The sequence below is a fragment of the Tenacibaculum profundicola genome, assembly GCF_057220795.1.
The window spans coordinates 358186-473528 of record NZ_CM170137.1 but is presented as its reverse complement, the minus strand read 5'-3'; the positions used below and the strand labels follow the sequence as shown (position 1 = coordinate 473528).

91 protein-coding genes and 1 pseudogene (1 of these 92 running past the window's edge) are annotated in these 115343 nt (G+C 32.6%); 53 read left to right on the top strand and 39 right to left on the bottom strand.

Going from position 1 to position 115343, the window contains the following annotated elements; translation table 11 throughout:
- Positions 1–60 precede the first annotated feature (60 nt).
- The 4 genes from AC2TDS_RS01965 to AC2TDS_RS01950 all read left to right on the top strand — a co-directional run bounded on the left by AC2TDS_RS01965 (position 61) and on the right by AC2TDS_RS01950 (position 17975).
- Complete coding sequence (locus AC2TDS_RS01965; RefSeq protein WP_484737455.1) at positions 61–1296, top strand: ABC transporter permease; 1236 nt, start codon at positions 61–63, stop codon at positions 1294–1296.
- 44 nt (positions 1297–1340) lie between these two features.
- A complete protein-coding gene (locus AC2TDS_RS01960; protein ID WP_484737454.1) occupies positions 1341–2699 on the top strand; it encodes a pyridoxal-phosphate dependent enzyme in 1359 nt (452 codons plus the stop codon).
- 1483 nt (positions 2700–4182) lie between these two features.
- Positions 4183–16980 (top strand): DUF8202 domain-containing protein, encoded by a 12798-nt coding sequence (locus AC2TDS_RS01955; RefSeq protein WP_484737453.1) that lies wholly within the window; start codon positions 4183–4185, stop codon positions 16978–16980.
- 74 nt (positions 16981–17054) lie between these two features.
- Positions 17055–17975, top strand: coding sequence for a PorP/SprF family type IX secretion system membrane protein (locus tag AC2TDS_RS01950; RefSeq protein WP_484737452.1), 921 nt, complete (start codon positions 17055–17057; stop codon positions 17973–17975).
- Between the two features lie 995 nt (positions 17976–18970).
- Here AC2TDS_RS01950 and lipA read toward each other — a convergent pair.
- The 5 genes from lipA to AC2TDS_RS01925 all read right to left on the bottom strand — a co-directional run bounded on the left by lipA (position 18971) and on the right by AC2TDS_RS01925 (position 23085).
- Positions 18971–19840, bottom strand: a complete 870-nt coding sequence (gene lipA / locus AC2TDS_RS01945) for a lipoyl synthase (RefSeq protein ID WP_484737451.1) — start codon at positions 19838–19840, stop codon at positions 18971–18973.
- A gap of 42 nt (positions 19841–19882) precedes the next feature.
- Positions 19883–21100: an Nramp family divalent metal transporter gene (locus AC2TDS_RS01940; protein WP_484737450.1), complete on the bottom strand. Its 1218-nt coding sequence runs from the start codon at positions 21098–21100 to the stop codon at positions 19883–19885.
- A gap of 113 nt (positions 21101–21213) precedes the next feature.
- Positions 21214–21777, bottom strand: a complete 564-nt coding sequence (locus AC2TDS_RS01935; protein ID WP_484737449.1) for an RNA polymerase sigma factor — start codon at positions 21775–21777, stop codon at positions 21214–21216.
- Complete coding sequence (locus AC2TDS_RS01930; RefSeq protein WP_484737448.1) at positions 21750–22871, bottom strand: glycosyltransferase; 1122 nt, start codon at positions 22869–22871, stop codon at positions 21750–21752. Before AC2TDS_RS01930 ends, AC2TDS_RS01935 begins: the two co-directional genes overlap by 28 nt.
- A gap of 10 nt (positions 22872–22881) precedes the next feature.
- On the bottom strand, positions 22882–23085 hold the full coding sequence (locus AC2TDS_RS01925; RefSeq protein WP_484737447.1) for a membrane or secreted protein: 204 nt from the start codon (positions 23083–23085) through the stop codon (positions 22882–22884).
- Positions 23086–23398: 313 nt separating this feature from the next.
- On the opposite strand from AC2TDS_RS01925, the gene AC2TDS_RS01920 reads away from it, so the two are divergent.
- Genes AC2TDS_RS01920 through AC2TDS_RS01910 form a run of 3 tightly spaced genes read left to right on the top strand, consistent with a single transcriptional unit; the run spans position 23399 to position 25420 of the window.
- Positions 23399–24172 carry a YHYH protein gene (locus AC2TDS_RS01920; RefSeq protein WP_484737446.1) on the top strand — a complete coding sequence of 258 codons (774 nt, stop codon included), beginning with the start codon at positions 23399–23401 and terminating at the stop codon, positions 24170–24172.
- An 8-nt stretch (positions 24173–24180) separates the two neighbouring features.
- On the top strand, positions 24181–24747 hold the full coding sequence (locus AC2TDS_RS01915) for a toxin-antitoxin system YwqK family antitoxin (protein WP_484737445.1): 567 nt from the start codon (positions 24181–24183) through the stop codon (positions 24745–24747).
- Positions 24731–25420, top strand: coding sequence for an SCO family protein (locus AC2TDS_RS01910; protein WP_484737444.1), 690 nt, complete (start codon positions 24731–24733; stop codon positions 25418–25420). The genes AC2TDS_RS01915 and AC2TDS_RS01910 overlap by 17 nt, the downstream gene beginning before the upstream one ends.
- 167 nt (positions 25421–25587) lie before the next feature.
- Here AC2TDS_RS01910 and murB read toward each other — a convergent pair whose 3' ends face one another.
- Both murB and AC2TDS_RS01900 read right to left on the bottom strand, forming a co-directional pair.
- Positions 25588–26595, bottom strand: coding sequence for a UDP-N-acetylmuramate dehydrogenase (gene murB / locus AC2TDS_RS01905; RefSeq protein WP_484737443.1), 1008 nt, complete (start codon positions 26593–26595; stop codon positions 25588–25590).
- Positions 26596–27786 carry a pyridoxal phosphate-dependent aminotransferase gene (locus AC2TDS_RS01900; RefSeq protein WP_484737442.1) on the bottom strand — a complete coding sequence of 397 codons (1191 nt, stop codon included), beginning with the start codon at positions 27784–27786 and terminating at the stop codon, positions 26596–26598.
- 154 nt (positions 27787–27940) lie between these two features.
- Here AC2TDS_RS01900 and AC2TDS_RS01895 point away from each other — a divergent pair, with 154 nt between their 5' ends.
- Positions 27941–29278, top strand: a complete 1338-nt coding sequence (locus AC2TDS_RS01895; RefSeq protein ID WP_484737441.1) for an aspartyl protease family protein — start codon at positions 27941–27943, stop codon at positions 29276–29278.
- Between the two features lie 41 nt (positions 29279–29319).
- Here the strand turns inward: AC2TDS_RS01895 and AC2TDS_RS01890 are convergent, their stop codons facing one another.
- The 3 genes from AC2TDS_RS01890 to AC2TDS_RS01880 all read right to left on the bottom strand — a co-directional run bounded on the left by AC2TDS_RS01890 (position 29320) and on the right by AC2TDS_RS01880 (position 31146).
- Positions 29320–30009 (bottom strand): hypothetical protein, encoded by a 690-nt coding sequence (locus AC2TDS_RS01890; protein WP_484737440.1) that lies wholly within the window; start codon positions 30007–30009, stop codon positions 29320–29322.
- A 41-nt stretch (positions 30010–30050) separates the two neighbouring features.
- Positions 30051–30710, bottom strand: coding sequence for a pyridoxamine 5'-phosphate oxidase family protein (locus AC2TDS_RS01885; protein ID WP_484737439.1), 660 nt, complete (start codon positions 30708–30710; stop codon positions 30051–30053).
- Between the two features lie 145 nt (positions 30711–30855).
- Positions 30856–31146, bottom strand: coding sequence for a DUF1272 domain-containing protein (locus tag AC2TDS_RS01880; protein ID WP_484737438.1), 291 nt, complete (start codon positions 31144–31146; stop codon positions 30856–30858).
- 134 nt (positions 31147–31280) lie between these two features.
- Here AC2TDS_RS01880 and AC2TDS_RS01875 point away from each other — a divergent pair, with 134 nt between their 5' ends.
- Positions 31281–32762: an aminotransferase-like domain-containing protein gene (locus AC2TDS_RS01875; protein WP_484737437.1), complete on the top strand. Its 1482-nt coding sequence runs from the start codon at positions 31281–31283 to the stop codon at positions 32760–32762.
- 5 nt (positions 32763–32767) lie between these two features.
- Here AC2TDS_RS01875 and AC2TDS_RS01870 read toward each other — a convergent pair whose 3' ends face one another.
- The 5 genes from AC2TDS_RS01870 to AC2TDS_RS01850 all read right to left on the bottom strand — a co-directional run bounded on the left by AC2TDS_RS01870 (position 32768) and on the right by AC2TDS_RS01850 (position 35394).
- Entirely contained in the window at positions 32768–33004 is a 237-nt protein-coding gene (locus AC2TDS_RS01870; RefSeq protein ID WP_484737436.1) for a hypothetical protein, read from the bottom strand.
- 15 nt (positions 33005–33019) lie between these two features.
- The gene (locus tag AC2TDS_RS01865) at positions 33020–33394 is read right to left on the bottom strand and encodes a hypothetical protein (RefSeq protein ID WP_484737435.1); all 375 of its coding nucleotides are present in this window, start codon (positions 33392–33394) and stop codon (positions 33020–33022) included.
- 43 nt (positions 33395–33437) lie between these two features.
- Positions 33438–33767: a roadblock/LC7 domain-containing protein gene (locus AC2TDS_RS01860; RefSeq protein WP_484737434.1), complete on the bottom strand. Its 330-nt coding sequence runs from the start codon at positions 33765–33767 to the stop codon at positions 33438–33440.
- Positions 33768–34002: 235 nt separating this feature from the next.
- Complete coding sequence (prmC, locus tag AC2TDS_RS01855; RefSeq protein WP_484737433.1) at positions 34003–34863, bottom strand: peptide chain release factor N(5)-glutamine methyltransferase; 861 nt, start codon at positions 34861–34863, stop codon at positions 34003–34005.
- Positions 34864–34902: 39 nt separating this feature from the next.
- A complete protein-coding gene (locus tag AC2TDS_RS01850) occupies positions 34903–35394 on the bottom strand; it encodes a GNAT family N-acetyltransferase (RefSeq protein WP_484737432.1) in 492 nt (163 codons plus the stop codon).
- Positions 35395–35443: 49 nt separating this feature from the next.
- Here AC2TDS_RS01850 and AC2TDS_RS01845 point away from each other — a divergent pair, with 49 nt between their 5' ends.
- From AC2TDS_RS01845 to rpsA, 6 genes are all read left to right on the top strand, one after another.
- Entirely contained in the window at positions 35444–35905 is a 462-nt protein-coding gene (locus tag AC2TDS_RS01845) for a hypothetical protein (protein ID WP_484737431.1), read from the top strand.
- A gap of 4 nt (positions 35906–35909) precedes the next feature.
- Positions 35910–36953 carry a bifunctional diaminohydroxyphosphoribosylaminopyrimidine deaminase/5-amino-6-(5-phosphoribosylamino)uracil reductase RibD gene (gene ribD / locus AC2TDS_RS01840; protein ID WP_484737430.1) on the top strand — a complete coding sequence of 348 codons (1044 nt, stop codon included), beginning with the start codon at positions 35910–35912 and terminating at the stop codon, positions 36951–36953.
- Positions 36946–37554 carry an HAD family hydrolase gene (locus AC2TDS_RS01835; protein ID WP_484737429.1) on the top strand — a complete coding sequence of 203 codons (609 nt, stop codon included), beginning with the start codon at positions 36946–36948 and terminating at the stop codon, positions 37552–37554. Before ribD ends, AC2TDS_RS01835 begins: the two co-directional genes overlap by 8 nt.
- Before the next feature lies 1 nt (position 37555).
- Positions 37556–38419 (top strand): EamA family transporter, encoded by an 864-nt coding sequence (locus tag AC2TDS_RS01830; protein WP_484737428.1) that lies wholly within the window; start codon positions 37556–37558, stop codon positions 38417–38419.
- Positions 38419–39030: an IMPACT family protein gene (locus AC2TDS_RS01825; RefSeq protein ID WP_484737427.1), complete on the top strand. Its 612-nt coding sequence runs from the start codon at positions 38419–38421 to the stop codon at positions 39028–39030. Before AC2TDS_RS01830 ends, AC2TDS_RS01825 begins: the two co-directional genes overlap by 1 nt.
- Positions 39031–39464: 434 nt before the next feature.
- The gene (gene rpsA / locus AC2TDS_RS01820) at positions 39465–41237 is read left to right on the top strand and encodes a 30S ribosomal protein S1 (RefSeq protein WP_484737426.1); all 1773 of its coding nucleotides are present in this window, start codon (positions 39465–39467) and stop codon (positions 41235–41237) included.
- 114 nt (positions 41238–41351) lie between these two features.
- Here rpsA and AC2TDS_RS01815 read toward each other — a convergent pair whose 3' ends face one another.
- Positions 41352–43133 (bottom strand): hypothetical protein, encoded by a 1782-nt coding sequence (locus AC2TDS_RS01815; protein WP_484737425.1) that lies wholly within the window; start codon positions 43131–43133, stop codon positions 41352–41354.
- 499 nt (positions 43134–43632) lie between these two features.
- Between AC2TDS_RS01815 and AC2TDS_RS01810 the strand changes: the two genes are divergently transcribed.
- Positions 43633–45924: a S9 family peptidase gene (locus AC2TDS_RS01810; protein WP_484737424.1), complete on the top strand. Its 2292-nt coding sequence runs from the start codon at positions 43633–43635 to the stop codon at positions 45922–45924.
- Between the two features lie 279 nt (positions 45925–46203).
- Positions 46204–47298 (top strand): serine hydrolase domain-containing protein, encoded by a 1095-nt coding sequence (locus AC2TDS_RS01805; protein WP_484737423.1) that lies wholly within the window; start codon positions 46204–46206, stop codon positions 47296–47298.
- Between the two features lie 158 nt (positions 47299–47456).
- Here the strand turns inward: AC2TDS_RS01805 and AC2TDS_RS01800 are convergent.
- The 3 genes and pseudogenes from AC2TDS_RS01800 to AC2TDS_RS01790 all read right to left on the bottom strand — a co-directional run.
- Positions 47457–47657 (bottom strand): annotated as a pseudogene (locus tag AC2TDS_RS01800) (IS3 family transposase); the annotation flags it as partial.
- A 12-nt stretch (positions 47658–47669) separates the two neighbouring features.
- Positions 47670–48302 (bottom strand): DDE-type integrase/transposase/recombinase, encoded by a 633-nt coding sequence (locus AC2TDS_RS01795; RefSeq protein WP_484737422.1) that lies wholly within the window; start codon positions 48300–48302, stop codon positions 47670–47672.
- Positions 48303–48336: 34 nt separating this feature from the next.
- Positions 48337–48663, bottom strand: coding sequence for a transposase (locus tag AC2TDS_RS01790; RefSeq protein ID WP_484737421.1), 327 nt, complete (start codon positions 48661–48663; stop codon positions 48337–48339).
- 434 nt (positions 48664–49097) lie between these two features.
- Here AC2TDS_RS01790 and AC2TDS_RS01785 point away from each other — a divergent pair, with 434 nt between their 5' ends.
- The 5 genes from AC2TDS_RS01785 to AC2TDS_RS01765 all read left to right on the top strand — a co-directional run bounded on the left by AC2TDS_RS01785 (position 49098) and on the right by AC2TDS_RS01765 (position 52417).
- Complete coding sequence (locus AC2TDS_RS01785; protein WP_484737420.1) at positions 49098–49730, top strand: DUF1963 domain-containing protein; 633 nt, start codon at positions 49098–49100, stop codon at positions 49728–49730.
- An 820-nt stretch (positions 49731–50550) separates the two neighbouring features.
- The gene (locus tag AC2TDS_RS01780; RefSeq protein WP_484737419.1) at positions 50551–51357 is read left to right on the top strand and encodes a hypothetical protein; all 807 of its coding nucleotides are present in this window, start codon (positions 50551–50553) and stop codon (positions 51355–51357) included.
- A gap of 82 nt (positions 51358–51439) precedes the next feature.
- Complete coding sequence (locus AC2TDS_RS01775) at positions 51440–51568, top strand: hypothetical protein (protein ID WP_484737418.1); 129 nt, start codon at positions 51440–51442, stop codon at positions 51566–51568.
- A gap of 161 nt (positions 51569–51729) precedes the next feature.
- On the top strand, positions 51730–51966 hold the full coding sequence (locus AC2TDS_RS01770; protein WP_484737417.1) for a DUF7660 family protein: 237 nt from the start codon (positions 51730–51732) through the stop codon (positions 51964–51966).
- Positions 51959–52417 (top strand): hypothetical protein, encoded by a 459-nt coding sequence (locus tag AC2TDS_RS01765; protein WP_484737416.1) that lies wholly within the window; start codon positions 51959–51961, stop codon positions 52415–52417. The genes AC2TDS_RS01770 and AC2TDS_RS01765 overlap by 8 nt, the downstream gene beginning before the upstream one ends.
- Positions 52418–52768: 351 nt before the next feature.
- Here AC2TDS_RS01765 and AC2TDS_RS01760 read toward each other — a convergent pair whose 3' ends face one another.
- Genes AC2TDS_RS01760 through AC2TDS_RS01750 form a run of 3 tightly spaced genes read right to left on the bottom strand, consistent with a single transcriptional unit; the run spans position 52769 to position 55403 of the window.
- Complete coding sequence (locus tag AC2TDS_RS01760; RefSeq protein ID WP_484737415.1) at positions 52769–54133, bottom strand: 2OG-Fe(II) oxygenase; 1365 nt, start codon at positions 54131–54133, stop codon at positions 52769–52771.
- Positions 54111–54758 carry an HD domain-containing protein gene (locus AC2TDS_RS01755; protein WP_484737414.1) on the bottom strand — a complete coding sequence of 216 codons (648 nt, stop codon included), beginning with the start codon at positions 54756–54758 and terminating at the stop codon, positions 54111–54113. The genes AC2TDS_RS01760 and AC2TDS_RS01755 overlap by 23 nt, the downstream gene beginning before the upstream one ends.
- A gap of 51 nt (positions 54759–54809) precedes the next feature.
- Positions 54810–55403, bottom strand: a complete 594-nt coding sequence (locus AC2TDS_RS01750) for a Crp/Fnr family transcriptional regulator (protein ID WP_484737413.1) — start codon at positions 55401–55403, stop codon at positions 54810–54812.
- Between the two features lie 215 nt (positions 55404–55618).
- Between AC2TDS_RS01750 and AC2TDS_RS01745 the strand changes: the two genes are divergently transcribed.
- The 14 genes from AC2TDS_RS01745 to AC2TDS_RS01680 all read left to right on the top strand — a co-directional run bounded on the left by AC2TDS_RS01745 (position 55619) and on the right by AC2TDS_RS01680 (position 70457).
- Entirely contained in the window at positions 55619–56959 is a 1341-nt protein-coding gene (locus tag AC2TDS_RS01745; protein WP_484737412.1) for a TolC family protein, read from the top strand.
- A 12-nt stretch (positions 56960–56971) separates the two neighbouring features.
- Positions 56972–58069 (top strand): efflux RND transporter periplasmic adaptor subunit, encoded by a 1098-nt coding sequence (locus AC2TDS_RS01740; protein WP_484737411.1) that lies wholly within the window; start codon positions 56972–56974, stop codon positions 58067–58069.
- A gap of 3 nt (positions 58070–58072) precedes the next feature.
- Positions 58073–59311, top strand: a complete 1239-nt coding sequence (locus AC2TDS_RS01735; RefSeq protein WP_484737410.1) for an ABC transporter permease — start codon at positions 58073–58075, stop codon at positions 59309–59311.
- A 15-nt stretch (positions 59312–59326) separates the two neighbouring features.
- Entirely contained in the window at positions 59327–60001 is a 675-nt protein-coding gene (locus tag AC2TDS_RS01730) for an ABC transporter ATP-binding protein (RefSeq protein WP_484737409.1), read from the top strand.
- 185 nt (positions 60002–60186) lie between these two features.
- Positions 60187–60546 carry a DUF2147 domain-containing protein gene (locus tag AC2TDS_RS01725; protein WP_484737408.1) on the top strand — a complete coding sequence of 120 codons (360 nt, stop codon included), beginning with the start codon at positions 60187–60189 and terminating at the stop codon, positions 60544–60546.
- A complete protein-coding gene (locus AC2TDS_RS01720) occupies positions 60531–61409 on the top strand; it encodes a DUF6268 family outer membrane beta-barrel protein (RefSeq protein ID WP_484737407.1) in 879 nt (292 codons plus the stop codon). The genes AC2TDS_RS01725 and AC2TDS_RS01720 overlap by 16 nt, the downstream gene beginning before the upstream one ends.
- Before the next feature lie 70 nt (positions 61410–61479).
- A complete protein-coding gene (locus AC2TDS_RS01715) occupies positions 61480–62511 on the top strand; it encodes a sensor histidine kinase (RefSeq protein ID WP_484737406.1) in 1032 nt (343 codons plus the stop codon).
- Position 62512: 1 nt separating this feature from the next.
- Positions 62513–63286 carry a LytR/AlgR family response regulator transcription factor gene (locus AC2TDS_RS01710; RefSeq protein ID WP_484737405.1) on the top strand — a complete coding sequence of 258 codons (774 nt, stop codon included), beginning with the start codon at positions 62513–62515 and terminating at the stop codon, positions 63284–63286.
- 670 nt (positions 63287–63956) lie between these two features.
- The gene (locus AC2TDS_RS01705; protein WP_484737404.1) at positions 63957–65048 is read left to right on the top strand and encodes a sensor histidine kinase; all 1092 of its coding nucleotides are present in this window, start codon (positions 63957–63959) and stop codon (positions 65046–65048) included.
- The gene (locus tag AC2TDS_RS01700; RefSeq protein ID WP_484737403.1) at positions 65035–65757 is read left to right on the top strand and encodes a LytR/AlgR family response regulator transcription factor; all 723 of its coding nucleotides are present in this window, start codon (positions 65035–65037) and stop codon (positions 65755–65757) included. Before AC2TDS_RS01705 ends, AC2TDS_RS01700 begins: the two co-directional genes overlap by 14 nt.
- Before the next feature lie 114 nt (positions 65758–65871).
- A complete protein-coding gene (locus AC2TDS_RS01695; RefSeq protein WP_484737402.1) occupies positions 65872–66492 on the top strand; it encodes a hypothetical protein in 621 nt (206 codons plus the stop codon).
- 33 nt (positions 66493–66525) lie between these two features.
- Entirely contained in the window at positions 66526–68751 is a 2226-nt protein-coding gene (locus tag AC2TDS_RS01690) for a CocE/NonD family hydrolase (protein WP_484737401.1), read from the top strand.
- 417 nt (positions 68752–69168) lie between these two features.
- Positions 69169–69453, top strand: a complete 285-nt coding sequence (locus AC2TDS_RS01685) for a DUF2470 domain-containing protein (RefSeq protein WP_484737400.1) — start codon at positions 69169–69171, stop codon at positions 69451–69453.
- A gap of 2 nt (positions 69454–69455) precedes the next feature.
- On the top strand, positions 69456–70457 hold the full coding sequence (locus tag AC2TDS_RS01680) for a metal-dependent hydrolase (RefSeq protein ID WP_484737399.1): 1002 nt from the start codon (positions 69456–69458) through the stop codon (positions 70455–70457).
- A 401-nt stretch (positions 70458–70858) separates the two neighbouring features.
- Here the strand turns inward: AC2TDS_RS01680 and AC2TDS_RS01675 are convergent, their stop codons facing one another.
- The 3 genes from AC2TDS_RS01675 to AC2TDS_RS01665 are packed head-to-tail and all read right to left on the bottom strand — an operon-like array spanning position 70859 to position 74630.
- On the bottom strand, positions 70859–72406 hold the full coding sequence (locus AC2TDS_RS01675) for a hypothetical protein (RefSeq protein ID WP_484737398.1): 1548 nt from the start codon (positions 72404–72406) through the stop codon (positions 70859–70861).
- Positions 72407–72440: 34 nt separating this feature from the next.
- The gene (locus AC2TDS_RS01670; RefSeq protein WP_484737397.1) at positions 72441–73304 is read right to left on the bottom strand and encodes an ABC transporter ATP-binding protein; all 864 of its coding nucleotides are present in this window, start codon (positions 73302–73304) and stop codon (positions 72441–72443) included.
- A gap of 3 nt (positions 73305–73307) precedes the next feature.
- Positions 73308–74630: a serine hydrolase domain-containing protein gene (locus tag AC2TDS_RS01665; RefSeq protein ID WP_484737396.1), complete on the bottom strand. Its 1323-nt coding sequence runs from the start codon at positions 74628–74630 to the stop codon at positions 73308–73310.
- Positions 74631–74844: 214 nt separating this feature from the next.
- On the opposite strand from AC2TDS_RS01665, the gene AC2TDS_RS01660 reads away from it, so the two are divergent.
- The 9 genes from AC2TDS_RS01660 to AC2TDS_RS01620 all read left to right on the top strand — a co-directional run bounded on the left by AC2TDS_RS01660 (position 74845) and on the right by AC2TDS_RS01620 (position 83370).
- On the top strand, positions 74845–75822 hold the full coding sequence (locus tag AC2TDS_RS01660; protein ID WP_484737395.1) for a sensor histidine kinase: 978 nt from the start codon (positions 74845–74847) through the stop codon (positions 75820–75822).
- Position 75823: 1 nt separating this feature from the next.
- Entirely contained in the window at positions 75824–76522 is a 699-nt protein-coding gene (locus AC2TDS_RS01655) for a LytR/AlgR family response regulator transcription factor (RefSeq protein ID WP_484737394.1), read from the top strand.
- Between the two features lie 462 nt (positions 76523–76984).
- Complete coding sequence (locus AC2TDS_RS01650) at positions 76985–77398, top strand: hypothetical protein (protein WP_484737393.1); 414 nt, start codon at positions 76985–76987, stop codon at positions 77396–77398.
- Entirely contained in the window at positions 77395–78432 is a 1038-nt protein-coding gene (locus tag AC2TDS_RS01645) for a phosphoenolpyruvate carboxykinase (ATP) (protein WP_484737392.1), read from the top strand. Before AC2TDS_RS01650 ends, AC2TDS_RS01645 begins: the two co-directional genes overlap by 4 nt.
- Complete coding sequence (locus AC2TDS_RS01640; protein WP_484737391.1) at positions 78432–79148, top strand: glycosyltransferase family 2 protein; 717 nt, start codon at positions 78432–78434, stop codon at positions 79146–79148. The genes AC2TDS_RS01645 and AC2TDS_RS01640 overlap by 1 nt, the downstream gene beginning before the upstream one ends.
- A 4-nt stretch (positions 79149–79152) precedes the next feature.
- Positions 79153–79869, top strand: a complete 717-nt coding sequence (locus tag AC2TDS_RS01635) for a glycosyltransferase family 2 protein (RefSeq protein WP_484737390.1) — start codon at positions 79153–79155, stop codon at positions 79867–79869.
- A 2-nt stretch (positions 79870–79871) separates the two neighbouring features.
- Positions 79872–80567 (top strand): glycosyltransferase family 2 protein, encoded by a 696-nt coding sequence (locus AC2TDS_RS01630; protein WP_484737389.1) that lies wholly within the window; start codon positions 79872–79874, stop codon positions 80565–80567.
- Between the two features lie 78 nt (positions 80568–80645).
- Positions 80646–82292 (top strand): ATP-binding cassette domain-containing protein, encoded by a 1647-nt coding sequence (locus AC2TDS_RS01625; RefSeq protein ID WP_484737388.1) that lies wholly within the window; start codon positions 80646–80648, stop codon positions 82290–82292.
- Position 82293: 1 nt separating this feature from the next.
- Complete coding sequence (locus AC2TDS_RS01620; RefSeq protein WP_484737387.1) at positions 82294–83370, top strand: nucleotidyltransferase family protein; 1077 nt, start codon at positions 82294–82296, stop codon at positions 83368–83370.
- Positions 83371–84404: 1034 nt separating this feature from the next.
- On the opposite strand, the gene dinB is transcribed toward AC2TDS_RS01620, so the two are convergent.
- On the bottom strand, positions 84405–85619 hold the full coding sequence (gene dinB, locus AC2TDS_RS01615; RefSeq protein WP_484737386.1) for a DNA polymerase IV: 1215 nt from the start codon (positions 85617–85619) through the stop codon (positions 84405–84407).
- Positions 85616–88606: a DNA polymerase III subunit alpha gene (locus tag AC2TDS_RS01610; RefSeq protein ID WP_484737385.1), complete on the bottom strand. Its 2991-nt coding sequence runs from the start codon at positions 88604–88606 to the stop codon at positions 85616–85618. The genes dinB and AC2TDS_RS01610 overlap by 4 nt, the downstream gene beginning before the upstream one ends.
- A gap of 52 nt (positions 88607–88658) precedes the next feature.
- Between AC2TDS_RS01610 and AC2TDS_RS01605 the strand changes: the two genes are divergently transcribed.
- Both AC2TDS_RS01605 and AC2TDS_RS01600 read left to right on the top strand, forming a co-directional pair.
- A complete protein-coding gene (locus AC2TDS_RS01605) occupies positions 88659–89429 on the top strand; it encodes an XRE family transcriptional regulator (protein WP_484737384.1) in 771 nt (256 codons plus the stop codon).
- Between the two features lie 10 nt (positions 89430–89439).
- Positions 89440–90870, top strand: a complete 1431-nt coding sequence (locus tag AC2TDS_RS01600; RefSeq protein ID WP_484737383.1) for an exonuclease domain-containing protein — start codon at positions 89440–89442, stop codon at positions 90868–90870.
- 105 nt (positions 90871–90975) lie between these two features.
- On the opposite strand, the gene AC2TDS_RS01595 is transcribed toward AC2TDS_RS01600, so the two are convergent.
- Both AC2TDS_RS01595 and AC2TDS_RS01590 read right to left on the bottom strand, forming a co-directional pair.
- Positions 90976–91896, bottom strand: coding sequence for a LysR substrate-binding domain-containing protein (locus AC2TDS_RS01595; protein ID WP_484737382.1), 921 nt, complete (start codon positions 91894–91896; stop codon positions 90976–90978).
- Between the two features lie 606 nt (positions 91897–92502).
- Positions 92503–93393 (bottom strand): LysR family transcriptional regulator, encoded by an 891-nt coding sequence (locus AC2TDS_RS01590; RefSeq protein ID WP_484737381.1) that lies wholly within the window; start codon positions 93391–93393, stop codon positions 92503–92505.
- A gap of 362 nt (positions 93394–93755) precedes the next feature.
- Between AC2TDS_RS01590 and hutH the strand changes: the two genes are divergently transcribed.
- Both hutH and hutU read left to right on the top strand, forming a co-directional pair.
- Positions 93756–95252 (top strand): histidine ammonia-lyase, encoded by a 1497-nt coding sequence (gene hutH, locus AC2TDS_RS01585; protein ID WP_484737380.1) that lies wholly within the window; start codon positions 93756–93758, stop codon positions 95250–95252.
- A 2-nt stretch (positions 95253–95254) separates the two neighbouring features.
- Complete coding sequence (hutU, locus tag AC2TDS_RS01580; RefSeq protein ID WP_484737379.1) at positions 95255–97252, top strand: urocanate hydratase; 1998 nt, start codon at positions 95255–95257, stop codon at positions 97250–97252.
- Positions 97253–97472: 220 nt separating this feature from the next.
- On the opposite strand, the gene AC2TDS_RS01575 is transcribed toward hutU, so the two are convergent.
- Complete coding sequence (locus AC2TDS_RS01575; protein ID WP_484737378.1) at positions 97473–101030, bottom strand: ABC transporter permease/M1 family aminopeptidase; 3558 nt, start codon at positions 101028–101030, stop codon at positions 97473–97475.
- A gap of 3 nt (positions 101031–101033) precedes the next feature.
- Positions 101034–101918: an ABC transporter ATP-binding protein gene (locus AC2TDS_RS01570; RefSeq protein ID WP_484737377.1), complete on the bottom strand. Its 885-nt coding sequence runs from the start codon at positions 101916–101918 to the stop codon at positions 101034–101036.
- Between the two features lie 389 nt (positions 101919–102307).
- Here AC2TDS_RS01570 and AC2TDS_RS01565 point away from each other — a divergent pair, with 389 nt between their 5' ends.
- From AC2TDS_RS01565 to AC2TDS_RS01555, 3 genes are all read left to right on the top strand, one after another.
- The gene (locus tag AC2TDS_RS01565; protein WP_484737376.1) at positions 102308–103261 is read left to right on the top strand and encodes a sensor histidine kinase; all 954 of its coding nucleotides are present in this window, start codon (positions 102308–102310) and stop codon (positions 103259–103261) included.
- A complete protein-coding gene (locus AC2TDS_RS01560; protein WP_484737375.1) occupies positions 103254–103967 on the top strand; it encodes a LytR/AlgR family response regulator transcription factor in 714 nt (237 codons plus the stop codon). Before AC2TDS_RS01565 ends, AC2TDS_RS01560 begins: the two co-directional genes overlap by 8 nt.
- Before the next feature lie 93 nt (positions 103968–104060).
- The gene (locus tag AC2TDS_RS01555) at positions 104061–104369 is read left to right on the top strand and encodes a DUF6787 family protein (protein ID WP_484737374.1); all 309 of its coding nucleotides are present in this window, start codon (positions 104061–104063) and stop codon (positions 104367–104369) included.
- 17 nt (positions 104370–104386) lie between these two features.
- Here AC2TDS_RS01555 and AC2TDS_RS01550 read toward each other — a convergent pair whose 3' ends face one another.
- Genes AC2TDS_RS01550 through AC2TDS_RS01530 form a run of 5 tightly spaced genes read right to left on the bottom strand, consistent with a single transcriptional unit; the run spans position 104387 to position 111221 of the window.
- A complete protein-coding gene (locus AC2TDS_RS01550; protein WP_484737373.1) occupies positions 104387–105253 on the bottom strand; it encodes a mechanosensitive ion channel family protein in 867 nt (288 codons plus the stop codon).
- Positions 105253–105939, bottom strand: coding sequence for an aspartate/glutamate racemase family protein (locus AC2TDS_RS01545; protein ID WP_484737372.1), 687 nt, complete (start codon positions 105937–105939; stop codon positions 105253–105255). Before AC2TDS_RS01545 ends, AC2TDS_RS01550 begins: the two co-directional genes overlap by 1 nt.
- Positions 105940–108648 carry a DNA gyrase/topoisomerase IV subunit A gene (locus AC2TDS_RS01540; protein ID WP_484737371.1) on the bottom strand — a complete coding sequence of 903 codons (2709 nt, stop codon included), beginning with the start codon at positions 108646–108648 and terminating at the stop codon, positions 105940–105942.
- Positions 108649–108682: 34 nt separating this feature from the next.
- On the bottom strand, positions 108683–109363 hold the full coding sequence (lepB, locus tag AC2TDS_RS01535; protein ID WP_484737370.1) for a signal peptidase I: 681 nt from the start codon (positions 109361–109363) through the stop codon (positions 108683–108685).
- 1 nt (position 109364) lies between these two features.
- Complete coding sequence (locus AC2TDS_RS01530) at positions 109365–111221, bottom strand: DNA topoisomerase IV subunit B (protein ID WP_484737369.1); 1857 nt, start codon at positions 111219–111221, stop codon at positions 109365–109367.
- A 495-nt stretch (positions 111222–111716) separates the two neighbouring features.
- Here AC2TDS_RS01530 and AC2TDS_RS01525 point away from each other — a divergent pair, with 495 nt between their 5' ends.
- Positions 111717–112682 carry a helix-turn-helix domain-containing protein gene (locus AC2TDS_RS01525; RefSeq protein WP_484737368.1) on the top strand — a complete coding sequence of 322 codons (966 nt, stop codon included), beginning with the start codon at positions 111717–111719 and terminating at the stop codon, positions 112680–112682.
- Between the two features lie 6 nt (positions 112683–112688).
- Here AC2TDS_RS01525 and AC2TDS_RS01520 read toward each other — a convergent pair whose 3' ends face one another.
- The 3 genes in view from AC2TDS_RS01520 to AC2TDS_RS01510 are tightly spaced (at most 21 nt apart) and all read right to left on the bottom strand, a layout consistent with a single transcriptional unit that may run on beyond the window.
- On the bottom strand, positions 112689–113522 hold the full coding sequence (locus AC2TDS_RS01520) for a crotonase/enoyl-CoA hydratase family protein (protein ID WP_484737367.1): 834 nt from the start codon (positions 113520–113522) through the stop codon (positions 112689–112691).
- A gap of 21 nt (positions 113523–113543) precedes the next feature.
- On the bottom strand, positions 113544–114578 hold the full coding sequence (locus AC2TDS_RS01515; RefSeq protein WP_484737366.1) for an alpha/beta hydrolase: 1035 nt from the start codon (positions 114576–114578) through the stop codon (positions 113544–113546).
- 13 nt (positions 114579–114591) lie between these two features.
- Positions 114592–115343, bottom strand: the 3' portion of a protein-coding gene (locus AC2TDS_RS01510) for a heparan-alpha-glucosaminide N-acetyltransferase domain-containing protein (protein ID WP_484737365.1). Its footprint extends 361 nt past the window's final position; the window shows 752 of its 1113 coding nt (coding positions 362–1113); its start codon lies off the right edge, out of view; the stop codon is at positions 114592–114594.

Sequence of the window (115343 nt, the reverse complement as noted above, 5' to 3'; positions counted from 1 at the left end):
AACAAAGAGGTAAAACAATAATAAATATGTACTTTTGGAGTACTTTAAAATCATAAACGTTTGAATTTCGAGTTATTTATTGCCAAACGAATCATTGCGGGCAAAGAGTATAAAAATAGTATATCATCTCCAATAATAAAAATTGCGACGATAGCAATAACCTTAGGAATAGCAGTTATGCTTATTTCTGTATCCATAGGAACTGGGTTTCAGCAAAAAATTAGAGATAAAATGTCTGGTTTTAAAGGGCATGTTCAAATCGTGAATTACGATAATAATCACTCGGATGTTTCAACAGTTCCTGTGAAAAAAAACCAAAAGTTTTACCCAGAATTTAAAGAGGTTTCAGGAATAAAAAATGTACAAGTTTTTGCGAATAAGTTTGGTGTTATAAGAACGGATACAGATTTTGAAGGCATTATTTTTAAAGGCGTTTCAGACGACTATGATTTTACTTTTTTCAAAGAGTATTTAGTCGAGGGAAGGTTACCAAATTTTTCACTAGAAAGAAATAAAGAAATTTTAATATCCCAATCAATAGCCGATCGATTGCGTTTAAAGCTGCACGATACTATTCAGGTTATATTTAGTGTAGAAAAGAGTAAATTTCCATTTAAACCCCGTAAACCAGTTATTGTTGGTGTTTATGATACTGGCTTTGAGCAGTTTGATAAAACAATGCTGATAGGTGATATAAGAGAAGTACAACTGCTTAATAAATGGAAACCGGATGAGGTAGGTGGTTTTGAAGTGTTAATTGATGATTTTGATGTTTTAAAGGAAAAAGGAGCCGAAATCTATAAGTCAATAGGAATTACCTTAAACAGTGAAACTATCGTTGATAATTATCCATTAATTTTTAATTGGCTTGATATTCTTGATAATAATGTTTGGGTAATTATTGGTTTTATGATTTTAGTGGCTGGAATAAATATGATCACGGCGTTGTTGGTTTTAATCTTAGAAAAAGTGCAAACAGTAGGTATATTAAAGGCTTTAGGGAGCCCTAACTGGAGTATTAGAAAGATTTTTTTGTACAATGCTTCCTACCTTATTTTAAAAGGAATGTTGTATGGAAATATGATAGGCTTAGGATTCATTATGGTTCAGAAATATTTTAAAGTCATTACCTTAAACCCTGAAAATTACTATGTTTCTACAGTACCAGTAGCTATAGATTTTGTTGCTATACTTTTACTGAACGTCGGAACCTTGATTTTATGCTTTTTAATGTTGATTATACCTTCTTTTATAATTACCAAAATACAGCCTTCAAAATCTATTAAGTTTGCCTAATTTAATCATAACTTTTTGTTTCTTTGTAACGTAAAAATTTGAGCATGGAATACGCAAATAATATATTAGAAACTATTGGTAATACCCCTTTAGTAAAGTTAAATTCAGTAACCAAAGAAATAGATGCTTTGGTATTAGCAAAGGTAGAAACCTTTAATCCAGGGAATTCTGTAAAAGATAGAATGGCTTTAAAAATGATTGAAGATGCTGAAGCAGATGGTCGTTTGAAACCTGGAGGAACCATTATAGAAGGAACTTCTGGAAATACAGGTATGGGATTGGCATTAGCAGCTATTGTAAAAGGCTATAAGTGTATTTTTGTGATTTCAGATAAGCAATCGAAAGAAAAAATGGATATTTTACGCGCTGTGGGTGCGGAAGTTATTGTTTGTCCAACAAATGTTGAACCAGATGATCCAAGATCTTATTATTCAGTTTCTAAAAGATTGGGAAAAGAGACCCCCAATTCGTGGTATGTAAATCAATATGACAATCCATCAAATACCATTGCTCATTACGAACAAACAGGCCCTGAAATATGGAAGCAAACAGATGGTAAAATTACACATTTTGTGGTGGGCGTAGGTACTGGAGGAACCATATCAGGAACTGCGAAATATTTAAAAGAACAAAATCCGGCAATAAAAATTTGGGGAGTTGATACCTACGGCTCGGTATTTAAAAAGTATCACGAGACTGGTATTTTTGATGAAAATGAAATATACCCGTACATCACTGAAGGAATAGGAGAGGATATCTTACCTGAGAATGTTGATTTTAGTTTAATTGACGGTTTTACTAAAGTAACGGATAAAGACGCCGCAATCTACACAAGAAAAATAGCGAAAGAAGAAGGGATTTTTGTTGGAAATTCTGCAGGATCTGCCATAAAAGGTTTGTTACAATTAAAAGATGAATTTACACCAGATGATGTGGTGGTTGTTTTATTCCACGATCATGGTAGTCGTTATGTAGGTAAAATGTTTAACGATGATTGGATGCGAGATAGAGGGTTTTTAGAAGAAGAAATAACCACTGCAGAAGATTTAGTTAAATCACATATAGATAAACCATTAATATCGGTTCAAACAGAAGAGCTTGTATCACATGCAATTGAAAGAATGCGTAGCTTTAAAATATCACAAATTCCTGTAAAGGATGTTCATGGTTTTGTTGGTTCGATAGATGAATCAGGATTACTACATAGTTATCTTGAAGATAAAGATATAGCTAATAAGCCTATAAAAGAAGTAATGGGTACAAAATACCCTATGGTAGATAAAATGGCTTCGATAGATCAAGTATCTAAGCTTATAACAAAAGAAAATCAAGCAGTACTGGTAGATTTAGGAAATGGAAAGTATCATATCGTTACTAAATACGATATTATTAATGCGATCTAAGCTCATAAAGTATATGATTATACCAAATCTTAGGTGAAGTTACACATGCATTTTCTGGCTGTCATATTTGTGTTTTATACCGATGGTTATTATACTAGTGACGTAATAGAGAGAATTTAGCGGGAAATTTTATGACCTATAGATAGGTATTTACAAAAAATAATTATAGTTGGTAAATTAACATCAGAATTAAGTTGTGTTAAAAACCTAATAAAATCCCATAAATTTGTGTAATGAAAAGGAAATATATGGTGATTTTTTGAACCGAATATTATTTTGTATAGTGGGGTGTTATTATAGCGTCCCACTATTTTTTTTGATATTAATTCTTCTAGTTTATTTTTCAAACTAGCTCGAATCCCTATAAATTAATTCATAGTATGATAGATGTCTTTACTTTCTGACAAGCTTTATTCTATAGGGCTCCATAAACCAATAGACTGTGTCCTACCATAGAGGTTATACGATTTATAGATACATATTTCGTGTATAGGTATTGAATTATTTTAAGTTAGTTTAAGGCATAAAACTTTAGCATAGCCAAGCTATGGTTAAGTTTTATAACGCAAAAATAGCTACAAAAGAAATATATAGATATGCAAAATATTTATTTGTAAATCGTATTAATCATTTTAGCGTCTGCTTTATCTGTTTTGTTTTTTTTTAATTCATTTGCATAAATCGTTTTATACGCAATAGATTTACAAAGGATACAGCAATAGAGTTACTGTGTAAAAATGTGGCTAATTGTAAATGATACATATTTGTTGCCTCCATAATACATAAATTACCTTTTTGGTATAATTTCAGCAAGTTTTTTTAAGCCTTCTTGATGATATAGAGTTTAAATCATATTAAGTCCTTATAACGTGTGGTTTAAAGTAATATAAATACTTTTTAATTTGCTAAACAAGCTTATTAGTAGTACATTGTCATCGAAAAGACTAAGAAATATAAGTTGGATTAATAATTAATATAGCTTAAACCCCTAAATGCAATGAAAAATATACTTTTCAAAACTTTCATACAACATTTCAAAGTATAGTAATTAGATGTAACAACATCTCGTACTAATACTATGACCCTACTTTCAAACTACAACTACTTTTTTCTGTAAACAAAGCAATACTTCTATTTAAAAAATAAAAGTATAAACTATGAATACAGTTTATTAAAAAAATAATTTCAAAATGCAAAACCCTACAATTGTTACATTTTAGGGAAAGGTAATTAAGATATAGAGTATAAGTAAAATAACTAAATATATTATGATTTGTGATTTAATTTTTTTGAAATCCTCTTGCAAAAAGAGGAAATTAAAGCTAGGCGAGATACACTTTTTCTTTAAACACATTAAACCTTAAAATATATATGGGTTTTAGTGACACTTAAAATCAATAGACTCAACGATAAAATTACCTGTAAGTAAAATTCTAAATATCATGTTAAACATAAAAATAAAAAATAACGTAAAAGGTTAATTATGACAAAAACAAATACTAGAATAACACACATCCCCTTGCTATTTTTACTGCTGTTTTGCGGAGGTCTAGCTATAGCGCAATCTCCAGGAGGGGTTTCTGGAAACCTATCGCTCTGGCTTAAAGCTGATGGCGATATTTATAGTAGTGGTACTATCCAAGCGACCAATGGTCAAGATGCTAATATATGGGTAGACAATTCTACTAATGGTTTTAATGCTACCGATGGTGGTAATCCTAACCGACCTACCTTTGTGTCGCAAGGACAAAACTTTAACCCAACAGTTAATTTTGGGGCTGGAATACATACTACGGGATTTAATCTCGGGGCCAATTATATTTTTGCTCCTGCAGCTAATGGAGGGCATCATATCTTTGCAGTAGTAAAGCCTACTCAAAGTGGACCTCGAAAATTTATCTACGATTTCGGACTATATGCAGCTGCAAATTTAGGACTAGGTTTAAGTACCAGTCAAGGAGTTTTGGCCGAAGGAGGTACTAATGATGAGCCCTTAGTTTCCCCTAATGCAAATGGGGTTTTGGTAGAAAGTGATATTAATTTTGGTGGAAACGCGACTTTGTTAATAGATGCAGTCTCAGCTCAATCAAATACCACGTCATTTTCTGAAGTTACGGCAGCTACTGTGACTGAGTCAGCCTCTGCAGCCTCAAATTCCGGTCCAGTTACAATTGGTCGCCAGGCAAAAAATTCCCAGCTGAACAGTAATGGCGGGCGTCGTTTTTTTGGTGATATTTCAGAAATTGTGGTATATAATGCAGCACTATCAGCGTCACAAGAACAACAAATCAGATCGTACCTTGCACTCAAATACGGAATAACTCTTAATAGCGGTGCTACTGCCTATTTAAACAGTTCGGGTATCCCTGTTTATGAAGTAGATACTACCTATGGTAGCGACATTGTCGGTATTGGTAGCGACAGTGGTACTGCGTTAAATCAGCAGATTTCTAAATCCGTTAATGCAAGTGCTATTCTTACCGTATCTACCGATACCGATTTTGCTGCAGCCAATGGTATGCATGCACCATTAACTGATGGGGAGTTTGTAGTATTTGGTAATAATGGAGCGCTTACCACAGACACCTCTTCTATGGAACTAGGTGGTACTATGGGTGAACGTATCCTAAGAGAGTGGAAAGTAAAACGCAGTAACCATACAGGAAGCGTTAATCTACAATTTGCAGGTTTTGATGATACCTATTCTTTATTTGTATCTGACAATCCAGATTTCTCTGTCGGCACAGTAACCAGAGTAGATTTCCTTAATGCCAGTGGTCAGATTACCTTAGATAATACCCAATTACCAGATGGTGCTTATTTTACTTTAGGAAAAATAGAATTAACGATTACCGGTCTAACAGGAAATAATAAGGTATATGATAATAATACGAGTGCCACAGTTTCTGGTGCACCAGCTCTAAGTGGCGTAATTGGTGCAGACGATGTGAGTTTATCTGGCGTACCTACCTTTACCTTTGTAAGTGAAAATGCAGGTACAGGAATTGCGATTACTACAGCAGGATATACCCTAGGAGGAGCTAATGAAAGTCGCTACGTATTAACCCAACCGAACTTAACAGCAGATATTTCAACGGTAGCACTTACCATTACAGGGCTTACGGGAGATAATAAAGTATATGATGGTACCACGACTGCTACGGCAAGTGGTTCTGCAGCTCTAAGTGGCGTAATTGGTGTAGAGGATGTGAGTTTATCTGGCGCACCTACCTTTACCTTTGCAAGTAAAGATGTAGGTACAGGAACTGCGATCGCTACCACAGGATATATGTTAACTGGTACAGATGCTGGGAATTATACCTTAACCCAACCTAGCCTAAGTGCTGATATTACAACAAAAGCACTAACTGTTACGGCAACAAATCAGGATAAAGAATATGGAACTACTTTAACTGGTGGAGTTGACTATACCGAGTTTACATCGGTAGGTTTGGAAAATAGTGAAACTATTGGATCAGTAACCGTAGCGTATACAGACGGAGAAGCTTTAGCAGATCCTAAAGCTACGTATACAGATGCTATCGTTATATCAACAGCAACAGGAGGAACGTTTACCACTAGCAATTATAACATTACTTATGTAGCTGCTGATTTAATCGTAGTAGATAATATTTTATTAGTAAATATTGGTACTGATGCTGCCAATGGTGATAATACCAATACAGCTATGGTAACAGCAGCACACTTAAATGCTTTACCGACTGTTAGTGGCGCGATTTCAGCCAATGAAGCAGCCTATTTAGCAGCAATAGCAGCTAATGAAGGAGGATTATTAAGTAACCCAGCTACAGAAGCAGAAGTTCAGGCTATGATTAATACTGTTAATTTATTAGTTAACATCGGAGCAGAAGCTGCCAATACTGCTTCTACAGCAGCATTTACAGAAGAACATTTTAACGCGATATTTCCTGCTCTTACTAATTACGAGAGTAATAACCTAGAATCTTACAACGAATATATCAATGCTAACCCTAGTGCGTTTAATAGCCCTGCTACACAAGCAGAAGTACAGGCCATGATTAATCAAGTCAATGCCAATGAAACCTTATTAGTAAATATAGGTATTGATTCTTCTAATGGTACTAATAGCAATACGTCTACTGTAACAGCAGCACACTTAAATGCTTTACCGAATGTTAGTGGTGCGATTGCAGGTAATGAAGCAGCCTATTTAGCAGCAATAGCAGCTAATGAAGGAGGATTGTTAAGTAACCCAGCTACAGAAGCAGAAGTTCAGGCTATGATTAATGCTGTTAATTTATTAGTTAACATCGGAGCAGAAGCTGAGGATACTGCTTCTACAGCAGCATTTACAGAAGAACATTTCAACGCGATATTTCCTACTCTTACTAATTACGAGAGTAATAACCTAGAATCTTACAACGAATATATCGATGCCAACCCTGAAGCCTTTAGTAGCCCTGCTACACAAGCAGAAGTGCAGGCCATGATTAATCAAGTCAATGCCAATGAAACCTTATTAGTAAATATAGGTATTGATTCTTCTAATGGTACTAATAGCAATACGTCTACTGTAACAGCAGCACACTTAAATGCTTTACCGACTGTTAGTGGTGCGATTGCAGGCAATGAAGCAGCCTATTTAGCAGCAATAGCAGCTAATGAAGGAGGATTGTTAAGTAACCCAGCTACAGAAGCAGAAGTTCAGGCTATGATTAATACTGTTAATTTATTAGTTAACATCGGAGCAGAAGCTGAGGATACTGCTTCTACAGCAGCATTTACAGAAGAACATTTCAACGCGATATTTCCTGCTCTTACTAATTACGAGAGTAATAACCTAGAATCTTACAACGAATATATCGATGCCAACCCTGAAGCCTTTAGTAGCCCTGCTACACAAGCAGAAGTGCAGGCTATGATTAATCAAGTCAATGCCAATGAAACCTTATTAGTAAATATAGGTATTGATTCTTCTAATGGTACTAATAGCAATACGTCTACTGTAACAGCAGCACACTTAAATGCTTTACCGACTGTTAGTGGTGCGATTGCAGGCAATGAAGCAGCCTATTTAGCAGCAATAGCAGCTAATGAAGGAGGATTGTTAAGTAACCCAGCTACAGAAGCAGAAGTTCAGGCTATGATTAATACTGTTAATTTATTAGTTAACATCGGAGCAGAAGCTGAGGATACTGCTTCTACAGCAGTATTTACAGAAGAACATTTCAACGCGATATTTCCTGCTCTTACTAATTACGAGAGTAATAACCTAGAATCTTACAACGAATATATCGATGCCAACCCTGAAGCCTTTAATAGCCCTGCTACACAAGCAGAAGTGCAGGCCATGATTAATCAAGTCAATGCCAATGAAACCTTATTAGTAAATATAGGTATTGATTCTTCTAATGGTACTAATAGCAATACGTCTACTGTAACAGCAGCACACTTAAATGCTTTACCGACTGTTAGTGGTGCGATTGCAGGCAATGAAGCAGCCTATTTAGCAGCAATAGCAGCTAATGAAGGAGGATTGTTAAGTAACCCAGCTACAGAAGCAGAAGTTCAGGCTATGATTAATACTGTTAATTTATTAGTTAACATCGGAGCAGAAGCTGAGGATACTGCTTCTACAGCAGCATTTACAGAAGAACATTTCAACGCGATATTTCCTGCTCTTACTAATTACGAGAGTAATAACCTAGAATCTTACAACGAATATATCGATGCCAACCCTGAAGCCTTTAGTAGCCCTGCTACACAAGCAGAAGTGCAGGCCATGATTAATCAAGTCAATGCCAATGAAACCTTATTAGTAAATATAGGTATTGATTCTTCTAATGGTACTAATAGCAATACGTCTACTGTAACAGCAGCACACTTAAATGCTTTACCGACTGTTAGTGGTGCGATTGCAGGTAATGAAGCAGCCTATTTAGCAGCAATAGCAGCTAATGAAGGAGGATTGTTAAGTAACCCAGCTACAGAAGCAGAAGTTCAGGCTATGATTAATGCTGTTAATTTATTAGTTAACATCGGAGCAGAAGCTGAGGATACTGCTTCTACAGCAGCATTTACAGAAGAACATTTCAACGCGATATTTCCTACTCTTACTAATTACGAGAGTAATAACCTAGAATCTTACAACGAATATATCGATGCCAACCCTGAAGCCTTTAGTAGCCCTGCTACACAAGCAGAAGTGCAGGCCATGATTAATCAAGTCAATGCCAATGAAACCTTATTAGTAAATATAGGTATTGATTCTTCTAATGGTACTAATAGCAATACGTCTACTGTAACAGCAGCACACTTAAATGCTTTACCGACTGTTAGTGGTGCGATTGCAGGCAATGAAGCAGCCTATTTAGCAGCAATAGCAGCTAATGAAGGAGGATTGTTAAGTAACCCAGCTACAGAAGCAGAAGTTCAGGCTATGATTAATGCTGTTAATTTATTAGTTAACATCGGAGCAGAAGCTGAGGATACTGCTTCTACAGCAGCATTTACAGAAGAACATTTCAACGCGATATTTCCTGCTCTTACTAATTACGAGAGTAATAACCTAGAATCTTACAACGAATATATCGATGCCAACCCTGAAGCCTTTAATAGCCCTGCTACACAAGCAGAAGTGCAGGCTATGATTAATCAAGTCAATGCCAATGAAACCTTATTAGTAAATATAGGTATTGATTCTTCTAATGGTACTAATAGCAATACGTCTACTGTAACAGCAGCACACTTAAATGCTTTACCGACTGTTAGTGGTGCGATTGCAGGCAATGAAGCAGCCTATTTAGCAGCAATAGCAGCTAATGAAGGAGGATTGTTAAGTAACCCAGCTACAGAAGCAGAAGTTCAGGCTATGATTAATACTGTTAATTTATTAGTTAACATCGGAGCAGAAGCTGAGGATACTGCTTCTACAGCAGCATTTACAGAAGAACATTTCAACGCGATATTTCCTGCTCTTACTAATTACGAGAGTAATAACCTAGAATCTTACAACGAATATATCGATGCCAACCCTGAAGCCTTTAGTAGCCCTGCTACACAAGCAGAAGTGCAGGCTATGATTAATCAAGTCAATGCCAATGAAACCTTATTAGTAAATATAGGTATTGATTCTTCTAATGGTACTAATAGCAATACGTCTACTGTAACAGCAGCACACTTAAATGCTTTACCGACTGTTAGTGGTGCGATTGCAGGCAATGAAGCAGCCTATTTAGCAGCAATAGCAGCTAATGAAGGAGGATTGTTAAGTAACCCAGCTACAGAAGCAGAAGTTCAGGCTATGATTAATACTGTTAATTTATTAGTTAACATCGGAGCAGAAGCTGACGATACTGCTTCTACAGCAGTATTTACAGAAGAACATTTCAACGCGATATTTCCTGCTCTTACTAATTACGAGAGTAATAACCTAGAATCTTACAACGAATATATCGATGCCAACCCTGAAGCCTTTAGTAGCCCTGCTACACAAGCAGAAGTGCAGGCCATGATTAATCAAGTCAATGCCAATGAAACCTTATTAGTAAATATAGGTATTGATTCTTCTAATGGTACTAATAGCAATACGTCTACTGTAACAGCAGCACACTTAAATGCTTTACCGACTGTTAGTGGTGCGATTGCAGGTAATGAAGCAGCCTATTTAGCAGCAATAGCAGCTAATGAAGGAGGATTATTAAGTAACCCAGCTACAGAAGCAGAAGTTCAGGCTATGATTAATGCTGTTAATTTATTAGTTAACATCGGAGCAGAAGCTGAGGATACTGCTTCTACAGCAGCATTTACAGAAGAACATTTCAACGCGATATTTCCTACTCTTACTAATTACGAGAGTAATAACCTAGAATCTTACAACGAATATATCGATGCCAACCCTGAAGCCTTTAGTAGCCCTGCTACACAAGCAGAAGTGCAGGCCATGATTAATCAAGTCAATGCCAATGAAACCTTATTAGTAAATATAGGTATTGATTCTTCTAATGGTACTAATAGCAATACGTCTACTGTAACAGCAGCACACTTAAATGCTTTACCGACTGTTAGTGGTGCGATTGCAGGCAATGAAGCAGCCTATTTAGCAGCAATAGCAGCTAATGAAGGAGGATTATTAAGTAACCCAGCTACAGAAGCAGAAGTTCAGGCTATGATTAATGCTGTTAATTTATTAGTTAACATCGGAGCAGAAGCTGAGGATACTGCTTCTACAGCAGCATTTACAGAAGAACATTTCAACGCGATATTTCCTACTCTTACTAATTACGAGAGTAATAACCTAGAATCTTACAACGAATATATCGATGCCAACCCTGAAGCCTTTAGTAGCCCTGCTACACAAGCAGAAGTGCAGGCCATGATTAATCAAGTCAATGCCAATGAAACCTTATTAGTAAATATAGGTATTGATTCTTCTAATGGTACTAATAGCAATACGTCTACTGTAACAGCAGCACACTTAAATGCTTTACCGACTGTTAGTGGTGCGATTGCAGGCAATGAAGCAGCCTATTTAGCAGCAATAGCAGCTAATGAAGGAGGATTGTTAAGTAACCCAGCTACAGAAGCAGAAGTTCAGGCTATGATTAATACTGTTAATTTATTAGTTAACATCGGAGCAGAAGCTGAGGATACTGCTTCTACAGCAGCATTTACAGAAGAACATTTCAACGCGATATTTCCTGCTCTTACTAATTACGAGAGTAATAACCTAGAATCTTACAACGAATATATCGATGCCAACCCTGAAGCCTTTAGTAGCCCTGCTACACAAGCAGAAGTGCAGGCTATGATTAATCAAGTCAATGCCAATGAAACCTTATTAGTAAATATAGGTATTGATTCTTCTAATGGTACTAATAGCAATACGTCTACTGTAACAGCAGCACACTTAAATGCTTTACCGACTGTTAGTGGTGCGATTGCAGGCAATGAAGCAGCCTATTTAGCAGCAATAGCAGCTAATGAAGGAGGATTGTTAAGTAACCCAGCTACAGAAGCAGAAGTTCAGGCTATGATTAATACTGTTAATTTATTAGTTAACATCGGAGCAGAAGCTGACGATACTGCTTCTACAGCAGTATTTACAGAAGAACATTTCAACGCGATATTTCCTGCTCTTACTAATTACGAGAGTAATAACCTAGAATCTTACAACGAATATATCGATGCCAACCCTGAAGCCTTTAGTAGCCCTGCTACACAAGCAGAAGTGCAGGCCATGATTAATCAAGTCAATGCCAATGAAACCTTATTAGTAAATATAGGTATTGATTCTTCTAATGGTACTAATAGCAATACGTCTACTGTAACAGCAGCACACTTAAATGCTTTACCGACTGTTAGTGGTGCGATTGCAGGTAATGAAGCAGCCTATTTAGCAGCAATAGCAGCTAATGAAGGAGGATTATTAAGTAACCCAGCTACAGAAGCAGAAGTTCAGGCTATGATTAATGCTGTTAATTTATTAGTTAACATCGGAGCAGAAGCTGAGGATACTGCTTCTACAGCAGCATTTACAGAAGAACATTTCAACGCGATATTTCCTACTCTTACTAATTACGAGAGTAATAACCTAGAATCTTACAACGAATATATCGATGCCAACCCTGAAGCCTTTAGTAGCCCTGCTACACAAGCAGAAGTGCAGGCCATGATTAATCAAGTCAATGCCAATGAAACCTTATTAGTAAATATAGGTATTGATTCTTCTAATGGTACTAATAGCAATACGTCTACTGTAACAGCAGCACACTTAAATGCTTTACCGACTGTTAGTGGTGCGATTGCAGGCAATGAAGCAGCCTATTTAGCAGCAATAGCAGCTAATGAAGGAGGATTATTAAGTAACCCAGCTACAGAAGCAGAAGTTCAGGCTATGATTAATGCTGTTAATTTATTAGTTAACATCGGAGCAGAAGCTGACGATACTGCTTCTACAGCAGCATTTACAGAAGAACATTTCAACGTGATATTTCCTGCTCTTACTAATTACGAGAGTAATAACCTAGAATCTTACAACGAATATATCGATGCCAACCCTGAAGCCTTTAGTAGCCCTGCTACACAAGCAGAAGTGCAGGCCATGATTAATCAAGTCAATGCCAATGAAACCTTATTAGTAAATATAGGTATTGATTCTTCTAATGGTACTAATAGCAATACGTCTACTGTAACAGCAGCACACTTAAATGCTTTACCGACTGTTAGTGGTGCGATTGCAGGCAATGAAGCAGCCTATTTAGCAGCAATAGCAGCTAATGAAGGAGGATTGTTAAGTAACCCAGCTACAGAAGCAGAAGTTCAGGCTATGATTAATGCTGTTAATTTATTAGTTAACATCGGAGCAGAAGCTGAGGATACTGCTTCTACAGCAGTATTTGCAGAAGAACATTTCAACGCGATATTTCCTGCTCTTACTAATTACGAGAGTAATAACCTAGAATCTTACAACGAATATATCGATGCCAACCCTGAAGCCTTTAGTAGCCCTGCTACACAAGCAGAAGTGCAGGCCATGATTAATCAAGTCAATGCCAATGAAACCTTATTAGTAAATATAGGTATTGATTCTTCTAATGGTACTAATAGCAATACGTCTACTGTAACAGCAGCACACTTAAATGCTTTACCGACTGTTAGTGGTGCGATTGCAGGCAATGAAGCAGCCTATTTAGCAGCAATAGCAGCTAATGAAGGAGGATTATTAAGTAACCCAGCTACAGAAGCAGAAGTTCAGGCTATGATTAATGCTGTTAATTTATTAGTTAACATCGGAGCAGAAGCTGAGGATACTGCTTCTACAGCAGCATTTACAGAAGAACATTTCAACGCGATATTTCCTACTCTTACTAATTACGAGAGTAATAACCTAGAATCTTACAACGAATATATCGATGCCAACCCTGAAGCCTTTAGTAGCCCTGCTACACAAGCAGAAGTGCAGGCCATGATTAATCAAGTCAATGCCAATGAAACCTTATTAGTAAATATAGGTATTGATTCTTCTAATGGTACTAATAGCAATACGTCTACTGTAACAGCAGCACACTTAAATGCTTTACCGACTGTTAGTGGTGCGATTGCAGGCAATGAAGCAGCCTATTTAGCAGCAATAGCAGCTAATGAAGGAGGATTGTTAAGTAACCCAGCTACAGAAGCAGAAGTTCAGGCTATGATTAATACTGTTAATTTATTAGTTAACATCGGAGCAGAAGCTGACGATACTGCTTCTACAGCAGCATTTACAGAAGAACATTTCAACGCGATATTTCCTGCTCTTACTAATTACGAGAGTAATAACCTAGAATCTTACAACGAATATATCGATGCCAACCCTGAAGCCTTTAGTAGCCCTGCTACACAAGCAGAAGTGCAGGCCATGATTAATCAAGTCAATGCTAATGAAACCTTATTAGTAAATATTGGTACTGATGCTTCCAATGGCGATAATAGCAATACGTCTACTGTAACAGCAGCACACTTAAATGCTTTACCGAATGTTAGTGGTGCGATTGCAGGCAATGAAGCAGCCTATTTAGCAGCAATAGCAGCTAATGAAGGAGGATTGTTAAGTAACCCAGCTACAGAAGCAGAAGTTCAGGCTATGATTAATACTGTTAATTTATTAGTTAACATCGGAGCAGAAGCTGACGATACTGCTTCTACAGCAGTATTTGCAGAAGAACATTTCAACGCGATATTTCCTGCTCTTACTAATTACGAGAGTAATAACCTAGAATCTTACAACGAATATATCGATGCCAACCCTGAAGCCTTTAGTAGCCCTGCTACACAAGCAGAAGTGCAGGCCATGATTAATCAAGTCAATGCTAATGAAACCTTATTAGTAAATATTGGTACTGATGCTTCCAATGGCGATAATAGCAATACGTCTACGGTAACAGCAGCACACTTAAATGCTTTACCGAATGTTAGTGGTGCGATTGCAAGCAATGAAGCAGCCTATTTAGCAGCAATAGCAGCTAATGAAGGAGGATTGTTAAGTAACCCAGCTACAGAAGCAGAAGTTCAGGCTATGATTAATACTGTTAATTTATTAGTTAACATCGGAGCAGAAGCTGAGGATACTGCTTCTACAGCAGCATTTACAGAAGAACATTTCAACGCGATATTTCCTGCTCTTACTGATTACGATAGTAATAATTTAGAATCTTACAACGAATATATCGATGCCAACCCTGATGCCTTTAGTAGCCCTGCTACACAAGCAGAAGTGCAGGCCATGATTAATCAAGTCAATGCTAATGAAACCTTATTAGTAAATATTGGTACTGATGCTTCCAATGGCGATAATAGCAATACGTCTACTGTAACAGCAGCACACTTAAATGCTTTACCGAATGTTAGTGGTGCGATTGCAGGCAATGAAGCAGCCTATTTAGCAGCAATAGCAGCTAATGAAGGAGGATTGTTAAGTAACCCAGCTACAGAAGCAGAAGTGCAGGCTATGATTAATACTGTTAATTCATTAGTTAACATCGGAACAGAAGCTGACGATACTGCTTCTACAGCAGCATTTACAGAAGAACATTTCAACGCGATATTTCCTGCTCTTACTGATTACGATAGTAATAATTTAGATGCTTACAACGAATATATCGATGCCAACCCTGATGCCTTTAGTAGCCCTGCTACTCGAGCTGAAGTACAGGCAATGATTGATGCTGTTAACACCAATCAAACCTTATTAGTAAATATTGGTACTGATGCTTCCAATGGCGATAATAGCAATACGTCTACTGTAACAGCAGCGCACTTAAATGCTTTACCGAATGTTAGTGGTGCCATTGCAGGCAATGAAGCAGCCTATTTAGCAGCAATAGCAGCTAATGAAGGAGGATTGTTAAGTAACCCAGCTACAGAAGCAGAAGTGCAGGCTATGATTAATACTGTTAATTTATTAGTTAACATCGGAACAGAAGCTGACGATACTGCTTCTACAGCAGCATTTACAGAAGAACATTTCAACGCGATATTTCCTGCTCTTACTGATTACGATAGTAATAATTTAGATGCTTACAACGAATATATCGATGCCAACCCTGATGCCTTTAGTAGCCCTGCTACTCGAGCTGAAGTACAGGCAATGATTGATGCTGTTAACACCAATCAAACCTTATTAGTAAATATTGGTACTGATGCTTCCAATGGCGATAATAGCAATACGTCTACTGTAACAGCAGCGCACTTAAATGCTTTACCGAATGTTAGTGGTGCCATTGCAGGCAATGAAGCAGCCTATTTAGCAGCAATAGCAGCTAATGAAGGAGGATTGTTAAGTAACCCAGCTACAGAAGCAGAAGTGCAGGCTATGATTAATACTGTTAATTTATTAGTTAACATCGGAGCAGAAGCTGACGATACTGCTTCTACAGCAGCATTTACAGAAGAACATTTCAACGAGATATTTCCTGCTCTTACTAATTACGACAGTAATAATTTAGATGCTTATAACGAATATATCGATGCTAACCCTGATGCCTTTAGTAGCCCTGCTACTCGAGCTGAAGTACAGGCAATGATTGATGCTGTGAATGCTTCAGAATCTGTATTAGCTAACATCGGAACAGAAGCTGACGATACTGGTTCTACAGCAGCATTTACAGAAGAAGATTTCAACGCGATATCTCCGGCTCTTACTGATTACGATAGTAATAATTTAGATGCTTACAACGACTATATCGATGCCAACCCTGATGCCTTTAGTAGCCCTGCTACACAAGAAGAAGTTCAGGCCATGATTGATGCAGTGAATGCACTGTTTAATACAGATTCTGATGGAGACGGTATATCTGATGGAGATGAAGGAGATAAGGATACAGATGGTGATGGGATTCCTGATTATCAAGATCAAGATGATGATGGTGATGGTATCCCAACAATTGACGAAGATCAAGATGGAGATGGAAATCTATTAAATGATGACTGTGATAATGATGGTATTCCTAACTATTTAGATTCGAACCCTTGTGGTATAACTAGCGTTCCAGCATCTTTTTCTCCTAATGATGATGGAATTAACGATACATGGGTAATACCAGGTATAGAATTTTACCAGGATAATGTAGTTAAAATATATAATAGATGGGGAGCTTTAGTATTTAATGCAGAAAATTATCAAAATGATTGGAATGGAGTTTCTAATGGTAAGCGTGTAATTGGACAAGGAGATACCTTACCTGTGGGCTCATATTACTATATTATAGAACTTAATAATGGTAGTACACCATTAAACGGATGGATTTACATTAACTATTAAATGATATTTAAAAAAGAGGGTAAGAAGTCTCCTTACCCTCTTCTTAAATTACAACAACAAAAAATACTTAAAACATGAAAAAATTACATTATATATTTTTTGTACTATTCTTATCATTTATAGTACAAGCTAATGCCCAACAAGACCCTCACTTTAGTTTATATCAATACAATAGAAATATAATTAATCCAGCTTATGCAGGCGTAAGCGGAGATACTGAGTTTTTGTTTGGTGTACGGAATCAATGGATTAAAATTCAAAATTCACCACAAATACTTAACTTTAACGTTAATTCTCCTATTATGAATAATTTAGGGGCAGGTTTAACTATTGTTTCCGATAAAGTATTTGTGTCATCTGAAACACATTTGTATCTTGATTTTTCTTATAGGTTAAAGCTTTCAGAAGAATTGGATTTATTTCTAGGATTAAAAGCAGGAGGTAGTTTTATTAATATAGATTTAGCAGGATTATCTAGCGATGATCCTTTATTTGCAGAAAATGTTAATAATTTTACACCAAATGCAGGTGTTGGATTCTACCTACAAGGAGAAAAATATTATGTATCTGTTTCTGCACCTACTTTATTTAAAGCTGATAGATATGAAAAAGATGGTTTAGTGCCTATTATGGCATCAGATGAAATACATTTTTATGTTGGAGGAGGCTATGAATTTACTTTGAATGATCAATTTACTCTAAGGCCTTCTTTATTATCAAGATTTGTGTCAGGTGCTCCAGTATCAATAGATTTATCGTTGTCAACTATGTTTAGAAAGAGATTTGAATTAGGAGCTAATTATCGTTTAGATGATAGTTTTACTGGTTTTTTAACTTTTGAGTTTTTAGATTCTTTTAGATTAGGATATGCTTTTGAAAGGGATACTTCAGATATTAGTCAATTTAGTGGTAGTACTCACGAATTAATCCTGAAAATTTTTTTTAATAATAAAAGTAAAAAAACTTCTAGAGGAAAACGATATATAAGCTTTTAAATAAGGTATTTTACTGAAAAATAGATGTATAGCATACCCATTTAATTATACGCCATTAGAAAGTTAAATTGGTATAAGGTAATCTCTATTAGAAATTATGACAAATAGGCTCCAAAATATTTGGAGTGTCCTGTAAAATATAGGATTGTAGAAAGTTAGAATACAAAAAGGAATATTCAAAATTTGAATATTCCTTTTTGTATTATTGGTCTTAATTATGGGGGTAAAACCCTACGATTTTATTGCAGCACTTTCAGTTATACCCGTTATTGTTTGAATTTACTGTAAAAGAAAATGGTAAATGAATTATTTGGTTTGGGTGACCAAGTATGATCATTAGGTATTGAAAGTAGATATACAAGAACGATGTAGGCGTTTACTAATGCAAGTTTCCGATCCAGAAAATGTATTGATTTTAAAAGGAGTTGTAAGCTCAGATCATATTCATACATAGTATAATCCTAAGCAACACATTAGCTATTTAGTAAAACAGCTCAAGTGTAGAAGTTCACCTAAGCTTCAGCAGTAATTCCGAAAGTTAAGCAATCTTTACTGGGGTAAACATTTTTGTGGAGTTGGTTATGGAGTGTGGAGTACAGGTAACAAGTTTTAAAAGTATTTTAATAAAGAAAATAGGTGTTATAGTTCTATTTCATACCGAATTTTAGGTGAAATCATTTCCTTGCATTCATGCTTGTGCTCTACCTATAGATTGGTATTTATCATAAACACTTATGATTGGTAAATGGTATAACATAAAGAAAAGGATAATTCACTAAAATAAAAAACCCACTCGCACAAGTGGGTTTTTTGTTAATCAACTAATTCAAATAATTTACACAATGAAAACAAACTTGCTGTTTGCAGTTTTTTATTTTCAAACTCTGTGCCAAAATTATAAATAATAAAATTATAATTAGTTGTTATTTGTGTATTTTGCAATTAATTAACGTTTATGTGTTAAAAAGTTAATTAATTCACAATGGTGTGTTAAGTTAGATAGCATGTTTATGTGCTTTATACGAAGAGCGCACTAAAGCACCACTCTCAACATACATAAAGCCCATTTCTAAACCTAAGGTTTCATATTTTTTAAATTGATCTGGAGTTATAAACTGCTTAACGGGTAAATGTTTTTTGGTAGGTTGTAAATATTGACCTATAGTTATAACATCTAGTCCTACGCTTCTTAAATCTTCCATGGTTTGAATAACTTCATCTTCGGTTTCTCCTAAACCTAACATCATTCCAGACTTCGTTCTCATTCCTTGTTCTTTCAGGTACTTTAAAACCCCCAAACTTCGATCATATTTTGCTTGAATACGAACTTCACGTGTTAAACGGCGAACAGTTTCCATATTATGTGATACTACTTCAGGATGAACTTTGATAATTCTATCGATCAGTTTTTCGTTTCCTTGAAAATCAGGTATTAAGGTTTCTAAAGTTGTACTTGGATTTGCCCTTCTTATGGCGTCAACGGTTTCGGCCCAAATGATAGAGCCACCATCTTTCAAATCATCCCTATCAACCGAAGTAATTACAGCGTGTTTTACTTTCATTAATTTAATGGAGCGCGCTACTTTTTCTGGTTCATCCCATTCAACCGTATCGGGTCTTCCAGTTTTTACGCCGCAAAAACCACATGAACGGGTACATACATTCCCTAAAATCATAAAAGTAGCAGTACCTTCTCCCCAACATTCACCCATGTTAGGACAGCTACCACTGGTACAAATTGTGTTCAATTTGTATTTATCTACCAACCCACGTAATTCTGTATATTTCTTACCAACAGGTAATTTTACTCGCAACCATTTTGGCTTTTTGGGTCTTTGAGGAAGCGTTACGGATTCGTTTACCATCTTTATAATATAAATTGAAAGGCAAATTTACGAAGAAAAGATTTAGAAATTAAGTAAAAACCAAACACTAAACATAATGAGGAAAACAATACCGCTAATACTTAGTATTTTTAATTCTTTTTTGGGCCTATATTTTTCAGGAGTGTGCTTTCCAGTAATTAGTATATAATTTAAAATAGCATAAAAAGGCGCTGTTAAAAAAGATAAAACAGTGGCTATTTTAACCAAAAGACCCATGTCAGACATGAAGTATTTTAAAATAATATAGGTGCCTCCTGCCAAAATAAACATCCAAAACCAATAAGATAAGTTGATTTTTTTATTAAAAAGTAATGAAGAGGTTTTAGTCATGGCTCTAGGCGAGGCATCTAAAGTGGTCAAAGTAGTACTAAACATAGTGGTAAAAGCGGCAACACCTATAAATACGTGTGCAAACTCTCCTAAATTTTTAGTATATAAATTAATTAGTTGCGAAGCAAAAACAGTTCCTTTACTTGAAAATGTTTCTCCAGATTTATACATAACCATCGCGCCGAGTATAACAAAACAAACTCCTAAAAATAACGTACCGATATAACCGATGTTAAAGTCAAAAATAGCTTGTTTGGGTTGTATTTTTTGAAAGGTTGTTTTATCTTTTTCAACAGACCACAGTGAATGCCATATCGAAACGTCAAGAGGTGCAGGCATCCATCCAAGGAAAGCAATTAAAAATGTTATTTCACCTACGCCAGAGGGAATAATCTGTGTAAATGTAAATCCTTTGTTAGTGCTAAAAATAGCAACGAGAACTGCAACGATTGTACTAAAGGTTAGTATAACAATAATGTATTTCATTAAATTGTCAAGCAGTTTATACCTGCCAAACACTAAAATAGTAAAGCTTATAATTGTGATAATACCAGACCATATGACTAAGTCGTTGGTAAACCCAAATAAATGAGAAGCCAATCCTGCGGTTACGATTGTTACGGCCGCTTGTATGGTAAACATCGTAGCAAAATTTAAAACATAATAACACACCAAAACACCTTTACCTAACTTTCGATATCCATCTAATAAGGTTTCACCTGTAGCACTTGCGTACCTCGGTCCAAATTGAAAGAAAGGGTATTTAAACAGGTGAACGAGTACTAAAGCCCATAGTAAACCAAAACCAAATTCTGCACCCGCACGGGTTGATTGTACTAAATGAGAAACACCAATAGCTGCACCAGCAAACAATAATCCAGGTCCTAAAGAAGAAAACGCTTTTTTCATGATTTTTATAGGGAATTAAAATCACGCTAAATTTAGTTAAAAAATATAATTTTAATGAATAAAGTGAGTAAAGTTTATTTTAAGATGATACTTTGTGAAGTATCACTACCTTTTTAAGATTTTTTAATTATTTCTGCTAACAACTTTTTGGCTCTTAGTAATTTTACCTTTACATTATTCATCGGTTCATTAATTTTCTGTGAAATTTCCTTGTAGCTAAGTTCTTGAAAGTATCTTAAATTAATGACTTCTTGATATTTAGGTTTTAGTTGTTTTATATCACGTAATAACTTTGCCAAGTTTTGTTTAGTGATAATTTTATCTTCAGGAGAAGGGGCATTATCTATTACGTCAAAGGCTTCTTCTTCCTTTTCATTTGTAGTTTTAATGGATATAGAAGCGTTTTTCTTTCGTATAAAGTCAATATAAACATTTTTAGAAATAGCAATTAACCAAGTTTTAAATTGATATTCTTCATTGAATGAATCAATTTTAGCAAAGGCTTTTGAAAAGGTTTGTATGGTAATATCTTCTGCATCATTTTCATTTTTCGACTTTTTAAGTTGAAATAGATACACGTTCCCCCAAAAATGGTCTAGCAGGAAATTAAAGGAAATTTGATTCCCGTTTTTTGCTTGTTTTATATGTTCTAATATTGCTTTCTTCTCTCTTTCCAAGTCAAAGGTGTCGCTGTTTTGTTTGCAAGAAATATAAAAATCAAAAACAAAGCATAACAAACGTCTAATATTGGTAAAAAATAGACTAGTTTTTGTTCGTTTAACTTTCTTATTGATTTACCTATTATGATGTATTGAATCAAAAAATATAGTACTACTATAGGTAATGTCAGTTCCCAATCTAAGGATATAACAAAGATAGCAACTAAGTAGAACAATACTTTAGTAAAATTAAAAAAAGATAAAAGAAAGCGATTTTTAAGACTATAGTTAGGAAATAAAGCAGCCTGTTGCTGTTGTTCTATAAAATAATCCTTTAATGAAACGGGCGTTGCTTCTGTTACAAAGCTATCATAAGTAACAATCACAGCCGTATTTTTCGTAGTACTGGCATCTTTCAAAAATAAATCATATTCTCCTAGTGGAATATTCATATGTTGTATAAAACCGTTTACGTTAAAAAAAACACTTTTTGTAAAAGCAAAGTTATTTTTATAGGCCTTGTAGGGAGTACCAAGTTTAGCGAAAGAAAACATTTTAATGGTGGTAAGCGCATTTGAAAATCGTACAAAAAGATTAGGAAAGGAATATTTCTTTGATACGAGTTTTTTATGACCAATTACAATGGTTTTTTCGTTAGAGAAAGCATTGCACATTTCACTCACCCAGTTTTTAGAAAGAGGTTTAGAGTTTATATCGGTAAACAATAAGTGTTCATTTTTTGCTGCCTTTATAGCTAAAGTAAGTGCATATTTTTTGTTATCCCAAAAAGCTTCAGTATTTACAATGTTTACAATTTTTATATTGGCGTTTTTATTTTCGAATTCCTCCATGATTTCTAGGCTATGATCGGTAGAGGAATGATTGACCAAAACTATTTCCAAATCAGAGAAATTTTGATCAATTATTGAAGGTAAATTTTTTGATAGGGCAGTAGCACTGTTTTTTACATAAACAATGATTGAAACAGGTTTGTCGTTTGCTATTTTTAATTCTCTTTCTTTGGTAAAAGCAACAGTTGAAAAGGCAATATAATAGGTAACTTGTATAACCGCAACTGCTACAAATATGTAGAAAAGCAGAGTAAAAATCATATATGGTTAATTAGCTGTGAGATGAGTCATTACAAGAATCAAATTGGTCTGGTGTTTTTCCACAAAAACCACAAGTTTCACCACTTTTATTTAACATTGGATTTTGACTTGCACAAGTGCCTGCAAATTCACCATCCTTTTTAGCCCATATCTTAATAGCAATACCTGCAAAAGCAAGTGCCAATAAACCAATTGTTACAAAAACTAATTTCATTATAGTAGGAAATAAATTATATTGCAAAGATACTAAAAGAGAAGGCTATCTATAGCCATATAGTCTAAAAATACATAATCGTGCCATTAATTGAAAAAAAATCATCTCTGGTTTTAAACTTTTTTTGTTTTTTTAGGTCTTACCAGTAAAACATATTATACAGTGTCATAGCTTTGGATGTTATACCTTAGATAAGTATACTGTAGGCAATTTTAAAATAAAATTGATTGTATTGATTTTATGTTTGCTGAATTTAGCCAATTTAGATAAAAAACGTTGAATGAAATTTGTCATAATTTAAAACGATATACTCATGAAGAATTTTAACACAGTACTAGGAATATTTACTGCATTATTATTTATTTCAGCTTGTAATTCAGATAATGAAGGAGCAGATTCACAAACAGAAGAACCTATTAATGAAACTGTTTATGATATCAGTGTTATTGTATCCAAATTTGATGATGTTGATGGATTATCATATGCCGTTAATGGTGATTATGTTGAAATAACGACCAATGGATTACCCAATCATAAAAGTCCGTATTGGGATCAAGATCATACATTATATGAAGCCTATAACGGATCGAATCCGAATTGGAATCAAAACCCTAATAGTATTCAGACTCAAAACATCACATTCAGAATCCCTTTATATCCAAAAGAAGCAACTAATAAAGGGGCAACACCTTTAGGGCCTATCGGGATTTCTTTAAATGGTGTTCCTTTTTACAATCAATATGCTGGCCCTAATAATCAACCATTAACTGATGAAATTGATTCGTTTGATCAATACTTAGGCCATCCTCAAAATACTGGACAATACCATTATCATCAGGAACCTCTATTTCTTACTAGTAGTTTAGGAAAAGGGAGTTTCTTAGGGTTATTAGCAGATGGTTTCCCGGTATATGGCCCGCTAGAGAATGGTGGAACTATTACTAGCGATGACCTGGATGTTTACCATGGTCATATATCAGCTACCACTGATTTTCCTGACGGAATCTATCATTATCATATTACTACTGATGATCCATATATTAATGGAAATGGCTATTATGGTACCGCAGGTAATATCAGTCAATAGATAATTTTATGAAAAAAGTACTGTTGTTTTTTTTGTTGATGGCTAGTTTTTCTTGTAGGCATGAAAATGTTGAACAGCTGTATGTTTTATATGAAAAAGATAAATTTAACATTAAAAATGGTAGTTTGATGTATAAAAATAATCCATTTACAGGAATTTTATTATCATTTGATGAAGTAAATAAAACAACCCATAGTATTTCCTATGTGAAAGGGAAAAAACATGGAAAGGAAGTGAAAAAGTATAAAAATGGGTTAGTGGCGGAAGAACGGTTTTATACAAAAGGAAATAAATCAGGAATTCATAAAGGATGGTGGAATAATGGTCAATTGCGATTTGAGTATCACTTTAATGATCGAGGGGAACATCAGGGAGCGGCAAATGAATGGTATAAAAATGGACAACAATGTAAAGCCTTTCATTACGAAAATGGAAGAGAAGAAGGAACTCAAAAAATATGGCAGTACAACGGTAAACTTAAAGCAAACTTTGTGACTAAAAACGGAGAGCGTTTTGGAGTAATAGGATTAAAAAAATGTTATACAGTAAATACGATAAATGAAGAAACTGAGTAGATTTATAAGGATAGAACAATTTGTAGGTTGGCTATTATTTGTTTTAGTTATAAACTTGTTGATTTCATGTAAATCAGAGAAGAGAATAGGTGAAGAAATAAGCTTACCGTTTTTTAATTCTTCAGAATTTACACCTGAATGGATAGATAAAGAAGCTAAGGTTTACAAAAATATTCATACCATACCAGATTTTAATTTAATCAATCAAGATGGAAGAAAAATCACCAAAAAGACTTACGAAGGTAAAATTTATGTAGCTAATTTTTTCTTTGTTAGTTGTCCTGGTATTTGCCCAATTCTTGCAAAAAACATGAGTAGACTTCAAGATGAATTTGAACATGATAATGAAGTACTATTATTATCTCACACCGTCATGCCTACAAAAGATTCCGTTCCTGTTTTAAAACGTTACGCAAATGATCATCAGGTTATTTCTGATAAATGGAACCTAGTTACAGGTGACAAAGATGAAATTTATAATTTAGCTAGAATGGCGTATTTTGCAGATGAAGATTTTGTTAAAACGCAAGATAAAAATGCATTTATCCATACCGAAAATTTTCTGTTGATAGATAAATTAGGAAGAATTCGAGGGGTGTATAATGGAACCTTGGCTTTTGATACTGAAAGATTGATTCGTCATATAAAGATATTGAAAAAAGAAAAGGTATAACCATTAGTGACTTTAGTGGTTATTCGGTGTCGTATAATACAGATAACCCATAAAACTAATATGATGAGATTATTTGTAAATGTTGCCAGTTTTATTAAAAATTACTTTTATAATAGTACCGTTAGTTTAATTCCTATTACTCTTGTACATAATGATAGAAGAACATTTTAAATAATGTTTACTTCTATTTCTAAATGAATAGAAAACTTTTCTTTAATCGTGTTTTGAATAGCTAATGCTAGTTCATAAATATCTTTGCCAGAGGCGTTGTTATAGTTTACTAAAACAAGTGCCTGTTTTTCGTGAACTCCGTAATCACCAAAACGCTTGCCTTTAAATCCGCTATGCTCAATTAACCATCCTGCAGGAACTTTAACCTCAGTTTCCGAAACTTTATAATGAGGTATAGTGAGATACTGTTGTTGAAGTTCTAGGTAATGCGTTTTCGAAATCACAGGATTTTTAAAAAAGCTACCGCTGTTTCCGATTTTTTTCGGGTCTGGTAATTTAGCTTCTCGGATACTAATTACAACATCCGAAATATCTTTAATTGTAGGCGTATTAATATTCCTCTTTTGCAATTCATTTTCAATAGCACCGTAAGAGGTGTTGAGCAGATGCTTGTTTTTGGAAAGCTTGAAGCTAACGGCTGTAATTATATATGAATTTTTACCCTTGTTTTTAAAAATAGAGTTTCGATATCCAAACTCACAGTCGCTATTAGAAAAAGACACTAATCTATTCGTTTTAATATCTAAAGCTTCTACTTTTGTGATGACATCTTTTACTTCAACTCCGTAGGCTCCTATGTTTTGAATGGGAGAAGTACCAACATAACCAGGAATCAAGGATAAATTTTCAATACCTCCGTAATTTTGAGAAATACACCACAACACAAACTCGTGCCAGTTTTCGCCGGCATTCACTGTTACATACACAGCATTTTCATTCTCCTTGTCAATTGAAATTCCTTTTAAGTTGATATGCACAACTAGTTTTTCAATATCTTTAGTAAGAAGCATATTACTACCTCCACTGATAAGAAAAACAGTGGGTTCTATTTTTATCAGTTCCTGTAACTTACTTATGGAATCAACAGAAACAAAACGTTTGGCAACAACATGAATGCCAAACGTATTGTATTCTTTTAGAGATATGTTTTGAAGTATCTTCAATTAATTATTGTATTGTTCTAGTGCTATTCTTATTATTTCTACGCAACGCTTTAAATCTGTTTTGTTTAACACATACGCTATTCTCACCTGATTTTTCCCTTCTCCGTTCGTAGAATAGAAACCTCCAGCTGGAGCCACCATAACTGTTTCGTTATTATGGTTAAACTTCTCAAGTATCCACTGCGCAAAATCTTCTGAATTTTCTACAGGTAATTCGGCAATACAATAAAAAGCTCCTTTAGGTTTTGCTACTTTAACTCCTTCAATTTTTTGCAATTCATTGATTAATGTATTTCTGCGTTCCTCGTATTCCTCTATAACTTCATCAAAGTAGCTTTGAGGAGTTTCTAGAGCAGCTTCACTAGCCAATAAAGCATATGTTGGTGGACTTAACCGTGCCTGAGCAAATTTTATAGCCGTATGAATAAATTCTTCATTCTTAGAAACTATGCATCCGATTCTTGCACCACACATACTGTAACGCTTAGAAACAGAATCGATCATAATAGCGTGGTTGTCCAATCCTTCTAATGCCATTACAGAGTTATGTTTTTCTCCATCATAGGTAAACTCACGATACACTTCATCAGCAATTAAAAACAAATCATGCTTTAAAACAATTTGTTTTAACTTTTCAATTTCTTCTTGACAATACAAATAACCTGTTGGGTTCCCAGGGTTACAGATTAATATTGCTTTGGTTTTAGGCGTAATTAGCTTTTCAAAATCTTCAATAGCAGGTAAGGCAAAATTATCTTCTATTTTAGAAATAACAGGAACAACTTTTACTCCTGAGGCAGTTGAGAAACCATTGTAATTCGCATAAAAAGGTTCTGGAATTATGATTTCGTCTTCCGGATCAGTAATACTACCAATGGTAAACAATAAAGCCTCAGAGCCACCTGTGGTTGCAACAATATTATCGGCAGAAACCTGAATATTATTTTTAGCATAATAAGTGGCAAGTTTTTCTCTATATTCTTCAGAGCCTTCAGACCTTGCATATGATAATACTTCTATCGCATTATTTTTTACCGCATCAAGGGCAACTTGAGGGGTTTTAATATCAGGTTGACCAATATTTAAATGAAATACTTTAGTTCCATTTTTTTTGGCAGCCTCTGCGTAAGGAACCAGTTTCCTTATTGGCGATTGAGGCATTGAATTTCCTTTAATAGAAATTGATGGCATTTTTATAAAATTATTAGTTGTTTATAAGGCAAATTTGCAAAATAAATTTGACAAATTAGACTTGTTTTTGATTAAAAAATAGAGGGTGAATAGCTTTGTAATTTTATTTTATAAAAAAATAGTATTATCTTACTTCTCCCTTAAAATATTTTTTTTGAAAAAAACACTACTATTACTATTATTATTCAGTCTTTTACGTCTAGAGGCACAGTCAAAATTTAGATTTCTCAATCATTCTACTAAAGTAGAGGTTGATTTTAAGTTAATTAATAACCTCATTGTATTTCCTATTTCAATTAATGGAAGAGCGCTTTCTTTTATTCTAGATACAGGAGTTAATAAAACCATAATTTTCAACTTAACAAAAAGAGATAGCCTTGTTCTAAATAATTCAAAGAAATTATTAATTGGCGGATTAGGGGAGGGGAAGCCTGTGGATGCAATACTTTCAAAAAACAACAATATAAAAGTGAATACCATTTTGGGCTCAAATCAAAGCATCTATATTATTTTGGATGATACGTTTCAGTTGTCTTCAAAAATGGGAATAACTATTCACGGAATTATCGGGTATGATTTGTTAAAAGATGTAGTACTAAAAATTGATTATTTAAGAAAAAAGCTTACGTTTTACAAACCTAATAGATTTAAAGAACCTAAATGCCGATCATGTGAAAAGTTAGACTTAGAGTTTTATAATAATAAACCTTATGTAGATATTTCTGTTCAAATTGATTCTACAAAGCATAGTAAAAAACAAGTGAAAATGCTAGTTGATTCGGGAGGAAGTGATGCCTTGTGGTTGTTTGAAGGAACAGAGCAAGAACTAATATCCCCAGAAAAGTTTTTTGTGGATGTTTTAGGAGTAGGATTGAGTGGGGTTATCTATGGTAAAAGAACTCGGATACCAAATGTTTCCATAGGGAAATATCTTGTTGAAAAACCAACAGTTTCATTTTTAGATACTTTATCAACATTAAAAGCAAGAAAATTTAGGAAAAGAAACGGAAGTATTGGTGGAGGTATTTTAAAAAGATTTAAAGTTTGGATCGATTATCCCAATAAAAGAATCACCTTGAAAAAAGTAACTTCATTGAAAAAGGGGTTTTATTATAATATGAGTGGATTGGAAGTTGTTTATAACGGTATGAAGCTCATTAAGGAACGAAAGAATAAAGGTTTTAACTTGACTAGCGATTATGGTGAAAGTGGTGACTCTTCATCGAAGGTGATACACTTTGTAACCAGTTTTGTATATAGGTTTAAACCATTATATAGCATAAATTACGTATTGAAAGATTCACCTGCTGATAGGGCAGGGCTGATGAAAGGTGATGTGATTCAAAGAATTAATGGAATTGCGGCTCATGAATATTCCTTAGAGAGCATCTCGAGTTTATTTCAAACAAAACCTAATAAGAAGATTGCAATAACTGTTAAGAGAGGTGTTGTTGAGTTAAAATTTAAGTTTAGATTAGAACAGAGAATATAGCGGAGTAGTTAGAGAGTGTTTTTAACGATATGATCTATACATTACCGGTTAAAGCCCTTTACTTCGCCTAAATTAAGCGTTCCGATAATAAGCTGGTGTTTGGAAGGTAACATAGCTCCTGATTCAGTAGTGATCCAGTTATTCCATGAAGCTTTAAGGCCTCCAATAGGAATGATAGAAACCCACATTTTGTAGTATATAGGTTTTTCGTTTTTATCGAGAACCCATAAGTATGAATCTCCAGGAGTAGAACCACCGGTAGTATAGGTAATTAACAACGCTTTTTTTCCTTGATAATCTACAATGCTTCTTTTTACCCCTGAATCAAAAACTTTATAAGGCGCTATTAACCAAAAGCTATCGTTATTAAAATAACGAGTAGCTTTTTCTATAAGTTTAGCATTTGGTACTTTTTTATGGCCTACAAACACCATGCTTTTTTCTGGTTCTTTTGTGAATAAGATCACTTTATTCTCGTTCCAAGACACTTCTACTTTGTGTAATAATCGATCCCACTTATAAAAGTGATTACCTCTAAAACTCCATTCTAAAAAACGCGTATTTTCATAGGCTTTATAATTTAGAGATTTTAACATTTTATAGGCCAAGCTATCCGCTTCGATACCTTCATGTCCTTTTGGTAGAGTTTCATTATTTTGATAATAAAATAAAGTTACAATTAGCACTAAAATAGCTAGAATAGCTCCTGATGTTTTTAAAAACTTGTTCATGTAATGTATTTCGTTCTGCTAAGCTATTATTTTTTTGAACGCTACTTATGGTCATTATAATAATTCAATACATGCTTGGGTATTTGAATGTCTTCTAACAATTTATCATCAGGAATTGGATATCCTACTTGTTGTTTTATAGGAACTACACCAGCCCAAATGGCGAGATTTTCATCTTCAGGTTCATCATTAACACCTACATCTCTAATTTTTGCAGAGGCAGTTTGGATGGTCATTTCAACAACTAAGGTTTGGTTTAATTCTTTTGTATTCATGGCTCTTAATGTTTCCCATCTGTCTGGAATCATATGATCCATGATACACTTTAAAGCATCTTCCTTTTCATGAGAATCGTCTATTTTCTTGAGAGTTCCAAAGAGTGTTGCCGACCTATAATTTACAGAGTGATGAAACCCTGATCTCGCTAAAATTAAGGCGTCTAAATGTGTTACGGTGATGCTCATTTTACCTGTTTTTAATAATGATAATAGGATTCTGTTGGCACTAGAACCGTGCAAATATATTTTATCATCATTTCTTCCATAAGCCATTGGAATTGAAATAGCATTGTCTTCATACATATAGCTTACATAACCAGTGAAAGCATCATCTAGAATTGCATGTATTTTATCTTTATCATAAGTGGCCCTTTTAGCTCCTCTCTTAATTCTGTTTAATTTTGAAGTAGTGTATTCTTTCATATTTCAGTTTTGTTTCGTGATTATTTAATTTTTGAGTTTTATAGGTTTCTTAGCTGTCTATATACCCATGATGAAGTTTCAATGTTTAACTCATCATTTCATTTATATTGCTAATTATGACGCTTTTATTTATCATGTCATGAGCTTATCTAGAAGATGGTGAGACGTTTTTGTAAGTGTTAATTTGTTCTTGTATTTTTTTAATTTTCTTAGGGGAATATACCCGTATTTCTGAAGCAGGGTGATTCATAAGAGATGCGATGGGTCTTATAGGTCGTTGAACAAAATTTCCAAAACAACTAGGGCAAACATTTTCAAATATTTCCAAAGCACATTTTTTGCAATAAGTGCATTCAAAAGAACAAATGAAAGCTTCAGTAGAGGTGTTGGGTAAGTCTTTACCACAATGTTCGCAATTGGGTCGTATTTCTAACATGATGCATTTTTATAGGTAGAGTTTATCAAAGTTTTTTAGTTATTAGTTTGTCGTTTCGCAACAATTCACCATTCAAATGTATTATATTTATGGACTATTATATTAGTCCAGAATCAAAATAAATAAGAGTCCAGATGTTTCCGTATAAAACCAGTTTTACCATTAAGAGAAATACCAACCACCCCATTTACGTACAATTGGCTAATCAGTTTATGTATTATATAAAGGAAGGAAAATTACCTGCAAAGACAAAGTTACCAGGAAGCAGAATTCTTTCTGATTTATTAAATATTCATAGAAAAACAGTGGTGGCTTGTTATGAAGAATTGGAATTGCAAGGATGGGTTGAATCAATTCCGAAAATAGGCACGTTTATAAAAAATGATTTACCGGTGTTACGTCATCAAGATTTTACCAGTAGTGAAGAGGTTAAAAGGAACGGGAACAATAAAGGCTTTTCTTTTTATACAGATAAATTATTGAGTGTTAAAGACACTACCAAAGAAAAGAATATGTTTTTTATCAATGATGGAATTTCTGATACTCGTTTGACTCCAACTGTTGAAATTGGACGTATTTACAGAAAAATAGCAAGTAAAAAGAATAGTTATTTACATTTATCGTATGGATCAACCTATGGAAATGAGACATTAAGAAACGTTTTAGTGGATTATTTAAATAGCACAAGAGGATTAAATATAACAAAGCAAAACATATTGATAACTAGAGGAAGTCAAATGGGAATATGGCTCAGTGCTCAGTTACTTTTGAGGGAAAATGATTTCATTGTAGTTGGCTCTACTAATTATGCTTCAGCAGATATTACCTTTTTACAGAGGAATGCTACGATACTTCGAGTTTCTGTAGATGCAGAAGGTATATGTACTGAAGAGCTAGAAAATATATGCAGAATTCAAGACATTAAGGCAGTATATGTAACATCTCATCATCATCACCCTACCACTGTTACCTTGTCAGCGGAAAGAAGATTACACTTACTCAATTTAGCAAAAACATATCATTTTGCCATTATAGAAGACGATTATGATTATGATTTTAATTATAATCACGCGCCTATTTTACCGCTAGCAAGTCATGATATTAACGACAATGTAGTTTATATAGGTTCTGTTTGTAAAACCGTGGCTCCAGTATTTAGAATTGGGTATTTAATAGCCAATAAAGAGTTTGTAGATGAAGCTTCAAAATATAGAGGCTATGTTGATAGACAGGGAGATGCCTTACTAGAGTTGACCTTTGCCGAATTTATAAAATCTGGTGATTTGGATAGACATATACGAAAAGTAATGAAAGTTTATGAGTATAGGCGCAATCTATTTTGTAGGTTATTAAAAGAACAATTATCAGCATACTTTGAATTTGAAGTTCCAAAAGGAGGAATGGCTGTATGGGTAACGTTACATCAAAAGTATACTTGGGATCAAGTTGAAAAAGAAGCATTACAACAACAGCTGGTTATTGGAGATTGGAGACGATATGATTTGGCGGAGACACATCATAATGCCATACGTATAGGTTTTGCGAGTTATACTGATGAAGAAATTTATAGGATGGTTAGAAAGCTTGAGTTAACATTTCAGAGTTTAAACAAATAAAAGCACTATGTATCAGTGCTTTTATTATTTCTAAACTGATTGGAAAAATCTTTGAACAAATCATTTATACTATCGTATTCTTTGAATAACAAATCAATAAAATTAACGCCTCTTTTTTTTTTGTGAGACTTAACATTACCTCTTGTAGCTTGAGAAATTCGAAGTTTTCTAAAGATCTTTAGTTTGTTATTCAAGTCCTTTTTAAGGGATTGATGTATGTTTAAATGATTTGTATTTTTCACAAAATAAAATTTATGTTATAAAGCTTTGTTTAAAGCAACTTTATGCTTGTTTAACAAGGCTCTTGTTATACCTAAGTTTGCCTTGGTGGAATCAACAGCCAAATAGATAAAATAGGCACCACTAGGAGAAACATTGATAAGGTGTATTTGACCTGTTAGTGTGATCGTAATGTCTTTAATTTCTTCATCTAATCCGAGGGCTTCAATAGCTTTTAATTTCGCTTTTACTACTTCCAAATTGTATGCAGAAGCGAGATTTGGATCAAAATCCGATTTTGCTGAAAAAGACTCGTAGGGTTCTCCTGAGCTAACGTCTGTAACTGAAACAGCAATAAAGCCAGGAACATTTTTTTTAACGTTTTCGATAAATGCGTTTAAGATTTCTTTCATTATAATGTGGGATTAAAAATTATATTATGAGCCACGACTTCTTTTATTTAACAAGAGCCTTTTTTAATACTAACTTAATCATGGCAGCTTTTGTTAAATCTTTAGCTAGTAAACAAATTATACGATCGTTACTAAATTTATGAATTACAACTAAACCTTGTTCTGATTGTAATACCAATTGTTTAAAGTGTTTAGAGTTTAATGCATCTTCTAAAAACTCTTCAGACATGGTTATTAACACCATAGCCATTGCTGCAATGTTATTTTCATTTGACAAACTATAAGAATCAAGTAGATGACCTTTATAATCGAACATTAATGCACTATCAGCTTTCGATTCATCAATTAACCTTTTTAAATTTAATTTTTCCATTAATCTAGGATTATTGTTTATATCTAATGATAGTTACATTTAAACATTGCGTTCACCACGCAAAGCATTGTCGTTTATCGTGTGTTTTTTAAATGTTAAAGTCTAAAATTGCTGAAATAATCTTTTGTAGGTAAGCAGTTAAGGCAGGAAAGTTATAATTTAAACTCATTTAAATATAGTCTTTTTTTTTAAAAAAGCTATTATTTTGTGGGTTTATTTTTGAAAACCATTGGTTTTACGTGTTTGTTATTATAGTTTTAGCTTTTATCATTCTCTCGTTACCGCGTAAATCTATTCGTAAGTCAATATCTGTAAACCCTTTGTCTTCTAACATTTTTATGGTTTCCTTGCTGAGGTATTGATTTATCTCGAAAAACAATAACCCATTGTCTTTTAAGTGATTTTTAGCCAAATCAGCAATTTTATTATAAAAAATTAAAGGGTTATCATCTTCTACAAATAGTGCCAGATGAGGTTCGTTTCGCAGTACATTATTTTTTATTTCAGGTTTCTCTACGTTTCTAACGTAGGGAGGGTTGGAAACAATGATGTCATACTTTTTAGGTAAAACGTCAATTGCTAAAATATCGGTTTCTATAAAGTCTATGTCAACATTGTTTAGAATAGCGTTTTGTTTTGATACTTTTAAAGCTTCTTCTGAAATATCAATCGCTGAAATTCTTGAATTAGGTAAATTCTTTTTTAGGCTGATGGGTATGCATCCTGTACCTGTACCTATATCAATGATGTCTAAATAACTTGAAGTAGCCGTTTCTTGTAAAATCCAATCAACTAATTCTTCGGTTTCAGGACGAGGAATTAACGTGTTTTTGTTAACATTAAAAGGAAGTCCGTAAAATTCAGTTTTTCCAAGAATATATTGTATTGGCTCTTCTTTTTTCAAACGATCAAGGGCATCGCGTAATAGTTTGATTTTACTCGGGGCTATTTCAAAACTAGGGGTTAAAACTACATCGATTCTTTGCAGCCCTAAATAGGCTTCTATCAAGAAAGAGAAAAAACTATCTATTTCATTTTTTGGATAAATACTTATAAGCTCTTCAGAGAATAGTGCTTTAAATTTTTTAATGGTCATTACAAAAACGTATGATTTGATTAATTTTAGTTAGCATTACTACAATGCTTTAAGCATCCAAACATTACAAGAATAATGGCCAGTATTTCCCATTGGCTTATCAATGTTTTTAAAACCATTTTTTTTGTATAAAGCCTTGGCGGCATCCATATAAGGCATCGTTTCCAAGTAACAATGTTTAAATCCAACTTTTGTAGCTTTATTCAAACAATACGATATAAGTTTGCTACCCAATCCTTTTCCTCTAATACTAGGCGAAAAATACATTTTTTGTAATTCACAAACATCCCCATCAAAATTATCTAACTGAGAAAAGCCAGCTCCACCAACAATAGTACTTTTATATTCTATAACAAAGTAAGCCGCATTTTCTTTTTGATAGGCTTCAAACATGTGATCTGTAGCTTTATCTTCATAAGCAGTACCAACTTTCGGAACATTCAACTCTACTAAAACATCTCGAATAAGTACCGCCAAAGCTGGGTTGTCTTCGTGTTTAATTTCTCTAATAATAAAATCGGAAGGAGTCATTTGAATATAGTATTTTTGCACGAGCAAGTTACCTAAAACAATAAAAACAATGAAAAAAATCCTATTTTTTTTAGTTATTATCAGTAGTATAGGATGTTCGGTGAATAAGAAACCGGTTTTTATCAAAATAGATAATGTAGCGTTGGTGTCAATGAAGTTTGATACCATAAAAATTAAGGCGAATGCATATTTTAAAAATCCAAATGATATTGGTGGAAAATTAACCGTTGACAATATAAAAGTGCTAGTAGATGAGGTAGAAGTGGCTTATGTGGTTACAGAGCAATTTGATGTGCCAGCTCGAGAGGAATTTACGATTCCTTTAAAGGTAGCTATTCCTACAAAAAAAGTTTTTAACAATACTAATAATGGCATTTTAGGCGGACTTGTAAATTCGTTGTTTACAAAAAAAATAAACATGAGGTTTGTTGGTGGTTTGAAGTATGAAATGTTTGCATTTACCTATGTTTATATGATTGATAAGACAGCAGAAATAAGTATAAAATTATAATCTATTGAATCACGAAAAATATATAAAACGTTGCTTACAACTTGCTAAAAATGGAATAGGCTCAACAAGACCTAATCCGTCTGTTGGAGCTGTGATAGTGCATAATGACAAAATAATAGGTGAAGGTTTTACAAGTGCATTTGGAGGTCCACATGCTGAAGTGAATGCAATTAGCACAGTTGAGAACGAAGAGCTTTTGTCAGAAGCAACCATTTATGTAACACTAGAACCATGTTCCCATTATGGTAAAACACCGCCTTGCGCTGATTTAATTATTCAGAAACAAATACCAAAAGTAGTTATTGGTTCTATTGACACCCATAGTTTGGTGGCAGGTAAAGGAGTAGAGCGATTACAAAAAGCCGGGTGTGAGGTTACTGTAGGAGTGTTGGAAAAGGAGTGCCTTGAACATCACAAACGTTTTTTTACAGTTCAAAATAAAAACCGTCCGTATATTATATTAAAATGGGCGGAGACTAAAGATGGTTTCATTGCTCCCTCAACGAAAGAAAAACAAGAACCAGTTTGGATATCTAATAGTTATTCGCAGCAATTAGTGCATAAATGGAGGGGAGAAGAACATGCTATTTTGGTAGGTACAAATACCGTAATCGCTGATAACCCTAAGTTAACTACGAGAAGTTGGGTAGGTAATAATCCTATAAGAGTTATTCTAGACAGGACACAAAGAATTCCTAAAGAAGCAAGTGTTTTAGATGGTACTAGTAAGACGATCGTGTTAACAGAAATGAAGGAGAAAAACACAGCAAACAGTGACAATCTCATTTATGAGCAGATTGATTTTTCGCAAAATACTATTGAAGAAATTTGTAAGGCGCTACAAAAACATGCCATACAATCTGTCATTATTGAAGGAGGAGCTCAGACCTTACAATCATTTATAGACAGCGGTCTGTGGGATGAAGCTCGTGTGTTTATAGGTAACACTGAGTTTGTAAAGGGGGTTAAGGCTCCCGTTTTTACTGGGAAATTAGTTTCAGAAGAAAAATTAGATAAGGATAAATTAAGAACATATATTAATGATTAAAAATATCATTTTTGATTTTGGTGATGTATTCATCAATTTAGATAAACAGGCTACATATAGAGAATTAGCAATGCTAGGGGTAACGGAAGTTACAGATGAAATGATGCAAGTATATTATAGGTATGAAAAAGGCTTGATAACTACTGATGAATTTGTCGATTTTTTTCACGAGCGATACCATATTCCTAAGATAGATTTGATAAAAGCATGGAATGCAATTTTGTTGGAAATGCCAAAACACAGACTTCAGTTTTTAAAGGAGTTATCTCAAAACGGAAAATATCGTTTGTTTTTGCTTAGTAATACGAACGATTTGCATATTTCATGGATTCAGAATGATTGGGGAAACGAGCTGTATAACGAGTTTAAAGAGTGTTTTGAGCAATTTTATTTATCACATGAAATAAACTTAAGAAAACCAGATAAAAACACCTATGAATTTGTTTTGAAAGAAAATGGTTTAGAAGTATCAGAAACCATTTTTGTTGATGATACAGAAGAAAATACGATTACAGCCGAAGCACTAGGAATACATGTTTGGAACATTAATCCTGAAACAGAAGATGTAATTACATTATTAAGTAGAAAAGAGTTTTTGTAGCATGGTATATTTAATTTTGAGCATCATTTTTTCATCGTCTTTGTTTGTGGTTTTTAAGTATTTTGAAATATATAAGATAAATACTTTACAGGCTATAATTGTTAATTACCTGGTAGCTTTTGTGTTAGGGGTGTTTTCAGCGGGTGCTTTTGGAAAGTTAACAACGATTAATACCCAGCCCTGGATATATGGAGCAATGATTTTAGGCCTGTTGTTTGTCACTGTTTTTTTTATCATGGCGATGACGGCACAAAAGAACGGTGTTTCGGTGGCTTCTATTGCCGGAAAAATGTCGGTAGTAATACCCGTATTTTTTGGCATTGTTTTATACAATGAAAGTGTAACGGTATTAAAAACGGTTGGAATAGTTTTAGCACTATTTGCCGTATATTTATCATCCGTAAAAGAAAAAGAGAAAATAGGAGTAAAACAAAACCTTTTGTATCCAATACTTTTATTTTTAGGGTCGGGGATTATTGATACTACCTTGAAGTATATAGAAACTAATTTTGTGTCATCAACTGATGTTGATTTTTTCTCAGGTAGTTTATTTGGTTTTGCAGCTTTTTTCGGTATGCTAATTCTGTTGGTAAAACAACTAGTTTTAAAGGAAAAACTTGAATTAAAAAGTATCGTAGCAGGAGTTGTTTTAGGTATTCCGAATTATTATTCGATAGTATTTATTATAAAAGCGCTGCAAAACAAAGAGTTTGAAAGCTCTACTTTATTCACAGTTAATAACGTGGGAGTAGTAGTGGTTTCAACGTTATTAGGACTATTGTTATTTAAAGAAAGTTTTAGTACCAAAAACAAAATAGGAATAGCGTTGGCTATTGTGGGAATAATGTTAGTAACCATTGCTTAATGAATGAAATAAAAGATACGTACAAAACAATTGTTAAACCTTCTGAAGAAACACTTTTTAAGGATCGAAACAGTAAATTTTTTGGATATGCTTTTCCGGTGTTATCTGAAGAAGATGTTAAAAAACGATTAGAAGAATTACGTAAACTACATCATACTGCGCGTCACCATTGTTATGCCTGGCAACTAGGGACAGAGCAAGTTCGATTTAGGGCGAATGATGATGGAGAGCCCAACAATTCAGCAGGACAACCAATTTATGGTCAAATTCAAGCCTACGGTGTAACGAATATATTGATCGTGTCTGTACGCTATTTTGGTGGAACAAAATTAGGTGTTGGTGGCTTAATTAATGCCTATAGAACTTCTGCTCAATATGCCTTGGAAGCTTCTGAAATTATAGAAAAAACGATTGATATCTTTTATAAACTGAATTTTGGGTACGATATGATGAATAAAGTACAACGGATTATAAAAGAAAGAAATATTGAGATTGTAGGTCAAAAATTAGAAATGGAATGTGAATATACAATTTCCATTCGTAAAAAGGAAGCACAATCGGTATTTGAGGTGTTTTCAACTTTGTTTAAGGTAGAAATAAAGGAAGTTTAAAGAGGACCGGCAGAACTCAAGAATATTTAGAGCGGAATGGTTTTCTTTTTTTTATAACTGAAGATTTTGAAAAATGGACTATAATAAAACCATGATTTAAAAATAAAGGATACTGAGAATACGTCTAATATTCGTAGCTTAAGAGTAGGTTTAAAAATACTATAAAGATTATTCATATCATATCCATAAAGAAAAAGAAGAATGGCTAAAAGAAGTAATTGTAAAAGACAAAAAAGACAATTCGACACAAAACTTCAGTAAACTTAAAACTATAAAAATTTAGGTTAATTAACTAAAAACCCGTAAATTTGCACGCCTTTTTACGAGAACAGATTAAAAATAGGTGTATTATAGAATTAAATAAGTTTAATTTCTCTTGGCGTTAGTATCGTTAAAGATCTGACTAACAAAAAGATACAAAATTAATTTCAGACATGTCTGAAGAAACAAAAAAAACAACAGAAAATGTTGTAAGTCCAGCAGAATTTTTAGCAACTTTTAATTGGCATAAATACGAAGAAGGTATTGAAGCTGTTGATGAAGCTAAATTAAAAGAATTTGAAACAGCCTTAGAAGGTACCGTAGGTTTTGTAAACGAACGTGATGTAATAGAAGGTGAAGTAGTGCGTATCACAGATCGCGATGCGATTATTGATATTAACTCTAAGTCGGAAGGTGTTATTTCATTAAATGAATTTCGTTACAATCCAGGTTTAGCTGTTGGAGACAAAGTAGAAGTATTAGTTGATAAAAGAGAAGACTCTTCTGGACAACTAGTATTATCTCACAAGAAAGCACGTGTTATTAAGGCTTGGGATCGAGTTAACAATGCACATGAAACTGGAGAAATCGTTAATGGTTTTGTGAAGTGTAGAACTCGTGGAGGTATGATTGTTGATGTATTCGGTATTGAAGCATTCTTACCAGGATCACAAATTGATGTGAAGCCTATCCGTGATTACGATCAATATGTTGAGAAAACTATGGAATTCAAAGTTGTTAAAATCAACCATGAGTTTAAGAATGTAGTAGTATCACATAAAGCGTTAATTGAAGCTGATTTAGAAGATCAAAAACGTGAAATTATAGGTCAATTAGAAAAAGGACAAGTATTAGAAGGTGTTGTTAAAAACGTAACTTCTTATGGTGTATTTGTTGACTTAGGAGGTGTTGACGGATTAATTCATATTACAGATTTATCTTGGTCTCGTATTAACCACCCGAATGAGGTTGTTGAATTAGATCAAAAATTAAACGTGGTAATCTTAGACTTTGATGATAACAAGTCTAGAATCCAGTTAGGTTTAAAACAATTATCTGCACATCCTTGGGAAGCTTTAAATTCTGAGTTAAAAGTAGGCGATACTGTAAAAGGTAAAGTGGTAGTTTTAGCTGATTACGGAGCTTTCGTAGAAGTAGAAGATGGAGTAGAAGGGTTAATTCACGTATCTGAAATGTCGTGGTCAACGCATTTACGTTCAGCTCAAGACTTTGTACAAGTTGGAGATGAGGTAGAGGCTCAAATCTTAACATTAGATCGTGAAGAGCGTAAAATGTCATTAGGTATGAAGCAATTACATCCAGATCCTTGGACTGACATTACTACTAAGTACCCTGTAGGTTCTAAACATACTGGAACTGTACGTAACTACACGAACTTTGGAGTTTTTGTTGAACTAGAAGAAGGTATTGATGGATTAGTATATATTTCTGATTTATCTTGGACTAAGAAGATTAAGCACCCATCTGATTTTGTAACCGTTGGTGATAAATTAGAGGTACAAGTGTTAGAGTTAGACGTTGAAAACCGTAAGTTAAACTTAGGTCATAAACAAACTCAAGATAACCCTTGGGATGCTCATGAAGCTACGTATGCGATCGGATCTATTCACGATGGTACTGTAAAAGAGAAAAATGACAAAGGAGCAACCGTTGCATTTGCTGACGGTGTTGAAGCTTTTGCCCCTTCTCGTTATTTAGATAAAGAAGATGGAGGAAAACTAGGTAAAGGTGACGCGGTTAAGTTTCAAGTAATCGAGTTCAGTAAAGAATACCGTAGAATTGTTGTTTCTCATACTTCTATCTTTAGAGAGGAAGAGCAAAAGAATGTAAAGGCAGCTGCTAAAAAAGCTCAGGAAGTAGAAAAAACTACTTTAGGAGATATCGGTGGATTAGCTGAATTAAAGAAAAAAATGGAAGGAAAATAATTTTTCTTATACCATATAATACAAAAGCCGTTGTTTAGACAACGGCTTTTTTTTGGGGTAAATTCAAATGGTAAATGGTATTACATAATTTATTAGATGATATCTTTTTAAAGATTAAATATCTACTACTTCATATAAGTGAATTTGTCCACCAATTGCCCCGCCTGTGTATGTAATATTTACACTTCTTGGGCTTTTAGAACCCTCTTTACCAGGTATAGCAAACGAATCTGATGTTCCTTCCCAATACAGTTCTGCAATGGGGGTTGTTTTGGTGCCTACAGTAACATCGGTAATACCAAGATCAATAGCTTTTGTTTTGGTTTTTGTGTCATACGCTTCTATGGTACTTTCATTGGCAAGAGCCATATCTAGATTGGTGGTTTTCATTAAACCTGTATGTGCATTACCTGTACTTATATTACTTCCAATTGCAGATTTATATCCCGGATCATCCAAAATATTATCAGAACTATCGATATTTACATAGGCTTTATTACTACTATCCCAAGATAACCTTGAACCATTAAGTCCATCACAGTTGAATGTATATCCTCCAGCTTTCGCTACCACGGCATTCTTTTTAATGTCCATACCACAAGAAGGAACAATATGCACATCCACACCAGTTGCTGCCTTTTTAATAACTCCTTGTGAATCTTTAGGAAGCACTTTATCTAACACAGGTTTCATATCATTGTGGTTCAATGCATTGATCATCTTTTTTGAAATCTGTGTTAAATGATCTAAGCACACATCAACGGCAAAAGTAATACCATTCATTTCAAAAATACCTAACGGGTCTAGGTTTTGTGTTTTCGAATGACATTTAAAAATAAATGCGAACGCCTTACCATCATAACCTTTTTGACTGCTCAAAGCCTTTACCTTAGCCTTATCAATACTACCATCACCTTTTATTAGCCCCCAATCATCAAGATGTTGAACATTATCACCAACAGATACACCTTTTGTAGAGGTATAATATGTTAGATCTAAGTCGCTTTCTTTTTCGATAAAATCAATACCAGATTTATCTTTTTTCATGACTATCTTAGTGTTTTCGCTGGCCTTATTTTCGGTTTCAAACCCCCCTTGTATAACAGGTACCACATTGTAAGCTTCGCTTTTCTTACTCGCATCTGATGCTGGACTCCAATCAAATGGATTGTTAGCCATCAGCGCTTCTAATTTTTTACTATCTGTTATTTTAGCCAAATCTTTATCTACTTTGGCACCTAGCACCTTAGCGAGTTTCTCAACATCTTTATCAGAAATTGTATCTACTTTTCCAGTAAGCCATTTTTTTGCGGCATCTGCAGCAAGTTCTTCTACCTTAGGCTTTACTTTTACTTTACCATCTTTTTTGAACGCGTCTTCAAATTCTTTTGTTAAAACAGTCAAACGTAATTTTTCCTCTGTAGTAAACCCTTCTTCATTGATTGGTTTATCAACTTGATCAGTATCTTTTAACCCTTTTGGTTTATACATGGGAATGATGATGTCTTCTACCTTAATTTTTTTCTCTTTTACTACCGCCGATTGCCCTATGATACTTCCAATTACGAAAATCCAGTCCTTATACTTCTTATCCATAAAAGTATTTTGTAGTTCACCTATCAAACCTCGGTCATCTTTTCCTTCTCCCATAATGGTTGTTAACTGGTAGGCCCCACTTTTCCCTCTAAAATAAAACTCAGGAACCGTAAATACTTTTACTGCTTTTTTGTCCAGACTATTATCTGCCATCGCTTTTCCCAAAGCTTCTTTTATTAAGGCTACTCTGGCTTGATAATCTTCTACCTCATTATCTAAACCCAAATAAATTTCACCTGATGATGATTCTTTTGGCCCCGTGTTAATTCCAAAGCCGATAAATTGCACTTTTTTTGCCATAATTCACTATTAAATTGTTATAATTATTTATCTAATTATTTCAAAAAAATTAGATAGACATCCTTTGATGTCACCGCAAAATTGTAAGATTAAAGGCATGGAACTTTAAGAGATGTAACCAGTGGTAATATGAGTGTTATTATCAGTAGAATACTAGTCATTAAATAAATGAAGAAGTGCCGTATTTTAAGGGATTTTATAATTTGATCTGGCCTTGAATAAGCTTGCTAAGTTGCTTTATTTTCGAAAAACTAATTTCTTTTATTTTTTTCTTTTCAAATGAAATACCTCGGTATCATATTGATAAAACATGTTTTTTACGAAGTGACGATAGTGTAGTTATGAATGTCTTTAAAGGTAAACCTGTATTTTTTATACTGCCTAAAAAAATAACGAATATTAAATAACTTTTTATTGATTTATCTGTAACAAAGTATATTCTTTTTCTACTAACTATATAGTATAATTAATGACGAACAATTATTTAATTTTATTCAAAATGAGAACTACACTTTTAAAATTTAGTGGCGCTGTACTCCTTTTCTTTGGTATGGTAACACCTGTTAATGCTCAAGACATCGTTGGTGCTTGGGAAGGAAAACTATCAGTACAAGGCACTGAAATTCCATTGTTATTTAATGTAAAAATGGATGATACTACTAGCTATTCTTCCACGATGGATAGCCCATCACAAGGAGCAATGGGAATACCTATGGATAGTACAACTTTTGTTGATAATACATTAACAATTGAATTTAATCAGGCAGGTATAAAATATGTTGCTACTTTAGCAGAAAATAAACTAACAGGAACATTTTATCAAGGACCAAACAAAATGCCATTAACACTAAATAAAACCGTTAAAACTTTGCCAGGTAATACTGCTTTACCAACATCAGATGCTGAGTTAGAAAAATTAGCAAATTGGAATCCTACCAAATACAAATATTCGGTTGAAGATTATTTTGCAAAACCTAAAGCTAAGTCTTTTAGTTTTTCACCAAATGGTACATATTTGTCTTATAGAGAAAAAGATGAAAACAAAAAAAATCATGTGTACGTAAAAAATGTTGAAACTGAAGAAGTAACTAGAGTTATTGAAGAAAAAGAAGAGCTTATTAGAGGCTTTGGTTGGGCAAACGATCATAGATTAATTTATATTATGGATAAGGGAGGTAATGAAGATTACCATTTATTTGCCGTTGATATTGATGGTAAAAACCAAAAAGAATTAACTCCTTTTGATGGTGTAAAAGTCAATATACTTAATGGGTTAAAAGAAGATAAGGATCATATGATTATTTCTATGAATCAAAACAATCCTCAGGTTTTTGAACCTTATAAAATTAATATTGTTACCGGAGAACTTAAACAATTATATAAAAATGAAGATGCTGCCAACCCTATCAGTGGTTACAATTTTGATAAAGATGGTAATTTACGAGGGTTCGCAAAATTAAGAGATGGTATTAATATAGACGTATATTACACCTTAGATGGTGAAAATTATGAAGTTAAAAAGCAATTAAGTTGGAAAGATTCATTTTCAATCTTAAGCTTCAATTATGCCTCTAAAAACCCACACGAAGCCTACGTGCTTTCAAATTTAGATAGTGACAAATCACAAATATATTTATATGATTTAAAAGAAGATAGAATTATTAAAAAACTATTTTCTAACCCAAATTATGATGTGTCTAGTTTGTCTTTATCAAGAAATAGAGGGTACGAATTAGATTATTTTTCATACGAAGGAGAAAAAAGAAATATTATACCAGTAAGTGAATATTACAAAAAACTTCATAATAGAATTAAGTCAAAATTTCCGGCTTATAACTATTCCATTGCGGATGCAACTGACGATGAAAGTAAGTATTTAATCTTTTTACAAAGCGACAAATTATACGGCACCTATTATTCGTATGATGCTACAAAAGATACATTTAAATTACTGTACAATTTAATGCCAAATCTTATTGAAAGTGATATGGCAGAAATGCGCCCTATTACCTTTAAAAGTAGAGACGGTATTACTTTATACGGTTATATTACTTTACCAAAAGAAGCCATAAACGGAAACAAAGTACCGGTAATTGTAAATCCACATGGTGGGCCACAAGGTATTAGAGACTCTTGGGGTTTTAACCCAGAAGCGCAACTTTTTGCAAGCCGTGGTTATGCAACCTTACAGGTAAACTTTAGAATTTCTGGCGGGTACGGAAAAAAGTTTCTAGAATCTGGATTTAAGCAAATTGGTAGAAAAGCGATGGACGATGTAGAAGACGGATTGCAATATGTAATCAATAAAGGTTGGGTAGATAAAGATAATGCCGCTATTTATGGAGCAAGTCATGGAGGTTATGCTGTTTTGCGCGGATTGACAAAGACACCAGATTTATATACCTGTGGTGTTGATTATGTTGGAGTTTCTAACTTATTTACGTTTATGAATAGTATGCCTGCTTATTGGAAACCATATTTAAAAATTATTAAAGAAATTTGGTATGATGCTGAAATTCCTGCAGAAAAAGCGATTATGGAAGAGGTGTCTCCTGTTTATCAAATCGATAAAATTAAAAAACCTCTTTTTGTAGTTCAAGGTGCAAACGATCCGAGAGTAAATATTGATGAGTCAGATCAAATTGTAAGTGCGCTTCGTGCCAAAGGATATGATGTACCATATATGGTAAAATATGATGAAGGACACGGTTTTGGTAAAGAAGAAAATTCTATAGCCCTTTATAAAGCCATGATGGGCTTTTATGCAAAACATTTAAAAAAGAATAGCTAAGAACCTATAACAAATTAAATTATTTCTTTGCTAAATATTAAAAAACCTCTTGATTTTTCAAGAGGTTTTTTTAGTACCCATTGCTGATGTTATACCATTTGAATTTACAGTGCATTGTTCACTGTTAATCGTTCACTGTATAAGCTAAAAATTCATCTCCGGTTTTGATGAAGGCAATACCAATAGCTATTTTGTTTTTGTATATTTGGTAAAACAACTAACACAAAAATATAGAGATGGCTATTAGTCGCTGCTTTATTGCTACATTAAAATAAAACTATGAAAATTACATTAAAACTATACCTAACAACTACTATTCTATTGATTGCTACTTTAACTTTCGGGCAATCAAACAACAATAAAAATTCTAAAATCGTTAAATATCTCAACAATCTAACCCAAGATGATTTTTCAGGAACAATATTGGTCGCTCATAAAGACAAAATAATCCAAAAAAGAGCATATGGTTTTTCAAGTATTGAATTCAATGCAAGAAATAGTGTAGATACTAAATTCAATATCGCTTCTATTTCAAAAATGTTTACATCTGTTGCTATATTACAATTATATGAAAAAGGAAAAATACAGTTAAACGCTCCTATTGGTAACTATTTACCTAATTATCCTAATAAACTGGTAAGAGATTCTATAACAGTACATCAATTATTAACACACACATCAGGACTTAATAATTTTTATGTTGCAGATATAGATAAAATAAGAAATTCAGCATATAAAAACACGTTAGATTTTGTTCCGCTTTTTGTTAATGATACACTTTTATCAAAGCCAGGAACTAAATACAATTATAGCGGAACAGGTTTTGTTATTCTTGGTTTGATAATAGAACAAGTATCAGATAAAAACTATTATGATTATTTGAGAAATTATATATTTAAGCCTGCTAAGATGCCAAACACAACCGAGTTAGAAATCGATTCTATCGTAAATAATAAAGCAAGTGGTTATACCTCAATGTTTGGAGAAAATAAAACCTTGAAAAAGAACGACTATTATTTAACAAAAGCATCACCAGCAGGGTTTTATTACTCTACGGCCGAAGATTTATTCAATTTTTCAAAAGCATTACGGAACTATAATCTATTAAAAAAAGAAACAATTGAATTAATGTTCAAGCCCAAAGTAAAAGGGTATAACACACATTTAGGCTATGGTATTGACATTGACCAAAGATATAATCAGATGATTATTGGGCATAGCGGTGGCTGGTACGGAATACATTGCGAGTTAATGGATTTTATGGAAGATCAATATACATTAGTAGTTTTATCGAATATAGACGATGGTGGAAAAAAAGGAACTTCTAAGGTCGCGGATTATTTTAAGATGCTGATCGCTGGTAAGAAACTTTAATGATAATGTTATGCTGACTAATATGGCTTGTTAAACACTATGTTAGAACGTATAATACAATATACCACAAAGCACCTTTTTCAAGGTGTTTTTTTATGTCCAATATTTTGTTTTGACCCCTATAAAACAAGAGTAATCTTTTAAATTTCGATTATTAATTAAGCTACTATTTTTTGCATTAAAATTAAGTGTTTGTCTTGGTTCCATTTTTCCATAGGAGTTATTCTTCCTAATAGCCCATGGTGCCTTGTGTTGTTATAGAAAATCACGTACCTTTTTAGTATTTGTTCTATTTCTCCGAAAGTTCTATACTCAAATCGTTGAAAGACTTCTTTTTTCAGTATTCCATGATACGCTTCTACATGTGCATTTTATTCTGGTGTAGCTACATGAGTAAACTCCTGGCTCACACCTATTAATTCTAAGTACTCACGAACACTTCTAGCTATAAATTGACTTCCATTATCACTTCTAATAAAAATGTTTTCAGGATATTGGTATTGTTCAAGCATAAGGGAAAGGAGTGTTATTACTTGTTGTTGTTTTATAGAAAAAGAAAAATAGTCTTTTAAGATTCTACGAGTATGTACATCAATTATCGAGAGTAAATAAGCATTTTTACCTACACTAGGAATCCATACCATCTTTATATCCATTTCTAAACACTCCATTGGACGTGAGGTCATTACTTTTCTATATTTCACAAACTTCCGACCAGAACCACTTCTTTTTATTCTGTGTTCTAATTTCAACATATTAGCTTGTTTCATTATTCGATACAGCTTTTTATGATTTATCATATAACCTTCTTTCTTTAAATAAGAACACATTAATCGATATCCACAGTCTATAAATTCATGACTTAAAATATTTTTAATTGAAGTTATAACGTCTGCTTGGTCTACCAGCCCTTTAGTGTTATGATAAGTAAGTTTAGAAGGTTTATTTCCTTTCTTACCACCACTAGGTGTTCTATAATAACTACTCTCTACCATACCAACCATTTTAATGATTTTAGTTTTACTACACTTATGCTTTTTATAAGTAAGATCTACTAAATCTTTCTTGGATCTGACGTCCCAAACTTTTTTTTAAAAGTTCTCGTTGCACTTCTAGTTCAATCTCTCTATCGCTAAGTAATTTACGGAGTACTCGATTCTCTTCTTCTGCAGCTCTTAATTCTTTACTCTTAGTCTCATAAGTAACTTTTAAACCTGCTTCTCCTTGGTGGTCAAACTTCTTTCTCCAACTATAAAAAGTACCTGTACTAACTCCATACTTACGACAAGCTTCTACTATACCTATCTCTTCTGAACTAGATAGTATTTCCAACTTCTGAGCTAAACTCCATTTCTTGTATTTCATATCTCAAATATATTAGTTTGAAATTTAAAAGAACACTCCGAACTTATTGGGGGCTAAACTATTATGGTCAACTATTTTAACAAAAAGATGGAGAAAAAGAAACAATTTAATGCGTCATTAGAAAGTTAAATTGGTAGTAGCCTCTGTATACGATTCCTGTTCGTCAGTACCGAGTTTTGCAGTCTCGCTTCCTTCAGATAAATCCTCACGGATTCCACCCTTGCGACTTGCTAATGGTTATGGGCGTTACCCCAACCCATAAGGGCCTTGCACCCTCTAGATTAATATTTTATCTTGCGATAAAATAAAGATGCCCATGCTGGGCACACACAACATGTAAAACCAATGCCTGCCTTTGCGCGCTAAGTTCCAACCGCATTTCACGGCACTGTTATTACACAAACGTTGTGAAGCATTTAAGTAGACATGAGAACATGAGCAATTTTTACGAAATTGAATTTTTGAGTTCTAAACCTGAAAAAGGTAAAACGAAATTTGGAGGACAACCAGACTGGTTAACAACACCTGAATGGCCAATAAGTAAAGAAACAGGAAATCCAATGCGTTTTATCTGCCAAATTGAATTGTCTGAAATTGGGTATGGAGAAAATAGTTCAAAATTTGCTTACTTATTCATGACAGATGAAGATGAATATGTTGATGGAACTTGGGAAGCGGATGGTGGAGAAAATTCAATTATTTTACAACCGGGAGAAAATCAAGTCAAATCAGAGAATATAAAAAAAGGACCTTCACTCTATAATATGGTTAGGAAGTTTTTTAAGAAGAAATTAGTTCCTGAAGATTTTGAATGTGCTGTAAAATTGATTGTAAAGAAAGAGGTGATTGATTTTGAAAATGATGAATTGGATGTTAGAAATAAATTTAATGGAGAACCTATTTTTATTCAAGGAGAAGAATTCAAATCAAGAGATGGATGGAAATTACTAATTCAACTTGATGCTACCAATGTTCCTTTTTATATCAATTTTGGAGATTCAGGTGTTGGTTATGGGTTCATAAATAAAAATGAAGATAATGCTAAGTTTATTTGGCAATGTATGTAAAAACACTTCACAATCGAGTAGACGGCTCTCCTCGTTAAAGAAGAGAGTACGCCTCTCACACCACCGTACATACGGATCCCGTATACGGCGGTTCATTATATCATCACATTAAAGCTCTTTTCACCTTTAACGTTATCCTTTAATGTAAGCATAGGCTACACAAGGTGTTCTTATGCGAATTTCAAGGAAATATACGTTCCGTCCTTCCTTACTTCTGAGACCTCCTCAGGTAATGGCCTCTTCTTTCCCTTAATTCCTGCCGTATCTACTAATAATACTCTTTCTTGTGGACGTTAGTATGATGTGCTACCTTATCCAAATACTACTACCAATTTAATTTTTTGATAACGTAAAATTAAATTGAGTTATTTTTTTCAAGATTAAGGCAAAATAGTTTAGCATAGCCTTAGTTATGGTCAACTATTTTAACAAAAAGATGGAGAAAAAGAAACAATTTAATGCGTCATTAGAAAGTTAAATTGGTAGTAGCCTCTGTATACGATTTCTGTTCGTCAGTACCGAGTTTTGCAGTCTCGCTTCCTTCAGATAAATCCTCACGGATTCCACCCTTGCGACTTGCTAATGGTTATGGGCGTTACCCCAACCCATAAGGGACTTGCACCCTCTAGATTAATATTTTATCTTGCGATAAAATAAAAATGCCCATGCTGGGCACACACAAGAGGGTATAATTTATTGTTATTTAAGTGCTAATTTTAGAAAGTAATTGCTTAACCAAAGTCTAGGTTTTATTTACTAATTTTGAGTCAAAGCACCACAACAAACAATACCCCAAACGTTGTATGGCATTAAAAAAAACATGAAAATATCATATTTACTTATTCTTTTACTTTTAGTTAGTTGCAGTAATTCTTCTGAAATAAAAGGACATTGGCATTTAAAACCTGATAATGATGATTTTAATTCAAAATACCAAACTTTAGATTTTATTACAAACAATGATTCATTAGTCTATAGTGAGAAGTATACTTTTAATCCTTATGTAATTGAACATCTTTTTAAAGAAAAATATTTGATTTTTAGAGGTTGTGGTGGTGCTTTTACATATAATAAAAGTCTGAATGGTAAGAAGCTGTTTTTAAAAAACACTCAAGGTTATGGTGATGGAATCGCTACCAAGCATGAATTAACAAATTCTCACATATTAGACGATTATAAAAAAGATTTTTTAGTTGATGTGAAGTTTCCGAAAATCACAAAGCAAGATATTAAGACTAATGAGTTCAAAAATGAAAAGTTTATAGAGAATATTATAATTGGACATCCAAACTTTTCGAATAACGTTTTCTTTAATGATAAACACAGAATTCAAGTCAATAATGGTTTTATTGAATTACAAGACTTCAATGAGTTTTCAGATTATGTCAATAGTAGATATAAAGATGAAGATATTGAGTTAATTAAGTTCAGAATCATTTCAGATAAATATGTTTCTAATAAACTGATTAAAGATATTATAGAAAAACTTAATCAAAACAATCATAAGAATGTCTTCTTAACTTGTATAAAAAAAGACACTTCAAAACTTGGTAAATTGTTTGAGTATATTGATTTAAGTAGATTTGAATTAGATGCAGATAAAAGATTGAGAGATGTGTTAGAGTAAAACGCCATACAATAAATAAGCATATGGCGTGCCGATAGGCTAACGCTATATATCCTGTTGACTAATCCGTTGACGGTAAGAGGTGAAAAGAAAAGGTCGAAACGCACATCGGAAGCTTCGTCAGCGTCCCTATGAGACTTTAGTTAGATTGTATAATCTTCTAGACATAGAAAAGTATGCTCGCTTAAAGACACTCTCGAAAGCGGAATGAAGAACTCTATTCGGTAAGCCGTATGAGGGAAAACTTCATGTACGGTTTGATGAAGGGGGCACTGATAGCTATTTGGTTTTTGTATATTTGGTAAAACAAGTAATGCAAAAATATAGAGATAGCTATCAGGCTCTACTCTACTAGCCTATTAAAAGAGAGAGATGGAAGTAACAAATAAAAATACATTTATTGATTTTATTGAGAAGTTTAGGGAGGATTTAATACAGAATCCAGAAAATTGGAAAAATATAGACTTAAATGATTTTTTAGAAGCAATGTCAAGATACACTGCGGATATTCAAGGATATTACGATAATACAGACCAGGGCATAGATTCCGAAAAACCTAGCTGGAAATTATTTGCGGACATTTTAAAAGGAGCATCAATTTATGAGTAATCGTCACCCAAATGCTTGGGATTTTTCTAATACTGACAAGAATTTGATTTCTAACGATGGAAAGTACAAAATTGAATATGGAGAAATGTATGAGATTGCCATGGGAGCTCCTTTGGGTGCAGAATGTTTCTTGATTGACAACGAAAATAATAGGAAAATTAAAATTTGTGATTGGGCTGGTGGACCTGCAATCTGGGATGAACAAAAAAATCGTGTTGTTTTCCCAATCTGGACAAAAAATAGAGATCAACAAATAAGAGTTGTAGACATTGACAATAATAAAATTGTAACTTTTTCCGAAATATTTAGGGTTTTAGAAATAGTCGGGGTTGAAGAAGATATTATTTACGGGATTGATAGTCAGATTCACAAGACTAGAGAACTAAAATTTGACTTAAAAAAGGAAAAGATTATCTCTGAGAATGAATTAATAACAGGTTATAATAACTAAAGCATATGGCGAGCCGATAGGCTAACACCATCTGTCTTGTTGACTGATCCGTTGACAGTAAGAGGTGAAACGAAAAGTTTGTGATGTTTTTGGAAGTGAAGGGTCGTTAGTTTCTAAGAGAAGTTTAGCTAATTTTATGTGTCTTAGTTTACATTTTTATACTTTTTCTTTCTGATTGTAAAATTCGTAGTTTAATCTCCTTGTTTTTTGGTTTTTTCATCGCATACGACGAAGTAGTTTTTCTTTTAAGTATAATAAAACCATTTAGGTTCACTATTACCAATTTACCGGAAAAAAAGAAGGTTAGCGATGATTGGAGAAAAGAAGCTATGTGTATGGAATGAGATATATCTAAACTTTATCAATTGTAATAGTTCCGTCAAAACCAGCAGCATAAATTTTATTGTCTAGAATGATTATGTCTTGGATGAAATTATCAGATTCTCTTAGTTGTTCTTTATGCCCATTTAAAACATTATATCTCATAATCCTATTGTCTTCGCCACAAGTAAATATTTTATTTTTATAGGGTACAATTGACCGAACTATATCTTTATGTAAATCCAAAATTTTCAATTCGTTTGTAACTAAAGAGAAATTAATAACACTACCTTTTTTAGTTCCAATAAAGATGGACTCATTATTACCATAAATGCTAAATAGCGCTTCTTTATATTTTAGAATACATGTTGTATCAGCAGTAAATAGATTCGTTAAAACGGCGGCTCCATCTTCACCACAAGTAACGACATTGCTACCTATCAATTTAATACCCCAAATCCAGTTTTTATGGGCTTTAATTGTTTTTAGCAAAACTAGTTCTGAATTTAAAATAAAGATGTTACCACTAGTGCCCACAGTTATTACTTGATTCGCTACAGTATTGATTACAATATTTAATATCATTTCATTTAGACAAATAGAGGAAAGCACTTTACCAGAATTTGTCCATTTTTTTATCGTAAAGTCTCGAGAACATGAAACGAACTCTTTTTCATTTAACCGGACTACTTTAAGTACCGACTTAGCATGAATTCTAAAGATATTTACTAGTAGCAAATCTTTGTTCCATAATTTAATAGTAGTGTCTCTCCCACAACTAAAAAAATGATTTTCATCAACCTTCAATAAATTCCAAATATAGCCATCATGGTGATTAGGTTCAATCTCTTTATTCACATAAATATCCGAACGTAAAATATACTTGTCTCCAAAAACAATTGTGGCTCCTTGATGCCAAATACGATGGTCAAAAATCAATAATTTTCCTTTTCGGGGCTTGATAATCTTACTGGGTTTTTCATCATATTTTGATGTGTAAAACTCAGTATTCCCTCCTATAAAATCATCTTGACCATTTAAATACAATAGAAATGTATATTTCGATTCATACTTGTTATTTGGGTAATGAACACCATCCTGATGCTTTGCAAACAATTGATTTTTCTGATATCTACAAAATCGTAACCGGTTATTGATTCCTGTAATATCATCAACGCAATCAATGTCGAAACTCTGAAGTTTATCAAAAAATAGTTTAGATAAACTAGCATTATCTTCCACGAGTCTATCATTATTTCGATAGTAAGCTGGGTAATGAGTAAGAGCGCTTCTAAAATCATTCAATCTTTCATGTAATATAGCATCCGATGCGTCAGAAGAGAAGAAATTATCAATTTCAACTATGGGTAAATTATTTATAAAGAAAGTTTGCATAATTGTTTTTTAAAGCATTCAACTCATTAGTTATATTTTTTCTAGCACGTTTCTCAAAATCTCGATAATAGTTAGGCGTAGAAAAAATATAATCTCTGGAAAGCATATGATTTAAAAATCGTTTTCTTCCAAGCGTATATAAGTAATTTGGAACCCGTATATGTTCTTTCCTTATTTGAACTATGTATTTTTGATAATTTTCTTCATTTTCTCCTAAAATAGAAAGGTCCATGTCAAGAAAAATCTGCGTCAAGAAATCAGAAGATTCGTGAGTGCTTGTTGATCTAATGATATCACAAATCATTTGTGATTTAATAGCTCCGAAATGTAATTTTGACAACCAATAATCGGCAAATTCGGCACTTTTATGTTCATTATCTTTTTTACCAGCGATATAAATTACATCATGAAATAAAGCAACATTTATTAATATAGCATGATCATCTTTGGAAAGAGATAATAGCACTATTTGTTTCATTAAATTCTCAATATGGTTTAAGGTGTGGTAATGTCTATTAGAATTAGTATAATGTTCAATAACGATAGAAAAGCATTGATTCAAATCTTTCAAAACAGCCTTTTCGAAAGTAGCACTCCAAAGAGCATATATGTCTATTTTTTCCATAATTCAAATGTCTGAAAAATGAAAAGCCCTAGCATTGATGTATGATAAGATTTACTTTTCAGTTAACGTCTTACGAATACGACTTAACGATTCAGGTGTGATACCTAAATAAGAAGAAATGTAATGATGTGGTATTTGATTCAAAAGGTTAGGGTATAGCTTTAAAAACAATTCATAACGCTGTGAAGCATTTTGATACTGTAAAGATTCTATACGTTGCATAGCCAGTAAGTAGTTTTTTTCAGCCATTAACCTCCCAAAAATATTTAATTCTAAACTAGTTTTATAGAATTCTTGCCAATCCGAATATGAGATCGATATTAATTTCCCAGGTACAATACATTCTATGAATTCAGTACTTGGCTTTTTGGACAACAAGCTAACAAAGGATGCTACTAATGGATTTCTCTCTTCATAATTAAAATAACTGGTAATTTCTTTACCATCCTTTAACTGATACACTCTATAAACACCTGATAAAACAAATTTTAAAGTTTTTGATACCTGATGCTGTTTTAGAATAAAGTCTCCTTTTTTATAATCTTCAATAATTAATTTTGAGCTAATTTTTAAAACATCGATATCCTGTAGTTTTACTGTATTAGCTATAAAGTCAAATATTTCTTGATATTGGTTAATTTCCATAATTGATTGTGAATTACCTATAACACAAATTTAGATATATTTAATTAGGAATTTGCGATAGGAGTGGGGCTATGTTAATAGCGCATAATCACCACATAATTATTTTCATCTCGCTCTTTTCGTTTTCAACACCCAAAATTCGACTTCATAAACTAATTTCTAAAAAGGAACAGATAGCACTGCACCTTTACAAAGAATTTATAAAACATTTTTTTGTGATAAACAGAATTTTACCCCTCTTTTCAGTAGTACTTAGTACAACATTGGTAGTTGCTCAAAGCAATTCAAGCGGCGCTACCATCGAGTTTCGATCCTTTCAAGAAGTACTTACCTATGCAGATGCGCACGCAGTAAGTATCCAAAATGCAGGTGTTAACGAGCAAATTGCACAATCCAGAAAAAGAGAAGCTAAAGCCTATTTATATCCTACTGTAAATGCTACTGCAGGCTATAACAACAACCTTACATTACAACCCACATTAATTCCATCAGAAATATTTAATCCGAATGCGCCATCTGGCACTTTTGAAGAATTCACATTTGGCAAACAACACGTTTATTCTGCCGGAGTTCAGGTACAATGGAATATTTTAAACTTTCAAAAAATGTTTGCTTCAGAAACGGCGAGCATAGTTGCTAAACAAAGTGAAATTAACACGCAAAAAAGCAAATTTAACACCTATAATGCATTAGCTTCAAACTATTATTCAATTTTGCTAACCCAAGAAGCTATTAATATTTATAAAGAAAACTTAAAGGTATCAGAAGCAATTTACAACAGTACAAAAGAAAAATATAAAAACGGAACTATAAGTGAAGAAGCACTTAATAAATCTGAAATTAAATATCTACAAAACCGCAAAAACCTACAACAGGCAATAACTAATAGAGGTCGTTTTTACAAACAACTTCAAAGTCAGTTAAATACCAGTCAACCACTTAGTATTTTAGATACGCCTCAAAATTTCAACTTAACAAATACGAGTTTGCAAACCACACACCCTGAAATTACTTGGCAAAAAATGGAAGTTGATAAACAAAAATCACTTGTAAAGGAAAGGAAAGCACTGCTTTTACCTAAGATTAGTCTTAACTATCAATACAACTACAGTTGGGCAACCGATGAATTAACAGATTTTTCTAATGTCAACAAATTACCGCAGCAATTTTTCGGTTTAACATTGAATATTCCTGTGTTTAATGGATTCTCTACTCGTCAAAAAATTAAGCAATCAAAATGGACATTGGAACAAGAGCAATTACAATTAGAAAACACCAAATTGGTGACCCAAAATGATGACGATCTACTACTTTTAGATGTAAACCAATATGCAAACGAATTGACTGAAAACACGAAAATTATGGAATTAAGGCAGCAAAATGATGTGCATGCAGAGAACAAATACAACAGTGGCATTATAAGCCTGGACAAACGACTGGATAGCTATGAAGATGTGTTGAATGCACAGAATAATTACCTGCAAAGTCTTGCGTCATACACATTAGCGAAGTATAAACTTTATATCAGACAAATTGATTTAAAATCTAACCATTAAAACAATAGAATAATGAAACATAATAGAATTGCTTTTTTAGGATGCATGGTAGTCGCAATATCCCTATTGTCATCATGTAGTAACAAAGAAACGACAAAACCAACAAGAAAAAATATTGAAGATGCGGTGTTTGCCAGTGGTTATATAGAACAATCTAACCAATATACTGTGTCTGCTAGTGTAGATGGTATAGTAACTTCTATACCAGTAAACGAGGGCGACATTATAACAAAAAACAAAACGGTAGCCGTTATAAAAAGTGACGTACAACACAATCAAGTAGCAGATGCCTTGGTAGTTTATAACAATGCCGTAACCAATGCTTCTGCTAGTGCTTCTACATTGCAGCAAATTCAAACAAAAATCAATCAGGCCAAAAAGCAGTTAGCTTTAGATAAGGCAAATTACTTCCGATATAAGGTATTAAGAGAAAAAAACTCCGTGTCACAACTTGATTTTGAAAAAGCGGAATTGCAGTACATAGCCTCACAAAATAATTTGTTAGGCTTACAAGATAGCTACAAAGCAACCGCATCAGATTTGGAACTAAACGAAAAACGTAGTTTGGTGCAAGTCAACACCCAAAAAGCCATTCTTGATGATTATAAGCTTAGTTCGTCTATATCTGGAACCGTAATAAATGTTTTTAAAAAGCAAGGTGAGCTGATTAGAAGAGGGGAGGCCGTTGCTGAAATAGGAAGTGGGCCGTTTATCATTAAACTATTCGTTGCTGAAGATGACATTATAAAAGTAAACATTGGTCAGGCGGTTGCGGTACATGTAAACACCAATCCTAACGAGACCTTTAAAGCAAAAATTTCAAAAATATACCCTTCCTTTAATACCATAGAGCAGTCGTACGTTGCAGAAGCACAGTTTGACCAAGTACCCGACAAAATATTTTCAGGCTCTCAACTTCAGGCAAATATTGCAACAGGCAATAGTAAAAATGCACTTGTTATTCCTACCGCGTACCTTATTAGAGAAAACCACGTCATACTTGAAAATGAAGAAGAACAACATTTGGTAATAGGACGTAAAAGCCTTGATTGGACCGAAGTAATTTCGGGAATTTCAGAAGCTACTGTAATTATAAAACCAAAAAGATAAACAATGAACACCAATCAAAAAATAGCCAAAGTTCAGCTTACTTCTAGGTTTAAACAACTGATTGTAGCGATTCTGAGTGTAAGCTTTGGTACTTCAATGTATATTGCCATGAACAGTTTTATGAAAGGGGTGAATAATATACAAACGGAGGTTACATTTACCTCAATGGCGCATATTAAAATTTACAATGATTTATCTGAAAATATAATCCCATTATTACCTACGCCTAAGGAAAGCAATACGGTTTTAATGGTAAATAATGCCCGTAACATACAATACACAGAGGGAATAAAAAATGTTGATGTGATTAAAAAGGAATTGCTTAAAATGCCCGAAATAAATGGTGTTACGGTACAACTTAATCAGAATGTGTTTATACGCAATGGCGTTTCTAAAAAAAGTGCATCGCTTTCAGGTATTGAAACGGTTAATGAAAATGAACTTTTTGATACCTCAAAATATATTATAGAAGGCGATCTAAGTGATTTAGACAAACGTTCAGACGGTATTATTTTGGGAATAGGGCTCGCACGAGCCGTTGGAATAAAAACAGGAAACACCGTAAATATAACCACTTCTGAAGGTGTTTCTAAAACTTTTAAAGTGATAGGGATTTTAGAATCTGGTTCTAAAAGTACAGATAAAACTCGTGCATTAATTTCTATTCAATCAGCAAGACAACTATTTTCTAAAAACAAAAGCTATGCAACAGATATCTTGATCAATACCAATGATTATAATAACGCTCAAGTAGTTGGGGAAAAAATAAGTAAAATCACCAACTATAAAGTCGAACCTTGGCAAGAAGGTAATAGCCAACTGGTGTCTTCTAGCTTATTGCGAGATATATTGGCAGTGGCCGTTTCGCTTACCATATTAATTGTGGCAGGATTTGGAATCTATAATATTATGAATATGACTGTAAACGAAAAGATAAAAGAAATAGCCATATTAAAAGCAATGGGATTTAATGGAAAAGATGTGATTGAAATTTTTCTAACACAATCGGTAGCTATTGGGCTCATTGGTGGTTTTGTTGGTTTAATTTTAGGTAATAGTATCGTGCAGATGTTAGACATTGTACCATTTAAAATTGCCACACATTCCACATTACCCGTGGTATACAATCTAAAGGATTATATCCTAGCTTTTGCCTTTGGAGCTATTATCACGTTAATAGCAGGATATCTTCCTTCTCGAAAAGCATCAAAAGTTGACCCAGTTGAAATATTAAGAGGATAAAATAAACAGAAACCAATGAAAGTAATCTCTATAAAAAATATAAACAAACATTTTTACGATCCCGTAGAATTTCAAGTATTAAAAAATATTTCTTTTGATGTAAATAAGGGTGAATTTGTATCCATTATCGGAAAATCAGGTTCGGGGAAATCGACCTTATTATATCTACTATCTACCATGGATACTAAATACAACGGAAATATTTCCATTAATGGTACGCAGGTAACTGGATTATCACAAAATCAATTGGCAAAGTTCCGAAACGAACATATTGGCTTTGTTTTTCAGTTTCACTTTTTACTACCAGAATTCACCGTATTAGATAATGTAATGTTACCTGCTTTAAAATTAAATAAAAGAAGTAAGGATGAAATTGAAGCAGAAGCCATTGAATCGCTTCACTTATTAGGGCTGAAAGGAAATGAGTATAAAAAAGCGTCTAAAATATCGGGCGGACAGCAACAACGGGTGGCTATTGCAAGAGCACTTATCAATTCACCATCAATTATTATGGGTGATGAACCAACCGGAAACCTCGATTCTAAAAACACAAACATTGTTTTTGAGGTATTCCGTGAATTGGCAAAAGAACGCGGACAAACCATTATCGCTGTAACACATGATGATGAATTTGCGGCTAATTGCGATCGGATTATAGAACTATCTGATGGTGAGTTAATGAGTCATTAACAAAAATAACTTTAAACTAGTTTGCTAGTAACACGTTACATTGTTTTGGGCACAACTTTGCATATAGAAATAAATATGCACTGCTTATTTTCGACCTCATAACCAAAAATTCGAGTTTAATAACATATTCCTAAAAAAGAATAGATAGTGATCTATCCTTGTATAAAATTAATAACAATAATAAAATGAAACATTTAAAAACTTTAGTTACAGTATTAATCATCAGTTTATGTAGTTTCACTGGCCATGCTCAGTCTGATACAACTGGTGAATGGATTGTCGGAAAAGAAAACACGGTGGTAAAAATAGCATCCAATGATGGTGTTTATAGCGGAAAGATCATTGCTTCTGATAATCCAAAGGCTGCCATAGGAAAATTAATGGTGAAAGACCTCAAAAAAACAAGGGGTTCTTGGAAAGGAAAAGTGTATTCACCTAAGCGTAAGGAATGGTATGATGCGGCATTTACTCCAAAAGAAAACAGCTTAGATATCAAGATTAACGTTGGCTTTTTCAGTAAAACTATTGAATGGATCAGAAAATAAAGGCGTTACTCGTTCATAAAAGAATAATGATACAAAAAGTAAGTGTTGTTATTCTTTTCTTTTTTATTTTTCTGAGCGATGGTTACACGCAGGATTTTAAATTAGCAGGAATTGAATATAATAACTATTCACAATCTGCAGTACAAAATGATGTAGGCAACCAACAAACTTCATTTCAAGAATTTGGCGCATTTGTAAATGTTCCGAAGAAATTCAAAAATAATAAAACCGTTTTGGTTAATGGAGTTGGTTATGGTTTTGTGGAAGCATCATGGAATAATCAATTGTTTCAGCTAGGCGAAAGGAATAAAAAGTTACAAGTGTTTTATTATCAATTGACTTTGCTACATCAATGGAACGAAAAATGGAATACCCTTGTCAATGTAAAACAAACATTGTCGTCAGACTTTGAAGCCAAGTTAAGTACGGACGATTTTGTGTTTCAGGGAGTAGTTATAGGCACAAAAAAAATCAATACTAAATTTAAAATAGGAGAGGGGATTGCACAAAGCACACGGTTAGGCAGTCCTAGAATAGTACCTTTAGTCAACCTACAATATAAAAACAATAGACACGAAATTAATACCCTATTGCCTTTGAATTTTAACTATACCTATGCAGTATTGCCTAAAGAAAAATTAGAATTGGGTTTAAAATACACGGTTAATGGAGCGAATTTTAATATTCATTCTACTGAGAATAGCATTGATAAAATAAATTATTCTAGAGTAAATTTAGGGGTATTAGCTCATTATAAAATATCTAGAATACTGCGTTTAGAAGCGTTTGGAGGCCTAAGTACCAACGGAAGGTATAACTTGGTAGATACAGATGATACTTTGTGGGATTTTGGTTCTACCTAAAAAAAATAATAGCATACATCAACACAGAATAATTTAATATATTAACCCCAAAAATATACGATAAGTAAAAATGAATAAAAGTATCGGAAAAACTGCATTTCGAATCGTTTTAGTGTCACTATATGCCTTTCTTGTAATGAAATTAATAGGCTATGTGATGCCGAAAACCATCGAATATACATCAGAGATTCCTATACAATTGTTTTTTTTCTTTTATCTAGTTATCTTTAATTTAAATACCGAAGGTAGCTTGTTTATTGACCGGTATTTAAATAAAAAGCACTCTTGGTTTTACCATCCTAAAAAACGCTTATTTATCCAATTAAGCGCTATTGTTTTATGGGTGTTTATCTCTATAGTACTTCCTTTTATTATTTGGTATTACATCAATGATCAGTCGTTTATTTATGAGCAAGGGCCAGTGATTGTATTTACAGCTTCCATTATTTTTTTACTTGGATTCACGGGTATTTCCATGGCTATTAATTTCTTTAAGCAATGGAAACAATCTTTCTTAGATGCAGAATACTACAGACAAGAAAAACTCAGAGCCGATTATCGGGTGTTGCAAAATCAAGTGAATCCGCATTTCTTATTTAATAGTTTGAATGTATTAATTTCAGAAATAAAACACCATCCTGACACGGCCGCAACATTTACACGCAAATTATCAAAAGTATATCGCTATGTGTTACAAAGTAAAAATCACGATTTAATTAGGTTAAAAGATGAGCTTGCATTTATAGACTCCTTTATTTTTTTACATAAAGTTAGAATAGGGGAAGCATTGGAGTATTCAGTAAGCATTTCAGAAGACATTGTACACAAAAAAATACCACCATTAACCCTACAAATACTGATTGAAAATACCATCAAGCACAATATAGCAAACGAAGAAAACGTATTGCATATTTCTGTTAAAAGTGAGGGTGATCATACATTAATTGTTAGCAATAAGTTGCAAATTATAGATAATGTAGATTCTACCTATACCGGGTTAGCTAACCTAAGCAAGCGTTTTGAATTGCTAAAAAAAGATGGTTTTAGCTATGGTGAAATAAACGGAGAATTTGTGGTAACCATTCCTTTAATTGATGAATAACATGACAAACGTATTAATTATAGAAGACGAACTACCTGCACAGCGCTTATTAAGAGAAACCTTGCAAGAAATTACCATTCAAACTGAAGTAGTGGGTTGCTTAAACAGTATAAAATCTGCGGTTACATGGTTTCAGAATAACCCTCATCCAAACATCCTGTTGCTGGACATTCAATTATCTGACGGATTAAGTTTTGAAATCTTAAAGCAGGTACAGGTAGAGAGCATGATTATCTTTACCACAGCTTATGACGAATATGCCATCCAGGCATTCAAGGTTAATAGTTTGGATTATTTGTTGAAACCTATTGAAAAAGAGGAGTTACAGGCTGCTTTTGAGAAATACCAGAAATATTCCAAGTCATTAATTCAAGAAAAAAGCAACACCATAAATTATGCGGAATTGGCCTCGATACTCAAAAATGAAACAAAAGAGTATCGCAAACGTTTTTTAATTCAATCGAACGAATCATTTTTATATATACCTGTAGAAGAAATTGCGTTTTTTTACAGTATGCAAGGCGTTACTTTTGCAGTTACCACTGACAAACGAGAATACCCCGTTAATTTTTCTTTGGAAAGCTTAAAAGAGCAATTACACCCTGATTCTTTTTTTAAAGTAAATCGTCAGATCATAATTAACATAGCAACCATTAGACGCGTACATTCTTATTTTAATGGAAAATTAAAACTCGAAACCCAACCTTCGCATTCGGAAGATATTATTATTGGAAAAGATAAAACCGCACTTTTTAAACGTTGGTTGGATAGATAGAGTAATTTCGTATAAGTCTTATTTTATGGTATTTACAACTCTTATTACGAAGCTTTAATCCATAATTTAGGTTAAAACAGAAAAGGGGGGTACATATACTTTTACCTCAATAACATAAAGAGTGCATTAAAATGAATACAAAATGACATTTAAATCTTGTTTTATAGTGGTTTACAATGGGTTTCGTAGGGTTATCGGTTAAGTTTTATTATATTTATGCTTAACAATAAATGATGCATTTACTTAATCTAATATAGGGAAACACAAATAGAAAATGACCATAAAGAAATTTTACATGATGACTTATGATGAATCATTATTTGTACTATAATGTTCTTCATAGTGTAACTTTACTTTGGTGAAAAACGAATGATAAATGTTCGGGTTCTTTATTTTATCTTCTCAAAAGTTTCTTTAAAAAGGTAATGGAACCCTTTAGGTTTCATGACCAGGTACCTATCAAATTGTAAAGAAGCCAGTACATACGTATTAAGTAGCAACGTAGGAGGGAAGTGTAATATGTATGGAATTGAATATTGTTTATATATATATAACCATTTTATTTTACAGTAAACTCAAACAATAACTCGTATAACACTTAAACCTCATATTTTACGTTCCTGTACTTTTCCTTTCACTATTTAAAAGTATTTCGTTGCTTTGCCTAAGAATGGATATCAATAAAAAAACAAATCATAGCAATACTAGGATATCTCTTTATTGGAAATGTCAATTAATAGGATGGAGTATAGTTTCTATTTATTGGGCATATACAGTATATACAAGAGATAATTACGGCATTTTTTATACTTTGTTAAATTATGTATTAGACATTTGTATAGGAATATTTTTAACACATATGTACAGACGATTTGCCTTAAAAGCAAAATGGAGTAGTTTACCCATAAAACAATTACTAATCCGTTTAGTGCCTACTATACTTTTATTAGCTGTTTTCTATGTGTTAATCAACAATTTAAAATGGTATGCTTACTGGACTTTGATTGCAGGCGAAGATAAAAGTTTATTAGCATCTATTATTTACTGGGACCCGATCTTACTTACTGGACTTCGATTAATGTCAATTTGGATATTGGCGTATCACTTGTATCATTATTATCAGAAAGAAGTTATAACAGCAAAGGAGAATGCTAAATTGTCATTAATAACAAAACAAGCCGAGTTAGATAATTTATCAGCTCAATTAAATCCACATTTCTTATTCAACTCTTTAAATTCTATTAAATCATTAGTAATCGAAAACCCTAACGTTGCAAGAAGAGCTATTGATTTATTATCAGATTTGTTGCGTTCATCATTATATGAAAAAGACAAAGATTTAATAAGTATTAAAAATGAACTTTCTTTAGTGTATGATTATATCGAATTAGAAAAGATGCGTTTTGAAGAACGACTTCAGCTAAAAACGAATATTGATATCGGAGTACTTGATTATAAAATACCTACTTTAAGTATTCAGTTATTGATAGAAAATGCAATTAAACATGGAATCGACTTAAAAGTTGGAGGCGGTGTTGTTTTCTTGAAAATTAAAAAGAATGATAGCTACATTCATATTAAAGTTGAGAATCCTGGAGTAATTAATCCAAATAAAAGTGTTGGGTTAGGTCTAAAAAACTTAAAGAAACGCTTAGAGATTCAATACAAAGGAAAGGCTAGTTTTAGTTTGACAGAGAATGAAAATGACCATGTTTGTGCTGAAATAATAATTCCAATGAATATAAACGATGAAAAGATATAAAACCATAATCATTGATGATGAACGTTTAGCGAGAGAAGAAGTAAAACGCGCATTAGAAAAACATAAAGAGTTTGAAATTATTGGTGAAGCAAGTCATGTAGATGAGGCAATACCTTTAATTGACGAATTAAAACCAGATATTTTGTTCTTAGATATTCATATGCCTGGTAAATCTGGTTTTGATTTATTGGAAGAATTAACAAATGTGCCAGACGTTGTTTTTACAACAGCATATGATCAATATGCTGTAAAAGCTTTTGAAATGAATGCTTTAGATTATTTAGTAAAGCCTTTGAGAGATGAACGTTTTTCTAAAACTATTGAAAAGGTAAAGACAGCATTATCTAAAAGGGTAAAATTAGAGCCTACAACCTTACCAATGCATCAAAAGATTTTTATAAAAGATGGTGAAAAATGTCATTTTATTCCGCTAACAGATATTCATTTTATTGAGTCTTTAGAAAACTATGCACGTCTTTATTTTGGTTCGGATAAAGCGATGGTTAAACGTTCTTTAAATTTATTAGCAACGAAATTAGACCCTAAAGTCTTTTTCCGTGTTAATCGAAGCCAAATGATTAACATACATTACATCAAAGAAATTCAGCCATACTTCCATAATAAATTACAAATTATATTAACTACTGGAGAAAAAGTAGAAGTATCGAGCAGGCAATCTGTTATATTTAAAAACTGGAATAGCTTATAAAGGATAATTTAGTTTTCTAACGCTCATTTGCATTTATTTACGTTCCTGTACTTTTCCTTTTTTGATAGAAAAAGACGCCTTTACTTTGCGCAAAAATAAATAAAAAAGTATATTATGAATTATTTTAAAGTAGCATTTCAAATAACAATATTCATATATCTAGTTATGATTTCATTGTTGTTATCTTGTAGTGAAAACAACGCTTTAGTAGCCAACCAACCAACGTTAACCGATTATACAGTTGGAGAGAAATGGGTTTGGAAATATAAAGGCGTAACAACGGAAGGTCTGGTGCGTTCAGACGGAGAAGATACAAGAGAAATAGTTAGTGTAGATGGTGTTTTAGGTATGGTAATTGGAAATGATACTATTCCGGTAACAGACATAGTAAAGCCAGAAGAGAGCGAAACACCAAAATATAAATGGCCTTTAAAAGTTGGTAAAAAGTGGAAATATGAAAAAAACTGGACAAGCCAAGATGGCACTACAGGAAAACAAAGTCAAGATGCAGCAGTTTTATCTTTTAAAGAAGAAAAAGTAGAAGCAGGAACCTTTATGGCTTACACCATTGAATACAAAGGAACAATTTCAAATTCAAGAGGATACAGCGCAATAACGGATGAGGTTTGGTTGTACGCTCCAGAAATTAAAAACTTTATTAAAATGACTCAAACTCAAGACGACTTTTTGTACACTGAAGAGTTAATCAAGTACTCTAACCCAAATAAGTATTAACATAGTTTGCTATCAGTTTTCAAACAAAAAACAATGAAAAAATCATTCCTGATATTATTTCTAATAGCAAATAGTATTACTTCTTTTGCACAAGTATTACCATTTAAAAAAGTAAAACTATCAGATTCAGTAGCTCTTACAAATCAAATGCAGCAATTAGCGGCATTATGTGACACTCAAAATTTATCAGCATTAGACTTGTTTAAGTTCCAGTTAATTAGGGGTAACTATAATGATGCATTAATTACTATTAAGAAAAGAATAAAAGAAACACCTAGAGAAGAAAGGATGTATTTAGATGTATATCTACAATATGTAGAAGCGAAACTTTCTAATAACTTTAAAAAAACATTTAAAAATTCTTATAAAAATTACTTGCTAAAATCTGATGATTTACATGTAATTAATTTAGACAAAACATTAATACTAAGAGATGGAACCGATTATTTTATTTCTAACTTTAATGATATCTATAAAAATATCACATCCAAAGAGATATCAAATGCTACCGCTCAAAACCTAATCAAAAAATATTTTTTGAAAACAGTATATGCATCAACCAGAGATATTTTCTTTGAAGAAATTAAACAAGATCATAAACGAAGATATGTCGTAAATGATAGTATTGTAATTCCAATGAAAGATGGTGCAGAAATTTCAATGGTAGTAGTTCAGCGAAAAGGAAAAACAACAACTAAAAAATCTGCAATATTAGTTTCTTCTATTTATTCAGGAACCAATGAGGCTGCTGCAATGTTATCAGCTTCTAAAGGATATATTGGAGTTATTGCCAATACAAGAGGAAAAAGATTAAGTAGAAGTATAATAAAGCCTCTTGAATATGAAAATACCGATGTTTATGAGGTAATTGATTGGATAAGTAAACAAACTTGGTCAAATCAAAAAGTAGCCATGTTTGGTGGTAGTTACAATGGTTTTACACAATGGGCTTCTATGAAACACAAAGTGCATCCTGCATTAAAAACAATTGTTCCAATGGTTGCTATTGCACCAGGGATTGATTATCCGATGGAAAATAATGTACTACATAATTATTCGTATTCTTGGAATTTTTATGTGACCAATAATAAATTTTTAGACTTTAATGCTTCCCAAGATTTTAATCGTTGGAATACCTTAAAAAACACTTGGTACAAAACCGGAGTTGCATTTAATAAGTTAGATAGTTTAGATGGTGAAGTAAATACATTATGGAATACATATATGCAGCATCCTAGTTATGATGATTTTTGGAAAAAAATGATTCCATATAAACAAGAATTTGCAAAAATTGACATTCCTATTTTAACAATTACAGGTTATTATGATGATTCACAAAGAGGAGCGATGTATTACTACAATCAACATCATAAATATGCTAAAAACCCGAATCATTATTTATTGGTTGGACCGTATGACCATTGGACTGCACAAACTAAGCCTGAAGAAAGCCTAAGAAATTACAAATTAGATAAATCTGCTTTGATAAACATTGAAGAGGATATTATTTATCAATGGTTTGATTACATTTTAAACGGAAAGGAAAGACCTAGTATTTTAAAAGATAAAGTAAATTTTCAGGTAATGGATACAGATACTTGGATGCATAAACCAAGTATAAACGCCATGACAAATGATACCTTAATGTTTCATTTAAGTGCTACAAAAACAGATGGTTTTTATGCTTTAAAATCGAAAGCTAACCTTTCTAAGGTTGGTATTTCTGTTGATTTTAAGGATAGAAAAAACATGAACAATACTGAGTATTATCCTTGGCCTTTAGAAAAAGAAAACATCAATTTGAAAGACGGATTGATTTTTAAATCTGAAGAATTACACAAAGATGTTATTATAAATGGATCTTTTTTAGGAAATCTTGAATTTTCAATCAATAAAAGTGATGTGGATTATTCTGTTATTGTATATCAACTAACACCAGAAAATAAATACTTTCATTTGAGCTACTATATTGGTAGGGCTAGTTTTGCAAATGACAGAGAAAAACGTGTTTTATTAACACCAAATAAATTCACGAAAATTCCTTTTAATAACGCTAAGTTAATCAGTAAAAAAATAGCAAAGGGAAGTCGTATTGTAGTTGTTGTAAATGTGAATAAAAACAACAATGCACAACTTAATTATGGAACAGGGAAAGATGTAAATAAAGAAAATATTAAAGATGCCGAAATTCCTTTAAAAATTATCTTTACAGGAAATAGTAGTATTTCTTTACCAATTTGGTGTTTCATAAAGGAATAACAAATTTTATTAAATAGGTATTCGTAAACCTCCTAAAGTCGGTTTGGCTAAAACTAGGATACAGAAATTATTATATGATAAAATGTATTATAATGTGCTGCGTGGGGGTTACCCTGAACAATGTTGAAGGGTTACTTTGCTTGGGTAAAAGCGATTTTTTTTAACCTAATTTTGTTAGAATTTTTTCTTCTCAAAAGTTTCTTGAAAAATATAATGAAACCCTTTAGGTTTCACGCTCAACTATTTATCAAATAGGAAAGAAGACAGTAAATATGCCTTTTGCAAAAAGGGCAGAGGAGTGGAGGCAAAATGTGTATGGAATGACTTTATTTTTTACCATTTGAGTTACCACCTTCTTTTTAAAATCACTAAATTTATCAATATTTATAATTAATAAGTGAAAACCATTTACGAATCATGAGTGAACCTTTTGATGAAAAATTTGTGGAATATGCAGTAAATCATGTAAATAACGATCATTCTGATGCTATGCTAAGCATTTTAAAATATGATGCAAATATTGACTGGCCTATAAAAGCTATTTTAAACACCTATGACCATTCGAAAATGGAGGTGGTAGGTTTGAATAATCAGGGTAAAAAGGAAAATTATAATATAACTTTTCCAAAAACATTAGATAATGCAAGGGAATTTCGTCTTGTTCTAGTAGAAATGCTGTCAAAAGTTAAGAAAAGTAGTTAAATTTGGATTCACTTACCCAAATTGTATTAGGAGCAGCAGTCGGCGAGGCTGTTTTAGGCAAAAAAATTGGCAATAAAGCGTTACTTTACGGAGGAATTGGGGGTACTATTCCTGATCTTGATGTATTCCTAGGATTATTTACAGACACAGTTACTGCTATAGAATTACACCGAGGGTTTAGCCATTCTATGGTATTTGCTATAATTATGGCGCCTCTATTGGGGTGGTTAGTCAATAAACTAGAAAGAAAAAAGAATCTTGGTTGGCAACCTTGGTCTACACTATTTTTTTGGAGTTTAATTACACATCCTTTGTTGGATGCTTTCACTACATGGGGCACCCAATTATTTTGGCCTTTTAATATAAAAATGGCTTTCAATTCTATTTTCGTTATTGACCCTTTGTATACTTTACCTTTTCTTTTTTGTTGCATCGCGGTTCTTTTTTGTAAACCTAAGTCAAAACTCAGAAAGCGATTCAATAGATTCGGTCTTATAATTTCAACAAGCTATCTTTTTAGCGCACTTATTTTAAAATCATTGGCTTATAAAAAAATTGAAAACGAATTAAAAAATCAAGGGATCCAATATACTACAATTAGTACGCGTCCTGCACCTATGAATACTATTTTGTGGAATGCCAATATCGACACAAAAGAGAATTATCTTATTGCAGATTATTCTTTTTTTGATACACAACCCATAAAGTTTACAAAATATCCTAAACATCGTGAAAAATCAGATGTATTACTTAAATATTTGAATGTACAACGACTTATAGCTATTTCCGAAGGTTGGTATATTATAGAACAAAAAGATGGTCAATGGTATTTTAACGATATGCGATTTGGGGTAATTCCAAGAAAATATGGCACCTCATTTTTTGCTTTTTCTTACCATTTAAAAGAAAAGGAAGGAAAAATTCAGGTAATAGAACTTCCTAAAACCAGCCGTGAAGCACAATTCTTGATACAAAGACTTTGGCATAGGATTAAAGGGAATTAATTGTTCTTGTATTTTTATTTAATGTAATACAAATAAAAAATGACTGTAATGCAATTTTATAAAATGTACTCTAATGTTCTGCGTTATGTTACTTTGCTTTGGTGAAAAGCTTTTTACCACTCAAATTTCTTTGATTTTTTTCTTCTCAAATGCTTGTCTACGATGTCAATGGAACACTGTTTGCACGAAACGACGATAGGAGCGAAGTGGGAATGTGTGTGGAATGACATATAACCACTTATACGGTTTACAGATAAATATTTCGTATATAGGTATTGAATTATTTTAAGTTAGTTTAAGGCATAAAACTTTAGCATAGCAAAGCTATGGTTAAGTTTTATTACGCAAAAATAGCTATGAAAGAAACAATAAATATGCGAAATATTTATTTGTAAATCGTATTAATTATTCAATTCATGCTTTCGTTTTATAAAAATAATACTACAAAAAAACACTACAAATAGCGTTAGGGCTGTTAGATAGAAATTACTATGCTCAACACCTCCAAAATAATCAGCAAAAGGAATTCTGTTTATGTTAGCATAAGTAATCATAAAGAAGAGCACTTCAAACAGCTTTTTTCCTTTAGATAAGATACCTAAAAACGCAGCCAATAGAACTATGAAAACACTTCCTAAAAATATAGATGAAACAGCAATACTATTTGTTAATAAACCAAAACGAACTATTAAAGGCAATGCTAAAAATAGCATTAAAATGATTCCTGAAAACAATTGAGAAACTAATAACCTTCTTACTGGTTTAAAAGCCGTAAACGAAAAATAATGAACATTGCTTATTATTTCCTTAATTGACAAGTCTGACAACCTACTTACTTGTAAAAACCATAAGATTGGTAAAACCATTTGATGTGCAATTTTTAAAGGAAGAACTGCTAATAATACCATTCCTACAAGGTTAATAATCCATAACCATTTTCTCCCTTTTCTTAATAACAATAAAACTTCGGTTTTAAATAATGGAAACACACTATAATTTACCTTTGCAGAAGGTAGTTTTGATAAATCTACATCTTTTATAAGGCTTTGTTTAATCATTTTAACTTTACTTGTTTTTGCATGAACCCTTTCTTTTACATCAAAACGATGAAACAAAACAGACACCAAAAACAGTAGTAGAATGCCAAGTGTAATCCAAACGAAACGACTCAATAAAAATAATGTTGAAAAATCAACTCCTTCAAATAAAAACTTATCTGGCTTTTTAGTATTTCCTAGAACATAACCAATGGGTAAATCGGTATCTTTATCTGAATTTGTAATTTCTTTAACAGTTTCTTCTAGTTGATGCAATATAATTTTGCTACCAAAAATATCTAGTGAAAATTGACTTTCCGTTTTTGGTGAAAATATCATAAGAGTCGAAAAAATAAAGAAGAACCCAACATTTTGAACTACCGAATATTTTCCTAAAAACATTTCAGAAATAACTGCTAAAACAGAAATTAAAAATAGTGCTGGAATTGTAATGACTACATACGGTTTTATAAACTGGAATAATTTAAAAGGGTAATCATCATTATATAAAAAGAAAAGGATAATACTCATTATAAATACCGCAGCGGCAATGGTTAATAATAGTAAAAAATTACTTAGCACTTTAGAAAACAAATAGCTAAAATTTTTGATTTTTGTGGCGGCAACTATTTCACCAACTCTTGCATCCATATCTGTTCTTATTCCGCTATTTATCAAATAGAAACCTATTAATGACAAGAAAACACTAGTCATAATTGCCGTAACATAACCAAACCATGCCGAATTGTAATAACCAACGTAATCTGCTATTCTAATTGTAGAATAATTAGCATTGGGTTCTGGAACAAATGTATACGCTATTGCTAAGGTTGCACATAGTGTTATTAAAAAAGCATAGCTTCTTGTTCGTTGTAAATAATCTAATTTTATAATGGTTAAAAAGGAGTTCATAATAGCATTCTTTTTAAAGTTAACATAAATAGGTTTAATTTATTTTTGTGAGATATAAATAGGCATCTTCTAAATTTGCTTCTTTTTTAATAGAGTGTTCTACAGGAACATCTGCAATATATCTTACTACTAATTGATTATTTTTACGAGAAGTACTTGCTACAATTTGTGTTGTTTTAAAAGCTGCTAGTTTTTCTTTATCAATTGTAGTTTCAAATACTTTATCCGTTACCTTATTTATAATCTCTTCCTGATGTCCATAAGAAAGTAATGTTCCATTTTTCATAATTGCCACTTTATCGGCAATCGTGTCTATGTCTGATACGATGTGCGATGATAGAATTACGATGCAGTCATTTGCTAAATCAAAAATTAAATTTCTAAATCGTACGCGTTCTTCTGGATCTAAGCCAACAGTAGGCTCGTCAAAAATTACAATTTTTGGGTTGTTTAATAATACTTGTGCAATACCAACACGTTGTTTCATTCCTCCAGAATAACTTCCTATCTTTTTTTTAGCAGCATCTAGTAAGTTTAACCCTTCTAATAATTGTGCTATTCTTGGTTTTAAATTTTTTCCGCCAACACCTTTCATCGCAGCCATATATTCTAAGAATTCATACGCATTTAGATTTGGATATACACCAAAGTCTTGCGGTAAAAAGCCCAGTTGCTTACGCATATAATTGGCATCTTTTACAATGTTATTTTTATTTAAAGAGATAATACCATTGGTAGGTTTATTTACAGTTGAAATCATCTTTAAAAGTGTAGATTTACCCGCACCATTTGGCCCTAATAATCCTAAGATTCCTTTTTCAATATGGATTGAAAAATCTTTCAATCCATATTTATCCTTGCTGTATTTTTTAGATACATTTTGAATTTCTAATTTCATAGTTTAGCTTTTAGGGGTTATTTTAGTAATGGTAGTTGTAAAACCATTTTGGCTAAATGTTAAACTGTTATTGCTACCTTCTATTTTAGTTAAAGTGGCACCTACAGCTGTATCATACAGAGTGGTTTTATTTTTTTGAGTTAACTCACTCTTTATGTCTTGAGCTTCTGCTATTAAAAATAGTTTTCCCTTTTCTTGCTTAATCTCAAAAGTTAAGTTTGCCTCTTTTAATAAATAGTTACCAATTATCCCTTTAAAATCAGCTAAATTGATACTTTTGAATTGCTCAACCTTCTCATTGTTTAAATAAGAATACAAATCATTCTTAATTGATTTCTCTAAAGGCATTCTATGAGAATTTGTAAATAATAAGAATAAATTTTTTGTTTTTGGGTTATATGCATTTCTGAAAGCGTAGCCTAAATTATTACCTCCATGATTAAAATATTTAGTGCCTTTGTAGTCAGATTTAAACAAGCCCAAGCCGTATACTTCATTTCCAGATTCCATCATGCATTTAACAGTCTCTTTTTTAAGTAGCTTTTCAGTTTCAAATAAAGAAGTGTAAAAAACTTCCATGTCAGATAAAGTTGAAGCAATACTACCAGCAGCAAAAGCAATATTTGCAAAGTATTTATAATCTAAATATTCTGTTACATCTTTATCTTGATGATACGGTGTTGCTAAATTTGGCAAGTTTCTATGAACATAAGGATACGTTTTGTTCATTTTTAAAGGTTCAATAATACGTTCTCTTAACAAATCAAAATAACTTTGATCTGTAATTTTTTCAATAATCCTTCCTAGCAAGAAATAATTTGTATTGCAATAATCAAATTTCCCAATCATTTTTGGGTCATTTTCACCTACTTGATTTAGCAAGTTATTGTTGTAAAGAGAATCATTTTTTGCATAAAATATTTCTTCAAGGTTTTTACCAATTATTTCGTTTAATCCACTTTCATGCGTTAATAATTGGCGTATAGTTAAAGAAGGGTTTACGTTTTGAATTGGCTTTAAGTACTTTCCAATAGTATCTGTTAATTTTAAATTTCCTTTTTCCATTTCTTGTAAAAAAAGAATAGCAGTAAAGGTTTTAGTTGCACTACCAATATTAAAAACATTATTTTCATTTAAATTAAAATTACCAAGGCTTTGTGTTTTAATCACATTATCTTTTTTAATAAGAAGAGCAACACCTTTATTTTGTTCTTTTATTAATGGGTCAAATTTTTGTTTAATAATTTCTAGTCTGTTTTCTTGTCCAAAAGAAATACATTGCACTAATAAGAATGCTAAAATTGTGAGTTTTTGTAAAATTTTCATGTGATATCTTTTTTAAATTATACCTCAAAACTCTTTTAATTATTCAAGACTTAAAAAAAAGAATGACAAATGGGCTTTATAAAATGATAAAGTAAAAAACAGCCTATAATCATTAAAAAATACCTGTTCAGACATCGTTCCCTAACATTCATCATTAAAAAATGGATATTTATGTGTGAATTTCTATTTTTGAGTTGAATAATAAACTTTAAAAATGGCAAAATTAGATTCTTGGATAGATAACAAAATTGTACAAAACCTATTTATTTGGTTTTGTTTCTTTTTAGTAATATTGGGTGCCATTCAAGGTCAAAATAAAATTATAATATCATTAGGTATTATTTTATTATTAGCACCAGCTATATACATAAGTAATTTATTAATCTTGCCGCTTATAAATAAGAAAACTATTTTATTTACTTTTTTATTTATATTAAATATCCTTGTATTTACTACCATTTCAGTATTTATTATAAATTTTATATCAAAACAATCTTTTCAATGGGATAAGTTTATAAACTTCTTTGGGATTATGGTTTTGGCAATAGCATTTGGAACAGCTATAAAGATAGCGCGTGATAGTTTTTTACGAAGACATCAAATTAAAGAAGCAGAATTAAAGTTATTAAAGACACAATTAAACCCTCACTTTTTATTTAATACCTTAAATAATTTATATGGTTTATCTGTTGTGAAATCTGACAAATTGCCAAACTTAATGCTGAAATTATCCGATTTATTACGATATAGTTTGTATGATACAAAAGAAAGATTGGTTCCGCTAGAAAAAGAAATTACCTACTTAGAAAACTATATTTCCTTAGAAAAAATACGTTTGGAAGATAAAACCAGTATCGAGTTCACCAAATCGGGGGACCTTTCCGCGTCTGCAATAGCACCGATGTTACTGATTGTATTTGTAGAAAATGCCTTTAAACATCTAGGTAGCTTGGCAAATGGAGAGAGCAAAGTAGCTATCACCATACACGAAGCCAACAACCAACTGATTTTTACCTGCGAAAACACCACCGAAAAGTCGGATTTTGGAGAGGAGAACCTAGAGAAAGGCAGAAGTGGGATTGGTTTACAGAATGCCAAAAAACGCTTGCAATTGTTATATGCGGAAAAGCACCAACTGAAGATAAGCGCTTTAGAGACTAGTTTTTCGGTGCAATTAATAGTAGATTTATAGCATGAAAAGCTTACAGTGTATTATCGCAGATGACGAACCAATTGCTCGTCAGATTTTAGAAAATTATATAGAGGCGCTGCCCAATATAGAAATCATGGCTTCGTGCAAAAATGCTTTTGAAGTGATGGAAGTACTGCAAGATCAAGAAGTGGATATTTTGTTTTTGGACATCAATATGCCCAAGCTTTCGGGATTAAGTCTGCTAAAAAGCCTACGCATCCAGCCCAATGTAATTATTACCACCGCCTATGCGGAATATGCTTTAGAAGGCTTTGCCTTGGATGTAACCGATTATTTGCTAAAACCCTTTTCTTTAGAACGACTCTTACAAGCGGTAAACAAGGTACAAAAACGTGTAACTCCTGCACCGACGGTAGTAGCAGAAGTCCCCAAAGAAAAGCCTCGATTTATATTTGTAAAGAGCGATAAAAAGATATTGAAGTTAGCATTGGACAGCATCCATTATATAGAAGCCTATGGCAACTATATCAAGATCTACGCTGATCGTATGATTTTAACCCCGCAGCCTTTGTCGGATTTCCTTACCAAATTACCAGATAGTTTTATCCGAATCCATAAGTCTTTTGTGATTAATTTTGATCGATTGCAACTCATAGACGGCAATCAAATTCGCTTAGAAAACGATACTACCTTACCCATAGGGAAGTCGTATCGAAAAGCGGTGTTGGATAGGATTTAGAGGTTTTGTCAATTACCTTAATTTGATAATAAATAATATTTGGAGTTACGGAATTATGGGGAATAATTATGTCTCATGGATGGTTTATGTTAATTTCTTTTCTAAACAATGTCTTTGTACTATGGTATTCTGCATAATGTTACTTTGCTTTGGAAAAAGCATTAGCAAAACGCATTTTTTCTTCATTTTTTTACTCAAAAGTTTATTTAAAAATGTAATGAAACTCTTTAGGGTTCACGAGCTCCTATTTATAAAATAGGAAAGGAGCGAGTAAATACCCTTTGCCCGAAGTGATGATAGGAGTGAAGTAGGAATGTGTGTAAAATTAAATCTAAATCATTTTGTTTCACTACTTTTATATAATTAAATTTATGCAAATAGAGCTTACTTTGATGCCAATTAAAGCTACATCCAGTTAATCAAATTTGAAATATTTTTTTATATTTGTTTTCAAAAGAAAGAATGGTTCATATATTAAATCCTAGATTAATCGCAGATGTATTTGACGAGGATGTAATCATAGCAAATTTAGACACAGGGATATATTATTCGCTTTCGGGAATAGCAACTCAAATTTTAGGCAAGCTTCCTTTTCAGGACCCTTCAAAAGTATTTAATGAAATAGCAAATAAACTTCAAGAAAATAGCAACGAAATTGAAAGTGAATTGAATGAGTATTATAATAAAATGCTGGACGAAAAGGTTATTGTATTAGTAGATTCAGAAGAAAAATCAAAAAAAGTAATATTAAAAGAATCCCTTAAATACATGAAATCGGAATTTTCAACCTTTACAGATCTTCAAGAATTACTATTATTAGACCCTATTCACGAGATAAGTGAGGATGAGTGGAAAGTAAGTGATGAAAAAAAATGATTGTTCATAAATATTTTGATTATGTTTTAGATACAATAGACAGAGAAGAACAATTACATAAAAGTTATCTAAAACTTTCACATAGAAATATAGCATTGAATTTCACCAGTGTTGAGTTGACAAATGAAATATTACCTTTATTTGATCTTCTGATACTGTCTAAAAAGCCGAGTGCTGTTGAATTAACAATCTATGTTGTTGATAATAGCACTTTGAAGCATAAAATTAAACTTCCAGAAATAGTAGATGCAGAATCAATTAAAGATGGAAGGGATGTGGATTTATCAAAAGGTCATTATCAAATTATATACTATAGAAATTGGGATAAATTACTTTTATTCGATCACAAAGCGAAAATAGGAATTTGTATTTACAGCTCTTTTCATAATATTGCTTGGTGGGAAAAAAGTGCTTATCTTAAAGAAATATTTCACATTTGGTCAAAAGAAATACCTGCACAATTAATTCATGGAGGTGCTATAGCTACCGATGAAAATAATGGATACCTACTTGTAGGAAAAGGAGGATCAGGAAAATCAACTTCTTCAATCAATCTGATGCTAAACGGCTACAAATACATTGGTGATGATTATGTATGGGTTGAGTTTGGTGATGATGGCAATAATAAAGTTGTATCCTTATATCAGACAGCCAAATTAAGAACTGATAATTTTTTAGAAAACTTTATGCATTTGGAAGAGTACTTAATAAACCCAGATAGTTTTAGGCAAACAAAAGCAATTTTAAAACCCGATGAATTACTTAAAAAAAGTTGGATAAGGACAGCGAAAATTAAAGGGATTATACACCCTGAAATTACGGATGGAGATACTAGTTCTATAAAAAAAAACAATTCTTTAAATACTTTTTTATCACTTGCTCCAAATACCATAATGCAACAAACGGTAAATCGTAAAACTTCTCATAAAAAATTATCCTATTTAATAAACACATCTAAGTGTTACCGTTGGAAACTATCAACAAACACAAATACCAATATAGCTGCTTTTACTAATTTTGTTGAACAAAAATAATGAGAAAAGTATCACTTAGTGTTATCGTTCCTACCTACAATAATGGTAAAAACATTAAAAATACTATTACCTCTATACTTGAGCAGGAGGGGGCTTTAAATCTCAAAATTGATTATGAAATCATTATTATAGATGACAATTCTATAGATGATAAATTTAATGAAATTCAAGATCTCTACGCAAATCACAAGAATATTAAAATACTTAGAAATAAAGAAAATAGAGGTCCAGCTTACACCAGAAATAAGGGATTAAAAAAAGCAAAAGGGCAGTTTATTTCGTTTTTAGACGCTGATGACTTATGGACAAAAGATCGATTGAAAAACATTTTTCCTAAATTCCAAGATCCCCAAATTGATATTGTAATAGGAAAGACCCAACAAAAAATTGCTAAAAATCTTGCATATAAAGGCAAAGAGAAACATAATGAGATAAAATTAAGGCAAGAACTTGTAGGAAGTCTTGTGATTAAAAGAAAAATAATTGATCAAGGGTTTTTCTTTGATGAAGAGATGAGGTTAGGAGAAGATACAGAGTGGAAGGCTAGACTTTACCAAGCAAAATTTAAGTGTGCCACTATAGAGAACACAACGTTAATTCGTTGGATACATGGTAATAATACTACGCTAACTTCAAGCTTTACTCACAGAGGAATACTTATGACGATTCTTCATAAATCAGTAATGGAAAATAGAAAAAACAAGACTATAGATTAATTTTATGAAGACAACGAATATAGACGTAATAATACCTTCTTATAATGATGCTGATAAAATTGGAGATGCAATTGCGTCCATTCAGGAGCAAGAAGATGTTTTGGGTTATATAATAAACTACAATATCATTATTATAGATGATTGTTCTACTCAAGCCAATCATGAAATACTTAAAAAGTATGAGGTGAAATACAACAATATATCTGTTTTAAAAACAAATACAAACTCAGGATCAGCTATAGCTAGAAATCACGGACTAAAATTAGCTAAAAGTCCGTTTATAAGCTTTTTAGATGCTGATGACATTTGGTTAAAAGATAAAATAAAGCACTTATTACCTCTTTTTGAATCTCCAGATTTAGATATAGCTTACGGTGCTTATATTTTAGATATTAAACCTGGAGTAAAATTTACACATAAGGTGGTTGAAGGTAAGCCAGAAAAACTTCATTTTTTTTTATCCGCTACCTTAGTTAGAAAAGTAGTATTCGAAAAAGGTTACTATTTCGATGAAGAATTTAGAATGGCTCAAGATTTGGAGTGGAATAACAGAATAAAAACTGACGGTTTAAATATCAAGGTGATTGATAACCCCGTTTTTATATATAAAATTCATGGAAATAATACAGTAATGAAATATCCTGATGAAGCCGCTAGATATAGATTAAAAGCACTGCATAAAAAAATTAAGCATATGAACAAAAAGAGAAGCAATAGTTAAATATGAAACTAAATAGTAATACAATTCCTCTAAAAGATATAGATATTATCCTTCCTGTATATAATTGTGAAAAATTTATTGGAGAAGCTATTCAATCTGTTTTAGACCAAACTTTTAAGAACTTTAATCTTATTATTATTAATGATGGATCAACAGATACTACGGAGGAAATCATAAATGAATATCAAAAAAAGGATGCTCGAATAATTTCAATAAAGCAAAAGAATAGTGGACAAATAACTTCTCTAAATACAGGGCTTGAATTGTCAAAATCAACATACATTGCCTTTATTGATGCAGACGACTTATGGGAAAAAACCAAATTGGAAAAACAATACAGTTTATTAACAAAATCGGCTGATCTTACTGTTTGTTTTACGCTAGTTCAAGAATTTGATTCTTTGCAAAATCAAGATTCAAAATACTCTGCTAGAAAAAAAGATATGAAAGGTTTGAATAAGTTATGTTTTTTAGGTGCTAAATCATTATTTGATACCTATGGAAAATTTAATAATGAAGTAAGTTTGGCAGATTTTGTTTTGTGGTTTGGTAAGCTTATAAATGATAACGTAAAATACGAGGTAATAAACGAAGTATTAGCTTTCCGAAGGATTCATGGCAATAATATGACTCAAAATGTTAATCGTTTAGATTATTTAAAAGCTATTAAACGACATATTGATGCAAAACGTAATTAGTAAACTTAATTAACTATAAAATTCAATATACAACGTATTTATGGGTTTGTTAAATTATCTGTTTTTTGGATTACATAAATGAAAAATAAACACTCAAAGTATTTTATATTCTATTCTTTTATCAAACAGTTTTTTGATAAAAAAACAAAAACAAAGTTACTACTATCGTTAGGTGTTTCCATTGTTAGGATACTCTTATCTATTTTGTGGCCAATTCTTTTGTATAAAAGTATATTCAAAGATGGGGCATTAAATATGGAGACTATAGAATACAATCTACCAATTGCAATTTCTTTATTTGGATTATCACAATGGCTTGCCTACAAGCAAACAATCATAAATGTCAATATTAATAATAAAATATCTATACAAGCTTACCTAACACTTTCTAAAAAATTTTATTCATTAGAATGGCTTACTTATAAAAAGCAAAAGCGTGTCTTTTATTTTGATGTTTTTATAACAAGTTTCTACAGAGTTCGTCAAGGAATTAATTCCGTATTAGAAATTATTATTCCATATACAATCATTTCTCTCGTAATGGTATTATTTATAGCTTATATTAATTTTCATTTGTTTGTGCTGTTTTTAGCAACTTATGTTTTTATATGTTTTTTTCAGTGGATTAGTTACAAAAAATTGGGACCACTTACCCAAATGTTCCATAACAGTTGGAGAAAACAGGATGTAAACATTAGTTCAACTATTGATAAATACAATCTAGTTAAGATGGGACGTGGCTTTAATCAAGCTACATCAGATTTTAAAGAAAAGACATGGGAGTTTTTAGAAGATAATAGTACAATAATGAAAGCTCGTGCTAAATTTAGGATAGTTAACCAAGTTACCAGTCAAGTATCTAAAATAGTATTATTAGTAGTTGGTGGCTTATGGGTAAATAGTGATGTTGTAAGCCTTTCTGAGTTTATTTTTACTTTTTTTATTGCAAGTGTTGTTCAATCAAGTATAGCTCAATTACCTGGAGGCATTATGAGTTTCCTAGATGCCACTGCATCGACAAATAAACTAACTGAGTTCCTTGATTTAAAATCAGAGGATAAAACCCCATCTAATCAAGTAAAATTAAATCATATAAATGAAATTACACTTCAAAATATTTGTTTTTCGTATGAAGAAGATAATTCTTTACTAAATAATATTGAAATTCAACTAAATAAAGGGAGTATCTATCTCTTATCAGGGAAAAATGGAATAGGAAAAACTACGTTATCTTCGGTATTACTTGGCTTAATAAAACCAAAAAAAGGCGATTACTACGTCAATAAACAAAAAATACCTTGGGAGAGTGTAAGTGCCCTACGAGATAGATTTGCTTACATTAACCAAGAAACAATATTATTTGCAGGCACAATAGAACAAAATATTACGTTTGGACACGAAGATAAACAGTTTCCTTTAGAAAAGCTACAAGCATCATGGCTTTCAACACTGCTTTCAAAAGGAATATCGAATCTTAATAAAACAATTTCCGAAAATAATGAAGGTGTTTCTGGTGGAGAAGCCAAAAAGCTTGTGTTAATTAGAGAATTACTATATAATTCGGAATTAATTGTTTTAGATGAACCCTTCAACCATCTCGATAAGAAATCAATTGCAATTCTTATGAATCAAATAAAAAGCTTAAAAAAAGATAAAATAATACTGTTCATTAGTCACCAAACAGGGTTTGAAGAAATTGCTGATGAGATTATTAAACTAGACTAACATGGGAGAAAAAAATTTAGATTTATACATACTAGATTTGTGTCTTTGTAAAACCAAAGATGAATTTGTAAAATTATGGAAGTATGTTGAATTACTTGATAACCTTGATGAATTAGATGGAAGAGGAGCTAGGTTAGTCCCCTATTTAATATCCATTTTAAAAACACATAATATAAAGAGTAAACACAATAAAAGATTAAATATTGTAAATAAATACTGGTGGTTTAAAACCAATATAATTATCAATGAATTAAAAAAAGCATGTATTGCCCTTAATAAAATAAACATAAAACCTGTATTAATCAAAGGTGTTAGTTTGTATGCTAATTATGATAAAGTTGAATACCGACCGATGTCAGATATTGATATGCTAGTAGATTTTAAGGATATAATTCCAGCTATAAAAGAATTAAAAAAACTGGGATATAATGGTTCATTAGAGTCAATAAAAATTATACAAAAACATCCCAGATTTAGTTATGAATTTAATCATCATGCATATCTGTTCAATGAAGAAAAAAATGTAACACTAGAGTTACATTGGAATCTCAACCATTTAATTGACGAGGATTTATTCAATTTAATGATGAATGATTTGAAAGAGCATAAACTTATAAAAAATGCACTTATTCCAAACGTTGAATTTGAATTTTATTTATCCATTATTCACGGATACAAAGAAATACATCACCATTCAAATTGGCCTATTGATTTAATTAAGTTAAGAGAAAAACATAAAACTATCAATAGTTATAAAGTAATAGAATATTATAAAATGAACAAGCATAAATATTGTTTTGAAAAAGGGGTGGAATTTTTGGAATACCACTCTATTAATACAGGCTTGAACATTGACATTACAGATTTTAGTAAAGATTACACCAAAATTATTCCTTATCCTAGAGGGAATAGTATATTCCTTAGGTTAAAAGTTATTTTTTTTAAGGTAAAAAACCGGTGGACACATATCAATAACATGTTTTCTAAAAAGCCTTTTTTTACCCGAGTAATTAAATTTATTAGGTATATTAATTTTAGAATAATAATATACCTAATAAACATTAAACTTAGGTCGTAAAATAAATGTTAATTTAAATCATTATAATGATTTATTATATCTAATAGAATTTAGAGTTATAGAAAAGTGGTTTATGAAATTTTGGCAAAACAATAGGAGAGTGGAACGTAATATTTTAGGGAGTTAGCAGTACATATTGTTAAGTTTTCCAATTATAAAATATTTTTAATTTTTTCTTAAAAATTTCCAATCTATCCTAAAATATAAAGAAACGAACCGTAATTGTTTCCAAAATTATATGTAAGTCTTGATTTTTTTGTTTAGCTCACGCGTTAATATTTTAAGGGTGTTCGTGAATCTTCTAAAGTCGATTTCTTTTTTCATCAAGAAAAAAAGAAAATAATTAAAGATTAATAGTAACAATGTTTATTATCTATTTAACATAATATTAAAAGCACTAAACAAAAAATATTCAATAATAGTTCCAAATAGAACAAGTGTATAGAATTTTATTTTTTATTAAATTTATGCTCTTGCGCAGAACTTAACGAAAAGCTCCTGAGAAAAATATAAACGGAATGATCTTCAAATACGATACTATTAATTACAACGAAATGTTAGCTTTTGTGCGGTGGCAAGTGTTGGCAAATTGTGTTTGAAAAAATTACTGCGACAGCATAATTATTTTTAAAAAGCAATACGAGCTATTTTGGCAAGAGGCAATTTTACAGAACGGCTAATTATGGCTACAAATGTATAGTTACAATGTTTCTTGAAAACCGCGTATTTAAAAAATCATGAACCATTTTACAGAATATGAAATTCTCACGAAAGTTTAAAACAAATGCTAAATGACCCAAGTAATACAGTTTATTAAGAACTTTGAACATTCTGGGATATTTTACATAATATAGAATTATAGCTACATAATAACACACATCAAATCTATAACTAAATATTGTTTTAATATTGAATCATCCACTGGATAATCCAATATTAAAAATGTACTATAATTAATATTATGTTAAATAGAGTATTTAGTAAAATAGAATACCCTTTTTTCATCAATAGTATAAAACAACTACCATCTCTTTCTATTTTCTCCTGTTTGGTAATAATGGCGGTGGTTCACCGTTAAACGGATTCCAACGTGAAATACTTTTAGCTTCCATACCTACAGCACGGATCACAGTGCGGTCGCCATAACGTTCACGCATTTTATCCATTGCCTGGTACAAGCTGATAATCTTTTCATTGTCGTCAAACAAATCAATTTGATAGCCGCCTTCTACTAAATGACTAAATTTTACGCCAATCAAACGTACTAACAATCTTCTTTTATACAAACTCTTATACAATTCTTTAACCAACGGAATAATTTTATGATCTGCCGAACTATACGGAATCTTTCTTTGCAAAGTATACGTCTGAAAATCAGAATACCGTATTTTAAACGTCACACAAGAGGTTAATTTATTACCTCTGCGAAGTTGGTATATCAAATTTTCTGTCATTGCTACTATAATACTCTCCAGTTTACGAACGTCGGTTGTATCTTTATCAAAAGTACGTTCTGTAGAAATAGATTTACGTTCTTGATATTGTAGTACAGGACTGTGATCAATACCATTGGCTTTTTTCCAGATAGCAATACCGTTTTTACCAAATACCCTAGCCATCATTTCTACTGGCATTTCTTGAACCGTTTGTATCTTTTTAATCCCCAAATCACATAAAGATCGGTAGGTTATTTCACCCACCATAGGTATTTTTTTCACCGATAAAGGCGATAAAAAAGGCTTTTCGGTTCCTTTCTCAATTTTAATTTCATTGTTAGGTTTTGCCTCTCCTGTAGCAATTTTAGAAACCGTTTTATTAACAGACATTCCAAAAGAAATGGGCAATCCTGTTTCTTTAATAATTCGCTGTCTGAGCTCCGATGCCAGTTGATGACATCCAAAAAAACGATCCATTCCGGTTAAATCAATATAAAACTCATCAATAGAAGTTTTTTCATACAATGGCACCGCATCTTTAATCACTTCAGTAACCGATTCTGAAAATTTGGTGTAAATCCCCGCATTACCTCGCAATACAATTGCTTCTGGGCACAACTGCTTTGCCATACGCATAGGCATGGCAGCATGTATACCAAAAGTACGCGCCTCGTAACTACAAGAGGCCACCACTCCCCTGTCAGATGTGCCTCCGATAAGCACTGGTTTTCCATGTAACTTGTTATCCATTAATCGCTCGCAGGAAACAAAAAAAGTATCCAAATCCATATGTACTATTGAACGCTCACTCATATCACTCGTTTTGAAGTTGGTCGTTGTGCTTTTCTACTATCTGCATAGCGCGGATCTTCAATAATTGCCAATCGTTTCATGCTGGTAATTTCAAGAGTAATACAATCAAATTCTTCTATTACTTTTCCGTGTAAACGATAGATTCCTGTACCGTTAAAAGGATACTTTTTTGCTACTGGCGGAAAGTGAACCGTATCAATAAACTCCCCATCACGGTCTAAAAAAGTTCCGAAATACATGTGATTTCCATTAGAAGTACTTGTTTTTTTAATCGTTACCAAATAGCCTTCAATAACAACCATTTGATTTCTATATTGCTGTAGTTTTTTTGCTTTAAGAAGGTAAGAACTCTCTTCCAACAACAACACAAAAGGGCTGCACAAAGGGTATCCTAGTAGCTCTATTTGATCAAAAGCATCTTCTAACACAGAAGAAGATAACTGAGGCGTATTATAACTGATTCGCTCCGTTTTAAAAAGTGTTATTCGCTGCTCTTCTACCGGTATCTTATTCGTTTTCATATGTGCTTCCCACAAAAGAACACGCTTGTTCTTTCCCGTAAAGGCAAAAGCATTGATTTTAATGAGAATTGACATTTGTTCTATAGAAATAGGTACCCGCTCAATAAAATCATCCAAACTCTTAAACGGTCCAGATGCATTGCGTTCTTCTAAGAGTTTATGAATGGTTTTACTTTCTAGAGCTTGTAAAAACATAAAGCCGATAAAAATCTCTTTACCATAAATAACCGTTTGATGCTCACTCTTATTCATACAAGGAGCTTTGATAATTCCTCCGTGCATTCGAGCCTCGTGTACATAAAGCTCCGTTCGGTAAAAACCACCGTAATTATTAATCGTAGCCACCATATATTCAAGCGGATAATAGGCTTTTAAAAATAAGCTTTGATAGCTCTCTACAGCATACGAAGCCGAGTGCCCTTTGGCAAAAGCATAGCCCGCAAAACTTTCTATTTGTTTCCATACTTCTTGTGTTAATCTCGGCGATTTTCCTGTTTGCTTACAATTTTGAAAAAATTGGTCTTTTACCTTTAAAAACTCCTCTCTAGACCGGAATTTTCCCGACATTCCACGACGCAGCATATCAGCTTCTTCCAGAGTAAGCCCTCCAAAATAATGAGCCACTTTAATCACATCTTCCTGATACACCATTACGCCATACGTTTCTGGCATAATAGCCAACATTACCGGAGGAGCTTTTTTTCTTTTTTCAGGATATCGAAACCGAAGAATGTATTCTCGCATCATTCCTGATTTTGCTACTCCTGGTCTGATCACAGAACTAGCGGCCACCAAGCCTAAATAATCATCTACCTGTAACTTTTTAAGCAGCATACGCATTGCGGGCGATTCTACATAAAAACAACCAATTGCTTGGGCGCTCTTAAGCAAGTATTTAATACGAGAATCTTTTTTAAATCGCTGTATATCATGAATATCTACAGGGGCAATGTCTGGGTGATTGTAACGGATAATGTTTACAGCATCTTTAATTTTTCCCAGTCCTCGCTGACTTAAAATATCAAACTTATACAAACCTATATCTTCTGCTACTACCATATCAAATTGCGTGGTAGCATACCCTTTCGGAGGCATGAAGGTAGCGGTATAATGATGAATTGGTTTTTCAGAAATTAAAATTCCTCCAGCGTGAATGCCTAAATAATTAGGAAATCCCTGAATATAGCTACTATACATAACAACTAACTGCGAAAGCTTATCTAGCTTATTGTAATTGTAATGCCTAGAGGAAAGAAGATCAATTTCAGATTTCGGCAAGCCAAATACCTTCCCTAGCTCGCGAACAGCCGCTTTGTATTTAAAGGTATTGTATACCGTAATAAGTGCAGTATGTTTAAATCGTTCAAAAATAAAACGAGTAATATCATCTCTATCGGTCCAGGAAAAATCGATATCGAAATCTGGGGGATTTTTTCTGTATAAATTAATAAAACGCTCAAAGTATAAATCCAATTCAACAGGATCTACATCGGTAATACGAAGTAAATAAGCAATTATACTATTGGCACCACTACCCCGCCCTACATAAAAATATCCTTTAGATCGCGCGTATTTTAAAATTTTCCAGTTGATTAAAAAATACGAAACAAACCTTTTATCTTTAATAATTTGCAACTCTTTTCGAATTCGAGCCTGTATGATATCACTGGTTTTTTGATACCGATAACTAAGTCCGCCATACACCAATTTTTCAAGCAATCGGTAATCTAAATTTTCATTATTGGTATATGATTTTTGATTATTCGGCTCGTCATTTGAAAAATCAAAGTCTATAGAACATTGCGCTAACAATTGTTGGGTATTCCGAATAATCAAAGGGTATTCAGCAAACGCATTACTAAGCTCTTCTTCACTGATAATACAATCGCTTTTAGAAGCTTGTTCCGATACAGGAAGCTTGCTTAACAGCGTATTATTGTCTATTGAACGAAGCAATCGATGTGTATTAAATCCTTTTTGATCTTCAAAAGAAATACTTTGCCATACCACCAGCTTGTCAAGCCTGTTTTTCCATTTTGAAAACGTTAATTGCCCCAATTCTTCTTTGCGTATACCTATAAACTCATGTTCACTAAGCCTGAAGTCTGCCCCTTTTTTAAAAGGATATATTACAAAAGTATGTGACAGTCGTTTAGCTTGTTTGGGAATTTCAAAAGATTTTTGATGTAAAAACCCTGATAAATAGCGGTTAATATTCTCAAAACCTATATTGCTTTTAGCAAGGATCACAAATTGTTGTTGAATTCCGTTCCTAAAGTCAACTCCAACCACTGGTTTAACAGTATATTTGGGAGCCAACCGAACGATATCCATACACGCAGAAGTAGTATTGATATCTGTTAGTACAAGTGTTTTAAAACGATGCTCTTTGGCAAGCTCTAATAATCGCTTCGGAGCTATAGTTCCGTACCGTAAACTGTAATATGTATGATTGTTTAAAAACATTTTTCAAATTTAGCTACAAAAAATAGCTTTTCTTGCTTATATTTGTAGCATTATGAATTATATCGCAAAAAACATTAGACATTTACGAAGGTTGAAAGGGTATACGCAAGAGCAGTTAGCAGAAGAAACTCAGATGACCCGCTCTAAAATAGGCTCTTATGAAGAAGGTCGATCAGACCCTCCTATCGATATGCTTATAAAATTTTCAGCGTATTTTTCACTTCCTATTGATGTGTTGATTAAAAATGATTTGACCTATGCCACCGATACTTCTTTTATAGAAATAGGAAATCAACGGGTATTATTTCCTATTGCTGTAGATATAGACAATACGGATTTAATCGAAGTGGTTCCCGTAAAATCATCTGCGGGGTATTTGTTGGGCTATGACGACCCGGAATATATAGAACAACTAGAAAAAATAAAACTTCCTTTTCTACCCACTGGAAAACACAGAGCTTTCCCTATTAAAGGAGATTCTATGTTGCCAATGAAAGATGGTTCTTATGTTGTGGCAAAATATGTGGAAGATATACGAGATATAAAAGACGGTACGTCTTATATTATTGTAACGGCAAATGATGGTATGACCTATAAAAGGGTATATGATAAAATTGAAGAAAAACAAGGCCTGTTATTGGTGCCTGACAATAAAAATTATCAGCCATATCACGTTCCTATAACCGAGGTATTGGAGCTATGGGAGTTTACCTGTAGTATTAATACCCAAGAGTACGATGAACGCGACTTAAAAATTAGTAGTATTGCACTAATGTTAAATCAATTAGGAGTTGAATTGAAAGCATTGGAAAAAATGATGTAATAAACAGCGCATGAAATACGCAATTGTAGATATAGAAACTAATGGAGGTGTTAAAATTACCGAAATAAGTATTTTGATTTTTGATGGAGAAACCATCATAGACGAGTTTACTAGCCTGGTAAACCCTGAATCGAATATTCCTCCGTTTATCACCAATCTTACAGGTATCACCCCCGCTATGGTTGCCAATGCTCCAAAGTTTTACGAGATAGCGCAAAAAGTATATGAAATCACTAAAAACACGGTGTTTGTAGCGCATAACGTGAATTTTGATTACGGGATTATAAGCAAAGAATTTAAAGAACTAGGACTAAGCTTTAAGCGTAAGAAACTCTGTACTATTAGGCTTTCTAGAAAATTACTACCTAATAAAAAATCGTATAGCCTTGGTAATTTATGTACTTCTGAGGGTATTACTATTAACGACAGGCACAGGGCTAAAGGAGATGCTGAAGCTACGGTTATTCTTTTTCAAAAACTGTTGCAGTTAGATAAAGACAACGAAAAAAGTGTGTTCGCTTCATTTTTAAACCCTCGTTCCCGACAAGCGACCCTGCCTCCACTCCTTCCTAAAGAAGTTTTTGATAGCTTATCTGAAAAAACAGGTGTGTATTACTTTAAAAACGAGGCCCAAGAAATTATTTATGTAGGAAAGGCCAACAACATAAAACAACGGGTACTGAGTCACTTTTACGATAAAAAGAAAAAAGAGATTTCAATGTGCATGGCTACTGCTGATATTTCTTTTACTGAAACAGGAAGTGAGCTTTTAGCCTTATTATTAGAATCTTCAGAGATTAAAAAATACTACCCTAAATACAACAGAGCCCAGAGAAGAACCACCGAAAGCATTGGACTGTTTAGTTATGAAGACAGAATGGGAATTATCCATTTAGCATGGAATAAATTAAAATTAGCGCCTAATCCTATTGCAAAGTTTTACAGCATTTCCGAAGCCAGAAGTTTTGTAGAAAAACTGTGCGAAGAGTTTGTTTTATGTCCAAAATACTGTCATTTACAAACCAATGTAAGTAGCTGCTTTCATTACCAGCTAAAAAAATGTAAAGGAATATGTAGAGAGGCAGAAACCATAACAGCATACAACAAGCGAGCTACAAAAGCCTTAGAATCGGTGAAATTTACCTCAGAAAATTTTATTATTAAACAAGCAGGATTAACAGATGATGAGTATGCATACGTGTTGGTTCTAGACGGTTTTTATAAAGGTTTCGGATATTTAAAAAAGAGCACTAAAGAAGCTTCTGTAGATGATTATTTAAACGCAATTATAGAACAAAAAGACAATAGAGATATTCACAGAATATTAAAATCTCATCTTAAAAACAACGCTGACACTCTTGTTCAACTGCCTAATCACATCAAACATAATAATAATCTTGACTTAGATTTTCAGTTGGCTATGAATATTCCTGAACAGTAACCGCACTAATTTTCGGATCCTTATTGTATTGGTTAATTTCGAGTTTACCCAAATTATACCATTCATTTCTGATGCAAATTTACCGATCGATCATATTTATGCCCACTAGGGTTCAATCCAACTAAAAAACTTCTCTTTAATATCCTCTTTTTCGGCCTTTAAATACGCTATGAAAGCGGCTGCTACTGGCGATAACGATTTGTTTTTTAACCAAACTAAATTCCATTGTGTATGAATCGGTAACCCAGGGTAGTCTATAATCGAAATATTCCCGTTGTCAATAGTATTTTTAATCCCAATTAAAGGCATAATCGAATAGCCTAGTCCAGCAATAACCGCCTGTTTTAAGGCTTCATTGGAAGTCAATTGAATTTTTTTCGTAACTGGTATATTTCTTCCATTAAGAAAAGCTTCCATCGCATTACGCGTAGCAGACCCCTTTTCACGATACAATAGCGGTTCTTGTAAAAATAGTGTCGATGCATCCCCTTTCCAATTAAGTTTCCTTTCTTTCCCTCCTACTAAATATAAACTGTTTTTAACTAGTGGTAATGTTGATAATGATAAATGTTTTGGTAAAACGGATACTAACCCAAAATCAACCGCATTACTTTCCAAATCATCTACTACTTTTTGTCTATTGGTTACATCAATTCTAAAATCGATATCGGGATGCCTATTAACGAAACGAGAAATATAATACGGAAAAACATATTTTCCGGTAGAAACAGATGAGATTCTAAGTTTACCAGCCAGTATTCCTTGATAAGCTTTTGTTCTATGTTCTATTTCAGCAACCTGACTTAAAATTTTTTGAGCCAATTCAGCAATTTCCCGGCCAAAATCGGTAATATACAGTGTTCTTCCAATAATTTCTGTGAGTGCTAAAGGAAACTGATCCTGAAACTTCCTAAGTTGAATAGAAACTGCAGGTTGTGTTAAAAAAAGTGATTCAGCAGCTTTCGTTACACTCTTTTTCTCTACAACTTCCGTAAATACTTTTAGTTGATGCAAGGTATAATTCATAAACACTATTTATGGTTTACATAACAAATATAAATAAAAGTATATGGATTAAAACATCCATATTTGCACCTCCAAAATTAGCATTTTTTCCATATAAAACGAAAAAAGCTATTGTTTTGGACAACCAAATTTATATAAAAACCGAGTTTAGAATTTGAAGTTCATCGACTAAGAAAGTTTTCCCCTTAAATTTAGAGTAAGGTTATTTACCTTTTTCTATTGCGTTCATGAATTGTTTGATGTTAATGCGAGAAAACATGAGATTCCCCTCAGCCAAACATCTAAACTCGTCTCATCATGTCTTCTGCTTTCTGTGCATAACAGAAAGTGAGGCCTGATGGTGAGAGAGGCGTCTGTAAAACCGATTGGAATTTGGAGTTAGCTATTAATGTTGCTTAATTCATTAAAAGGGTTTAAATAACCATCGGCATGATATCATGAAACGAATAGAGAAAAGCCAGTGTTAAAATAAGATCATCTATAGATAGGTATTTACGAGAAACAATTAAAACCGTAATAGTAATATCAGAAATGGGATAATCTACCAGACCTTATTTTTGTAATTTATAATTAGTTACAGTTATTTCACATCACCAATAGTGTAACCTAGTCAATGAATGGTAAAAGCTCCATGGCATTGTGTATAACAGGGTTTCTGTTTTCCTTACTCCAAACAGCCGACAAAGCCGTGCGCTGTGATATCGATGTTAATTCAATAAACTGAATATTTTTATTATGGGTATTCATTAATGACTTCGGAACAATAGAAACTCCAAATCCATTCGCTACCAACTTGTAAATTGAATCTGCATGAATCGTATTGTGAGAGATAATAGGAGAAAAATCATATGCATCGAAAATCTGCATCACCTTTTCATAGTAGGAAACACTATACTCAGGGTCAAACAAAATAAAAGGCGCGTTCTTAAATTGCTCTAAACTTTTAAAATTCAAAATATTAATAGCGTGCTTTTTAGGTAAAACCAAACAAAAAGGTTCTAGTAATATCGTCTTTATATGAATACTCCTAGGCACTCTTTCTAATCGAACAAAACCAATATCAATATCGTTAGATAATAAACTTTCTATTTGACTTTGATTGTCCATTTCTCTTAACCCAAAAGAAATATTCGGGTATTTATGGTTCAGTTTTATTAATAAATTCGGAATTATTTCCTGCATAGCCGAGCCTACATAGCCAAACTTTAAATTCCCGTCTTTACCGTCATTGATAAGCTTTGCATGATTGATAATTCCTTCTAAACTTTTTAAATTTTGCGTAATTTCTTTTTGAAGGTATTTTCCTGCTTCAGTGAGTACCACACTCCTATTATGTCTCTCAAACAGCTTCATTCCTAAACTATCCTCTAACTGCTTGATCTGCCTACTTAACCCAGGTTGAGAGATGTATAATTTTTCTGCGGCCTTTCTATAATGTAGTTCTTCGGCCACCGCCAAAAAATATTTCAGATGTCTATATTCTAATTGATAACCCATAGTTATTAATCTAAATCAATAATAGTATTGTTAAGCATCAAAAATAACAATAAATTTGTAATACCGATTGTTAAGTAAAATTACGCAATCATTTCCTTGCAGTCATTTTTGTGTTTTAGCGATGATCGGCAGTAACCATAACATTTATGGTTAGTAAATTAATACCAGTTATTGTTTGAATTTACTGTAAAAGAAAATGAGTATTTTTTTCTTTATATTAAGATAGGAAAATCAATAATAGCAGTAGCTATGATTTCTTTTATATTGAAATAGAAAGAGAAAAAGGATGTTTTATAACGGGAAATTCAAATGGTAAAAGGTACAACATTAGAAATGGTATAATAAACTTAAGCACACAAAACATGTTTAAATACGGAATAGATAAATTAACGGTTGATAAGGTTATGGCTATTGCCAATAACAAATTAAAAGGAATCTTAACAGAAAAAGCAATAGAGAATATAAATCTATGCAGAGCCAAAGTGGAAACAATGGCAGCTTCTGAAAAAGCGGTTTACGGTATTAACACAGGCTTTGGCCCTTTATGTGATACTCAAATTTCGCCTGAAGAAACGAACTTATTGCAAAAAAATCTATTGATAACACATGCTGTAGGCGTTGGAAATCCAATTGACAAATTTTTGTCAAAAATTATGATGATAACCAAGGTTCACGCACTTTCTCAGGGGTATTCTGGTATTCGATTAGCTGTAGTAGAGCGTATTATTTATTTTATAGAAAACGATTTGTTACCAGTTGTTCCAGAGCAAGGTTCTGTAGGGGCATCAGGTGATTTAGCGCCTTTATCTCATTTGTTTTTACCTTTATTTGGTGAAGGTGAATTTTGGGTTGGAAATGACATAAAGCCTGCTCATACAATATTAGAAAACAACCAACTCGAGTCTATTGAATTAAGTGCTAAAGAAGGATTGGCCTTAATTAATGGAACCCAGTTTATTTTAGCACATGCAATTAACGGTTTGCAGCAAATGGAATACCTGTTAAATTTGGCCGATGTTGCTGGAGCTATGAGTTTAGAAGGCTTTCAAGGAAGTGCTTCTCCATTTAAAGAAGCATTGCATAAAATCAGACCTTTTAAAGGAAACTTAACAGTAGCAGCACGTATGCGAATGTTACTCGAAGGATCGAATAATTTACATTCGCATTCCAATGACGATTGTAAAAGAGTGCAAGACCCCTACTCTATCCGTTGTATGCCTCAGGTTCATGGAGCGTCGCGAAATGCTTATGAACATTTAAAAGAATTGGCAGAGATTGAAATGAATTCGGTTACTGACAACCCTATTATTTTAAGTGAAACAGAAGCTATTTCTGGAGGAAATTTCCATGGGCAACCTTTAGCTATGGCTCTAGATTACGCTTCTATTGCCGCTTCTGAACTCGGTAATATCTCTGACAGAAGATGTTACTTGTTGCTAGAAGGAAAATACGGATTACCCCGTTTACTTACAGAAGCTGGAGGTTTAAACTCAGGGTTTATGATTCCACAATACACCACTGCTGCTTTAGTAACCGAAAACAAATCATTGTGCTTCCCTCCTTCTGCTGACAGTGTTCCAACGTCGTTAGGCCAAGAAGATCATGTATCTATGGGAAGTATTTCTGGACGAAAATTCAATCAAATTCTTGGAAATTTAGAAAAGATTTTTGCCATCGAGTTAATGTATGCTGCGCAAGCTATGGATTTTAGAAGACCGAATACTTTTTCCGATATCTTAGAAGAAAACTTTGCGTTAATACGCAGTAAAGTAGCTAAATTAGAAGCTGATAGAATTTTAAAAGATGATATCTATGCATTAATTAAATTAGTTAAAGAACAAGCATTTAAAGTAGCCTAATAATGACATTTAAAGAATTAATAGTAGTAGGAATTCCATCGAAATTACCCGTACCAAGGGAATATCCTGAAGGAGTTAATAGAGCTCCTAAAAGAAAAGATATTTTATCAAAAGAAGAAAAACAACTAGCCATCAGGAATGCGCTACGTTATTTTCCTAAAGAATGGCACCAAGAGCTAGCTGTTGAGTTTGCGCAAGAACTCAACGATTTTGGTCGTATTTATATGTATCGTTTTAAGCCTAATTATGATATATATGCTCGTGATATTAAAGAATATCCAGCAAAATCTACGCAGGCAGCGGCTATCATGCTCATGATACAGAATAATTTAGACCCTGCTGTTGCACAGCATCCTGAAGAATTAATTACCTACGGTGGTAATGGAGCTGTTTTTCAAAATTGGGCACAGTATTTACTCACCATGCAGTATTTAGCTACGATGACCGATGAACAGACATTGCATATGTATTCTGGGCATCCGATGGGTTTGTTCCCTTCTTCCAAAGAGGCGCCAAGAGTGGTAGTTACCAACGGAATGATGATTCCTAATTACTCTGCTCCTGATGATTGGGAAAAATACAATGCTTTAGGGGTTACGCAATACGGTCAAATGACCGCAGGATCTTATATGTACATCGGACCACAAGGTATTGTTCATGGAACTACCATTACCGTAATGAATGCTTTTCGCAAAATTTTAAATAAAGGTGAAACTCCCAAAGGAAAAATATTTTTAACGGCTGGTTTAGGTGGTATGAGCGGTGCACAACCCAAAGCAGGAAATATTGCAGGTTGTATAACCATCGCAGCAGAAGTGAATGAAAAAGCAGCGACCAAGAGATATGAACAAGGATGGGTGGATGTTTTAGTAGATAACATGAACGATTTATTAGCGCGTGTTAAACAAGCACAGGCGAATAATGAAGTGGTTTCTATTGCTTTTATTGGAAATATTGTGACTATTTGGGAACGTTTTTATGAAGAAAATATATTTATCCATGTTGGTTCCGATCAAACCTCGTTACATATTCCTTGGACGGGAGGTTATTATCCTGCTGATATTTCTTACGAAGAATCTAACCGATTAATTCGCGAAGAGCCTGAAGTATTTAAAAAAGAGGTTCAAAAAACACTATGCCGTCATGCAGCTGCCATAAACAAACATACCGAAAGAGGTACTTACTTCTTTGACTACGGAAATGCCTTCTTATTAGAAAGTTCTCGAGCTGGTGCAGAGGTAATGGCCGATAACGGTATTGATTTTAAATACCCATCGTATGTACAAGATATTTTAGGTCCGATGTGTTTTGATTATGGGTTTGGTCCTTTTCGTTGGGTTTGTGCTTCTGGAAAACCTGAAGACCTGGATACTACCGATGAAATTGCAGCGACTGTATTACAGGAAATCATGGAAAACTCTCCTGAAGAGATCCAATTGCAAATGCAAGATAATATAACGTGGATCAAGGATGCTAAAAAGAATAAAATGGTGGTAGGTTCCCAGGCGCGTATTCTATATGCTGATGCCGAAGGACGTGCTAAAATTGCGGAAGCGTTCAATAATGCTATCGCCGAAGGCAAAATAGGCCCTGTTGTTCTTGGAAGAGATCATCATGATGTTAGTGGTACCGATTCACCTTATAGAGAAACCTCTAATATTTATGATGGAAGTAAATTTACAGCGGATATGGCTATTCACAATGTTATTGGAGATAGTTTTAGAGGTGCTACTTGGGTTTCTATCCACAATGGTGGTGGCGTTGGCTGGGGTGAAGTGATGAATGGTGGTTTTGGTATGTTATTAGACGGTACAGCTGCGGCAGATGCTCGCTTGAAAAAAATGTTGTTTTACGATGTAAATAACGGTATTGCTCGTAGAAGCTGGGCCAGAAATAAAGAAGCCTTGTTTGCTATTAAACGTGAAATGGAACGTACACCAAATTTACAAGTTACGGTACCTAATCTAGTGGATGATACACTTTTAGAGGAACTGTTTTAAGTAATGAATATCTAAAATTTTAAGACTGCTAATATCATACGATTAGCAGTCTTTTTTTAATCTACAGTACTTCTTATACGATTTACAAATAAATATTTCGCATATCTATTATTTCTTTTGTGGCTATTTTTGCGTTATAAAACTTAACCATAGCTTGGCTATGCTAAAGTTTTATGCCTTAAACTAACTTAAAATAATTCAATACCTATACACGAAATATTTATCTGTAAATGATATTATTTGCTCTTCTTTCCTCTAATCTGGTTCCATAAGGGTCAATAGCTACATACATCGGTTTCTTATCTACAATAAACTTTATTTCTTGCGCTTTACTTGAGATTTTATGGTGATTTAAATATATAATCTCCTGATTTTCTGATTCGCTAGGGTGGTTTATAAATGCACCAACTTGTATCGGTTCGTTTAGGTCAATTTCTACCATTTTACCAGTCTCCAACATTTCAAAACGTTTCGCATCAACAGAAAGTGTTATCTCATATTGCCCATTATCCAATTCTTTAATGCTACTGTTCTTTAATTCCAAATCATAGGTGATTATTTTCTTAAACCAATCATCAACCAATGAATGATATTCTTCGGGAGTTACCTTATATATTTCATGTAACAGAGCTACTGAAGTAACCTTTGGTACCATATCATTCTTATGCAATTTTAAAAGACGTTGTATCGCTTTGTTCATTTGATCGGTTCCTATGAGTTCTTTTATCGCTAAAAAAGAGATACATGCTTTTCCGTAAATTAAATATTCTTCATCATCTGTCAAATAAATTGGTGCTTCTTTCTTAGATGCGTAAGCTCTTGCAGAAAAATATCTAGTAGCGGCTTGTTCATTCAATTCCCATAATACCTTTTTACCCATATATTTTTCCATTACTGCGGCTTCTGTATATTTACACAAACCTTCAGTAATAATTCCAGCTCCTTCGGTGTTTTTAGGAGTTAATGTATGTCCCCAGTATTGATGTGCGACCTCATGAATAGTACGTTTAGCCACAACATCAAAATTAGTCTCTTTTGTATCAATTAAATATAAATTATCCTCTACCATTACAATGGTTCCAGGGGTAGCAATACCACCAAAGGGCCAGTGATTTGGTAATTCAGCTATACGAAGGTGGTCAAACGGAAAATCATCAAAATTTTGTGTGCAATAATCAATAGTCTGTTTTGTTTGTTTTGTTATATTTTCAATATTGTGATAATGTTGCGGCAAATAATACTGCTCTATAGCTATGTCTTTATATGTAGTGGCACTAATTTTATATTCCCCTGAAATATAAGCCATAAATGGAACTACTCGTTCTGAAAATTTATAATGATAATAATTTCTATCATTTTCTTTCCATGTATTGACCAATTTACCAGTAGCAATTGCTGTTTGATTTTCTTGTGTTGAAATAATGGTTTCTATAGGTATTTTTTGATAATGGACATCACTAATCTCAAAATGATCATTGTCATGTACGTCATCTACCTTTTTTGGCAATCCTCTTTCAAGTCTTTCATGTGCATTTTGTATTTCAAGGTTGCTAGTATATCCTAATATGGGTGAAAAAGCATTTCTATTAATAAATGTACCATTTTTAACTATATTTCTGCTAGTTTCGAAACCTTCATTAGTATCTTCTATTACATAACTATAATACACCTGCTCTCCTACCTCTAAAGGTTTATCAAAGCTATATAAACGTACGTTATGTTCGGTATCCTGTTTTTCTAACCTTGCTTTTCCAATTGTCATTTCAGTTACTGGAATTACCTCTGTAATCAGTAATTCTTTTAAAGGTACTTTACCTTTATTCTCTAGGATACAGCTAACTTTAACACGGTATTTTCGTTCATTGGGGAAAATATCTATGTACGTTTTATAACTTACTGGTACTAATTGCCTTGGAGTATCATGTTTTTTGTAATTCCGCTCATAACTCTCACTCATATCCAATACTTCTTCGCTATTTGTATATATAGAAACTATGTTGGTATTGTAATATATAACGCCTACGGATGCTGTAAATAAAACACTTACAATTACTAGTAAAGCAATTTGTAGGAGATTCCAGTTAGCTTTTAAGGTTTTGATGCTAAACTTAAAGCTGTATTCATTGCCCCTCTTCCATATCTTAAAGGAAACAAGGGTTAATAATGTACCTAAACATATCCAACAAAAAGCATAATACCCAAAAGCTTTTAAAGTATCCGAATATCCATACATATTACTGAAAGTTATCCGTGGCAAAGCTCCTATTTTTAGTAACGAGTGTTCTATACCTAACATTCCAGAAACTGGGGTTCCAAAAATTATTATTATCAGACCTGAAACAGCCATTCCTACATATTTACTTGAAGTAATACTTTGAGTAAAAAACACTAAACAAATGTAAAACAATAGATTAGCTATATTTATTGCTATGAAACTAATATATTGGCTGAAATCAAATTCAATATAATTATTGCTTAGTTGAAACAAAATAGAAAACATAGTACTGATAATAAGTAAGATCACTGGTAATAAAAATAAGGCACTAAATTTTGACCAAAAAAAGATATGGTTGGCTGTAGGAGTTCCATAAATTATCTCATTTATTTTAGTTGATTTTTCTCTCCATACAATTTCACCGCTATAAAAAACAAGTAATATTATACTTAATAAATAAAACGGTATTTCTATTAACTCCAGTAATAAATTGGTTGTGGGATAATAACTTTCATGATAAGGACCGCTATCTTTTACTCCAGCAAAAATTTCGGTAGCAATAATAATAATCCAAATGAGCACAATAGCCATAAATGGTAGGCTTTTAAATATGGAGCTTATTTCTAATTTTACTAATGAATAATAACTGGTAAAAGAAGAACGTGTATTTAATGTTACAGATACTCTCTTGTAGGCGATATGCTTCGAGTTTTTTAAAGTAATAGCTTTCTTCTTAATTTTCCTATTACTTTCCTTAAAAGAGAATAAATAATAGGTTCCTACTAAAATAGAACTTCCAATGAGTAGCCAAAAAACTCTATTCCACATAAAGAAGTCAGAAAAAGAAAGTAGCAGTGTGTTTTTTTGAAAAGGTGTCCAAAACTGAGTTTGTTCAAAAAATGCAGAAATCCCGAATGGATCCGCTATAGCGGCAAATATCATGTTTTCTGGAGAAGGTGCAACGGAGTTTGCGATTAAAGGTGAATTCAAAAAAATAGCACATAAAAAATATCCCATATACATACATATAGCACTTACATAAACAGCTATATTACTTTTGGTTAACATAGCTATAGAAGTAATTATAGAAGTTGCTATAAACACATTGGGCAGTACCATAAGACACCAAGGCCAAAAATAACTCATAAAGTGAAATTCTTGTAATCGTTCTGGATCAAGATTCGATAAGGAATATCCGAAATACAACCCTACTAATGATAATGTAAACGTTATAAGAGAAGTCATAAATACTCCCAGTATTCTACTCAAAAAATAATCTCTTTTAGAAATAGGGCTGCTATAAATCAATGATTCCATCTTATGGTGTTTCTCTCTTAATACACCACTGATAGTATAAAACATAATAGCAAACAGAACTCCTAAACTAATTAATCCTATTTTTTTATTAATCTCATAGGCCGAATTAAAATCTATATTGGCCATTGCCGTTGCTTGACTGCCAACGAGATATCCGAAATATAAAAATATCAACCCAAAACCTAAAAAGGCTCTTTGCTTTATCTGATAATGAACTTCAAATAATAATAATAGTAGTAGTTTCATCGTTTATAAATTAGGTAAAGTTGAATTTAAATGAGAAAAATAAACGCTTTCTAAATCAGCATCCATAGTTCTAAAACCATTTTGCGGGTTTGTTTCCGAAAATATCTGCACTTGAGTATCACCAGATAACAACCTAGTTGATAATACATTATATCTACCCCTGTACAGGTCAATTTCTGATTTGCTAATCGTTCTTACCCAGATTTTATTTTGTAGTTTTTCGGTAAGATTTTTGGGATTTCCTTCTACTACAACTTTTCCTCCGCATAATATGGCCATGTTCTGGCATAATTCCCTTACATCTTCTACAATATGAGTAGATAGAATAATGATCACGTTCTCACCTATTTCACTTAATAAGTTCAAAAACCTATTTCGTTCTTCTGGATCCAAACCTGCAGTTGGCTCATCAACAATAATTAATCGAGGGCTTCCTAATAATGCTTGTGCAACACCAAAACGTTGACGCATTCCTCCTGAAAAAGTATGAACATCCTTTTTTCTGTGTACGTATAAATTGGTTTGCTGTAATAATGCTTTTACCTGATCATTCCGCTCATTTTTATTGGTAATACCCTTCAAAATTGCCATATGATTTAATAGATCTTGTGCATTTATTTTAGGATACACACCAAATTCTTGTGGCAGGTAGCCTAATTGTTTTCTAAGAAATTTTGGGTTTTTAACATTATCCTCTCCATTAAATTTAATAGTTCCCTCTGTAGGCTCTTGCAAGGTAGCAATGGTACGCATAAGCGAAGATTTTCCTGCTCCATTTGGCCCTAATAAACCAAACATCCCATTTTTTATTGTTAGCGACACATTGTTCAATGCCTTCATCCCATTGGAGTATTCCTTACTGATATTCTCGATTGTTAAAGTATTCATGTACGTTTTAATTTGGTTACACAAATGTATCTTCATGGTTTTCAGTGTTCTAATTATTATGACCAACCTGTTCTATATCTTCATATATCAATTCATAAAATAGCTCAATTCAATTCATCTCGTTTTTTAATGTGTTTATACAAAAAATAATAGTGTTCATCATATTAATTGGAAGACCTACAATACATTCTTATTTTTGTAGGATGATATACCACTACCTCAAAAAATATCGAGCGTTCGTATTTACATTACCTGTTCTACTGATTGTGTTTTATGTATTAGACATGGTAGGAATACTAAATATTCCTAATGACCAACCCGTTGAAATTTTTACAGTGATTCTTTTTTGGTGGATAAGCCTTTCTCTTCTTCTCAGTAGTATATTAAAAATGAATAGAAAAAAAAGAACAGAAACTGCAAAACATGCTTTGTACCTCTTACTACTATTAGCTGCATCTGTTTTTTCCGATAGAATTTTTAATATTCCAGATAATCCTATAACAATTGGAATGCTATTATTGTTTTGGTTTGGTCTTATAAATTTATTTTCTCCGGCTTTTCTGAAAAAATACAAAAAAATATTACTTTTTTATTATGTAAGCGTGTTGCTTGTTTTTACCTATTTTAGGCTACAAACAGTAACGTATGACAACTATTTAAGCATTAAAGAAAAGATATTATCACCACTATTAATAGGTTCTATACCCGTATTAATTTTAACATGGGTATACGAACAATGGAAATGGATAAAAACATTACAACAAGAAAAGACCAAAGCTGAATTAAGCTTATTAAAAACCCAAATAAACCCACACTTTTTTTTCAATACACTGAATAATTTATATTCTTTAACTGTCAGAAATTCTAAAAAGGCACCAGAAGTAATTTTAAAATTATCTGACATGATGCGGTATACTATTTATGAAGGAGAAAAAGAATTTGTTCCTTTAGAAAATGAAATAGCTTATTTAAAAAACTACATTGAACTTCATAAAATCCGATATCACAAAGATGTAGATATTAAATTTACAATTTCAAACAACTCACAAAACAACATAGCACCACTTTGTTTTATAATTCTTCTAGAAAATGCCTTTAAACATGGTGTAGAAAAACTTACTGAAAATGCCTATATACATATTGATTTAGTAAGCAATACCGATGGCATCTTTTTTACTATAGAAAATAATTTTGACGAGGATAATTCACTCATTACAAAAGGAATAGGATTGATAAATTTAAAACAGAGGTTATCTTTGATCTATCCTGAAAATCACGACTTACAAATTACTAACACCAACAAACTTTATAAAGTTGATTTAAAAATATACCTAAATGATTAAGTACATAATAATTGATGACGAACCTTTGGCGCATCAACTAATTGAAGAATTTTGTGGCATGTTACCACATTTACAATTAGTGAAAAATTGCTACAATGCCATTGAAGCAATGGCTTTTTTAAATAGTACGGAAATAGATTTCATGTTTTTAGATTTACATATGCCTAAACTTAAAGGATTTGATTTTCTGAAAACACTAAACAACCCTCCAAAAGTAATTGTTACCACTGCGTATAGTGAATTTGCTTTAGAAGGTTTTGAATTGAATGTAGCAGATTATATACTAAAACCATTTAGCTTTGAAAGATTATTAGTCGCAATTAATAAAGCAATTGCAACAAATAAACCTAACGCACAGGCTACTAGTTCAAATAATATTACTGTCACAAACAATTCACATCGTTTTTTTATAAAAGGAGACAAAAAATATCATCAAATAAATGCTAAAGAAATCTATTTTTTAGAAGCCTATGGTAACTATACTAAATTATTTCTTACCACAAAAGAAACCATAGTATGCCATGAAAAGATATCTAATTTTATGGATATACTTTTTAATGAAAACTTTTTACGGGTTCATAAATCATTTATTGTTGCTATTGATAAAATTAAAATTATAGAAGGAAATAGAATTTTAATGGCTACCGACTATAAAATTCCTATTGGTCAAACCTATAAAAGTTCGGTAAATAAATTATTTAACTAACTGATAAATTAATTGTTAACTAAAACTATTCTTAATAGTTAGGTTTAAATAACAACATTTGTATGCTTTTGTAGTTTTCAGTATTTTTGCATGATGGAAAAATTAAAACAACGTTGGGGAATCAATAGCACTTGGGATGTTATTGCTATTTTAATTGTTTTTGCTATAAATGGATCTTTCTCAGCTTGGGTTGCAAAACCTATTACAGCTTTTATTGGTCTTTATCCTGATTCAATATCTCCTTGGGTTTACTGGCCGCTTCGTATATTACTTATTTTCCCTATATATCAAACTACATTGCCAATAGTTGGGTGGTTATTTGGTCAATTTGATTTTTTCTGGGAATTCGAGAAGAAATTTCTAAAACGTCTAGGTTTCGGGTTTTTATTTAAAAATAAATAGTTCTGTAATTGAAATCTTTAGTTAGGAGCCAATGTTACGATTTTATGAATCGGAATTGGCAGATCAACGCCTTCCGCTACAAAACGTTTATGAACAGCTTCTTTTAAAGCACATTTTGTTTTAAACTCTAAAAAAGGCTCATTCAACCATAGGTATGCTCTGATGTGTATATAATCAGAATGAACATCTATAACCCTAACATCTACCTGATCTGAAGATAATAAAACCTGCTCTGGAGTCCGATTGTCCAAAGTATTTGGTTGTTTAATAGCTTCTTCCTGTATAATCTTTCTAGCTAAATTAATATCTGCTTTTAAGCCTATTTTAAAATTATTGAAACTGAGTATTTTTGAATCTTCAATAGTATGATTCAGCACGGAATCTGTACTGATAACCGAGTTGGGAATAATTAATCGTTTATTTTCAAAATTATTAATTACCGTATGCCGTAAATTAATGTCTTCTACAATTCCCAAGCGTGCATCATCTAATTTAATATAATCTCCTACTCGAAAAGGTCTGAATATAACAATAAAGGCTCCTGCTATTAAGTTCGACAAGGCTGCTTGCGCAGCAAAACCAATAATAGCAGCTAAAATTCCAGCACCCGAAAAGATAAGTGTTGCCTTACTCCTAAAAAAAGGTACGGTCATAATAATATATGCTATACCAAAAAAACCCATAAAGAATTTTACAGAATTACGTAAAAACTGAATACTGGTTCTTCCAAACCTATCTGTTTTTCGATATTTAATCAGTAAAACAATAAAGTATCTAATTATTCTGGAAAAAAACCAAGAAATCAGTATAACTACAAAAATATACGCCAGAATTCCGAAAAAAGAATTTAAATTAAACAGGTTTGATAACATCAGTTCTTTCATTATACGAAAAGGTTAAACGCTTTTGTGGCGTGTATGGTTGTGGTATCAAAAACTGGTATTGCTATTGATTTCTGTTTTATTAACAGAGGGATTTCAGTACATCCTAAAATAACCCCCTCCGCTCCTTCCTTCTCTAACTTAGCTATAATAGCCATGTATTGTTCTCTGGAAGTTTCGTTCAATATGCCTTTTGATAATTCATCATAAATAACCCTATGGATGATCTCTCTATCATCGTCTCGGGGAATGATTGTATCAATACCATGCTTTTTTAATACGTCTTTGTAAAATGCTTTTTCCATGGTATATTTTGTTCCTAACAGTGCTACTTTTTCGAGTCCCTTCTCTATGATGATTTCTGCAGTAGCCTCAGCAATATGTATAACAGGTATATTTACCGCTTTTCTAACTGCATCAATGGTTAAATGCATGGTATTGGCACAAATTAAAATAGCACTTGCTCCACCTTGCTCTAGACTTGAAGCTGCCTTAGCCATAATGTTTTCTAAGCGGTCCCAATCTCCAACGGATTGTAGTTTGGAAATCTCACCAAAATCAACCGAATTTATCAATACTTTAGCAGAATGATTTTCTCCATAAGTTTTACTCGCCAAATCGTTTAAAACCTGGTAATACATGATAGTCGATTGTGGTGTTATACCTCCTATTAAACCAATTGTTTCCATTTAAAATAATGCGGTTTGACTGTCTTCATCACCATCTTTTTTCTTTTTTTGAAGCGCTCTTTCTAATGCTTTTTTTGCCTTTGCTTCTTTAGATTCTTCAAACTCTTTTGTGTTATTTTCGTCTACTTCTAAAGGTAATGATTCTTCTTTAATTTCCTCCTCTTCATTCACTTCTATATCTTCTACTCTATCTTCAACGGGTTCTTCATACGGTAAAGGGTCTAACAGATTAACGGTACGTATTTTCTCTGTAGTTAATTGATTCCCTTGAGCTTTAATACCTTTAACAGCAATAAAACTTTCAAAGTCTACCTCTATTTTTTCTAAACTACGTTTCGAAAAAATCACTTCTGCTACCGGGCGATAATCAGTGGCAATACTTTCTAATTTTGATTTATCGTGTTCAGAAATAAAATGTTCTTCTTTATCTACCGAATCGAGTAAAAAGCGTTTTACATAATAACGTTCTTTATTTCCATCATAGTATATCACTGAAATAGGCTTTTTAGCATTCCATTTTTCAAGAATAAGCATGTCATTGTCAAAATGCATTGCCAAATCAGGTGTAACCGCTTTTATTTTACCACTTTGCGTTGCTATCAACAATTTATCTTCTGCTCTAAATTCACCTAATAATTCTCCTCTTTCGTCAACATTTAAGCGTTTTACAGCGGTATCATACCAAATTTTTCTAGGTTTTAAAGTAGATACTCCTGACGACTTAAATTCTATTTTCTTAATAGCATATTTGGTTACCTGATTTCCTCTAGCGCTTCTACTTTTAATTGCTAAATCTGCGAAATCAATATCCCATTTTAACTTTTTAATACTTCCTACCGCTCGTAACAAAACAGTAACCACTTCGGCTTCTCCATTTGGGTTTGCCGTGAAGTAAAGTAGTTTTGATCCTTTACTTCCATTGGTTAAATCGTATTCTTTGTCTCTAGTTATACTCATAACATTAAAACGTTTCATATAACTTGGTCCGCGTACCCCATCTTTATAAATCATGTTATACACTGTGCGCTTATCTTTCTTTTTAAAGACAGCGATATGAACAATACCTTTTCCTACAAAAGTTTTAGATGCTACTTTCGAAACAATCATTGATCCATTATCTCTAAAAACAATAACATCATCAATATCGGCACAATCTGTTATATACTCATCTTTTTTTAGTGAAGTACCAATAAAACCTTCTTCTCTGTTTACATACAATTTGGCATTGCGCATCACTACTTTCGTTGCGACAATATCATCAAAGGTTCTGATTTCGGTTATACGCTCTTTACCTTTACCGTATTTTGTTTTTAGTACCTTGAAATAATCGATAGCAAAATCAACTAAGTTGTCTAAATGATGCTTAACTTCTTTGATTTTGTCTTCTAAATTCTCAATAAATTGCTTTGCTTTATCTATATCAAATTTCGAAATCTTTTTAATTCTAATTTCTGTTAAACGAAGGATATCTTCTTCGGTAACCTCTCTTTTTAAGTGTTTAGTATGAGGTTTCAGCCCTTTATCTATAGCTTCAATTACTCCTTCCCATGTTTCTACCTCTTCAATATCACGATAAATTCGATTTTCAATAAAAATTCGTTCTAATGAGGCAAAATGCCATTGCTCTTCTAGTTCATGTAACTGAATTTCTAATTCTCGTTTTAATAATTCAACGGTAAAATCGGTTGATTTCTGTAAAATTTCAGTAACTCCTATAAAAATGGGTTTATTATCTTCGATAATACAGCACAATGGTGAAATAGAATTTTCACAATTGGTAAATGCATATAATGCGTCTATAGTTTTATCAGGAGATACATTCGGAGGTAAGTGTATTACGATTTCTACATTAGCCGCGGTATTATCTTCAATTTTCTTTATTTTTATTTTCCCTTTCTCATTCGCTTTTAAAATACTGTCAATAAGCGAAGAAGTGGTAGTACCAAAAGGGATTTCTGTAATGATTAGTGTTTTCTTATCTAGTTGTGATATTTTAGCTCTAACACGAACCTTCCCTCCTCTTTTTCCATCATTATAATTCGTGAAATCAGCAATTCCACCTGTTAAAAAATCAGGTAAAATAGAAAAACTTCTTCCTTTTAAGTATTTAATAGAAGCATCTATTAATTCAATAAAATTATGAGGTAATATCTTCGTTGATAACCCTACTGCAATACCCTCAGCGCCTTGTGCTAATAACAGAGGAAATTTTACAGGAAGATTAACGGGTTCCTTTTTTCTACCATCGTATGATAGTTGCCATTCGGTGGTTTTAGGGTTGAAAACAATATCTAAGGCTAATTTTGACAAACGTGCTTCTATATATCTTGAGGCTGCTGCACGGTCACCTGTTAAAATATTACCCCAGTTTCCCTGCATATCAATTAGCAGTTCTTTTTGCCCCATTTGAACCATGGCATCAGCAATAGAAGCATCACCATGCGGGTGGTACTGCATGGTATGCCCAACAATATTTGCTACCTTATTGTAACGACCATCATCCAAGTCTTTCATTGAATGCATTATACGTCGTTGTACAGGTTTAAAACCATCTTCAATAGAAGGCACCGCCCGTTCTAAAATAACATACGAAGCATAATCTAAAAACCACTCTTTATACATGCCCGTTACCTTGGTAATCGTTTCTGTATTTTCAATAGGTTGGTTTAATTCTTCTTCGTGTTCGTAATTACTGTTTTCTTCGCTCATTTACACTAACGTTTACGCGTTTTGAGTTTATTTATTATTTATTAAGTACCACTCCTACAATATTAGAAATATCAATCAATCCTACAAATCTTGAATCCAATGAATTGTCTCTATTATCTCCCATAACAAATACTTTATTTTTAGGTATGTGTAAGGGACCAAAATTATCTTTATTCCAATTTTTTTCGAATATTGAATTTACGTTATTATCTGTTGCACCTGCCTGTTCTGCTATCCTTTTATTTTCTATTTTATTTAATTTAGCAAATTCTTCATCTAATAGTAATATTATAGACCCATTTTGAGTCATATGCTTAAATTCATTATTCTGTATTTCTTTCTTATCTTTTAAAGAATCATACTCTTCCATCGTAAGCTCATAAGTACGAATTAATGTCAAATTTTCATCTATATTTTTACTGTTAATATAAAAAACACCGTCTTTAATTTCTATAGTGTCTCCTTCACCTCCTAACATTCTGTGCACTCTTATATGCTTTCCTAACAGATCGTCTTCATAGTTATAGCAAACGAAATCTTTGTTTTTAGGTTCACTTAAATTTGTAACAAACATATAAGAGCCTAAAGCTATATTCGGTTCATTAGCTGTTGTTGGATTATGATACATTTTAAATAGACCTAGTCCTCCTATAAATTCATACATAACGAGTAAAGCAACAATGCCAATTATTACCCCTTTGATTCCTTTTTTCATATTAGTTTTCTTCTAAAAGATCTAACTCTACTTTTAAATTTTCAATAATAAACTTCTGTCTGTCAGGAGTATTTTTACCCATGTAAAACTGCAACATTTGTTCTATCGACATTTCTTTGTCTAACATTACTGGGTCTAAGCGAATATCATCACCAATAAAATGTACAAATTCATTTGGTGAAATCTCACCCAATCCTTTAAATCGAGTAATCTCTGGTTTCCCTTTCAATTTATTCATAGCTTGTTGCCTTTCTTCATCCGAATAACAGTAAATAGTTTCTTTTTTGTTTCTTACTCTAAACAAAGGTGTGTCTAAAATATACAGATGTCCTTCTTTAATAACTTCAGGGAAAAACTGTAAGAAAAACGTTATTAAAAGCAATCGAATATGCATCCCATCAACATCGGCATCCGTTGCTATTACTACATTATTATAGCGCAAGCCTTCTAAACCATCTTCTATATTTAAAGCCGCCTGCAATAAATTAAACTCTTCATTTTCATACACTATCTTTTTAGATAATCCATAAGAGTTTAGGGGTTTTCCTTTTAAACTAAATACAGCTTGGGTATTTACATTACGTGATTTGGTAATGGATCCACTTGCCGAATCTCCCTCGGTAATAAACAAGGTAGTTTCTAAATAGTTTTCTTTTTTGGTATCACCAAAATGGATCCGGCAATCTCGTAGTTTTTTATTGTGTAAACTGGCTTTTTTAGCACGATCTCTTGCCAACTTCCGAATACCTGAAAGTTCTTTACGTTCTTTCTCTGCTTGTAATATTTTCTTTTGAAGTATCTCCGCTACTTGGGTATTCTTATGTAAATAATTATCGAGTTTATTTTTTACAAAGTCGTTAATATAGGTTCTTACAGTAGGTAAGTTACCTCCCATTTCAGTAGATCCTAATTTTGTTTTTGTTTGACTTTCAAAAACGGGTTCCATTACTTTAATGGAAATTGCTGAGATAATGGATTTACGAACGTCAGAAGCTTCAAAGTTTTTATTATAAAACTCTCGAATTGTTTTTACCACAGCCTCTCTAAAAGCAGCCTGATGGGTTCCTCCTTGGGTGGTGTTTTGGCCATTTACAAATGAATGATATTCTTCTGAATACTGAGTTTTACTATGTGTCATAGCCACTTCAATATCATCACCTCGCAAGTGGATTATCGGATACAACATATCTTCTTGGTTGTTGTTGTCTTCCAATAGGTCTTTTAATCCATTTTCTGAATAGTATTTTTCACCGTTAAAAACAATGGTCAGCCCTGGATTCAGGTATACATAGTTTTTGAGTAATTTGATGATGTATTCAGGACGATATTTATAATTCTTAAAAATGGTTTCATCCGCAATAAAGCTCACCTTAGTACCTCTTCTACGAGATGTTTCTTCTAAAAGATCCTGATGGGTTAAGTTTCCTTTTTCAAATTCTGCTGAAGCAGATTTTCCATCACGTGAAGATTCTACTTTAAAATACGATGAGAGTGCATTCACTGCCTTTGTACCTACTCCGTTAAGCCCTACTGACTTTTTAAAGGCTTTTGAGTCATACTTACCTCCCGTGTTCATCTTAGAAACTACATCGACCACTTTTCCTAAAGGAATTCCTCTCCCATAATCACGAACAACCACTTTATTCTCTTGAACCGATACCTCTATGGTTTTTCCTCCTCCCATGACAAATTCGTCAATGGAGTTATCTAGTACTTCTTTTACCAGGATATAAATACCATCATCTGGCGATGAACCATCTCCCAATTTCCCGATATACATCCCCGGACGCATCCTGATATGTTCTTTCCAGTCGAGCGATCGTATGTTATCTTCGGTGTATTGTGTTTCCTTTGCCATAAATATTCTGTAGTCTTGAAGTCATGGCTAAAATAACATTAAACATTATAAAATAAAAAACTCTGTTGAATTAATTTTCAACAGAGTTATTAGTTGTTTCTTTTTCAGACTTTTTTTCCCATTTGCATAGGGTTCTCCCATATCTTTCGGCTTTAACTTCTGTTGTTTGCTTAATTATATCCTTGCATTTTAGTAAACCTCTGCAGTTTTTTTTAAAATGATAGCGTTTAATTGACTATTAAATAATACATTTTGTTTTGTCATAATTGTTTAATCTAAATTAAATTTCTACAGTTATAATTTTAGTAATCGATGCGTTACTTATTTTTTATTACTAAGTTTCTATTTTTGTGGCATGTTCTTTGGTCAATTTATTTACTCACAAAATAATAATTTATATGTTAAATCATTTGGTTTTTAACAATTCTTCAAAAAAGCATGTTATTCTTTTATTTAGATTGAATAAGCATTAAATTTGCATATTTCCCTATAAAAATGATGATACAAACAGAACTAGATTCGATCTTTAATGGTGCACTGGAAATAGCACCCGACAAAAATAATTGTGGTATTCTCTCAAATACTAGAAAATTACATAATGACTACGGAAATGGAGTTGTAGAAAGTCACTGTTTCGACGGCTTATACATAGGCTATTTTCAAGGAACATTACATAAAAATTATATTTTTAAAAATAGATCCAAAACAAATTCTTTGGAGTTTTCATTTCTTATCCAAGGTGAAAAGGTGATTCGCTTTAGTCATATTAGTAAACCTATTATACAAGAAGAACAGGATTGTTTGCTTTATTTTACCAATCAATTCAAGGGTGAGCTAGCTTATTACACCGATAAACCCATTAGAGAGGTAAAAATAAAAATGTATTACGAATTCATAAAAAAACATCAACTTATTTCGTTATTTCAGTTATTTATGGATCAGCATCCTAGTAGCTATAAAGACCGGACTAGTTATATTTCCCCTTCTTGTTTTGAAACTCAGAATATCATCACAGAAATTATTACAGATACAAAAAAAGGGATCTTGAAGCGCTTATTTTTAGAGGCCAAGGTACTTGAACTCGTAGCTCTTCAGGTGCAGCATAAAAGTAAAATAAATAGTTCTGATAGTTTAGTAAAAAAAGTTCATGTTGTTAAAAATATTATTTCTTCTAATCTTAACGAGCAGTTTTCGGTAAAAGAATTATCGCGAAAGGTACTCTTGAATGACACTGTATTAAAAAAAGAATTCAAACGAATATTTGATACCTCTATATCAGAATACTCATTATCCATAAGAATGAACAAAGCCAAAGAGTTACTTTTGCATACCACTAAACCCATTTATGAAATTTCGGATTTAGTGGGATACAAAAATCCTACGCATTTTTCAGCAGCCTTTAAAAAGCAGGTAAAAATGACTCCAAAACAATTTAGGAATCATCTTTCAAAAACAAGCTAGTTGCTTTTATCGTACCTCCAAGTTTAATCTTCTGTTTTGAGCGTTTATAATTAATTCCATACGCCTTAAATCCTTCGCATTCATATTCAAGCAAGCATTTACCCACAAATCAGTTACATCCAGTAATTCCTCCTTCTGTATCGGGAATACTCTTTTGATACTTTGATAGTGGCTATATTTAAAATTAAAGCTGTTTTTGTTTTTATTAATATAATCTACAATACATTCCATTCCATCCTCCTTTTCATTAATATTATCTATTAATCCTAATACCTCTAATTCTTTGGCTTTGTAAATATTACCACTGTAAATTAAATCGATGGCCGTTTTTACGTTTAATTTTCGGCATAAAAAGCTGTAAGCTCCCATTCCTGGAAAAAGATTGAATTTATTTTCAGGTAAACAAAATTTAGCAGATGATTTTGCCAAAATAATATCATGTGCCAAAGCGCATTCAAAACCACCTCCATAAGCATTCCCTTCAACAAGTGCTATATTTAAAGCAGGCAAGCCGAAAGTTGTATATATATTATAAATTGCATCAATGCATAGATAGGCGTATTCTTGTAAGATTTCTCTATCTCTATTTTTAATACTTTCAAAAAAGAAAGGTAAATCGCCTCCTAAATTGTATACTCCTTCGTATTCAGATGAAGAGACTATATATTTTAAAGGGTATCGTTTATCGGAAAACATTATATGTAAGTCTTCTACGAATCTTTTAAATTCTCGTAATCCTTCTATTGAAAAATTCGGAATTCCGTCAGTTTTAATTTTCCAAATAATTAATTCCTGTTCTGGAAAATAATTGACCTCTACATGTTTGTATTTTTTTAGCATTGTTTTAGGGACTTTTATGTTCTAGTTATTTTTATAGATATCTTTTAACATTGTGCAAATTTGTTCTAAAGCTGCTTTGGAAGCTTCGGTATGTTTCAAGGCGTTCAGCGCAATAAAATCATGAATCGTACCTCCATAACGTGTTGATGTTACCTTCACTCCTGCTGCTCTTAATTTTTTAGCATACGATTCTCCTTCGTCTCTTAAAACATCGTATTCTGCTGTGATTAATAAGGTTCTTGGAAGTCCTTTAAGTTCTTCTTTACTTGCTTTTAAAGGGACTACGGTTGATAGGTTTCTCCATTCTTTATTTGGTGCATAAGTATTCCAAAACCATAACATGGTATCTCTCGATAAATAATGTCCTTTCGAAAATCGTTCGTATGATTGTGTATTCAAATTATCATCGGTAACAGGATAGAGAAGTATTTGTGCATCTAGCTTTGGGGTGTTTCTTTGTTTTGCCATCATTGCAATTACTGTAGCCATATTTCCACCAGCACTATCTCCCGCTACTACCATCTTATTCGGGTCTAATCCGTTTTTTACTCCATGTTTAGAAATCCATACTAAGGAGGCATATCCTTCTTCATTGGCTGTTGGATACCTTACTTCAGGAGATCTTGAAAATTCGACAAAAACGACAGCGATATTGGCCTTTAGAGCAATGTCAGACATTAATCGCTTATGCGTATTAAAGCTATTTAAAACCCAGCCTCCGCCATGAAAATAGACTAAAACAGGTAGTGTTTTATTGTTGTTTGTTTTAGGTTTAACAATTACCAATTTAATCGATTTTCCTCCAGACTGTATTGTTTTACGTTCAATAAATACCGCTGTATCGTTTGTATCTTCCACTTCTTTTTGCAAATCTTCCATGGCTTGCCTAGCAATGGGTAGTGGTAGTTCTTGTAACGGAGGCCCTTGATACGCATGAATTAGTTCTAAGAATTCTTGAACCTCTGGATCCAAGCCATAACTTCCGGCTAGATTGACTTGCCCTAACAAAAGGGATGTTTGAATTATAAAAAATATAAGAATACACTTTGATTTCATGGCTAACCGTGTGTTATTTGATAGTAACTTGTTTCATTTTCCTTCGAACTTGCTTTCTTTCTTTAATAACTCCTTGCAATTCATTCTTTAACCAAAGAATCAAAAATGTCATTAGAGTAAATAGAATTATAACACCTATAAGTTTCAACTGACTTGATTCTTCAGAATATCCAAATAACAATATTCCCCAGTAAATTAAAATCCATTGTACTATATAAAATGAGGTAACGTTCTTACTAGCATAGTCTAACACAGAAAAAAGCATGTTAGGTATGAATTTTACAATTTGATGGGCGAACCATATTAACAATAAATTTATCCCCATCAACACGATGGTTCCACCTGGTCCTAAGTGGTAGTAATCTCCAAAATGATAATCGTAATTAATAGAGCAAAGTACTACACCCAAGGCTACAAACCCAATACCAAAAGGAAGCATTTTTCCAAACATAAAATGTATATCACTCTTTTTTTCTTTATACCACATTCCGAAGAATAGACCTATTAAAATAAATGACATCCATGGAAATACTGGAAAGTATACATTATAATTTTTACCCCAAAATAAATCACATATATAGTCTAACCCAACAACATTTACTCTGAAACCACTCAATTCTCTTGAGGTAAACATTATAAGTATCGCTATTATTAAAGCGGCATATTTATTTTTAATAATTTTAATTATGAATCCCATGATAATTAGAGAGATCCCTGCTAACTGCAAAATATCACCTAATAAGGTGTAAAAGACATAATTGTTAG

Bases quoted from the DNA above. Each gene is read 5' to 3' on its own strand.
- AC2TDS_RS01655 (WP_484737394.1), top strand. From the start codon at position 75,824: ATGAAAAGCTTACAGTGTATTATCGCAGATGACGAACCAATTGCTCGT.
- AC2TDS_RS01525 (WP_484737368.1), top strand. From the start codon at position 111,717: ATGATGATACAAACAGAACTAGATTCGATCTTTAATGGTGCACTGGAA.
- hutH (WP_484737380.1), top strand. From the start codon at position 93,756: ATGTTTAAATACGGAATAGATAAATTAACGGTTGATAAGGTTATGGCT.
- AC2TDS_RS01955 (WP_484737453.1), top strand. From the start codon at position 4,183: ATGACAAAAACAAATACTAGAATAACACACATCCCCTTGCTATTTTTA.
- AC2TDS_RS01835 (WP_484737429.1), top strand. From the start codon at position 36,946: ATGATTAAAAATATCATTTTTGATTTTGGTGATGTATTCATCAATTTA.
- AC2TDS_RS01705 (WP_484737404.1), top strand. From the start codon at position 63,957: ATGGATATCAATAAAAAAACAAATCATAGCAATACTAGGATATCTCTT.
- AC2TDS_RS01560 (WP_484737375.1), top strand. From the start codon at position 103,254: ATGATTAAGTACATAATAATTGATGACGAACCTTTGGCGCATCAACTA.
- AC2TDS_RS01925 (WP_484737447.1), bottom strand. From the start codon at position 23,085: ATGAAATTAGTTTTTGTAACAATTGGTTTATTGGCACTTGCTTTTGCA.
- prmC (WP_484737433.1), bottom strand. From the start codon at position 34,863: ATGACCATTAAAAAATTTAAAGCACTATTCTCTGAAGAGCTTATAAGT.
- AC2TDS_RS01600 (WP_484737383.1), top strand. From the start codon at position 89,440: ATGAAATACGCAATTGTAGATATAGAAACTAATGGAGGTGTTAAAATT.
- AC2TDS_RS01760 (WP_484737415.1), bottom strand. From the start codon at position 54,133: ATGCAAACTTTCTTTATAAATAATTTACCCATAGTTGAAATTGATAAT.
- AC2TDS_RS01735 (WP_484737410.1), top strand. From the start codon at position 58,073: ATGAACACCAATCAAAAAATAGCCAAAGTTCAGCTTACTTCTAGGTTT.
- AC2TDS_RS01640 (WP_484737391.1), top strand. From the start codon at position 78,432: ATGAGAAAAGTATCACTTAGTGTTATCGTTCCTACCTACAATAATGGT.
- AC2TDS_RS01620 (WP_484737387.1), top strand. From the start codon at position 82,294: ATGGGAGAAAAAAATTTAGATTTATACATACTAGATTTGTGTCTTTGT.
- AC2TDS_RS01770 (WP_484737417.1), top strand. From the start codon at position 51,730: ATGGAAGTAACAAATAAAAATACATTTATTGATTTTATTGAGAAGTTT.
- AC2TDS_RS01765 (WP_484737416.1), top strand. From the start codon at position 51,959: ATGAGTAATCGTCACCCAAATGCTTGGGATTTTTCTAATACTGACAAG.
- AC2TDS_RS01570 (WP_484737377.1), bottom strand. From the start codon at position 101,918: ATGAATACTTTAACAATCGAGAATATCAGTAAGGAATACTCCAATGGG.
- AC2TDS_RS01920 (WP_484737446.1), top strand. From the start codon at position 23,399: ATGAAGAATTTTAACACAGTACTAGGAATATTTACTGCATTATTATTT.
- AC2TDS_RS01635 (WP_484737390.1), top strand. From the start codon at position 79,153: ATGAAGACAACGAATATAGACGTAATAATACCTTCTTATAATGATGCT.
- AC2TDS_RS01645 (WP_484737392.1), top strand. From the start codon at position 77,395: ATGATTGTTCATAAATATTTTGATTATGTTTTAGATACAATAGACAGA.
- AC2TDS_RS01520 (WP_484737367.1), bottom strand. From the start codon at position 113,522: ATGCTAAAAAAATACAAACATGTAGAGGTCAATTATTTTCCAGAACAG.
- AC2TDS_RS01890 (WP_484737440.1), bottom strand. From the start codon at position 30,009: ATGAACAAGTTTTTAAAAACATCAGGAGCTATTCTAGCTATTTTAGTG.
- AC2TDS_RS01960 (WP_484737454.1), top strand. From the start codon at position 1,341: ATGGAATACGCAAATAATATATTAGAAACTATTGGTAATACCCCTTTA.
- AC2TDS_RS01740 (WP_484737411.1), top strand. From the start codon at position 56,972: ATGAAACATAATAGAATTGCTTTTTTAGGATGCATGGTAGTCGCAATA.
- AC2TDS_RS01795 (WP_484737422.1), bottom strand. From the start codon at position 48,302: ATGGTTGGTATGGTAGAGAGTAGTTATTATAGAACACCTAGTGGTGGT.
- AC2TDS_RS01540 (WP_484737371.1), bottom strand. From the start codon at position 108,648: ATGAGCGAAGAAAACAGTAATTACGAACACGAAGAAGAATTAAACCAA.
- AC2TDS_RS01825 (WP_484737427.1), top strand. From the start codon at position 38,419: ATGAATGAAATAAAAGATACGTACAAAACAATTGTTAAACCTTCTGAA.
- lepB (WP_484737370.1), bottom strand. From the start codon at position 109,363: ATGAAAAAAGGAATCAAAGGGGTAATAATTGGCATTGTTGCTTTACTC.
- AC2TDS_RS01575 (WP_484737378.1), bottom strand. From the start codon at position 101,030: ATGAAACTACTACTATTATTATTATTTGAAGTTCATTATCAGATAAAG.
- rpsA (WP_484737426.1), top strand. From the start codon at position 39,465: ATGTCTGAAGAAACAAAAAAAACAACAGAAAATGTTGTAAGTCCAGCA.
- AC2TDS_RS01750 (WP_484737413.1), bottom strand. From the start codon at position 55,403: ATGGAAATTAACCAATATCAAGAAATATTTGACTTTATAGCTAATACA.
- AC2TDS_RS01670 (WP_484737397.1), bottom strand. From the start codon at position 73,304: ATGAAATTAGAAATTCAAAATGTATCTAAAAAATACAGCAAGGATAAA.
- AC2TDS_RS01785 (WP_484737420.1), top strand. From the start codon at position 49,098: ATGAGCAATTTTTACGAAATTGAATTTTTGAGTTCTAAACCTGAAAAA.
- AC2TDS_RS01590 (WP_484737381.1), bottom strand. From the start codon at position 93,393: ATGGGTTATCAATTAGAATATAGACATCTGAAATATTTTTTGGCGGTG.
- AC2TDS_RS01880 (WP_484737438.1), bottom strand. From the start codon at position 31,146: ATGTTAGAAATACGACCCAATTGCGAACATTGTGGTAAAGACTTACCC.
- AC2TDS_RS01915 (WP_484737445.1), top strand. From the start codon at position 24,181: ATGAAAAAAGTACTGTTGTTTTTTTTGTTGATGGCTAGTTTTTCTTGT.
- AC2TDS_RS01950 (WP_484737452.1), top strand. From the start codon at position 17,055: ATGAAAAAATTACATTATATATTTTTTGTACTATTCTTATCATTTATA.
- AC2TDS_RS01940 (WP_484737450.1), bottom strand. From the start codon at position 21,100: ATGAAAAAAGCGTTTTCTTCTTTAGGACCTGGATTATTGTTTGCTGGT.
- AC2TDS_RS01860 (WP_484737434.1), bottom strand. From the start codon at position 33,767: ATGGAAAAATTAAATTTAAAAAGGTTAATTGATGAATCGAAAGCTGAT.
- AC2TDS_RS01685 (WP_484737400.1), top strand. From the start codon at position 69,169: ATGAGTGAACCTTTTGATGAAAAATTTGTGGAATATGCAGTAAATCAT.
- AC2TDS_RS01690 (WP_484737401.1), top strand. From the start codon at position 66,526: ATGAAAAAATCATTCCTGATATTATTTCTAATAGCAAATAGTATTACT.
- AC2TDS_RS01725 (WP_484737408.1), top strand. From the start codon at position 60,187: ATGAAACATTTAAAAACTTTAGTTACAGTATTAATCATCAGTTTATGT.
- AC2TDS_RS01625 (WP_484737388.1), top strand. From the start codon at position 80,646: ATGAAAAATAAACACTCAAAGTATTTTATATTCTATTCTTTTATCAAA.
- AC2TDS_RS01660 (WP_484737395.1), top strand. From the start codon at position 74,845: ATGGCAAAATTAGATTCTTGGATAGATAACAAAATTGTACAAAACCTA.
- AC2TDS_RS01595 (WP_484737382.1), bottom strand. From the start codon at position 91,896: ATGAATTATACCTTGCATCAACTAAAAGTATTTACGGAAGTTGTAGAG.
- AC2TDS_RS01610 (WP_484737385.1), bottom strand. From the start codon at position 88,606: ATGTTTTTAAACAATCATACATATTACAGTTTACGGTACGGAACTATA.
- AC2TDS_RS01555 (WP_484737374.1), top strand. From the start codon at position 104,061: ATGGAAAAATTAAAACAACGTTGGGGAATCAATAGCACTTGGGATGTT.
- hutU (WP_484737379.1), top strand. From the start codon at position 95,255: ATGACATTTAAAGAATTAATAGTAGTAGGAATTCCATCGAAATTACCC.
- AC2TDS_RS01850 (WP_484737432.1), bottom strand. From the start codon at position 35,394: ATGACTCCTTCCGATTTTATTATTAGAGAAATTAAACACGAAGACAAC.
- AC2TDS_RS01730 (WP_484737409.1), top strand. From the start codon at position 59,327: ATGAAAGTAATCTCTATAAAAAATATAAACAAACATTTTTACGATCCC.
- AC2TDS_RS01790 (WP_484737421.1), bottom strand. From the start codon at position 48,663: ATGAAATACAAGAAATGGAGTTTAGCTCAGAAGTTGGAAATACTATCT.
- AC2TDS_RS01805 (WP_484737423.1), top strand. From the start codon at position 46,204: ATGAAAATTACATTAAAACTATACCTAACAACTACTATTCTATTGATT.
- AC2TDS_RS01715 (WP_484737406.1), top strand. From the start codon at position 61,480: ATGAATAAAAGTATCGGAAAAACTGCATTTCGAATCGTTTTAGTGTCA.
- AC2TDS_RS01780 (WP_484737419.1), top strand. From the start codon at position 50,551: ATGAAAATATCATATTTACTTATTCTTTTACTTTTAGTTAGTTGCAGT.
- AC2TDS_RS01665 (WP_484737396.1), bottom strand. From the start codon at position 74,630: ATGAAAATTTTACAAAAACTCACAATTTTAGCATTCTTATTAGTGCAA.
- AC2TDS_RS01815 (WP_484737425.1), bottom strand. From the start codon at position 43,133: ATGGCAAAAAAAGTGCAATTTATCGGCTTTGGAATTAACACGGGGCCA.
- AC2TDS_RS01875 (WP_484737437.1), top strand. From the start codon at position 31,281: ATGTTTCCGTATAAAACCAGTTTTACCATTAAGAGAAATACCAACCAC.
- AC2TDS_RS01650 (WP_484737393.1), top strand. From the start codon at position 76,985: ATGGTTCATATATTAAATCCTAGATTAATCGCAGATGTATTTGACGAG.
- AC2TDS_RS01755 (WP_484737414.1), bottom strand. From the start codon at position 54,758: ATGGAAAAAATAGACATATATGCTCTTTGGAGTGCTACTTTCGAAAAG.
- AC2TDS_RS01910 (WP_484737444.1), top strand. From the start codon at position 24,731: ATGAAGAAACTGAGTAGATTTATAAGGATAGAACAATTTGTAGGTTGG.
- dinB (WP_484737386.1), bottom strand. From the start codon at position 85,619: ATGAGTGAGCGTTCAATAGTACATATGGATTTGGATACTTTTTTTGTT.
- AC2TDS_RS01930 (WP_484737448.1), bottom strand. From the start codon at position 22,871: ATGATTTTTACTCTGCTTTTCTACATATTTGTAGCAGTTGCGGTTATA.
- AC2TDS_RS01700 (WP_484737403.1), top strand. From the start codon at position 65,035: ATGAAAAGATATAAAACCATAATCATTGATGATGAACGTTTAGCGAGA.
- lipA (WP_484737451.1), bottom strand. From the start codon at position 19,840: ATGGTAAACGAATCCGTAACGCTTCCTCAAAGACCCAAAAAGCCAAAA.
- AC2TDS_RS01845 (WP_484737431.1), top strand. From the start codon at position 35,444: ATGAAAAAAATCCTATTTTTTTTAGTTATTATCAGTAGTATAGGATGT.
- AC2TDS_RS01720 (WP_484737407.1), top strand. From the start codon at position 60,531: ATGGATCAGAAAATAAAGGCGTTACTCGTTCATAAAAGAATAATGATA.
- AC2TDS_RS01550 (WP_484737373.1), bottom strand. From the start codon at position 105,253: ATGAAAGAACTGATGTTATCAAACCTGTTTAATTTAAATTCTTTTTTC.
- AC2TDS_RS01810 (WP_484737424.1), top strand. From the start codon at position 43,633: ATGAGAACTACACTTTTAAAATTTAGTGGCGCTGTACTCCTTTTCTTT.
- AC2TDS_RS01830 (WP_484737428.1), top strand. From the start codon at position 37,556: ATGGTATATTTAATTTTGAGCATCATTTTTTCATCGTCTTTGTTTGTG.
- AC2TDS_RS01530 (WP_484737369.1), bottom strand. From the start codon at position 111,221: ATGGCAAAGGAAACACAATACACCGAAGATAACATACGATCGCTCGAC.
- AC2TDS_RS01545 (WP_484737372.1), bottom strand. From the start codon at position 105,939: ATGGAAACAATTGGTTTAATAGGAGGTATAACACCACAATCGACTATC.
- AC2TDS_RS01695 (WP_484737402.1), top strand. From the start codon at position 65,872: ATGAATTATTTTAAAGTAGCATTTCAAATAACAATATTCATATATCTA.
- AC2TDS_RS01675 (WP_484737398.1), bottom strand. From the start codon at position 72,406: ATGAACTCCTTTTTAACCATTATAAAATTAGATTATTTACAACGAACA.
- AC2TDS_RS01515 (WP_484737366.1), bottom strand. From the start codon at position 114,578: ATGAAATCAAAGTGTATTCTTATATTTTTTATAATTCAAACATCCCTT.
- AC2TDS_RS01900 (WP_484737442.1), bottom strand. From the start codon at position 27,786: ATGCCATCAATTTCTATTAAAGGAAATTCAATGCCTCAATCGCCAATA.
- AC2TDS_RS01630 (WP_484737389.1), top strand. From the start codon at position 79,872: ATGAAACTAAATAGTAATACAATTCCTCTAAAAGATATAGATATTATC.
- AC2TDS_RS01865 (WP_484737435.1), bottom strand. From the start codon at position 33,394: ATGAAAGAAATCTTAAACGCATTTATCGAAAACGTTAAAAAAAATGTT.
- AC2TDS_RS01885 (WP_484737439.1), bottom strand. From the start codon at position 30,710: ATGAAAGAATACACTACTTCAAAATTAAACAGAATTAAGAGAGGAGCT.
- AC2TDS_RS01565 (WP_484737376.1), top strand. From the start codon at position 102,308: ATGAATAGAAAAAAAAGAACAGAAACTGCAAAACATGCTTTGTACCTC.
- AC2TDS_RS01605 (WP_484737384.1), top strand. From the start codon at position 88,659: ATGAATTATATCGCAAAAAACATTAGACATTTACGAAGGTTGAAAGGG.
- AC2TDS_RS01710 (WP_484737405.1), top strand. From the start codon at position 62,513: ATGACAAACGTATTAATTATAGAAGACGAACTACCTGCACAGCGCTTA.